The 115,343-nt window shown below is 50.0% G+C and carries 99 protein-coding genes, 1 tRNA gene and 1 other RNA gene (2 of these 101 running past the window's edge); 43 read left to right on the top strand and 58 right to left on the bottom strand.

Annotated elements, in window-relative coordinates; genetic code table 11:
* Positions 1-272 carry the 3' portion of a ribonuclease E inhibitor RraB gene (gene rraB / locus DUT67_RS19945; RefSeq protein ID WP_048258446.1) on the top strand. 154 nt of this gene lie to the left of the window's left edge, so the window shows 272 of its 426 coding nt (coding positions 155-426); its start codon lies off the left edge, out of view; its stop codon occupies positions 270-272.
* Positions 273-467: 195 nt separating this feature from the next.
* Here the strand turns inward: rraB and DUT67_RS19940 are convergent, their stop codons facing one another.
* On the bottom strand, positions 468-971 hold the full coding sequence (locus tag DUT67_RS19940; protein ID WP_048258447.1) for a GNAT family N-acetyltransferase: 504 nt from the start codon (positions 969-971) through the stop codon (positions 468-470).
* A gap of 295 nt (positions 972-1,266) precedes the next feature.
* On the opposite strand from DUT67_RS19940, the gene DUT67_RS19935 reads away from it, so the two are divergent.
* From DUT67_RS19935 to DUT67_RS19920, 4 genes are all read left to right on the top strand, one after another.
* The gene (locus DUT67_RS19935; RefSeq protein WP_048258448.1) at positions 1,267-2,448 is read left to right on the top strand and encodes a YjgN family protein; all 1,182 of its coding nucleotides are present in this window, start codon (positions 1,267-1,269) and stop codon (positions 2,446-2,448) included.
* 9 nt (positions 2,449-2,457) lie between these two features.
* A complete protein-coding gene (locus DUT67_RS19930) occupies positions 2,458-3,495 on the top strand; it encodes a M48 family metallopeptidase (protein WP_048258449.1) in 1,038 nt (345 codons plus the stop codon).
* Between the two features lie 353 nt (positions 3,496-3,848).
* Positions 3,849-4,928 carry an alpha/beta fold hydrolase gene (locus tag DUT67_RS19925; protein WP_048258450.1) on the top strand — a complete coding sequence of 360 codons (1,080 nt, stop codon included), beginning with the start codon at positions 3,849-3,851 and terminating at the stop codon, positions 4,926-4,928.
* 215 nt (positions 4,929-5,143) lie between these two features.
* Positions 5,144-6,763 (top strand): methyl-accepting chemotaxis protein, encoded by a 1,620-nt coding sequence (locus tag DUT67_RS19920; RefSeq protein ID WP_048258451.1) that lies wholly within the window; start codon positions 5,144-5,146, stop codon positions 6,761-6,763.
* Positions 6,764-6,836: 73 nt separating this feature from the next.
* Here DUT67_RS19920 and DUT67_RS19915 read toward each other — a convergent pair whose 3' ends face one another.
* The 4 genes from DUT67_RS19915 to pepA all read right to left on the bottom strand — a co-directional run bounded on the left by DUT67_RS19915 (position 6,837) and on the right by pepA (position 12,451).
* Entirely contained in the window at positions 6,837-7,382 is a 546-nt protein-coding gene (locus tag DUT67_RS19915) for an RNA 2'-phosphotransferase (RefSeq protein ID WP_048258452.1), read from the bottom strand.
* Between the two features lie 135 nt (positions 7,383-7,517).
* Positions 7,518-10,373, bottom strand: a complete 2,856-nt coding sequence (locus tag DUT67_RS19910; protein ID WP_048258453.1) for a valine--tRNA ligase — start codon at positions 10,371-10,373, stop codon at positions 7,518-7,520.
* Between the two features lie 12 nt (positions 10,374-10,385).
* Complete coding sequence (locus tag DUT67_RS19905) at positions 10,386-10,835, bottom strand: DNA polymerase III subunit chi (RefSeq protein ID WP_113632146.1); 450 nt, start codon at positions 10,833-10,835, stop codon at positions 10,386-10,388.
* 104 nt (positions 10,836-10,939) lie between these two features.
* Positions 10,940-12,451 (bottom strand): leucyl aminopeptidase, encoded by a 1,512-nt coding sequence (gene pepA / locus DUT67_RS19900; RefSeq protein ID WP_005973662.1) that lies wholly within the window; start codon positions 12,449-12,451, stop codon positions 10,940-10,942.
* Between the two features lie 282 nt (positions 12,452-12,733).
* Between pepA and lptF the strand changes: the two genes are divergently transcribed.
* From lptF to DUT67_RS19845, 11 genes are all read left to right on the top strand, one after another.
* A complete protein-coding gene (lptF, locus tag DUT67_RS19895; RefSeq protein ID WP_113632145.1) occupies positions 12,734-13,849 on the top strand; it encodes an LPS export ABC transporter permease LptF in 1,116 nt (371 codons plus the stop codon).
* Positions 13,849-14,925 (top strand): LPS export ABC transporter permease LptG, encoded by a 1,077-nt coding sequence (gene lptG, locus DUT67_RS19890; RefSeq protein ID WP_113626423.1) that lies wholly within the window; start codon positions 13,849-13,851, stop codon positions 14,923-14,925. The genes lptF and lptG overlap by 1 nt, the downstream gene beginning before the upstream one ends.
* 217 nt (positions 14,926-15,142) lie before the next feature.
* Positions 15,143-15,227 (top strand) — tRNA-Leu (locus DUT67_RS19885).
* Positions 15,228-15,784: 557 nt separating this feature from the next.
* Positions 15,785-18,148, top strand: a complete 2,364-nt coding sequence (locus DUT67_RS19880) for a class I SAM-dependent DNA methyltransferase (RefSeq protein WP_113632143.1) — start codon at positions 15,785-15,787, stop codon at positions 18,146-18,148.
* Positions 18,148-19,491: a restriction endonuclease subunit S gene (locus tag DUT67_RS19875; protein ID WP_113632142.1), complete on the top strand. Its 1,344-nt coding sequence runs from the start codon at positions 18,148-18,150 to the stop codon at positions 19,489-19,491. Before DUT67_RS19880 ends, DUT67_RS19875 begins: the two co-directional genes overlap by 1 nt.
* Entirely contained in the window at positions 19,488-22,736 is a 3,249-nt protein-coding gene (locus DUT67_RS19870) for a type I restriction endonuclease subunit R (RefSeq protein ID WP_113632141.1), read from the top strand. Before DUT67_RS19875 ends, DUT67_RS19870 begins: the two co-directional genes overlap by 4 nt.
* A 73-nt stretch (positions 22,737-22,809) precedes the next feature.
* Positions 22,810-23,205 (top strand): hypothetical protein, encoded by a 396-nt coding sequence (locus DUT67_RS19865; protein WP_113632140.1) that lies wholly within the window; start codon positions 22,810-22,812, stop codon positions 23,203-23,205.
* A 286-nt stretch (positions 23,206-23,491) separates the two neighbouring features.
* Positions 23,492-27,040 (top strand): AAA domain-containing protein, encoded by a 3,549-nt coding sequence (locus DUT67_RS19860; protein WP_113632139.1) that lies wholly within the window; start codon positions 23,492-23,494, stop codon positions 27,038-27,040.
* A gap of 140 nt (positions 27,041-27,180) precedes the next feature.
* A complete protein-coding gene (locus tag DUT67_RS19855; RefSeq protein ID WP_113632138.1) occupies positions 27,181-27,609 on the top strand; it encodes a GNAT family N-acetyltransferase in 429 nt (142 codons plus the stop codon).
* 90 nt (positions 27,610-27,699) lie between these two features.
* Positions 27,700-28,821, top strand: coding sequence for a cupin domain-containing protein (locus DUT67_RS19850; protein WP_113632137.1), 1,122 nt, complete (start codon positions 27,700-27,702; stop codon positions 28,819-28,821).
* 296 nt (positions 28,822-29,117) lie between these two features.
* Positions 29,118-30,248, top strand: a complete 1,131-nt coding sequence (locus tag DUT67_RS19845) for a lipase family protein (RefSeq protein WP_113632136.1) — start codon at positions 29,118-29,120, stop codon at positions 30,246-30,248.
* 54 nt (positions 30,249-30,302) lie between these two features.
* On the opposite strand, the gene DUT67_RS19840 is transcribed toward DUT67_RS19845, so the two are convergent.
* The 6 genes from DUT67_RS19840 to DUT67_RS19815 all read right to left on the bottom strand — a co-directional run bounded on the left by DUT67_RS19840 (position 30,303) and on the right by DUT67_RS19815 (position 38,202).
* Positions 30,303-31,493, bottom strand: coding sequence for an ABC transporter permease (locus tag DUT67_RS19840; RefSeq protein ID WP_113632135.1), 1,191 nt, complete (start codon positions 31,491-31,493; stop codon positions 30,303-30,305).
* A complete protein-coding gene (locus DUT67_RS19835; protein ID WP_113632134.1) occupies positions 31,487-32,605 on the bottom strand; it encodes an ABC transporter permease in 1,119 nt (372 codons plus the stop codon). Before DUT67_RS19835 ends, DUT67_RS19840 begins: the two co-directional genes overlap by 7 nt.
* Positions 32,605-33,603 (bottom strand): HlyD family secretion protein, encoded by a 999-nt coding sequence (locus tag DUT67_RS19830; protein ID WP_113632133.1) that lies wholly within the window; start codon positions 33,601-33,603, stop codon positions 32,605-32,607. The genes DUT67_RS19835 and DUT67_RS19830 overlap by 1 nt, the downstream gene beginning before the upstream one ends.
* Positions 33,600-35,021: a TolC family protein gene (locus DUT67_RS19825; RefSeq protein WP_113632132.1), complete on the bottom strand. Its 1,422-nt coding sequence runs from the start codon at positions 35,019-35,021 to the stop codon at positions 33,600-33,602. The genes DUT67_RS19830 and DUT67_RS19825 overlap by 4 nt, the downstream gene beginning before the upstream one ends.
* 492 nt (positions 35,022-35,513) lie before the next feature.
* A complete protein-coding gene (gene aspA / locus DUT67_RS19820) occupies positions 35,514-36,953 on the bottom strand; it encodes an aspartate ammonia-lyase (RefSeq protein WP_005971181.1) in 1,440 nt (479 codons plus the stop codon).
* Positions 36,954-37,206: 253 nt separating this feature from the next.
* Positions 37,207-38,202, bottom strand: a complete 996-nt coding sequence (locus DUT67_RS19815; RefSeq protein ID WP_113626413.1) for a LysR family transcriptional regulator — start codon at positions 38,200-38,202, stop codon at positions 37,207-37,209.
* Positions 38,203-38,935: 733 nt separating this feature from the next.
* On the opposite strand from DUT67_RS19815, the gene DUT67_RS19810 reads away from it, so the two are divergent.
* The 3 genes from DUT67_RS19810 to DUT67_RS19800 are packed head-to-tail and all read left to right on the top strand — an operon-like array spanning position 38,936 to position 42,947.
* A complete protein-coding gene (locus DUT67_RS19810) occupies positions 38,936-40,456 on the top strand; it encodes an OmpA family protein (RefSeq protein WP_113626412.1) in 1,521 nt (506 codons plus the stop codon).
* Positions 40,457-40,473: 17 nt separating this feature from the next.
* A complete protein-coding gene (locus tag DUT67_RS19805) occupies positions 40,474-42,120 on the top strand; it encodes a hypothetical protein (RefSeq protein ID WP_113626411.1) in 1,647 nt (548 codons plus the stop codon).
* Positions 42,117-42,947 (top strand): hypothetical protein, encoded by an 831-nt coding sequence (locus tag DUT67_RS19800; RefSeq protein WP_113626410.1) that lies wholly within the window; start codon positions 42,117-42,119, stop codon positions 42,945-42,947. Before DUT67_RS19805 ends, DUT67_RS19800 begins: the two co-directional genes overlap by 4 nt.
* A 181-nt stretch (positions 42,948-43,128) precedes the next feature.
* Here DUT67_RS19800 and DUT67_RS19795 read toward each other — a convergent pair whose 3' ends face one another.
* From DUT67_RS19795 to rtcR, 5 genes are all read right to left on the bottom strand, one after another.
* Positions 43,129-43,464, bottom strand: a complete 336-nt coding sequence (locus tag DUT67_RS19795) for a hypothetical protein (protein ID WP_113626534.1) — start codon at positions 43,462-43,464, stop codon at positions 43,129-43,131.
* 573 nt (positions 43,465-44,037) lie between these two features.
* Positions 44,038-44,844 carry a hypothetical protein gene (locus DUT67_RS19790; RefSeq protein ID WP_113626409.1) on the bottom strand — a complete coding sequence of 269 codons (807 nt, stop codon included), beginning with the start codon at positions 44,842-44,844 and terminating at the stop codon, positions 44,038-44,040.
* A 392-nt stretch (positions 44,845-45,236) separates the two neighbouring features.
* Positions 45,237-45,581 (bottom strand): type II toxin-antitoxin system RelE/ParE family toxin, encoded by a 345-nt coding sequence (locus DUT67_RS19785; protein ID WP_113632131.1) that lies wholly within the window; start codon positions 45,579-45,581, stop codon positions 45,237-45,239.
* Positions 45,582-45,595: 14 nt separating this feature from the next.
* Positions 45,596-45,865, bottom strand: a complete 270-nt coding sequence (locus DUT67_RS19780) for a hypothetical protein (protein ID WP_113626407.1) — start codon at positions 45,863-45,865, stop codon at positions 45,596-45,598.
* Between the two features lie 160 nt (positions 45,866-46,025).
* Positions 46,026-47,618, bottom strand: coding sequence for an RNA repair transcriptional activator RtcR (gene rtcR, locus DUT67_RS19775; RefSeq protein ID WP_113632130.1), 1,593 nt, complete (start codon positions 47,616-47,618; stop codon positions 46,026-46,028).
* A gap of 200 nt (positions 47,619-47,818) precedes the next feature.
* Here rtcR and DUT67_RS19770 point away from each other — a divergent pair, with 200 nt between their 5' ends.
* Genes DUT67_RS19770 through DUT67_RS19760 form a run of 3 tightly spaced genes read left to right on the top strand, consistent with a single transcriptional unit; the run spans position 47,819 to position 51,228 of the window.
* Positions 47,819-49,045 carry an RtcB family protein gene (locus DUT67_RS19770; RefSeq protein WP_113626533.1) on the top strand — a complete coding sequence of 409 codons (1,227 nt, stop codon included), beginning with the start codon at positions 47,819-47,821 and terminating at the stop codon, positions 49,043-49,045.
* A gap of 4 nt (positions 49,046-49,049) precedes the next feature.
* The gene (locus DUT67_RS19765; protein WP_113626405.1) at positions 49,050-49,841 is read left to right on the top strand and encodes a nucleotidyltransferase domain-containing protein; all 792 of its coding nucleotides are present in this window, start codon (positions 49,050-49,052) and stop codon (positions 49,839-49,841) included.
* 40 nt (positions 49,842-49,881) lie between these two features.
* Positions 49,882-51,228 carry a HEAT repeat domain-containing protein gene (locus DUT67_RS19760; protein ID WP_113626404.1) on the top strand — a complete coding sequence of 449 codons (1,347 nt, stop codon included), beginning with the start codon at positions 49,882-49,884 and terminating at the stop codon, positions 51,226-51,228.
* Between the two features lie 11 nt (positions 51,229-51,239).
* Here the strand turns inward: DUT67_RS19760 and DUT67_RS19755 are convergent, their stop codons facing one another.
* The gene (locus DUT67_RS19755; protein WP_113626403.1) at positions 51,240-52,031 is read right to left on the bottom strand and encodes an HNH endonuclease; all 792 of its coding nucleotides are present in this window, start codon (positions 52,029-52,031) and stop codon (positions 51,240-51,242) included.
* A 152-nt stretch (positions 52,032-52,183) separates the two neighbouring features.
* Between DUT67_RS19755 and DUT67_RS19750 the strand changes: the two genes are divergently transcribed.
* On the top strand, positions 52,184-53,281 hold the full coding sequence (locus DUT67_RS19750; protein ID WP_113626402.1) for a DUF1615 domain-containing protein: 1,098 nt from the start codon (positions 52,184-52,186) through the stop codon (positions 53,279-53,281).
* Between the two features lie 99 nt (positions 53,282-53,380).
* On the opposite strand, the gene DUT67_RS19745 is transcribed toward DUT67_RS19750, so the two are convergent.
* From DUT67_RS19745 to rhaB, 8 genes are all read right to left on the bottom strand, one after another.
* Positions 53,381-55,330 (bottom strand): methyl-accepting chemotaxis protein, encoded by a 1,950-nt coding sequence (locus DUT67_RS19745; RefSeq protein WP_113626401.1) that lies wholly within the window; start codon positions 55,328-55,330, stop codon positions 53,381-53,383.
* Positions 55,331-55,688: 358 nt separating this feature from the next.
* Positions 55,689-58,343 (bottom strand): fibronectin type III domain-containing protein, encoded by a 2,655-nt coding sequence (locus tag DUT67_RS19740; RefSeq protein WP_113626400.1) that lies wholly within the window; start codon positions 58,341-58,343, stop codon positions 55,689-55,691.
* A 203-nt stretch (positions 58,344-58,546) separates the two neighbouring features.
* The gene (gene mgtA, locus DUT67_RS19735; RefSeq protein WP_113626399.1) at positions 58,547-61,258 is read right to left on the bottom strand and encodes a magnesium-translocating P-type ATPase; all 2,712 of its coding nucleotides are present in this window, start codon (positions 61,256-61,258) and stop codon (positions 58,547-58,549) included.
* Positions 61,259-61,786: 528 nt separating this feature from the next.
* Entirely contained in the window at positions 61,787-63,364 is a 1,578-nt protein-coding gene (locus DUT67_RS19730) for a methyl-accepting chemotaxis protein (protein ID WP_039289753.1), read from the bottom strand.
* Between the two features lie 438 nt (positions 63,365-63,802).
* Entirely contained in the window at positions 63,803-64,117 is a 315-nt protein-coding gene (gene rhaM / locus DUT67_RS19725) for an L-rhamnose mutarotase (RefSeq protein ID WP_113626398.1), read from the bottom strand.
* Between the two features lie 116 nt (positions 64,118-64,233).
* Entirely contained in the window at positions 64,234-65,058 is an 825-nt protein-coding gene (rhaD, locus tag DUT67_RS19720) for a rhamnulose-1-phosphate aldolase (RefSeq protein WP_011092060.1), read from the bottom strand.
* Between the two features lie 4 nt (positions 65,059-65,062).
* The gene (locus tag DUT67_RS19715) at positions 65,063-66,325 is read right to left on the bottom strand and encodes an L-rhamnose isomerase (protein ID WP_113626397.1); all 1,263 of its coding nucleotides are present in this window, start codon (positions 66,323-66,325) and stop codon (positions 65,063-65,065) included.
* Positions 66,322-67,812 (bottom strand): rhamnulokinase, encoded by a 1,491-nt coding sequence (gene rhaB / locus DUT67_RS19710; RefSeq protein WP_113632129.1) that lies wholly within the window; start codon positions 67,810-67,812, stop codon positions 66,322-66,324. The genes DUT67_RS19715 and rhaB overlap by 4 nt, the downstream gene beginning before the upstream one ends.
* A gap of 333 nt (positions 67,813-68,145) precedes the next feature.
* Between rhaB and rhaS the strand changes: the two genes are divergently transcribed.
* Both rhaS and DUT67_RS19700 read left to right on the top strand, forming a co-directional pair.
* On the top strand, positions 68,146-68,985 hold the full coding sequence (gene rhaS, locus DUT67_RS19705) for an HTH-type transcriptional activator RhaS (protein ID WP_048258476.1): 840 nt from the start codon (positions 68,146-68,148) through the stop codon (positions 68,983-68,985).
* A gap of 24 nt (positions 68,986-69,009) precedes the next feature.
* Positions 69,010-69,864, top strand: a complete 855-nt coding sequence (locus DUT67_RS19700) for a helix-turn-helix domain-containing protein (protein WP_113632128.1) — start codon at positions 69,010-69,012, stop codon at positions 69,862-69,864.
* A 58-nt stretch (positions 69,865-69,922) separates the two neighbouring features.
* On the opposite strand, the gene DUT67_RS19695 is transcribed toward DUT67_RS19700, so the two are convergent.
* From DUT67_RS19695 to DUT67_RS19670, 6 genes are all read right to left on the bottom strand, one after another.
* Entirely contained in the window at positions 69,923-70,177 is a 255-nt protein-coding gene (locus tag DUT67_RS19695; protein ID WP_113632127.1) for a Txe/YoeB family addiction module toxin, read from the bottom strand.
* The gene (gene yefM, locus DUT67_RS19690; RefSeq protein ID WP_039324900.1) at positions 70,174-70,425 is read right to left on the bottom strand and encodes a YoeB-YefM toxin-antitoxin system antitoxin YefM; all 252 of its coding nucleotides are present in this window, start codon (positions 70,423-70,425) and stop codon (positions 70,174-70,176) included. Before yefM ends, DUT67_RS19695 begins: the two co-directional genes overlap by 4 nt.
* Before the next feature lie 75 nt (positions 70,426-70,500).
* Entirely contained in the window at positions 70,501-72,207 is a 1,707-nt protein-coding gene (locus tag DUT67_RS19685) for an ABC transporter ATP-binding protein (protein ID WP_113632126.1), read from the bottom strand.
* The gene (locus DUT67_RS19680) at positions 72,204-73,070 is read right to left on the bottom strand and encodes an ABC transporter permease (protein ID WP_113626392.1); all 867 of its coding nucleotides are present in this window, start codon (positions 73,068-73,070) and stop codon (positions 72,204-72,206) included. The genes DUT67_RS19685 and DUT67_RS19680 overlap by 4 nt, the downstream gene beginning before the upstream one ends.
* Positions 73,063-74,022, bottom strand: a complete 960-nt coding sequence (locus DUT67_RS19675) for an ABC transporter permease (protein WP_048258480.1) — start codon at positions 74,020-74,022, stop codon at positions 73,063-73,065. The genes DUT67_RS19680 and DUT67_RS19675 overlap by 8 nt, the downstream gene beginning before the upstream one ends.
* On the bottom strand, positions 74,000-75,613 hold the full coding sequence (locus tag DUT67_RS19670) for an ABC transporter substrate-binding protein (protein WP_113626391.1): 1,614 nt from the start codon (positions 75,611-75,613) through the stop codon (positions 74,000-74,002). Before DUT67_RS19670 ends, DUT67_RS19675 begins: the two co-directional genes overlap by 23 nt.
* 622 nt (positions 75,614-76,235) lie before the next feature.
* Here DUT67_RS19670 and DUT67_RS19665 point away from each other — a divergent pair.
* The gene (locus DUT67_RS19665) at positions 76,236-76,850 is read left to right on the top strand and encodes a YagU family protein (RefSeq protein WP_048258482.1); all 615 of its coding nucleotides are present in this window, start codon (positions 76,236-76,238) and stop codon (positions 76,848-76,850) included.
* Positions 76,851-77,092: 242 nt separating this feature from the next.
* Here the strand turns inward: DUT67_RS19665 and DUT67_RS19660 are convergent, their stop codons facing one another.
* From DUT67_RS19660 to DUT67_RS19645, 4 genes are all read right to left on the bottom strand, one after another.
* A complete protein-coding gene (locus DUT67_RS19660; protein WP_048258483.1) occupies positions 77,093-77,440 on the bottom strand; it encodes a hypothetical protein in 348 nt (115 codons plus the stop codon).
* Between the two features lie 81 nt (positions 77,441-77,521).
* Positions 77,522-77,986: a DUF4265 domain-containing protein gene (locus DUT67_RS19655; RefSeq protein ID WP_048258484.1), complete on the bottom strand. Its 465-nt coding sequence runs from the start codon at positions 77,984-77,986 to the stop codon at positions 77,522-77,524.
* 117 nt (positions 77,987-78,103) lie between these two features.
* On the bottom strand, positions 78,104-78,490 hold the full coding sequence (locus DUT67_RS19650; protein WP_048258485.1) for an Imm10 family immunity protein: 387 nt from the start codon (positions 78,488-78,490) through the stop codon (positions 78,104-78,106).
* 38 nt (positions 78,491-78,528) lie between these two features.
* The gene (locus DUT67_RS19645) at positions 78,529-78,924 is read right to left on the bottom strand and encodes a hypothetical protein (protein ID WP_048258486.1); all 396 of its coding nucleotides are present in this window, start codon (positions 78,922-78,924) and stop codon (positions 78,529-78,531) included.
* A gap of 254 nt (positions 78,925-79,178) precedes the next feature.
* Here DUT67_RS19645 and DUT67_RS19640 point away from each other — a divergent pair, with 254 nt between their 5' ends.
* Positions 79,179-79,853, top strand: a complete 675-nt coding sequence (locus DUT67_RS19640) for a hypothetical protein (RefSeq protein WP_113626390.1) — start codon at positions 79,179-79,181, stop codon at positions 79,851-79,853.
* A gap of 39 nt (positions 79,854-79,892) precedes the next feature.
* Positions 79,893-80,489, top strand: a complete 597-nt coding sequence (locus DUT67_RS19635; protein ID WP_113626389.1) for a hypothetical protein — start codon at positions 79,893-79,895, stop codon at positions 80,487-80,489.
* Positions 80,490-80,582: 93 nt separating this feature from the next.
* On the opposite strand, the gene DUT67_RS19630 is transcribed toward DUT67_RS19635, so the two are convergent.
* The 7 genes from DUT67_RS19630 to DUT67_RS19600 form a co-directional block, all read right to left on the bottom strand.
* A complete protein-coding gene (locus DUT67_RS19630) occupies positions 80,583-81,026 on the bottom strand; it encodes an Imm21 family immunity protein (RefSeq protein WP_189339498.1) in 444 nt (147 codons plus the stop codon).
* Positions 81,027-81,172: 146 nt separating this feature from the next.
* Complete coding sequence (locus tag DUT67_RS19625) at positions 81,173-81,499, bottom strand: hypothetical protein (RefSeq protein ID WP_113626387.1); 327 nt, start codon at positions 81,497-81,499, stop codon at positions 81,173-81,175.
* 79 nt (positions 81,500-81,578) lie between these two features.
* Positions 81,579-81,989 carry a hypothetical protein gene (locus DUT67_RS19620; protein ID WP_113626386.1) on the bottom strand — a complete coding sequence of 137 codons (411 nt, stop codon included), beginning with the start codon at positions 81,987-81,989 and terminating at the stop codon, positions 81,579-81,581.
* A gap of 88 nt (positions 81,990-82,077) precedes the next feature.
* Positions 82,078-82,515, bottom strand: a complete 438-nt coding sequence (locus DUT67_RS19615) for an SMI1/KNR4 family protein (protein ID WP_053075282.1) — start codon at positions 82,513-82,515, stop codon at positions 82,078-82,080.
* A gap of 51 nt (positions 82,516-82,566) precedes the next feature.
* Entirely contained in the window at positions 82,567-83,160 is a 594-nt protein-coding gene (locus tag DUT67_RS19610; RefSeq protein ID WP_189339497.1) for a DUF1963 domain-containing protein, read from the bottom strand.
* 43 nt (positions 83,161-83,203) lie between these two features.
* Positions 83,204-83,659 (bottom strand): hypothetical protein, encoded by a 456-nt coding sequence (locus DUT67_RS19605; protein ID WP_113626385.1) that lies wholly within the window; start codon positions 83,657-83,659, stop codon positions 83,204-83,206.
* Positions 83,660-83,800: 141 nt separating this feature from the next.
* A complete protein-coding gene (locus DUT67_RS19600) occupies positions 83,801-84,316 on the bottom strand; it encodes a hypothetical protein (protein ID WP_113626384.1) in 516 nt (171 codons plus the stop codon).
* Positions 84,317-84,748: 432 nt separating this feature from the next.
* Here DUT67_RS19600 and DUT67_RS19595 point away from each other — a divergent pair, with 432 nt between their 5' ends.
* Positions 84,749-85,255: a TIGR00645 family protein gene (locus DUT67_RS19595; protein WP_039289774.1), complete on the top strand. Its 507-nt coding sequence runs from the start codon at positions 84,749-84,751 to the stop codon at positions 85,253-85,255.
* Positions 85,256-85,349: 94 nt separating this feature from the next.
* Positions 85,350-86,387 (top strand): NADP-dependent oxidoreductase, encoded by a 1,038-nt coding sequence (locus tag DUT67_RS19590; RefSeq protein ID WP_113626383.1) that lies wholly within the window; start codon positions 85,350-85,352, stop codon positions 86,385-86,387.
* 50 nt (positions 86,388-86,437) lie between these two features.
* Here DUT67_RS19590 and DUT67_RS19585 read toward each other — a convergent pair whose 3' ends face one another.
* The 10 genes from DUT67_RS19585 to DUT67_RS19540 form a co-directional block, all read right to left on the bottom strand.
* Complete coding sequence (locus tag DUT67_RS19585; RefSeq protein WP_048258494.1) at positions 86,438-86,740, bottom strand: DUF2645 family protein; 303 nt, start codon at positions 86,738-86,740, stop codon at positions 86,438-86,440.
* Between the two features lie 43 nt (positions 86,741-86,783).
* Positions 86,784-87,215 carry a hypothetical protein gene (locus DUT67_RS19580; RefSeq protein ID WP_113632124.1) on the bottom strand — a complete coding sequence of 144 codons (432 nt, stop codon included), beginning with the start codon at positions 87,213-87,215 and terminating at the stop codon, positions 86,784-86,786.
* 67 nt (positions 87,216-87,282) lie between these two features.
* Complete coding sequence (locus DUT67_RS19575; protein ID WP_223250546.1) at positions 87,283-87,606, bottom strand: DUF2645 family protein; 324 nt, start codon at positions 87,604-87,606, stop codon at positions 87,283-87,285.
* 7 nt (positions 87,607-87,613) lie between these two features.
* A complete protein-coding gene (locus tag DUT67_RS19570; RefSeq protein WP_048258497.1) occupies positions 87,614-88,360 on the bottom strand; it encodes a hypothetical protein in 747 nt (248 codons plus the stop codon).
* Positions 88,361-88,366: 6 nt separating this feature from the next.
* Positions 88,367-88,846: an Hcp family type VI secretion system effector gene (locus DUT67_RS19565; protein WP_039524420.1), complete on the bottom strand. Its 480-nt coding sequence runs from the start codon at positions 88,844-88,846 to the stop codon at positions 88,367-88,369.
* A 533-nt stretch (positions 88,847-89,379) separates the two neighbouring features.
* On the bottom strand, positions 89,380-89,808 hold the full coding sequence (locus DUT67_RS19560) for a hypothetical protein (RefSeq protein ID WP_048258498.1): 429 nt from the start codon (positions 89,806-89,808) through the stop codon (positions 89,380-89,382).
* 464 nt (positions 89,809-90,272) lie between these two features.
* Positions 90,273-91,484 carry an FAD-dependent 2-octaprenylphenol hydroxylase gene (ubiI, locus tag DUT67_RS19555; RefSeq protein ID WP_048258499.1) on the bottom strand — a complete coding sequence of 404 codons (1,212 nt, stop codon included), beginning with the start codon at positions 91,482-91,484 and terminating at the stop codon, positions 90,273-90,275.
* A gap of 28 nt (positions 91,485-91,512) precedes the next feature.
* Positions 91,513-92,691, bottom strand: a complete 1,179-nt coding sequence (gene ubiH / locus DUT67_RS19550; protein WP_048258500.1) for a 2-octaprenyl-6-methoxyphenyl hydroxylase — start codon at positions 92,689-92,691, stop codon at positions 91,513-91,515.
* A gap of 45 nt (positions 92,692-92,736) precedes the next feature.
* Positions 92,737-94,062, bottom strand: a complete 1,326-nt coding sequence (gene pepP, locus DUT67_RS19545; protein WP_048258501.1) for a Xaa-Pro aminopeptidase — start codon at positions 94,060-94,062, stop codon at positions 92,737-92,739.
* 106 nt (positions 94,063-94,168) lie between these two features.
* A complete protein-coding gene (locus DUT67_RS19540; RefSeq protein ID WP_048258502.1) occupies positions 94,169-94,756 on the bottom strand; it encodes a YecA family protein in 588 nt (195 codons plus the stop codon).
* A gap of 192 nt (positions 94,757-94,948) precedes the next feature.
* On the opposite strand from DUT67_RS19540, the gene zapA reads away from it, so the two are divergent.
* The 3 genes from zapA to DUT67_RS19525 all read left to right on the top strand — a co-directional run bounded on the left by zapA (position 94,949) and on the right by DUT67_RS19525 (position 96,218).
* On the top strand, positions 94,949-95,278 hold the full coding sequence (gene zapA, locus DUT67_RS19535) for a cell division protein ZapA (RefSeq protein WP_048258503.1): 330 nt from the start codon (positions 94,949-94,951) through the stop codon (positions 95,276-95,278).
* A 74-nt stretch (positions 95,279-95,352) separates the two neighbouring features.
* Positions 95,353-95,537, top strand: a non-coding RNA gene (gene ssrS / locus DUT67_RS19530) — 6S RNA.
* Positions 95,538-95,576: 39 nt separating this feature from the next.
* On the top strand, positions 95,577-96,218 hold the full coding sequence (locus DUT67_RS19525) for a 5-formyltetrahydrofolate cyclo-ligase (protein WP_113626382.1): 642 nt from the start codon (positions 95,577-95,579) through the stop codon (positions 96,216-96,218).
* Here DUT67_RS19525 and nadR read toward each other — a convergent pair.
* From nadR to serB, 3 genes are all read right to left on the bottom strand, one after another.
* Complete coding sequence (gene nadR / locus DUT67_RS19520; RefSeq protein WP_048258505.1) at positions 96,215-97,468, bottom strand: multifunctional transcriptional regulator/nicotinamide-nucleotide adenylyltransferase/ribosylnicotinamide kinase NadR; 1,254 nt, start codon at positions 97,466-97,468, stop codon at positions 96,215-96,217. The genes DUT67_RS19525 and nadR overlap by 4 nt on opposite strands.
* A gap of 130 nt (positions 97,469-97,598) precedes the next feature.
* The gene (radA, locus tag DUT67_RS19515; RefSeq protein WP_113626381.1) at positions 97,599-98,981 is read right to left on the bottom strand and encodes a DNA repair protein RadA; all 1,383 of its coding nucleotides are present in this window, start codon (positions 98,979-98,981) and stop codon (positions 97,599-97,601) included.
* A 17-nt stretch (positions 98,982-98,998) separates the two neighbouring features.
* Positions 98,999-99,976, bottom strand: a complete 978-nt coding sequence (gene serB / locus DUT67_RS19510) for a phosphoserine phosphatase (protein WP_113626380.1) — start codon at positions 99,974-99,976, stop codon at positions 98,999-99,001.
* Between the two features lie 156 nt (positions 99,977-100,132).
* Here serB and DUT67_RS19505 point away from each other — a divergent pair, with 156 nt between their 5' ends.
* Entirely contained in the window at positions 100,133-100,828 is a 696-nt protein-coding gene (locus DUT67_RS19505) for a YtjB family periplasmic protein (RefSeq protein WP_048258508.1), read from the top strand.
* 53 nt (positions 100,829-100,881) lie between these two features.
* Here DUT67_RS19505 and DUT67_RS19500 read toward each other — a convergent pair whose 3' ends face one another.
* Entirely contained in the window at positions 100,882-101,820 is a 939-nt protein-coding gene (locus tag DUT67_RS19500) for a hypothetical protein (protein ID WP_113626379.1), read from the bottom strand.
* Between the two features lie 291 nt (positions 101,821-102,111).
* On the opposite strand from DUT67_RS19500, the gene prfC reads away from it, so the two are divergent.
* The 7 genes from prfC to DUT67_RS19465 all read left to right on the top strand — a co-directional run bounded on the left by prfC (position 102,112) and on the right by DUT67_RS19465 (position 108,968).
* Complete coding sequence (gene prfC / locus DUT67_RS19495; protein WP_113626378.1) at positions 102,112-103,701, top strand: peptide chain release factor 3; 1,590 nt, start codon at positions 102,112-102,114, stop codon at positions 103,699-103,701.
* 539 nt (positions 103,702-104,240) lie between these two features.
* A complete protein-coding gene (gene osmY / locus DUT67_RS19490) occupies positions 104,241-104,849 on the top strand; it encodes a molecular chaperone OsmY (protein ID WP_048258511.1) in 609 nt (202 codons plus the stop codon).
* 151 nt (positions 104,850-105,000) lie between these two features.
* Positions 105,001-105,162 carry a DUF1328 domain-containing protein gene (locus tag DUT67_RS19485; protein WP_003019081.1) on the top strand — a complete coding sequence of 54 codons (162 nt, stop codon included), beginning with the start codon at positions 105,001-105,003 and terminating at the stop codon, positions 105,160-105,162.
* A 131-nt stretch (positions 105,163-105,293) separates the two neighbouring features.
* A complete protein-coding gene (locus tag DUT67_RS19480) occupies positions 105,294-105,482 on the top strand; it encodes a stress response protein (RefSeq protein ID WP_010284712.1) in 189 nt (62 codons plus the stop codon).
* Between the two features lie 114 nt (positions 105,483-105,596).
* The gene (locus DUT67_RS19475; protein ID WP_113626377.1) at positions 105,597-106,394 is read left to right on the top strand and encodes a TatD family hydrolase; all 798 of its coding nucleotides are present in this window, start codon (positions 105,597-105,599) and stop codon (positions 106,392-106,394) included.
* Between the two features lie 430 nt (positions 106,395-106,824).
* On the top strand, positions 106,825-108,102 hold the full coding sequence (locus DUT67_RS19470; RefSeq protein WP_048258513.1) for a NupC/NupG family nucleoside CNT transporter: 1,278 nt from the start codon (positions 106,825-106,827) through the stop codon (positions 108,100-108,102).
* Between the two features lie 149 nt (positions 108,103-108,251).
* Complete coding sequence (locus DUT67_RS19465; protein WP_113626376.1) at positions 108,252-108,968, top strand: 4'-phosphopantetheinyl transferase; 717 nt, start codon at positions 108,252-108,254, stop codon at positions 108,966-108,968.
* 229 nt (positions 108,969-109,197) lie between these two features.
* On the opposite strand, the gene DUT67_RS19460 is transcribed toward DUT67_RS19465, so the two are convergent.
* Complete coding sequence (locus DUT67_RS19460) at positions 109,198-111,168, bottom strand: TonB-dependent receptor (RefSeq protein WP_113626375.1); 1,971 nt, start codon at positions 111,166-111,168, stop codon at positions 109,198-109,200.
* An 82-nt stretch (positions 111,169-111,250) separates the two neighbouring features.
* Positions 111,251-112,501: an MFS transporter gene (locus tag DUT67_RS19455; protein WP_113626531.1), complete on the bottom strand. Its 1,251-nt coding sequence runs from the start codon at positions 112,499-112,501 to the stop codon at positions 111,251-111,253.
* Between the two features lie 343 nt (positions 112,502-112,844).
* On the opposite strand from DUT67_RS19455, the gene DUT67_RS19450 reads away from it, so the two are divergent.
* Positions 112,845-114,041: an isochorismate synthase MenF gene (locus tag DUT67_RS19450; RefSeq protein WP_113626374.1), complete on the top strand. Its 1,197-nt coding sequence runs from the start codon at positions 112,845-112,847 to the stop codon at positions 114,039-114,041.
* Positions 114,038-115,343, top strand: the 5' portion of a protein-coding gene (locus DUT67_RS19445) for a (2,3-dihydroxybenzoyl)adenylate synthase (RefSeq protein WP_113626373.1). It continues 323 nt past the right edge of the window; 1,306 of the gene's 1,629 nt are visible here — the first part of the coding sequence; it begins with the start codon at positions 114,038-114,040; its stop codon lies off the right edge, out of view. Before DUT67_RS19450 ends, DUT67_RS19445 begins: the two co-directional genes overlap by 4 nt.

Raw genomic sequence — 115,343 nt, 5'->3', positions numbered from 1 at the left:
AAGCCTTCAAGCTGGGCTATGAAGTGACGGATGCGGAAGAACTTGAAGTGGAAGATGGCGTGTTGCTGATGTGCTGCGATGCTATCAGTGAAGTTGCGCTGAAGGCGGAACTGATCGACGCACAGGTAGAACAGCTGTTAGAGCTGGCAGAACGCCACGGTGTGCATTACGACGGTTGGGGCACTTACTTCGAAGATCCAGATGGTGAAGGCGAAGAAGAAGGCGATGATGAAGATTTTTATGACGAAGATGATGACGGCAAACGCCATTAATCCCCGTCATACTTCAAGCTGCATGTACGTTGGCTTTCCTCGTTCACCCCAGTCACTTACTTGAGTAAGCTCCTGGGGATTCACTGCGTCGCCGCCTGCCTGCAACTCGAATTATTTAGGGGATAGCTTGTAAATTCCCGAAAGAACACGCTCACCGAATGCCGCAGGAATACCCTGCGGCGTTTTTATTTGCCATTACAGCAGCTTCAGCATCGTCACTTCACAATCGGTATGGCCCGTGTTGCCCATTGAATGGGGAATCGGATCGAAGCCCAGAGATTCATACAACCGAATTGCACTGGTCAGGTGGCCGGTTGTTTCCAGATAGCAACGGCGAAAGCCGTGCTGACGAGCAAAATCAAGCGCCTGTATCGCCAACTGACGTGCCAGTCCTTTGCCGCGCACGACGGGTAGAAAATACATTTTCTGTAATTCACATACATCTTCTTCTCCCGCGACCAGCGGGGCAATGCCGCCACCGCCAACCACGCGTCCCTCATATTCAACAATCCAATAGGCGCTTTTTGGCTGGTTATACAGGGCAAACAGCTTATCCAGATTAGGATCGGAAACGGTATAGCCTTTGTCGGCCGTCAAACCAAATTCGGCAGAAACTTGACGGATGACCTGAGCGATAGCGGCATCGTCCTGCGCGGTGATTGGGCGTACCTGAAGATTGGCGGAGGTCGCGGTTGTCATAATACGTACTCTTGTTCTTACGGTTGACGAGGGTAATAATCTTGGCCGATTGTAATACCATTTCAGACCACATTGATGCAACGTCTATACCCGCCATACTTCACGTTACCTCTGTGTTGGCTACTCTGCTGGTTTCTCTATTCCCTGTAATTAATAAGTATATGAACTTGTTTGATTTCTGTTAACTTTTATTGTTGTCATTAACAGGACATGCTTAAATAAGCCGCTTTTTGTATGCCAATAACGTGTTGAATGATGCGTTTATGAGGCTTATTTCTTTTAGGATGAAAGGTTTATGACAATCAAGACTTCAGAAAATAGCACGCAGCATCGCGTGCAGTTTCATGGTAAAGCTGGGGAATATTTTGCAATTTGGCTGGTAAATGCGTTATTAACGGTCATCACTCTGGGTATTTATTCTGCCTGGGCTACAGTGCGCCGCCGCCGTTATTTTTACGGTAATACGGAAATTAACGGTGACCGCTTTGATTACCATGCCCAGCCTATTCAGATCCTTAAAGGGCGCTTGCTGGTTATCGGCGGCCTTATTCTGTTTTATATCGTAATGATGATGTCACCAACGCTGGGGACGATTCTCGCGTTGGCATTTGCTGCACTGATTCCGATCCTCGTGATCCGCAACTGGCGTTATGACGCCATTATGTCTAGCTACCGCGGCATCCGTTTTAATTATCATTGCCAGACGGGCCGTGCATATTGGGTCTTATTGCTTTGTCCTATCCTGCTGTTGCTGGCTTTTTATATCGCTCTGGTTGTTGTTGTCATGATCGGTATGCAGAGCAATAGCCCTATTCTGATTGGGTTCATTGCGCTGGCCATTGCTATTCCAGGGTTTGCCGCAGTAAATGGCATCATGAAAATGATGCAGCTCGATTTCTATGTGAATAACCTGTTCTTCGGCAAAACAGCGTTTAAAGCAGAATTGACGAAAGCGGTATTTATTAAGTTCTCCCTGATTAGCCTGCTGATTTTTGTTCCTTTCCTGATCGCGGCGCTGTCATTCATGAGCTCGTTCTTTTTCACGTTTTTCCAAACGATCATGATGGGCGGTGGAAATGAAGAACTTGTACTAATGATGCTGCTGAGTAATGTCTTTAATTTTGTCATGATGATCATTGTGACGTTGCTGGGCGTGCTGGTTTCCAGTAGCTATCTGGTCGTCGCACAGCGTAATTATCTGTTTAACCAGACCTCGCTGAACGGTGGTGTGAAATTGCACTCTTCCATGCAAACGATGTCTTACATGGGGCTGCTGATAACCAATAGCCTGATCACTATTTTCTCTTTGGGTTGGGCTGCACCGGTGGCAGAGATTCGTCATGCACGTTATCTCGCGAATGCCACTGCGGTTGAAGGCGATCTGGAACTGCTGCACGTTCAAGCACACCAAGACACAGCAAACAGCGCACTGGCCGAAGAAGCGGTACAAGCCCTTGATTTGGGTGTCGGTCTATAAGGCTGTAATATGAATATTGAGGGGCATTATCAATACCCCGGATTGGCGGCCCGCGTGGCCGCTTCTCTTCATTTAACGGACAATGGTTCGACGATGGTGCTGAACACCGGGTCATCGAACACAACATTTGCGTTGGAGCAGGTCACGGTTTCCGATGCGCTGGGTTCCATTCCTCTGACGCTAACCTTTCCTGACGGCGGCCGTTTTGTGCCTGCCGACGATCCCACCTTTCGCGCGTGGTATTCTGCGCGGCGTCGACCAGGGCTTGTTCATCGCCTGGAACGGCATAAGCGTGGCGTCATTCTCACGCTATTTGCCACGATTTTGATCGTCATAAACTACGTTTACGTGGTGCTGCCTTGGGCGAGTTCCGCACTGGCGCTACGCATTCCTACCGTTATCGAACAGCAACTGGGACAAAATACGCTGAAGCTGCTGCGGCACAGTGATTTTAAGCCTTCCAAGCTGCCTATTGAACGCCAACAAGAGATGCAAACGCTGTTTCAACAGGTAATGCCTGCTGACATGCGGGAAGATAAAACGCCGCTGCGTCTTGAGATCATGTCTGCGCCTATCGGACCCAATGCCTTTATGCTGGCAGATGGCACCTTGATTATCAGCGACGATCTGGTGAAGCTGGCGAAAAGTGATAACGAGTTGGCCGCGGTGATGCTGCATGAAATGGGGCACCACGCCTATCGCCACCCAATGCGCATGGTGGTGCGCTCATCGCTGGTGTCGCTGACGTTCATGTGGATGACGGGCGATGTCAGTGGAATCGGCGATACCGTATTGCAGTCTGCCGCCTTCATTAACGAAATGCAGTTTTCCCGAGATATGGAGCGGGAAGCCGATGCATGGGCAATAGCAGAAATGCAGCAGCAGGGACGTTCACTTCAGTCAATGCAGGCAATGTATCAGGCCTTGATCGCTAAAGACCGCAGTCAGGATGAAATTGATTCGCTGGATTTACCTGACTGGCTGAGTACGCACCCGGATATGGATGAGCGTCTGGAAACGATTGAAAGAGAAATGAATAAGCACTAATCCTAAAATCTTGATTCCCAACCCTTAATTAACCTCCTGTCTGATGTCGATCGTGTGCGGTGTCACCGCACACGATACCCTTTCTGTTAGAAATCTGAGCGAAAAAAAATGCGCCTTGCTGTTTTTATGCGCGTCTATTTCGAATTGGGGATAGGAGCAATGTGGTAGGGCGCTTAGGCAGGAATACGTTAAATATCATCCTATTAAAAACTTCTTGTAGAATCTCTCGTGATAAATAAAAAAATCAGAGAATAATCTCTTTTTATTATTAGTCCGCTTATGTTTATTGGGATTTTTCCTAATAGACATTAAAATCGCGGCTTCACGACTTCATGATTACCGAAGAGCTATTTATGGTTAACCGAATTCTATCAGGGGTGGTGGGTGCATTTCTGTTAATGCTGTCACCATTAACGCATGCACAGACCAATTTTCCGGAGCCTAAAGAAGGCGACTGGATCGCGTCAGAATTTACCTTCAACAACGGCGAAAAATTAAAAGATCTGCGAATTCACTATTACACCATCGGTGATAAAACCAAGCCCGCGGTGTTATTGCTGCATGGAACGAACCAGCCGATTAAAGCACTGTTAGCAAATGGCTTTGGCGGAGAACTTTTCGGGCCAGGTCAGGCGCTGGATAGCAGCAAATACTTTATTATCATGCCGGAGAGCATTGGTTCTGGAAAATCCTCCAAACCTTCAGACGGCTTACGGATGAAATTCCCACAGTACGATTATAACGATATGGTGCAGGCACAACATCGTTTGATCAAAGAAGGATTGGGGATTAATCACCTGAACCTAGTGATGGGATATTCCATGGGTGGCATGCAAACCTGGCTCTGGGGTGAAAAATACCCAGATATGATGGATGCACTGGTGCCAATGGCGTCGCTGCCAAATGAACTTTCCGGCCGTAACTGGATGATGCGCCGTATCTTGATTGAATCTATCAAGAACGATCCTGTGTGGAATAACGGTGATTATACTCAGCAGCCGCCAACGCTAAAAACAGCCAACATTATGTTTAGCATTGCTACCACTGGCGGCACACTGGCGTATCAGAGCAAAGCGCCGACGCGTGCTCAGGCGGACAAGTTGGTAGAAGATCGTCTCGCTGCGCCTTCAACCAGCGATGCCAATGACTTTATTTATCTCTGGGGATCGTCTGCAAATTATAACGCGGCACCGGATCTGAATAAAATTAAGGCCCCTGTTCTGGTGATTAACTCTGCGGATGATGAGCGTAATCCGGTTGAAACCGGCATTCTGGATAATGAACTTAAGAAAATTAAGCAGGCAACGCTGTTCCTTATTCCCGCCAGCAAAGATACCAGCGGGCATGGCACGATGATGTCGGCGAAATTTTATAAAGATGAGCTGCAACGTTTCTTAGACAAAAATCAGTCTCAGAAAAAGAATAAAAAATAAATTCTAATGACCGACGGAAAGCCAATTTTCTGTCGGTCATTATCTTCTTTGTACGTTTCTTTATTTTATTACGATTTTATAACGGATTTATTTCAGGCTGTATAAATGAACACGTCTGGAAATTGAAATATAACGACTATTGCGTAAATAACTGAACGGTTCCGCTATAGAACTGGCGCTCACCCTTTCTTATTTTCAGACCACAGGGATAATTTATGTTTCGTAAGATAAAGATCCGTACTGCACTCAGCATGATGGTGTTCTCGTTAGCGGCGTTACTGCTTTTTGTCGGCGTTTTAGGGCTGATTGCGGTTCAGTCAGGGAACAAATCATTTGCCCGCGTCGATATGGAAGTGCTGCCAGGGCTGGTGGCGCTGAATGACAGTTCCGAACTGCTGTTGCGTGGTCGGTTGGATTTACGTCTGTACGAATCATTAATGGGGAAAGGGGACGTTGAGGCGGCTAAAGTCGCGCTGGGACGCGCCAGAGGTAAGGTCGATGGTGCTAGCGAAAAATGGCAGGAATACCTGAAATATCCGCAGTCTGAACAGGAGAAAGTGATTTCTTCGGACATGGCTGAGAAGCGCAACGCGCTGATGCAGGACTTTATCGATCCGGCATTTGTGGCGCTTAACGCAGGGAATCTGGATGAATATCGCCAGCGTGCCGGGAAATCGACGGTGCTGTACGCCGCGTTTGATAAATCCTCTAAAGCATTGGTTGCCTTCAAGCTGAAGAGCATTGATGAAGCCTACGCGGATTCAAATGGACGTGTGGAACTGATGGAAACCATCCTGTACGGTGCGATTGCCTGTGCGTTGCTGCTGGCGGCGCTGGCTTGGTCTGTGATGACCAATATGATCGTGAAGCCGCTGAACCAGGCTATTTCCGTCTTTGACCGCATTGCTGAAGGCGACCTGCGGGCGCAGATTGATAGCAGTGGGAAAAACGAAATCGCCCACCTGTTTGCCGCCGTTCAGCGCATGCGCGACGGACTGGAAAACATGGTGCGCGTGGTGCGTAACGGAACCGATGCGATCAGCGTTGGGGTAGAAGAAATCGCATCCGGCAACATCGATCTTTCCAGCCGTACCGAGCAGCAGGCAGCCTCGTTGGATGAAACGGCTTCAAGTATGGAGCAGATCATGTCGACGGTGAAAAACAACGAAGACAATACTCGCAAGGCGAATCAACTGGCGCAGAAAGCCTCTGATTCCGCGTCTCGCGGCGGGAATGTTGTCTCCGAAGTGGTTGATACCATGCGTTCTATTAAGATGAGTTCCGCCAAGATCTCCGACATTGTTGGTGTGATCGACGGTATCGCCTTCCAGACTAACCTGCTGGCGCTGAACGCTGCGGTAGAATCTGCGCGTGCAGGTCAATACGGTAAAGGCTTTGCGGTGGTTGCCTCCGAAGTGCGGATGCTGGCTGCGCGTAGTGCGACGGCAGCGAAAGAGATTGGCACGATGATTGATGCTTCTCTCAGCCGTATTGAAAAGGGCGCTGGTCTGGTTGAAGTGGCCGGTAACACCATGGACGAAGTACTGATGGATGTGAAGAAAGTCGTCGATATCATGGATGAAATCACGCTGGCTTCCAGCGAGCAGAGCCGAGGCATTTCGCAGATTAATATCGCTATTAATCAGATGGATGGTGTGACTCAGCAGAATGCGTCATTGGTCGCAGAAGTGGCGACCTCAGCGAATGCGCTTCAGGAACAGGTTATTAACCTGCAACAGTCCGTCTCCCGTTTCCAAATCGCAAGAGAAAACATGGAGATGGGCAACGTGTTGCCCGGTTTGCGTCAGAACATTGCGCTGGCCGATGCCCGCTAATCGTTAAATACCTTCATCGCCTGTTTTCGCCAGTGTTGTTTTGGCGGCGAAAACAGGCGACTAATGCACATATTCATTCTGCTATAAATGGCACAGGAACCGCCAAGGTTAGCCAGACGCCGTTATCCGCCTGATAAAAAATAAACTCCTGTTGATGCATCTCCAGCGCCTTTATTTTTAGTACCACGGGCTTGCCATGCCGCTGGCCGACTTTTATCGCCGTTGCTTCATCAGCAGACAAATGCACATACTGACGCGAGCCGGGAAGCAAACCCAGCTGATTTATTGAGTCGATAAATCGGGTCGCCGTGCCGTGGTAAAGCAACTCGGGCGGTGTTTTAGGCTTGTAACGCAGATCGACCTGTGATGATGAGTGCCCCTGCGCTGCACGGATCGATAAACCATCCGGCGAAATAGAAAAGCGCTTTTTGTCGCTGTTATCAACCACAGACTGAATCACCTCTCTGGTAAGAAGGCGTCCGTCTTTTGCCGCGCCGCTAATCAGGTCAGCAATGTTTGCCCATCCTTCGCTGTTCAGCGTGAGCCCAATGGCTTCGGGCTTGTGCCGTAACACGTAGCTAAGAAACTTGCTGATATCATCATGATTCGTGTTGCTCATGTGTTCTCGATCCATGCATTGTGCGAAGCGAATAGATTGTAATTGAAATACTTTCTACGCGAATAAAAAGTAAAAAGCCTCGTTTTGCAACGAGGCTTTCATATTTACCATACTACTGTTGGAAATAGATTAACGTTACAGCGCTGCGATGACCGCTTGCTGCTCCAGCAGTTTGGTTTTCGCTACGGCGTAGCCATCCATTTTCTCACGTTCTTTGGCAACGACCGCTTCCGGTGCTCGTGCCACAAAGCCTTCGTTGGACAGCTTGCTTGCGATGCGCTCAATCTCTGCTTCGAGTTTCGCCACTTCTTTCGCCAGACGATCCAGTTCTGCTGCTTTGTCGATCAGGCCTGCCATTGGGATCAACAGCTCGGCACCCTCGATGAGTTTAGTGACGGAAACCGGACCTTTGTCGCCCGCTGGCAGCAGCGTAATGCTTTCCAGACGCGCCAGCGTTTGAATAAAGCTAAGGTTTTCTTCCACACGACGCTGTGCTTCAGCGGTGGCATCGCGCAGTAAGACTTCCAGCGGTTTGCCCGGCGCGATGTTCATTTCTGCACGAATGTTACGTACGGCGATGATGGCCTGTTTGATCCACTCCAGATCGTTCAGTGCTAGCGTATCTTCCTGCGCGGCATCGAACTCAGGGAATGGCTGCAACATGATCGTGTCGTCGTTAATGCCTTTCAGCGCTTTAACGCGTAGCCAGATAGTTTCGGTAATGAACGGAATAATCGGGTGTGCCAGACGCAGCAACGCTTCCAGTACAGTCACCAGCGTGTGGCGTGTACCGCGCAGTTCCGCTTCCGAGCCACCGTTCATCACTGGCTTCGTCAACTCCAGATACCAGTCGCAGAACTGGTTCCAGGTGAATTCGTACAGGATGTTGGCGGCAATATCGAAGCGATAACCGTCCAGCGCATCGCGGTAGGCTTTCACCGTACGGTTGAATTCTGCCAGAATCCAGCGGTCAGCCAGCGACAGCACGAGCTCGCCACCGTTAAAACCGCAATCCTGCTCTTCGGTGTTCATCAGAACAAAACGGCTGGCGTTCCACAGTTTGTTACAGAAGTTGCGGTAACCTTCCAGACGCTTCATGTCCCAGTTGATGTCGCGGCCAGTGGAGGCCAGCGCCGCCAGCGTGAAGCGCAGGGCATCTGTACCGTGAGGTTCGATACCGTTCGGGAACTGCTTCTCGGTGCGCTTGCGGATTTTTTCTGCCAACTGCGGCTGCATCATGTTGCCGGTACGTTTCTCCAGCAATGCTTCCAACGAGATGCCGTCTACCATATCCAGCGGGTCGATCACGTTCCCTTTGGATTTGGACATCTTCTGGCCTTCCTCATCACGGATCAGGCCGGTCATGTAGACAGTATGGAATGGCACCTGCGATTTACCGTCTTCATCTTTGATGAAGTGCATGGTCAGCATGATCATGCGGGCAATCCAGAAGAAGATGATGTCGAAGCCGCTGACCATCACGCTGCTTGGATGGAAGGCTTTCAGGTCTGGCGTTTGCTCCGGCCAGCCCAGCGTAGAGAATGTCCACAGTCCGGATGAGAACCAGGTATCCAGTACGTCTTCGTCTTGGTTCAGAACGACATCGTCAGCGAGATTGTTTTCACTGCGAACTTCCGCTTCGGTACGGCCGACGTAGACGTTACCGTTAGCATCGTACCAGGCTGGGATGCGGTGACCCCACCACAGCTGACGGGAAATACACCAGTCCTGAATGTCACGCATCCAGCTGAAGTACATATTTTCGTACTGTTTTGGCACGAACTGGATGCGGCCATCTTCCACGGCTTCTACCGCAGGCTTAGCCAGCACGGCAGCACGCACGTACCACTGGTCGGTTAGCATCGGTTCAATGACGACGCCGCCACGGTCACCGTAAGGAACGGTCAGATCGTGCGCTTTGATCTCTTCCAGCAGGCCGAGCTCATCGAATGCGGCTACCAGCGCTTTACGCGCGGCAAAACGTTCTAAACCTTGGAAAGTCTCTGGAATGTCGCTGTTGTAAGCGGTGCTGGCTTCGCCATTGGTATCAAAAATTTCAGCGCTCTGGCGGATATCACCGTCGAACGTCAGGATGTTTACCATCGGCAACTGGTGGCGTTTACCGACTTCGTAGTCGTTGAAGTCGTGAGCTGGCGTGATCTTCACACAGCCGGTGCCTTTTTCCATGTCGGCATGTTCGTCGCCAACGATCGGGATACGACGGCCAATCAGCGGCAGGATCACGTCTTTTCCAATCAGATCTTTATATCGCGGATCTTCTGGGTTAACAGCGATACCGGTATCACCCAGCATGGTTTCCGGGCGAGTCGTGGCAACGACCAGATAGTCTTTCCCTTCGGCGGTTTTCACGCCATCGGCCAGCGGATAACGCAGGTGCCACATTGACCCTTTCACATCGCGATTTTCTACTTCCAGATCGGAAATCGCGGTGCGCAGTTTCGGATCCCAGTTCACCAGACGCTTGCCGCGGTAAATCAGGTCTTCTTTATACAGACGGACGAAAACTTCTTTCACCGCGTTGGACAAGCCTTCATCCATGGTGAAGCGCTCGCGTTCCCAGTCAACGGAGTTACCCAGACGGCGCATCTGATTGGTAATGTTGCCGCCGGATTCGCCTTTCCACTGCCAAATTTTGTCGATGAACGCATCGCGTCCGTAATCGTGGCGAGTTTTGCCTTCTTCTGCGGCGATCTTGCGCTCAACAACCATCTGTGTGGCGATACCAGCGTGGTCAGTACCTGCCTGCCACAGGGTGTTTTTTCCCTGCATACGCTGATAGCGGATCAACGTATCCATAATGGTTTGCTGGAAAGCATGACCCATATGCAAGCTGCCAGTGACGTTGGGCGGCGGGATCATAATGCTGAAGCTTTCTTTACTCGTGTCGCCGTGCGGCTTGAAGTAGCCTTGCTTTTCCCAGTGTTCGTAGAGCGGCTGCTCGATATCTTGCGGGTTATATTTCGTTTCCATTATGCTCAAAATTCAGTGAGTTGGCGGCGTAGCCGTGGTCAATCGGAAGCCGACGCTGCGATAGGTTTTATAACGGTCGCGCGCCAACTGTTTCAAGGAGTCTTCGTAAGGGACAAAGTCTATCACTTCATGGAAAGCGGTGGCAAAATCTGCGAACTGCGGCAATAGGCTGATCAACAGGTCGCGTGGCGCATTGCCACGTCGCTGTGGCCATGCCAGTTCGACGGGTGCGCCGTGACGCGGCCCTTCGCCTGCCAGATTATGCGGCACGAATGCGTTGGGGTCTCTTTGCCACAGCGCCTCGTCAAGCCTGATAGCCTGCTGCTCGTCTTCGCAAGCAATCAGCACGCGCTTTCCTGTTCGCCAACGTTCTGCCGCCAGATCGCATGCCAGTGCCTCATGGGCGCTGAGCTCACCGCTTTTGCTGTCGTGTTCGAGAAGATAGAACGTTGCGTTTTTCATTGTTTACACTATTGATAAGGGCCGGAAAGTCCGGCCCATAAGACAATTACTTTTTAAGAATAAGGCAATCGCTGGCGCTGGTCATCGTCGTTGACGCGAAAGCCTTATTCTACGTCGTTCTGTCCGGCGCGGTTAAGCAGGAACTGTGATAACAGTGCGACCGGACGGCCCGTTGCGCCTTTGGCTTTGCCGGAGCGCCAGGCGGTGCCAGCAATATCCAGGTGTGCCCAACTGTACTTGCGCGTAAAGCGCGACAGGAAGCAGCCAGCGGTAATTGCACCGCCTGGACGACCACCAATATTCGCCATATCGGCAAAATTGGACTCCAGCTGTTCCTGGAATTCGTCGGTCAGCGGCAGACGCCATGCGCGGTCGCCAGACTGCTCGGACGCGCTCAACAGCTCATGTGCCAGCGGATTGTGGTTCGCCATCAGCCCCGTGATGTGGTGCCCCAGTGCAATCACGCATGCGCCAGTCAGTGTCGCGACGTCAATGACTACGTCCGGCTCATAACGCTCAACGTAGGTCAGCGTATCACACAGGACCAAACGACCTTCCGCATCGGTGTTCAGCACTTCTACCGTTTGGCCGGACATTGTAGTCAGCACATCGCCAGGGCGGTACGCACGTCCGTCCACCATGTTTTCACAACCTGCCAGCACGCCGACGATATTCAACGGCAGCGCCAGTTCGGCCGCCATACGCATCACACCGTAGACCGTGGCCGCGCCGCACATGTCATATTTCATTTCGTCCATGCTGTCGGCAGGTTTGATGGAGATGCCGCCGGAATCGAACGTCAGCCCTTTCCCCACCAGTACAATCGGACGGGTTTCTGGGTTCGGATCGCCTTTATATTCGATCACGGACATCAGCGATTCATTCTGCGAGCCCTGACCTACTGCCAGATAGGCATTCATGCCCAGCTCTTTCATCTGCTGTTCGCCAATCACGCGTGTGATAATGTTCTGGCTGTAGGTGTCAGCCAGTTGACGCGCTTGAGACGCCAGATAAGCGGCATTGCAGATATTCGGCGGCATATTGCCGAGATCTTTTGCGGCTTTGATGCCAGCAGCAATCGCCAGACCATGCTGGATAGCACGTTCGCCGCTGGTCAGCTCACGGCGTGTCGGCACGTTGAAGACCATTTTGCGCAGTGGACGGCGCAGCTCGACCTTGTTGCTCTTCAGCTGATCGAAGGTATACAGCGTCTCTTTCGCGGTTTCGACGGCCTGACGCACTTTCCAGTACGTGTTACGACCTTTCACGTGCAGTTCAGTAAGGAAGCAGACTGCTTCCATCGAACCAGTTTCGTTCAGGGCGTTGATCGTTTTCTGAATCACCTGCTTGTACTGGCGTTCATCAAGCTCGCGCTCTTTACCGCAACCAATTAACAGAATGCGTTCGGAAAGAATGTTAGGTACATGGTGCAAGAGCAGTGATTGCCCCACCTTGCCCTCTAATTCACCACGGCGAAGCAACGCGCTGATGTAGCCGTCGCTGATTTTATCGAGTTGTTCGGCAATAGGGGACAGACGACGCGGTTCAAACACGCCGACGACAATGCAGGCACTGCGTTGTTTTTCCGGACTACCGCTTTTTACGCTGAACTCCATGTACTCTCCTGAATCTTAAAGACAAAGGCGGGGGCAACGGCTAGAATGTGACACTCCGTAATACTTTCCCGCCGTTGCGTTAACATAACCTGTGTTAATCTTAACGACGTAACGAGCCTGTTTTGGTGACTATAAGCAGGTTCTGATACAACAGTTCAAACGCAGTGTGTTGTAATACCGTTTTAGCTATGAGGGCTGCCAAAAATGAGTATAAATGGCGCGTTAGCGAAGAAACTATCGATTTTCCTGCAAAAAGACAAGTTTTCACAGGCGTAATTAAGCGTGATCATCATTCGATATCTGGTACGGGAAACCTTTAAGAGCCAACTGGCGATCCTTTTCATTCTGCTACTGATTTTCTTTTGCCAGAAATTAGTACGGATACTGGGCGCTGCTGTTGATGGTGAAATCCCGACAAATTTGGTTATCTCCCTGTTGGGATTGGGCGTGCCAGAGATGGTGCAGCTCATCCTGCCATTAAGTCTGTTTCTTGGCGTATTGATGACGTTTGGCCGCCTCTATGCGGAAAGCGAGATCACCGTCATGCACGCCTGTGGGCTGGGTAAACGTGTGTTGCTGAAAGCTGCGCTGATCTTGGCGATGTTCACTGCTGTCATTGCAACGGTTAACGTCATGTGGCTAAGCCCGTGGTCGTCAATGCATCAGGAAGAAGTGCTGGCGGAAGCCAAGGCGAACCCCAGTATGGCGGCTCTGGTAGAGGGGCAGTTTCAGTCTGCACAGGGCGGCAATGCGGTGCTGTTTGTCGGCAATGTCAAAGGATCGGAGTTTCAGCACGTCTTTCTGGCACAGCTACGCCCCAACGGTAACGCGCGGCCTTCTGTTGTCGTAGCCGATCGTGGTCATATCACCCAAAACGAAGACGGTGCGCAGGTCGTGACTTTGGACAACGGTTCGCGTTACGAAGGCACAGCGCTGCTGCGCGACTTCCGTATTACGGATTTCACTAACTATCAGGCCGTGATTGGTCACCAGACCGTGACGCTAAACAATAGTGATGTGCAGCAAATGGATATGGGTACTCTCTGGCATTCGGATGCGCACGATGCACGTGCTGAGTTCCATTGGCGGCTAACGCTGATTGTTTCAGTGCTGATTATGGCATTGATGGTAGTACCGCTAAGTGTGGTGAATCCACGTCAGGGCCGAGTGCTGAGCATGCTGCCTGCGATGCTGCTGTACCTGATTTTCTTCCTGCTGCAAAGCTCGCTGCGTTCTAACGCCAGCAAAGGCAAAATCGATCCGATGGTGTGGGTCTGGTTGACCAATCTGATGTACTTCGGTATCGCGGTCATGCTTAACCTATGGGATACCGTGCCGGTGCGCAAAATGCGCGCTCGCTTGAAGCCTGGTACTCTTAAAACACAAGGAGCGGCCTGATGTTTGGTGTATTAGACCGCTATATTGGTAAAACGATTTTCACCACCATCATGACGACGTTGTTCATGCTGGTGTCGCTCTCCGGCATCATCAAGTTTGTCGATCAACTACGTAAAGTCGGGCAGGGTGAGTATTCGGCGCTGGGCGCTGGACTGTACACGCTGCTCAGCGTACCCAAAGATATTGAGATTTTCTTTCCGATGGCGGCGCTGCTCGGTGCGTTACTCGGACTGGGTCAGCTTGCGACTCGCAGTGAACTGGTGGTGATGCAGGCTTCTGGCTTTACCCGCTTACAGATTGCGACTGCTGTGATGAAAACTGCGATCCCGCTGGTGCTGCTGACGATGGCGATTGGCGAGTGGGTCTCTCCGCAAGGGGAGCAGATGGCGCGTAACTATCGTTCTCAGATGATCTCCGGTGGGTCGATGATCTCTACGCAGGGCGGGCTGTGGGCAAAAGATGGCAATGACTTTATCTATATCGAGCGAGTGTCTGGCGATAACGAGCTGTCTGGCGTCAACATCTACCACTTCGACGATCAGAACAAGCTGCTATCCGTGCGCTATGCGGCCTCCGCCGAGTTTGAAGATGACCGAAACGTCTGGAAACTCTCGCAGGTTGATGAATCCGACTTGAGCGACGGTAAACAGATTGGCGGCAGCCAGACGCTCAGCGGCGAATGGAAAACCAATCTGACGCCGGACAAGCTAGGCGTGGTGGCGCTGGAACCCGATGCACTGTCAATCCGTGGGCTACATAATTACGCCAAGTATCTGAAACAAAGCGGACAGGAATCGAACCGCTACCAGCTCAACATGTGGAGCAAAATCTTTGCACCGGTTTCTGTGGCGGTGATGATGCTCATGGCTGTCTCCTTCATCTTCGGTCCGCTGCGCAGTGTGTCGGCGGGTTCACGCATCGTGATAGGGATCAGCTTCGGCTTCCTCTTCTACCTGCTGAATGAGATTTTCCGCCCGCTCAGCTTGGTTTACGGCATCCCACCTATCCTGGGTGCTATCTTGCCTAGTTCGGTATTTTTGTTCATCAGTGTGGCACTGCTGCTGAAACGCCGATAGAACTCAACGAGTCTGAAAAAGCGCCGGATGGATTAGTCCTCGGCGCTTTTTTATTGCTCGCGACAACGTTCACAGCACACAATATGGAAGTCAAAGTGACCATAACGCGTTGCTAAAGATGATTTTTTCAGCACTTAACCGAGCACTGAGTGGATTAACGTTGCGCGCGAGCCGTCAAACGGTATAATGCCCACGTTTTCCGCATACTACTCTCAGTGCCGAAGTGGCGAAATCGGTAGACGCAGTTGATTCAAAATCAACCATCGAAAGATGTGCCGGTTCGAGTCCGGCCTTCGGCACCATAGTATGAAAATCAAGTCACCTCAGGGTGGCTTTTTTTATGTCCAAAATCGTCCGGTAACGTCAATATCTATCTGTAAAATAACGATTTTAATTTTATTTCCCTCTCTGCGATTTTGTCTGTTTTATCCACAGTGCTCTTTCTTCGTCCATTGACATCCAGATGATTTGGGGTCAGATGAGGGTCAATTCATTTCGATTATGAGTTGACCCCCAAATTATGGCGCTGACCGACGTTGTTGCCCGTACCGTCAAGCCCCGCGTGAAAGCCTATAAACTCGCCATTCTTAGCTGTCTGTCGGATTTATTTCCCCCTTCTTATTTTGGAGATCGCTTCTCTTATATCTACTGTAAACATTGATGGTTATTAACTAATGATGAATTACAGGAAAGCATAGTCGCTTGTTTATAGCGCCATATCCTAATCATGTTATCTCCAGTAGGTTCGCCAGAAAACGGTTGTCAAAACTCCGTCTCAAAGCGATGGACATCAAAGCCGTGCGATGCTAACTGGCTTATGTATAATCACTTCTATTCGTTACACTCTTTGGTAATCCTCATGTCTAACACTAACTTTTCTCAAACGGCTGCCTTTATCTGGTCAGTTGCTGACCTGCTTCGTGGCGAATTTAAGCAATCTCAGTATGGGCGCGTGATTCTGCCTTTTACTCTGCTGCGTCGGCTTGAGTGCGTGTTAGCTGTGAGTAAAGAAGCGGTGGTAGCGGAGGCCGAAAAACTGAAGGCCAGCCCCTTGCCGGAAGAAGGGAGAGAGAAGTTTTTGCTACGCGCCACAAATGGCCTGTCGTTCTTCAATACCTCGCCGATGGATCTTGGCAAGATGGGGCAGAACGATATTAAGGCGAATCTGGAGAACTATGTTCAGTGTTTCTCGAAGGACGCGCGTGAAATCTTTGAGCACTTCAAATTTAGTGAGTTTGTTGGCCTGCTGGATGACGCCAATTTACTGTTCAAAATCGTTAAAAAGTTCGCCACTACGGACTTGAGCCCGAAGGCCATTTCCAACCATGACATGGGGCTGGTGTTTGAAGAGCTGATTCGTCGTTTTGCGGAAAGTTCGAATGAAACGGCAGGGGAGCACTTTACTCCACGCGATATCGTACGTTTAACGACCTCGCTGGTATTTATGGAAGATGATGCAGCGTTGTCTAAAGACGGCATCATTCGCACTATTTATGACCCCACTGCTGGCACGGGTGGCTTCCTCTCTTCGGGTATGGAATATGTGCATGAACTTAACCCGAATGCGGTGATGCGCGCGTTTGGTCAGGAACTGAACCCTGAGTCCTATGCCATCTGTAAAGCCGATATGCTGATTAAAGGGCAAGATGTTAGCCGTATCAAACTGGGTAACACTCTTTCCAACGATCAGTTACCGCAAGACCAGTTTGACTACATGCTGTCGAACCCGCCGTTTGGTGTGGACTGGAAAAAGATTGAAGGTGAAATTAACGACGAGCATCAGTTGAAAGGTTTTAACGGCCGTTTTGGTCCTGGCTTACCTCGCGTTTCTGATGGCTCTTTGTTGTTCCTTCTGCATCTGATCAGCAAAATGCGTGATACCCATAATCCAGATGGTTCAATCAATGGCGGTGGGCGTATCGGTATTATTCTTAACGGTTCTCCGCTGTTTACCGGCGGTGCGGGTAGCGGCGAGAGCGAAATCCGTCGCTATATTCTGGAAGCTGATTTGCTGGAAGGCATTGTCGCGCTGCCGACGGATATGTTCTACAACACCGGGATTGCGACCTATGTCTGGATTCTGTCGAATAAGAAAGCAGCGGAACGTAAAGGCAAGATCCAACTGATTGATGGCACCAACTTGTGCGGCAAGATGCGAAAATCGCTGGGTTCTAAGCGTAATTTGATGGGTGAAGAGGACATCAAACTTATCACTCGCACGTTTGGTGATTTTGAGGTGGTTGATGCGATTTCTCTTGAAGCATTAGGTCTGGAAAAAGCACCGGAGCAAAAATCTAACCGTGGTCGCCAGTCTGCAACGGCTAAAACGGAAGCGCCGAAAACCTTCGCCAGCAAAATCTTCAACAGTACCGATTTTGGCTACCGCCGCCTGACCATTGAGCGCCCGCTGCGTCTGTCTGCACAGGTTACCGATGAAGCCATTGCCAGCCTGCGCTTTGCGCCGAAGCCATTTAATGCGCCGATGGAGCGCCTGTTTGACGAATTTGCTTCGCAGTGGCAGGAATCTCACTACGGTGATTTTACAGAAATTGAAGCGGAAGCCCGCGCCATCATTAAAGCTGAATTTTCCGAGCTGAAAGAGAAGCAAATTAAAGACCTGCTGGACAGCAAACTGTGGCTGGCGCAGCGCGGGTTAATGGAAAAAGTGCGGCAGATTCAAGCGGCGTTAGGCACACAAGCCGGTGGGAAAATGCAGGCCAGTGACGATTTTAACCAGTTCCAACTTACCCTGAAAGGGGCGATCAAGATCGCAGGCGTTAAGCTCGATACCAAAGAGAACAAACAGTTTATCGACGCCATCACCACGAAAAACCCGGCCGCTGAGCCCGTCGTGAAGAAAGTGCTGAAAGAGGCTGCCCAGCCGCTGTACGGCGCGTTTGAGTACCAAGGGAAAGTGGTGGAATTCGAGCAGGATGGTGACCTGCGTGATAACGAGAATGCACCGTTAAACCCGAAGGTTGCTATTAGCACGCTGATTGAAGACTACTTCAAAGCCGAAGTACTGCCGCACGTTGCCGATGCCTGGATTAATGCCGATAAGCGTGATGCCAAAGATAGTGATATTGGGGTAGTTGGCTATGAGATTCCGTTTAACCGTCATTTCTACGTATATCAGCCCCCGCGCCCGTTGGAAGAAATTGATGCCGATCTGGATGCGGTCAGCGCCGAGATAATGAAGCTGTTGCAGGAGGTGCATTCCTGATGGCTAAGCATAAGGCATATCCTGAATATAAGGATTCTGGGGTTGAGTGGTTGGGGGAGATCCCAGAGAGTTGGTTATTAAAAAAAGTATCATGGCATTTTTCCGCAGAAAAAGGGAAAAAAGGTCAATTTTTAACAAAGGAGTATTGTGGAGCTAATCCTGGTATTTATCCTGTCTATAGTGGTCAAACTGAAAACGATGGCATTATGGGAACTATTGATAGCTATGAATTCAGTGCAGGGAAAGGTGGGGTTCTATTCTCTACAACTGTTGGAGCAAAGGCCATGAGCCTTAGTCACCTAAAAGGAAAATTTAGTCTTTCACAAAACTGTATGGTTATTTTATCTAGAAACCATAAAGTAAATATTCGTTTTTTTTTCTATTCTTTTCAACCATTGTTTTCATATGAAAGGGCACTCATACCTGAGCATATGCAGGCATCATTTAGGATGGAAGATTTATACCAATATCCTATAGCTATGCCATCAAAAAATGAGCAATTGAACATAGCATCCTTTCTCGATCATGAAACCGCAAAAATCGATAACCTGATCGAGAAACAACAACAATTGATTGAGCTGCTAAAAGAAAAGCGTCAGGCCGTGATTAGCCATGCCGTGACTAAAGGGTTAGATCCAAATGTGCCAATGAAGAACTCTGGTGTTGAATGGTTGGGGGAAGTGCCGGAACATTGGAAAATCATGAAGTTTAGTCATTGTGTAAATATTAGAAGTGGCCAAGTTGACCCTCGAAAATCTCCTTATGATAATTTTTGGTTAATAGCCCCTAATCATATTGCTAGTGGACAAGGCCGAATAATTAATTTAGAAACGGCGAAGGATCAGGGTGCAGATAGTGGTAAATATCTTTGCAAAAATGGTGAGGTTATCTATAGCAAAATTCGACCTGCCCTTGTAAAAGCATGTATATCACCAGCAGATAATGTCTTGTGCAGTGCTGATATGTACCCAATGTCCAGTAACAATGGACTTACGAATAATTTCCTACTGCTATATTTGCTCTCTAATGTTTTCACCAGATTTGCAGTAAATCAGGCAGATCGAGTTGCAATGCCTAAAATTAACAGAGAGTCTCTGGCAGATTGTAAAATACCCATTCCTCTCGAGAGTGAGCAAGACAAAATATACACGCACACAACAGTTACCTTAAATCAGCTTGATGTGATCATTCAAAAATCTGAATTTACAATTAAATTACTCCAAGAACGCCGCACTGCCCTAATCTCCGCTGCCGTCACTGGCAAAATCGACGTACGCGACTGGGTCGCGCCAGCGAACAGCGAAATGGCAAACATTGAGGAATCACCGGAGGTGAATGCATGAGCATGGACCCGACCAAAGAAGCCATCTTCCAAAGTGAGATGATTGCACAGATGGTTGAACATGGCTGGGTTGTCGGCAAAGGTGATGGCTACGATCGTGAACGTGCGCTGTATTCGAACGATGTGCTGACTTTCGTTAAAACAACTCAGTCGCAGGAATGGGAAAAGCTGGTTAAGGTTTTCCCTACCGATACAGAGCGCCATTTCCTTGATGCGCTAGAGGCTCAGCTTAAAAAAGCCGATATCAACGCCACCGATAAACTCTCACGCACCTACGGCACGCTGGGCGTATTACGCAATGCGCTGAAGATCCGCAATGCGCGTTTTACGCTATGCCAGTTTAAACCCGAACATAATTTAAACCCGGAAACGCTGGCGCGTTATCAGCAGAATATCTGCCGTATTGTGCCGGAACTGGTTTATAGCCCGTATGCGTCGAACGCTGTGTTTGAAGAAACCGGTTTAAAAGCGAAAAAGTGGCGTATCGATCTGGTGCTGTTTGTTAACGGCCTGCCGGTGGCGACGCTGGAATTGAAATCCGAGTTTAAGCAGGTGGTACAAAACGCGATTAAACAATATAAGAAAACGCGTTTGCCGAAAGACCCGGTAACCAATAAGCCTGAACCGCTGCTGACCTTCAAACGTGGCGCGTTGGTGCACTTTGCCGTCAGCCAATATGACGTGTTTATGGCCACGAAATTGGCTGGCGATGACACCTTCTTCCTGCCTTTTAATAAAGGCACGACAGACGGCGGAGCAGGTAACGATATTCCCGAAGATGCCAACGAGTACGCCACCAGCTACTTATGGAATGAAGTTCTGCTGCCGGACAATTTGCTGAGAATTCTCGCCAGTTTTGTGCATCTGCAAATTGAAGAGAAAGAAGACTGGAACGGATTAAAGGTTAAAAAAGAGAGTTTAATTTTCCCGCGTTATCACCAGTGGGACGTGGTGAATAAACTGATTCACGCAGCCACGAAAGAAGGTACCGGTAATAAATACCTTATTCAGCACAGCGCGGGTTCCGGTAAATCCAATTCTATTGCCTGGACGGCTCACCAGCTTTCCACGCTCTATGATGAGAAAGGCGAAAAACAGTTCCACTCGGTGATTGTTGTCACCGACCGAACGGTATTAGACGATCAGCTTCAGGATACGATTTACCAGTTTGAACATGCGGACGGTGTCGTCGGGCGCATTAATAATAAAGAAGGCGACGGCTCTAAATCAGAAAAACTCGCCAGTGCGCTGGAAAACTCCCAACCGATTATTATCGTTACCATCCAGACTTTCCCGTTTGTGCTTAAAGCTATCGAAAACAGCGTCAGCCTCAAGCAGCGCAAATATGCGGTGATTGCTGACGAAGCGCATTCTTCTCAAAGCGGTTCCACGGCGCGCCAGTTAAAAGAAGTGCTGATGACCGAAGAAGCGGATGATCATGTGGTGTTGTCGTCAGAAGATATTCTGGACGCGACAATCGCCTCGCGCAAAGGCAGCAGTAATCTTAACTTCTATGCGTTTACCGCCACGCCAAAAGCGAAAACGCTGGAACTGTTTGGCCGTCTGCCTAACCCTCTTGAACCGGCATCAAAGACCAATAAGCCTGAAGCGTTTCATGTTTACTCGATGCGTCAGGCCATTGAAGAGGGCTTTATTCTTGATGTACTGAAGAACTACACCAACTACAAAGTGGCGTATAAGCTGCTGCAAAAGTTGGATGATCCTGACCGGGAAGTGGACAGTAAAAAAGCTAAAATCAAACTGAACCAGTGGGTTACGTTGCACGAGCATAACGTCTCGCAAAAAGTAAAAGTGATTGTTGAACATTACCGCAAACATGTCATGCATTTACTTGGCGGGCAGGCGAAGGCGATGGTCGTGACCAATTCGCGTAAAGCGGCGGTGCGCTACAAGTTGGCGTTTGATCAGTACATTACTGAGAATCACTACCTGAAAATTAATACCATGGTGGCGTTTTCAGGCGAAGTGGAATTTGTTGAAAGCGATCAAAATAGTCTCGCGCTGTTAAATAAGAAATTCACTGAAACCAATATGAATTCCGGTCTTAAAGGACGGGATATGCGCAACGCTTTTGATAGCGATGATTATCAGGTGATGCTGGTCGCAAATAAATTTCAGACGGGTTTTGACCAGCCCAAGCTGTGCGCGATGTATGTGGATAAACCCCTTGGCGGTGTGGAGTGCGTACAAACACTCTCGCGTCTGAACCGTATTTATCCGAGCAAAGCGCAGTCTGGCACCTTCGTGCTCGATTTCTACAATGAGCCTGATGATATTCTGGGGGCTTTTAAGCCTTATTATCAGACCGCCGAGCTGACAGATGTCAGCGACCCGCAATTAGTCTTCGAACTATTCGAAAAGCTCCGCTCTAGCGGTATTTTCTTATGGAATGAAGTTGAGCAATTCTGCGACGCATTCTTTACCAAAAACAAATCCAACGCGGCAATTAGCAATATTTGTAAACCCGCCGTTGAGCGCTGGAAAAAGCGATATACCTCGGCCATTGATGCCTATGTGTTGGCAAAAGAAATCTTTGAGCGCACGAAGAAAACCAACGATGTGGTGCTGATTACTAATGCTGAAAACAGTTTTAAAGACTGTAAGTTAGAAAAGGACAAGTTGGACATCTTCAAGAAAGACCTCGGGAGTTTTGTCCGTTTCTACGAGTTTATGTCACAAATCGTTGAGTTCGATGACAAGGAACTGGAGAAGCTCAGTCTGTTTTCCCGTCATCTACGGCCATTGCTGCATGAACAGAATGTTGAAGAAGATGAAGTTGATTTAAGCAATGTGGAGATGAGCCATTATCGCTTGTCGAAAATCCACGAGCAGCATCTGAAACTTCAGGAAGACGCCGAAGAATACGGCATAAAGCCAGGCAATGACATTGGTACAGCCAAACCGAAGGATAAGAAAGAAGAGTTTCTGTCGCATATTCTGGCACGTCTTAACGAGCTGTTTATTACTGATAATCTTACCGATAAAGACATGATTAATTATGCTTTTAGCGTGCGCGACAAGTTATCAGAAAATCAGGCGGTGATGACGCAGATCGCGAACAACACACGTGAACAGGCCATGCTGGGCGATTTCCCTAAAGCCATTGATGACGCGGTGCTGGATAGCAATGACGCCCAACAGGCCATGATGATGCAATATCTGTCTAACCCTGAACTGGCAAAAGGATTTGCGCGAGTGGTGTTTGATATGTTGAAAGGAGCATAACGCCATTTAGCCATCACGTCAGTTTGCTGACGCGGTGGCACCTTTAGGTTCCCGTGTTGCGGAGAGCTGGTTTATGCTGAAGCCTGATTTTTTCATTACAGATAGTCGGCACCAGTTGGTTCTCGATGCGAAATGGAAACTGTTAGATACAAGACATAGTGACCGCAAACGAAAATATGAAATTAATCAGGCAGATTTTTATCAAATGTTTGCTTACGGACAAAAATATCTGCATGGGCAAGGTGATATGATGTTGATCTATCCTCGTCGTCAATTTTTCAATATGCCATTGCCTGTGTTTCGGTTCGATAAGCATCTGGCCCTGTGGTGTGTTCCGTTTGATTTCGAACGGGGGCTATTGATCGGTGGAGAATGGCAGTCATATTTTAATTGTTTTAATGCGTTAGAAAAAAACGCATCCAATGCTGAAAATGTTAGCCGTTTCTTTCAGTATGGTGGTATGAATTGATTATCAGAAGATCTGAGGCATACTACTCTTCTGATACTAGAATTATTTAGGATATATCACCAATATGAAATTACGCCGACTTTTTTACCCACTACATTTTCATTGTTTAGACCTTCTATGAACGTGAGGCTGTAATGTATTAATTATAACTATGGCCTTTATCATTTTTTAGATTGGGTTAGATTGAAAAATATTCATCCAGAGTCATTTTTTAAATTCTGACTTTCTCTGGTTTTCTTTTTTAAATAATAAATGTGTAAATCAAAAAATAAGTGCAGGTTTAACAATGGATGGTGATTATTTAGCTTTTTCTCGCTACTTGCGCAATTCACTGGCTGATGCTGAGTTTGGTCGGGGGACCTTCAAAAAAGGTGAAGCTAGCTCATTTACGTTGTGGTCATGTGATGAGATGAAATGTGGCCGCGTGAGTGCTCCCACGCTGGATGCGCTATTTTCTAGCGAGCCTCCAGAAACAGCGTGTATTGAAATTGTGTTGCGCCCTTATGTTTATCAACTGCTGGTGCAGCATGGTAAAGAGCGTTTCGCGGGATTACCCGGAACGATTACCCCTATCGTTACCTCTGCAATATTGTCACGCGATGGTTATATATATCCGGGAACGATAACCACGATCCCCAGAGATCTCTTGGAACCATTGCCACTGGGAACATTTTCCATTGGCACTGTCACTGATTACGATCGCTATAAAACGTTGAACGGTACAACCAGTATTGATTATCCACAGACGAATTTTACTGATGAGTCCGACGAACAGCGTGAAAAGAGAGCGGCCCAGTATCTTAAAGACTGGGCGAAATATCTAAGCGATTGTGATGCGCTTTTAAACAATGTGGCAGGAGACTGGCTTGGATCTCCTGATGAATATCTTAAAGCAGAAAGTGGATTTATTCAGAAAAAAGCCAAATCAGATGGCGCGGGGCAACACATTCTCCCGCTGTACGATCATTTTATAAATAGTCAGATCTCGTCACCCTTATTTTCCCGTTTTTCCAGCCTGCAAAGCCCATCTCTGAAGCCACTGCTTCCCCCGTCTTCGGGATTTGCTAAACGACTGGCCCATTCTGGCGATAAATTTCCATTGGCAGATGCGCAACGAGATGCCTTGAGTCATTTCTTAGCAACGGAAGAAGGTGATATTCTCGCCGTCAATGGTCCCCCGGGAACGGGTAAAACAACATTACTGTTGTCCATTATTGCGACACTGTGGAGTCGAGCCGCACTGGAAAAATCAGAGCCTCCGATTGTGATTGCGACATCGACTAATAACCAGGCTGTGACAAATATTATTGAAGCATTTGGAAAAGATTTTTCAATCGGCAGTGGTGTAATGGCAGGGCGCTGGTTGCCTGAAATTCAGAGCTTTGGTTGCTATTTCCCTTCATCAACAAGAGAAGAAGAGGCGAGTAAGCGAGGGTTTCAAACTGAGTCTTTTTTTGATGCAAAGGAAAGTCTCGATTATGTTGAAAAAGCGGAGCGAGAGTTTTTAAAAAACGCTCAGGCTGCTTTTCCGACAGAGGGACAACATACGGTTAAAGAGGTTGTGGAGTTGCTTCATCAGGAATTGCTCCAGAATTCCAATGAGCTCTCAAATATTGAGTCTGCATGGCAGCAACTCTGTCTGGCTAAAGACGTGTGTCGGAAAACGGCCATAGATATCGATGCGCATTTGCAAGAATTGGTCACCGTTTATGCTGGTGAAGAAGGTATATGCCATAAACTTGTTGAGATGCAAAAAGATTGGGATGACTTTGTTGCCAGAGAATCGCTGATATATTCCCTTTTTTATTGGCTGCCACCAATAAAAGCTAAAAGACTCTCTTTTATTCGGGCATTTTTCCGTCATTATGCAGAAAATATTTCATCGTTGATTACTTGGTCAGAACCTTCAGATATTGCGCAGCATATAGGAACAGTAATAGCAGATACGCAAAAACGTGTTCGAGAATGCGTCGCTACGCTCAATGAAGTTCGTCCCCTGATTGAACGTAGAACTGCTGCGCAAGATAAGTGGGCAGAAGCATTGCTATCTATTGGGTACTCAGGACAGCAAGAATTAACGTTGTCAGAAGTTGATGCGCTGGCTGATAAAACACTACGTTTCTCCTCGTTTCAGCTTGCAACCCATTACTGGGAAGGGCGCTGGTTAATGGACATGCATCAGCTTAGTGAAATCGATAGAAAAAAATGCCAGAGTGGAAAAGATATAGGAAAAAAACCGTCGTTGTCGCGCTGGTATCGGAGAATGAAACTAACGCCCTGTGTGGTGATGACAAACTATATGTTGCCGAAAAAAATGAAGATTAAGCAATTTGTCAGCCAAAATAACTATCATGATGATTATCTCTACAATATTGCTGATTTATTAATTGTGGATGAAGCTGGGCAGGTATTACCCGAAGTTGCAGGTGCATCGTTCTCATTAGCTAAAAAAGCATTGGTTATCGGTGATACAAAACAGATTGCGCCTATTTGGAATGTTGCACCCGCTATCGATATAGGCAATATCGTGGCGCAGAAGATTTTGTCTGAGCATTCTAAAGATCAGCTTCAGGAAGATTACGAGCTCTTCTCTCAATCGGGTAGAAGTGCAGCCTCAGGCAGCGTCATGGCCATCGCACAGAATGTATCCCGCTATCACTATGATCAAAACATGCCCCGTGGGATGTATCTCTATGAGCACCGGCGCTGCTTAAATAATATTATCGGTTACTGCAATGAGTTATGTTATGACGGAAAACTTATTCCAAAGCGTGGACATGAGGTCGATAATTTATATCCTCCGATGGGCTACCTTCACGTAGATGGAAAAGGTGTTAAAGCCAACAGTGGGAGTCGATATAACTTACTTGAAGCCGAGACTATAGCCGAATGGATTGTTGATCAGCGACAAAAAATTGAAGATAAGTATAAAAAGCCAATTTATGATGTTATTGCTGTGGTAACCCCTTTCGGTGAGCAGGCCAAAATTTTACGTAAAGAGATGTCTCAACGGGGAATTTATTCTTTCGATGATGGGGACAGTAAAAATGTCCTCACTGTTGGAACGGTACATTCCCTACAGGGAGCTGAAAGGCCTATTGTTATTTTTTCTCCCGTCTATTCAAAACATGAAGACGGTTCTTTTATAGATGACGACTCAAGCAAATTAAATGTTGCCGTTTCCCGTGCAAAAGATAGCTTTTTAGTCTTTGGTGATATGGATCTTTTCGAGATACAACCTCGCGCTACACCACGTGGTTTACTCGCGCATTATTTGTTTAACAGTGCCCAGAATGCCCTTTCATTCGTTTATAAAAAGCGTCCAGATCTCGCATCATCGGTGGCAGAGGTAAAATCATTACATGGGTCAGAAGAGCATGATGAGTTTCTCTTAAGAACATTTGAGCAAGTCGATAAAAAAGTCATGGTTGTTTCCCCCTGGATATCACTGAAACGGATGGAGCAGACCGGTTTTCTGAGTTCAATGGCTGAGGCTCGTCAGCGCGGTGTTGATATTCTTGTCGTGACCGATCGGGACTTTAATACTGAACATCATGATTGTGATGTTGAGAATGAAAAGAAAATCAAATTGTCTAAAACGCTTGCGCATCTTCAATCAAGCGGTATTAAAACCAGATTGGTGAATCGCGTGCACAGCAAAATTGTTATTGGCGATGATAATTTGTTGTGTGTAGGTTCTTTTAACTGGTTTAGTGCATCTCGGGATAATTGGAATGTTCGCTATGATACATCTCTGGTTTATCGGGGAAAGAATCTTACGCCGGAAATAGAGACTATTAAGAGCTGCTTACAGCAACGTTTGATTCAGTCTTAACGCTTGCCCTCAGGGTGTCTAAGCCGAAAAATACGGTTTAGACACCTTATTTTAGCCTGCTTTTTGTGGTTAATTAAAAACTAATATCACTTATATTCATGTGGTCAAATTTTATAATTTCTATTTTTTCTGGAGGACTAATGGAATTAATCGTGGCGCACGACATTACCGATAACGATCGGGAAGCGCTTTTTTCTGGACTGAGAAGCTACAATCGTCAATTTATTAGTCCTGCTTCTTTTGGGCAATTGGGTATTTTTCATCGAAATAGCGCCGGAGTGATGACTGGCGGGCTGATCGCTACACGGAAAGGATTATGGCTGTGTATTGATTATTTGTGGGTGGGCGAAGAATCCAGAGGCCTAAAGCTTGGCAGCGCCTTGGTGAGAGAAGCGGAACAGGAAGCGATTCGGCTTGGGTGCCGCCATGCGCTTGTGGATACGTTTAGTTTTCAGGCACTTCCCTTCTATGAAAAGCAAGGTTATCAGCTACAAATGTCTTTACCTGATTTTCCTGAGGAAGGAATGTTAAGACATTATCTAATAAAGAAAAATATGCAGGCTGCATGATAGTTATCCACCCATTGACCAATGACAAGGTAGTTCAGGTATCATCTTCTTTATAATCATGCCCGTTTATCTTCTCACTGGTGTGAACGCATGGCTTACCAACTTAATCTTAACTGGCCCGAATTCTTAGAAAAATACTGGCAAAAACAACCTGTTGTATTGAAGAACGCTTTCCCTAATTTCGTCGATCCGATTACGCCAGATGAGTTGGCTGGTCTGACTATGGAGGCGGAGGTCGATAGCCGTCTGGTCAGTTATAAAAATGGTCAGTGGCAGGCCAGCAACGGGCCGTTTGAGCATTTTGATAATCTGGGTGAAACCGGCTGGTCGCTGCTGGCTCAGGCGGTGAACCACTGGCATGCGCCGTCTGCTGAACTCGTGAGCCCGTTCCGCGTATTGCCGGATTGGCGTCTAGACGACCTGATGATCTCCTTTTCTGTACCGGGCGGTGGCGTTGGTCCGCATATCGATCAGTACGATGTCTTTATTATTCAGGGGATGGGTAGCCGCCGCTGGCGCGTGGGCGACAAGTTGCCGATGCGTCAGTTCTGTCCGCATCCTGCGCTGCTACATGTTGATCCTTTCCCGCCGATCATTGATGAAGATCTTGAGCCAGGCGACATTCTCTATATTCCACCAGGTTTCCCGCACGATGGCTTCACGCACGAGACTGCGCTTAACTATTCCGTGGGGTTCCGTGGGCCGAACGGTAGAGACTTAATCAGCAGCTTTGCTGACTACGTACTGGAAAACGATCTCGGTGGTGAGCACTATAGCGACCCTGACTTGACCTGTCGGGAACATCCAGGGCGAGTTGAAGATTATGAGTTTGACCGTCTGCGCGCGATGATGATCGACGTGATTAATCAGCCGGAAGCCCTGAAACAGTGGTTCGGTCGCTTTGTAACGACGCCACGTCACGAGTTGGATATCGCTCCGGCGGAGCCGCCTTATGAGCAGGACGAGATTGTCGGTGCGCTGATGGACGGCGACGTGTTGACGCGTCTGAGCGGGCTGCGGGTTCTGGAAGTAGGCGGTAGCTACTTCATCAACAGCGAACGGCTGGACACCGTCGATCCGAAAGCGGCTGATGCTTTGTGTCGTTACACCGTTCTTGGTAAACAAGAGCTGGGCGAGGCGCTGGAGAATCCGGCTTTTGTGGCTGAATTAACTGCGCTGGTTAATCAGGGTTACTGGTTCTTCGACGAATAAATTCCCTTCTCTTTAGCGGCTTCTGAGCACGTATTGCATGACGTGATTTGGGAGCCGCGCATTATCATCCGAATGGTTCGTTGTATAAAAAGCGTATAGGTTCATTCTGCTAATATTCGGCTATCAACCTGACGTCAGTAACGCCAATGTGAAGATCGTTATGATGTTAACTTTTCTTGGCTAAATATTAACTAACTATTGAATTTATTGATAAAAAACCATTCCCTCACGCAATTTAATCAATAACTGAACTATCTTTAGAGCGAGACCCAATTAAATAACTCTGGAGAAATGCCATGTTTCATTTGCCTAAGCTAAAGCAAAAACCCTTAGCGTTACTTCTCGCGATCTCTGTCGGTATGATGGCCCCGTTTGCTTTCGCAGAAACGAAAACACCCGGTACCCTGATAGAAAAGACGCCGCTGGATATGAAAAACGGCCTAATGGAGGCGGGGGAACAATATCGGATCCAATATTATTCGAAGAGTGGAGTCGATGGCGAAAGCCTACGGGAAGACACCGGCGCGGTTTTCATTCCCAAAGGTGAGGCGCCAAAAGAGGGCTGGCCGGTCGTGGTCTGGACGCATGGGACGATTGGCGTGGGAACATCCTGCGCACCGTCTCTCAATCCGCGTTCCGCTCGGGATTCTCAGTATCTGAATACCTGGCTATCGCTGGGTTTTGCCATTGTGGCACCGGACTACGCGGGGCTTGGGTCTGCCGGCTTGCATCACTACCTCAATTCGCGCGGTGAGGCATGGAGCGTGTTGGATAGCGTCAAAGCATCACTGACCGCATTCCCGCTGCACAATCAGTTGACTATCGTCGGCCAGTCGCAGGGGGCACATGCGGCCTTTGCGAGTACGGGCTACCAGCCGAGTTATGCACCGAACCTGAATATCGCATCGACCGTATTGACCGGCACGCCCTACTTTGATGACAAAACCTCGGCGGCAGAACTTTTTGCCGGGGGAAGCGGAGAGGGCGGCGATCCTAAAATCCCTTATGTGATGTATATCTATCTGTCAGCGGCCGATACGAATAAAGGGCTTAATGTCGATGATTATTTTACGCCGAAAGCCGCAGCTCTTGTCGCTGACGCACGTACCATGTGTATCGGTGAACTGACGCAAAAGGTGATGGCCGAGGGGTTGAATGCGAAGAATAGCCTGAAGCCTGCGATCCAGAAATTACTGGATAGCCAAACCGCGAGTTTGCGCTACAACACACTCAATGTTACCCCTCCAGTCTTTATCGGGATTGGAACCGAGGACATCAACGTGCCTACCAAAATGCAGCGTCACTTTGCGGAAGATGTCATTAGTGCAGGGACGTCAGCCGATGTGCATGAATATAAAGGCATGGACCACAGCGAAACGGTTAATGTTTCACTGCGTAATTCAGTTCCTTTCGTGTTGGGAAAATAGTTAGACAATACAGCAACACCGTAAACCTCTTGTCCCGGTGCGTCTGCCGGGACATTAGTGTGCTAGCCATCGACGCGTAGCCTGATTTTCCCGACGGTATTGCCGTTGCCGATACCCGAGCATACCCCACGCCAGCAGGCCGTACAGCCCGGCCAGCATCCACAGATGCCACCAAAATGCGCCGATCTGGGTGAGATCCGCGCCCATCTGATTAAGACGCAATATTCCCTGAATCGTGAAGACAGCAGGAACCCACTGCGCAAGCCAGTTCAGAGGTGCAGGGATCATTTCCACGGGCCAGATGAAACCAGCAAGAAAGACAATCGGAATGGAAGACAGCAGCACCGCCTGACTGGGGAGATCTTTGCGCGTGAAAGCGGCTCCCAGCACCACGCCGAGCCACAGCGTTGAGAGTAGAAAAGGCAGGGTAAACAGCAGCAGTTGGCTCATGCTAGCCTCACGTGCAATACCGTAGGCATCGAGACAAAAACCGAGCATGTAGAGAAGCGAGAGCAGGTAGGCACTGCCAACGACCAGCGTGCGTGCCAGAAGCAAACGCCACGGCGCTGCGTATTGCCAGTAGCGAACGTCGCCAGATCGCGTGCGCTGATTTTGTCCGGCACCGAGCAGGCCGCATCCCATCAGCAAAATCTGGTGGAGTATCAACATGAAAACACCGGGCACGACGTAATCGACATAGCCCATGGTTGGGTTAAATACCGGCACGGCATTCAGGGACGTTGCCTGCCACTGCGAGCTGGCGGCGGGTATCCCTTCTCCCTGAGCAAGCAGGCGTGCGATTTTGACCTGTGCACCAGCCGTTCCCCCGACTGTCGCCAGAGATTGCGCGATTGCGCCGTAGATCAGGAAGTAGCTGGCATCTGCTGAGTAGCTTACCGTGACGCTTTTTCCCTGCATGATATCGCGATAGAAGTGGCGTGGAATGTAGAGAATCCCTTTCGCTTCGCCATGCAGAAGCAGCGTTTTTGCTTCATCCAGCGTATTGCGTTGCGCCACCAGTTGTACCTCCGGCGTGGAATCGGCCATAAATGCCAGACGGCGCGAGAGCTGTGTTCCATCTTCATCGACCAGCACCACTGGCAGCTCACGCGGTGTTTGCGCGAGGTAAGGGCGCGGATAGAGAAAGGAATAGAGCAGGATGCCGCCGAACAGGGTGAGTAAGATCGTCGGATCTCTCAGTAAACTGCGCAGCTCAAATCGGATGAGTGTGGTGAATGTCAGCATGCCGCCTCCTTGCCACCGGATCGGTAGCGCCACAGCGTGAGCGGTAGCAGCAGCCAGAATAAGGCGAGCGCTGTCAACGCGGGTGCGATCTGAATGATTCCGGCACCGTAGCTGGTGACGGCAATTGCGATATCGCCATAGTGGGCTACGGGCAGTAACTGCCGCCAGAATGTGGCGAATGTCTCCATCGCTGCTGCTGGAAAGGTGATGCCCATAAACGCCAGTCCGGGTGCCATTAACGCTCCGACAATGGAAACGGCGCGTGCCGGGTCGCGAATCAGCGCATAGAAGGCCATGCCCAGTGCGACGCAGGCGCCTGCGGTCACGCCGATCGAGATAAATAGCAGCAGTGCTGAACCGTTGAGTGGGTAATCGAGCAGGTTATACAGCCCATAGCTCCAGACGCCGCCCCATATCCAGCCAATCAGCCAATGTGCCAGAAATTTATAACCGATGGCGGCAGTGGGATTCTCTGGCACCCAATGCGCACCGTACTGATCCTCCCGAGCCAGCGTATTCAGGCCGTACAGCGCGAGCAGCACCGACCAGATCGAGGGAATAATCGCGTTCAGCAAAAACTGGGCGTAGTTGGCATTCTGGTTAAACAGTGCAGTAATCTGCCCGCCAATCGGCACTGCCAGTCCTTTAGCTTCGGGAACGGCTGCTCCCTGAGATAACGCCTGCACGACGGCAATTTGTCCGTTAAAGGTGCCCGCTACCAGCGATAACGCGCTGTTGATGACTTTGGCAATCAGCACAAACTGCCCGTTATTCCAGGCGGTAATAGTGGGTGACGTTCCCAAGCGGATATCACGCTCAAAATGGCGTGGAATCACGACCAGCGCGTAGATCTCGCCGCCGCGTAATGACGTTGCGCCTTCGGCCACTGCTGAGAACTGATGGTTCAGGTTGAAAGAGGATGAGGCATCTAACTCACGAGCGAACTGGCGCGACATCGTGCTGTTATCCAGATCGATCAAGCCGATGGGGAGTTCGCGGACAATAGCGCCAGAGAGTGTCCACCAGGCAATCAACATGGCGAACAGGGGTAGCCAGAACGCTAAGGCCATTCCCCAGCGATCGTGCCACAGAGCCTTCCATTCGCGCATCATCACATTTCTACCAGTGCGCTCATGCCAACGCGTAGCCCGCTAATGGGTTGAATGGGTCGTGCTTCCACTTTGAACGTACGCATATCAAACCCTTGTCGGGTATCCGTCGCTCGCCACGTCGCAAAATCCCCCATGACGGAAACGTAAGACACCTTAAACCGGAATGTCTGGTTGTTTAGCGCCGGGATACGGGCCTCAAACTCGGTGCCCATCGCAAAGCGCTCAAGGAGATCTTCGCGCACCGCCAACTGTATCCAGATGTCGCTCATGTCCAGCAGCGTGACCACGGGAAAACCCTGTGGCGCAATTTCGCCGTTGCGTAGCAGCACGTTGCTGACTTCACCCGTGTGTGGGCTGACGACGCGCGCCTCTGCCAGATAGGCTTCCACCTCGGCGACTGAACCTGCGGCCATACGGGCTTTTTCCTCTGCGGCAACCAGTGTTTCTTTACGTGTGCCTTCGAGCGCCATTTGGTATTCCTGCCAGGCCATTCCTTCGGTGTAGCGCGCGGCATCCCATGAGGCTTTGGCTTCATCCCGTTTTTGCAGCGGCAGCACGCCTTCCTGATAGAGATTTTGCACGCGCAGGTAGGTCTTATTGCTGAGTTCGGAACCGGCTTTGGCTTTTTGCCATTGATCTTTGGCTGCGGCGATCTGCTGCTCACGTGCGCCTTTTTTGGCCTCCTGTGCCACTGCGCCTGCCGCGGCTTCACCCGCTTTCGCCTGTTCCAGCTTGGCATCGAGTTCTGGCGTCAGGAGAGTGAAGACGAGATCGCCAACGTCGAGCTGCTGGCCTTTTTCTACTCGCACATCAGCAATACGGCCCGGTACTTTGGAAGACACGGAATACTGCTGCGCTTCGATTTGCCCCTGTAGCCGTATAGGCTCGGGCTGGTAAGCAAGCCAGAAGCGATACGCTATCCAGACCACCACAATCACCAGGATGGCCTGAAGGATCCATTTGCGCTTCGAACGCGAAGAAGAGGAGGATTGTGTCATGGCATCACCTGTATGGCGTACTGAGTTTGGTAGTCGGAGAAGCGGTTCAACTGGCTGGAGATGGCCATCAATCTGGCGATGGAAACCACGTAACGATAGGCTGCTGAGGCTCGCTGTGTCTTGGCTCCGGCTAACTGATTCAGCGCATCAACCACGTCTAGCGAGGTAGACATTCCCTGCATAAAGGCTTTGTTGCGTAACTGAACATTCTCTTCCGCCAGTTTTTGTGTGGAGGACAGCGAGTTGAATTCCTCCAGCGCCTGTCGAGCGTCTCGCCATGTGGTTTCGACCAAGACCTCAAGGTTTTGCCGCATATCGGCTTCCAGATAGTTCACCTGCATTTCTGCACTTTTTGCGGCGGCAATATTGTCGGAACGGCCTTCACGGCTGATGAGCGGGACGGAAACGCCGACGCCGACCATCCAGTCTGGCGTCGTTCTGGCTGCTAGCGTGTCCTGTTCGTAAAGCTGATAGTTGCCGAACAGAAACACGTCGGGGGCATATTTGGCGCGTTCAATACGGATAAGATCCTTGGCCTGATCGCGCTTGGCTGAGAGCACCTTTAAACCGGGGTGCGTATTGAGCGTTTGTTTCACCAATGCAGGCAGTTCGGGAAGTGTTTTGTTGATGAACAGCGAAGAAGAGGGCGTTGCGCCTTCCGTCTTGATTAATTTCGCGAAGACAATTTCAGTCGTCTCCAAACTTCGGCGCGCCTTTTGTGTTTCGATTCGCGCCATGTCATAAGCGGATTGTGCGGACAGCACCTCGACTCTGGCAATTTGCCCCTGAGCCTCCAGTTTGCGAGCGTGGTCATAATGCTGCGCCATGCCTTTTTCAATATCTTGACGCGTCTTTATCACCTGATGTGCCATCACCACGCCGTAATAAGCCTGCGCGAGCGCTTCAAACTGCGCTAGCGTGCGGATGATCAGCATTTGTTCTGCCTCATTCACCTGCGCTGCCCGAATCGACTGAGCGGCATCAATTCGACCTCCGGTGAATAGCGGCCAGACGACTTGAACGGAACTGGTTACCACGTTTTGTTCTGTGAAACGGGTGACGAAGGGATTGCCGCTGATGTTAACAAGCTGGTTTAGTGCGGCGAAGATGTCTCGATGATTTGCCAGCGGATTAAGGTCACGGGCGTCTAGTTCGACAGGTTTGTCGAGACGCGTATAGCTTGCGCCTACGTTGATCTGCGGCCAGTAGAGGCCTTTAGCCGATTCTCGCAGGGACTGCGCTCGATCGACCCCCGCGTGTTCGGCAGCAATGCTGTCATCACTTTGCAGCAAGCGGACCCAGGCCTGATTAAACGTAATAGGCTGTCCAAATGCCGTGGAGGCCCAGCACTGTAATAGCAACAGCGCCGCGGGGAAATAAGCCAGAAATCGTTTTTTGCCGTAGGTTAATCGAGGCATGCCAAGTGAAATCATCCTTTTACCCAAATGCCGCCAAATTGATAAAATAAGCCCGCTGAAAAAGCGAGGCCTGTATATACCCGTCATACTTCAAGTTACATGTGTGTTGGCTGCGTTCACTCACCCGAATCACTTACCTGAGTAAGCTCATCGGGATTCCTTCCCTTGCCGCCTGCCTGAAACTCGAATTATTTAGGGTATAGGATAAAGAAACAGGGCTAACGCTGAGGTAAACAAACCGCGCTACCCCTATTATTTTTCGGAGATGATTTAGTTTTGGTCTAAATCCCAAATTATTCAAATAATATAAGGGATTGAATTGGAAAATTTATTTTTAGGGAGGATATGCGGTGCGGGATAAGTGGCGAGTCGTTAATGACGCCAGCATTCTTCTAATGAAAATAATATCTTAATATATAATTAGCCAGAAAAGACTCGGAGTTTCCTCCGAGCCAGTGTGACAATAATCAAGCTAGTGATAAAAAACGATAATTAAACGGCTTCGTTTTCGTCGGTGTAGCGTTTGGCTTTGTAGGCTGGGTGCATCAGGTTCTGGATAGAGAAAATGTCGTCCAGTTGTTCTTCGGTGAGCAGGCCGCGCTCCAGAACGACTTCACGCACGCTCTTGCCGGTTTCGGCACAGATTTTTCCAACGATATCGCCGTTGTGGTGGCCGATGAACGGGTTCAGGTAGGTTACGATACCGATAGAGTTGAATACGTAAGCTTCACACACGTCTTTGTTGGCGGTGATGCCGTTGACGCATTTTTCCAGCAGGTTGTAGCAAGCGCTAGACAGAATCTGGATGGACTCGAACATCGCCTGTCCGATAACAGGTTCCATCACGTTCAACTGCAGCTGGCCTGCTTCTGCCGCCATGGTGACGCAGGTATCGTTGCCGATCACTTTGAAGCACACCTGATTCACGACTTCTGGTACAACGGGGTTAACTTTGGCTGGCATGATGGACGAGCCCGCCTGCAATTCCGGCAGGTTGATTTCGTTCAGGCCAGTACGCGGACCGGAAGACAGCAGGCGCAGGTCGTTACAGATCTTCGACATTTTAACTGCTACGCGTTTCAGGGCGCTGTGCATCATGACGTAAGCACCGCAGTCGGAGGTTGCTTCGATCAGATCTTCAGCCGGTACGCAAGGCAGGCCGCTGACTTTTGCCAGGTGCTGAACAGCCAGTTTCTGGTACTCATCCGGTGTGTTCAGACGTGTACCGATGGCGGTGGCGCCCAGGTTCACTTCCAGCAGCAGCTCCGCAGTACGCAGCAGGTTACGGTTTTCTTCTTTCAGCAGTACGTTGAACGCGTGGAATTCCTGACCGAGCGTCATCGGTACCGCATCCTGCAACTGGGTACGGCCCATTTTCAGGATGTTTTCGAATTCTTTCGCTTTGCGCTCAAAGCCATCACTCAACTGAGTAATCGCTTCGACCAGTTTCAGGATTGAGGTATACACCGCGATACGGAAACCCGTCGGGTAAGCATCGTTGGTGGATTGGCATTTGTTCAGGTGGTCGTTCGGGTTCAGGTACTGGTATTCACCTTTCTGATGTCCCATCAGTTCCAGACCGATATTCGCCAGCACTTCGTTGGTATTCATGTTGACTGACGTACCCGCACCGCCCTGATACACATCGACAGGGAATTGGTCTAGGCACTTGCCGTTATTCAGCACTTCATCACAGGCTTGTAGAATAGTGTCGGCAATTTTACGTGGAATGGTTTGCAGTTCTTTATTCGCCAGCGCGGCAGCTTTTTTTACCATTACCATCGCGCGGACAAATTCTGGAATATCGCTGATGGTGCTATTGCTAATATAAAAGTTCTCAATTGCACGCAGTGTATGGATACCATAATACGCGTCAGCAGGGACTTCACGGGTGCCTAACAGGTCTTCTTCAATACGGATATTCGTTGACATGGATCTTCTTCCTTTTTATTGTTCGATGTACATAGCATCGCTTTCAATATTAAAACTATGATTTTTTTAGGTTTTGTCTATCCTGTTTTGGTGTTTTCAGGTAGCACGAACCCACCACGATTTTGATAAAATCATGACTAAAAAAGAGTTCTCGGGGAGACGAACGTTGAATAAGCATCGTTAAATGACTATTGGCGGATATATTCCTCCATTTTTACTACGTCTCCCAATCGTGAATAGTTATACCTAACTGTTATTCCGAATTATCTGGGTTAATCTCAACCAGTTTTTCTATTCCGCGGTTCAGCGTTTTCAATTTCGGAATAAATACGGTTTTGATAATGTCATGCGTGACATCACACGCTTCTTCAAAGAACGCACTGTATTCATCGCGGTGCCCAACAATATAAAGCGAACGCTTGATATTCAGCTGTTCCGGCATATGCGTCAGTACCTCACGAGAGTGGGCAACGGATTGCAGGAAACTAAGCGGGGTGGTCACCGCCCAACCGATACCGGCTGCCACCATCGACGTTAAGGTATCCGCATTATCAAATTCGAGCATGTTCGGTACGCGGATATCGATGCGGCGTAGATAACGCTCAATCTGCATCCCAATCTGCGAGTTCCGGTTAAAGCGCACCAGCGGCAAGGCGGCGGAAAGCTCGCGGATATCCTCAACCGTTTTGATCCGTTTGCGGTAATCCGGCGGCGTGATAATAAAATAGCCTTCGGAAAACAGCTGATGTCGCACTACGCTATCGCTGTCGATCAACGGGTCGCTGGTGACGATTAAATCCAGCTCGCGACGCATTAACGCTTCACCCTGCTGTGGGCTGAGCCCGGTACGAATCAGCAACTGCGACGAACTCTTCATCAAACTCTTGGTAAATACCGAACCACAAGTGATGGCAAATGAGTCCACTAGGCCAATACGTAAGTCGGGTTTGATGCCTTTTCCCGCTTCCAGCACCTGTGCCTTGAGGTTCGCAATCTCCTCCGTCAGGATTTCTCCCCGGTTTTTCAACGCAATGCCGTAAGGCGTCAGGACAAAGGGGCGACGAGCCCGGTTTACCAATTTGACGCCGAAATCTTCTTCCAATAACCGGATCGTTTGCGAAATGGCAGAAGGCGTCAGGCCTAGCCGCGTGGCGGCTGCCGTCATGCTTCCTGCTTCCGCCATCGTCACAAAAACATAGACGGCGTACATATCGATCGATTTATTGGCGGACACTGTGCGTTTAACCATATGAGTTTGCCTACGCTGCAAGGTGAATGTCGTCGAAATATGAAGCGTTAGTCTATCTCATCTCGCTGACTACGACCTCGCTAACTGATGTCAGAATAGTCGGCTAACTTCAGAAAAAATACAGGTTGCATCACTGATTAATTTTTTCTTATTTCTAGCTTTAGCGGATCTGAAGATGATGTCATCCATGGATTTTAACGCGTGGAATCGCGTAGAGAGGGGCGAAGGAGCACAACAGACGTTGGCCGTATTTTTCGGCGAATGAACAGGCATTATTGAGAAACGGCTAATCAATGAAATGTGATGAGGAGAATGAAGAGGTGTTTTGCGCAATATGGTAGAAAATGCGTCTGTATTTCAAAGAGCTAAGTTAGGGTGTTCCCCTTTAACAGTTTGTTGACACCTTTGTTACGATGCGAAATACTCTCTTACGGATTGATATCCATTGGTGTGTGGTTTCTTAATTTTCATTAAAATTCAATTAGATAAATATAAAAACTGATTTCGTACTTCGCTCACTTTATTCACATTGAGTGGTGATTAAGTGCGGAAAAAACTATGCCGAATTAATTAATCATTCTGGTTATTGAGAAAACTACGCCGCGGGGTATTCCACCGCGGTTGGCGGGTGTTTTCAAAAAATATTACATAAGAATATGTTAATTAAGGGATAAAAGAATTCTGCTTGTCAGCGTTCTTCGCGTTTGGGGTGGCTAAGGATGAGGGATATGGAGTGAAGCATTATCAAGTCAGAAGAATTAGCCTGCTTGCTGCCATTGTGACACTGACAACAAGCTGTGCGTCTTTGCATGATGCGGGCCGCAGCTATGGCACGGCGATTGGCTGTATTGGCGGGGCTGCATTGGGCGGTGGACTTACCTATCTGGTGACGGGGGATGCCAAGAAAGCTGTGGCGGGAGGACTGTTAGGCGGTGCCGCAGGTTGTGCATTGGGGAATGTTTGGCAGAACCGTGAAGAGGCACTGGCAAAAATTGCCCAAGAAGAGAATATCGCGATTACAACGCGCGCGCTGCAATCTCAGGAAAAAAGCGGTACTGAAACCGTAGGGCTGGTGGCTCAGGTTCAAGACAGCGGCATGTTCGATACCAATAGTGCGCAACTTTCTGCGGATGGCTTACGGCAGGTCAAAAAGATTGCTACAGCGATGAAAGAGGGTGACCAAAGCGGCGTCATTCTGGTTGTAGGACATACTGATGCTACGGGTAGTGCAGAATGGAACCAGCGTCTTTCAGAGCAACGTGCACAGAATGTCGGTCGGGTGCTTGAACAGGCTGGGCTGAGTGCACAGAAACTTTACTTCCAAGGGGCTGGCTCCGCTCGTCCGGTGGCCGATAACGCCACGGTAACTGGTCGGACTGCCAACCGTCGGGTCGAGATTGTAGGGCTGACAAATGAAACCCTGCTAAAACAGCGTCTTGAGCAAGAAGGTAGTAACCTTGCTTATCTGCGTTATGGCACGGCTGAACAAGCTACGTCGACAGCGAGTTCTTCTTCTACATCAAGTCGCAAGGTGAAACCCTCGACATCATCTTCAAATCGTAAAGCCGATCCCGCTCGTAAAGCTGAAACGCAGACTGCGGCGGTAACGCCAGCAACGGAACCGAAGCCGTCAGCCGCGCCAACGACGAAGAAAGCCGCCGAGCCAGCCAATAGCAAGAACTTTGTTGATTTTGGCGGGCAGCCAGTCAATTCCTCCACGCCCGTTTTGGCGGCGAGCCTCAAGCCGCGCAGCAGCGGGTTTAGCCTGATTCCAGAAGCGAATGCTAGCAGTATGCTAAAAAGCTGTGTAGCGGATAATGTGCGCGTCAGTGGACAAGCCAAAAATCTGGCTAGTGGGAAAGCGGTTGAAACCCATGAAACCCGAGAATATCTGCCGGGCATGAACGGTCGAGCTTGGGCTGGGTTGGTGAATAATCATCTGGTCACACTCTCGCCCGTTAAGGTGCTGAGTGATAACGCCACGGTGGTGGAAAATCCGAAGGTATATGTCACGCGTGATTACCAGTCTAAAGGCAACCGTAAAGCTGATGCGCCATTAAATGCGGTAGCGAATGCGTGGGAAGGTGAGGAAAGCATTCTGTATCGGGTTTATCTACAAGATGAAACACAACAGGCACTTTCCTGCGTAGATTTACTGGTGCCGAAAAAGGCCAGTAAGGCACAGCAAGGGCAGCTGTTCTACAGCAATCACAGCAAAGAATACATCGCGAGCTACACCCCAACGCGTAGTTAATTAAAAGGTATTGATTCATGGAATTATTTCAAAGCATCGCTGAGGCGATTTCGCTTTATCGTTACATTTTCTGGCCATTATTGGTGCTGATGACGCTGGTACTGGTTTTCATCCGCTGGTGGGATCAGGTCAGCTACTTTTTCCTTAACCTGATGAGCAGTATGCCACTTATCGGTCATGTCTCCCGTTTGTCCCGCGCGAATGAACCGCGTCGCCAAGGCACGGGGAAACTGGCCTGGTATCCGGCAGAAGAGGCGATTTGCGCCAAATACTGGCAGTATTATAAAACCTCAAATCTGGATGCTGATTTTTATCTGCGCTGCGTAAACTACCTTAATAAGGTAGATGAGCGCGGGCGTAAGCCGACGGGCGTGATCTTGTGGGGTTGCAGTGTCGTGTTGGTCCTGCTCGAAGCCTTTATTTTCGCGTTGGTACTCTCTCCGTTTATCGCGAGTAACATTTCTGCCAATCAGGCCGAGTTCTCGGCGATTGTTATCTCCGTTCTGATCGGTGTGGTGCTGGTGCCTGCCACTCACTTGATGGGATCCGAACTGCATAAAAACACGTTGCTGAAAAAGATCCGTTACTGGTATTCAGAAGCGCGCCATAGCGGCTCTGCGAAGGGCTTGAGCAAGAACCACGAAATCTCGCTGGAAAATACCCGTTTGGATGACAACGATCCAAACTACATCCAGATGTTGAATCGCGTAACTCACAATGTTCACGTTAAGCCGCAGTATTGGGCAACGGCGGTTGCCCTGTCGCTGATTATTTTCTTCTCTGTTGGTGCCTATCTGGTGCGTGCGGCGACCATCAATGCGATGGATACGCAGGCAGTGAACGGTTCGCCGTTCTCACAGGTCGTGCAAACGAGTGATGCTTCTCCGTTTGACCTGCCATCGGGTGCGGTAGCGGACAATGCCAAAGCGGACACGCAGGCGTCGCAAGAAATCACAGACAACCGTGTGTTTGCTTCAAAACTGACGTTCATCATCTTGTCCGTCATTTTTGTTGGCGTACAGCTGATTGGTATTTTGATCGGTATTTATCGTTCATTTGCTGGGATTGAATCCAAATCCGCAGCGAAATATATCGGTAATTTCAGTGGTTCTGAGGAGTTTGCATCGTGGCATGCAATGCGGCGTGAACGTGTGGAGCGCGATGGACAAGAAAAGCTAACCGCATTGCAAAATCGTTTGATGATGAAGCGCACCAATAGCCAGAGTGAACCGCTTACCACGCTACCGACGTTTGATGATTACATCAGTGGCAAGCTGCGTGATAAAGCGCGCTCAAACGCAGAGTTGACTGCGCATTTACAAGCGAAAAACGAACCTGCACAGCCAGCGCCTGTTGCTCAACCTGTTGCGGTTCAGCACGTTGAGTCTGCACCTGCTGAGGTGGTTAGCCAGCATGTGGCACACGCGCCGGCAGCAACAGTCGTTGAACCTATTCAGGTTGCTCAGCCAGTCGCTACTGTCGTAAATACGTCGGAGAGCGATGACGAGAAACAACGTATCCATGAACTAGGTGATTTGACGTCGTTCAGCGAGGAAGAACTACAGCTGATTGCTGACGATCAGGAACTGTCGTTGGAGTCCTTGAGAAAACGCCAGCGCGTGCAGGCGTTGCTGAATAAGGCGCGTCCGAAGGAGAACGTATGAGGACGCTACTCTCGCTGCTGTTACTGGGGGTAACCTGTGTGTCGCAGGCCGCAGAGCGTAACGATATCCCTAGTTGCTATAGTTTTGCCAAACTGGACCAACATCGCCCGGCTGACAGCGGTCGGGAGCTAGTGGTGATTGTCGACCAGACGGTCAAAGTGCCTGTTGATCTGAAAAAATCGATCTGGAATCAAGTAGTGCGCTATGTGCAGCCCGGCGATCATGTGGTGATGTATCAGTTCTCGGCGCTGTTGCAGGATAACTACATGAAGCGCGTTTTTGACGGCAAGCTGGAAATGCCATTCACCGATCATAAGGTACGCAACAGTTTGGGCATGGACAGTCTGAAATCGCTTGATGGGTGTTTGGTGCAACAACGGCAATTCTTTGCACAAAATATCGGGAAAAAGATGGCAGAAAGCTTCGCCGATCGTGGGGATAATATCGCCAAAAGCGAAATTATGGATAGCCTTAAGCACATTGGTGATGACCTGAAAGAAACGCCCGCGAGCAGCAAAACGATCCTATTGGTGTCCGATATGCTGGAAAACAGCGAGTTTGGCAGCTTTTACAGCAACAACAGTATTCGTTTGTTAGAGCCGGAAAAAGAGATGGCGCGTGCCGGAAAGCAAAATTTGGTGGCGGATTTCACTGGCGCGAATGTGTATATCGCGGGAGCAGGGCTGATTGATACGGATTCGAAAAATAACTATCGATCCGGCAAGATCATGCAGCAGTTGGAAATTTTCTGGCGGCAATATTTTGCGGCCTCGAAAGCCACCGTAGTGAGCTTTGGTGCACCCGAGTTGACGGTCGATCTAAAATAGCTTTTATCTGACAGAAAGGCGCTAATGTGTGAACGACATTAGCGCTTTTTTTGTTTTCAATGGGGCTGCTTCACCGATTCGGTTTTTTGTTCAGTTGATGATTAATGCCGAGCTCTCTTCCCTTATAGAGAGAAAGTTAGAGGGCAAATGTTATCACCCTATGTGACCTAACAGATTGTTTTTACTGTGTGGTCAGAGGTGCTCCACTCACTGTCGTTACCGTGCGCACGTGGCGTTCCGCCTGCTCACACATTTCCAGCAGTGCCGGAATCAGGTGTGCGGTGGCGTTGAGGCACGCACCGAGCTGGCTGAGGCTTTCTTGCGGCAGTTCAACGTCATTTTGTAGTGTGTCGCCGAGGTAATGCAGGCCGTGGCACAGACCTTCAACCGATTCTGCGGCAATCGCGCCGAGGTCGCAGAGCTGAACGTCATCTAACTGTGCGAAAGGCAGGCTGGCGATCAGATCGCGGAAAATGGTAATGGTGCTGTCATCGTGTGTGGCGTGAGTGTCCGTCATGATTGAATCTTCCATAGCTAGATAATTATTTCATCACGCCCTCAGGTTCCAAACTAAAGGTGTGACCCAGACAGGGTTGGAACACCGGATCTAGCGACCGGCCAACCTTGCGGTTGCCCTGCCTGAGCCACGGATTAGAGTGTGCACGTAGCCCCTGAAAAAACAAAGCGTTTTCAGTTCTAGATAGTCGGGGTTCCACGCCCGGCTACGGATGTTACCGCAGCACAGAGACTCTATTCCAACGGCGGAAAACGTGAAATAGGGTGGATGGATTTACAGTAGAATTACAGCAGGTTTTGGAATGAAGTTCGCAGAAATGGGCGGAAAGGCTTGTCGCTGGGAAATCGCGATACACGTGCGACCACAGGGGGGAGGTGCCGTAAGTGTTAAGTTCCACCCTGTGTTTTCCCTAAAATAGAATTGCTTTGGGGCATTTATATACCAAATAAAAATTAATTGGACAAGTACCAATATAACTTAGAATAATACCAATAGCCCATCATAGCTAAGTATAAAAATAAGAGCCTGACTTAAAGTTGGGCTCTTATTTGTTAATATCAAATTGCTTATATATTATTCAAGGCAAATTGCTTTGATAGTACTACCTTCCTTTTCATTTGTATTCATGTTGTTGAGCCAATCATCAATGCTCTCTTTCTTCTGCTTATCAAACGATTCTTTCACCTCTTCCCATGTACGAACGCTTAAGCTATAGGCAGCTTGGCGAAGTGAATAGGTGGATTGAAATGTTATAGTCCCTTTATTACTAGACTGAGAAATTTCGAAGGTACTAGAATAAAGATTAAAGTACACCTTACCATCTGTACCAAGAGTGAAAATGTTTTGATTGAACCCTGAGTACTCTTGTTTTTTCTCAGAGTAAGACAACGCAGCTTTAACTAAACTTTTAACTGAATCTCTAACGGCATCTTTATCACCGGATAAAATCCCACGAAATCCATCAACAAAAGAATTGATGAGATCATTGGCATTATGGCTTTTTTGCTCAATTTTGGTTGTCTGCGCCCACTCTAAGGTAAGGAATGGTACTCCTGCAATTAGACGTGTAAACTCTTCAAAATTTTTATTACGTCCGGTCGTATTTGGATCCAATGGATCATATTTTGATTTTACACGACATAGATTAACTGTAGTTTGCAAACCTTCATATATACTTTCTGGATTAGGCTTTGGTGTTCTTGATTTTTTCTCTGCATCCTTATAATTCTTGTTAGGATGTGCTTGAAAGGGGGCCATATATGTTGAGTTTTTTTCTATGAAATCTAAGTCGGAGAATGCTGAACTTGCTATATATAATGCTCTTTCATTAGAGGTGATATTATCTACCCACAACGATGTTTTTTGCTTTAGCGATTCCATAATAAATCCTTATTTTAATAGTGATTTGTTTTTTGTGAAAATACGAGGAATTAAATTTTTAACGATTGGATAAATGTCTTTCAATCATGTTGCCTTTATAAACGTAGGATCGAATTTTTATTTTTCAAATAAATATTTTAATGAAAAAATTAATTATTGTGCATTGAATTATTTCATGTGGTTTATTGTTTTGATTTTCTGTTCTTGAAAGATTATGAGTATTTTCCCTTTACGTCGCCTGAGTGTGATTTATAATCGATTGTTGATGTTTTATTCATTTTTATTTGAGTGGTAATTATTAGTTTGATGGAATTTAAACGTTATTTAATTAAAAGTAAGCGGTATTAATCGGAACAGTGTTTTGTTTACTGAGTGCCATCTATTGGAATCAATCAGCTCAACACATGATAGCGATAGAGCATTTTCTCAAGATCCTGTTTCATGCTGACAAAAAGCAGGATCTCTATGACGCCATGCTCTTCATCAACATCATATAAACAGCGAAAATCATCTTCTATCGAGAGGCGCTCGCGGAGTGCGATTCCCTTATCGGATAATATTGCATTATGCCTGTAGCGGGCAGGATCTTGAGAAATGGCCTGTATGGATGATAAGAACAGGGATTCAGACCACGTAGCTGCTTGTTCAATACCGATATAGTGGGGTCTATAAGACTCTGCATCCTGCAAGGACCAGACGGCCGCAGGGGCGACTTTAATGGTGTACGAACTGGCCAAATTGGCTCCTTGTTTTACGTTCGCGCTTCACGTAATTTTTGTAAGGCTTCCTCGGCGGACATTCCCTGACCGTTTTTAATTTCTTTCTTGGCCGCCATCACCAGCTTCAAGAGTGCGTTAGATTGCCTTTCTTTTTCTCTCTCAAGCAGTTCTGCTTCCCGCTCTGCCGCTGTTTGCACGAAGAGTTCTGCGGAGCCGTTCTTCGTTATATAAACGCCTCCCTGAAACAGTTCAGGGTTGCCAAGGCCTTCACGAGCCGACTTCTGAGACATTGTGGTTTTCATATCATCTGCCTTAATTAAAACAATTGCTTATAGAAATTATGGCTATAAGCCGTAGACTCCTGCCATGTGGTGTAGTGAATACTTTTATCTTGCTGCTGCCTGAGGAGGCACAGAGTAATTATATCGTAGTCTACACGTAAGGTATAAATTTATGATGAATTTATACCCGTTTCAACCCCTCCCAGCTCAGCCCAAAACGTGCCAGATATTTACGCAGCCGGTCGGCGTCGTTGGGCTTCTGTTTTTGCTGGCGTGAGACGGCAAACAGCAAACGGCCTGCGTCGGAGAGCGAGTTGGCGGTGCGGCAGACGTCGAGCACGGTTTCAAGCTGGCGCTGTTCGAAGAGATCGAGGTTATTGAGGTCGATGTTAGCGAGTTCGGGCGATAGCACGGTTGCTGGCGCATCACTCATCCAATTGGCTTGCAGGCGAGCCATTTCTTCCTCTACCAGTGCAAGGGTGATTCGTCCTTGTTCGGCCAGCGTCGCCATACGGGCGATAGAAGAACCGAGTTCGCGGAAGTTGCCGCGCCACGCTGCTTGTGGTGAGCAGGCAAAGGCGAGGTAGCGTTGTCGTGCGTCTTTATCAAAGCGAATCTGCGTTTGGTTATCGCGTGCAAAGCGTTGGAGTTCGTATTCAATGTTGGGTTCGATATCTTCCCGCCGTTCTGCCAGCCCCGGCAGAGGGAAGGTCCACATGTTAATTCGCGCATAGAGATCTTCACGAAATTTGCCTTGTGCGATCCACTCGCGCAAGTTGCGGTGCGTGCCAGCAATTAACTGAAAATCACTGCTGACTTCTTTATCCGAACCAAATGGGAAAAAACGTTTTTCTTCAATGGCCTTGAGCAGCATGGCCTGTTCATCCAGCCCCAGTTCAGCGATTTCATCCAGAAACAGCATGCCGCCGTCTGCTTCACGTAACAGTCCGGTTCTGGCCTGTAATGCGCCAGTAAATGCGCCTTTCACGTGGCCAAATAGCGTCGACATCGCATTGTCGCCGCGCAGCGTGGCGCAGTTGACGGCGACAAAGCGACCGTTGACCAGATGGCGGGACTGTCGCAACTCGTAGATACGCTGCGCCAGAAACGATTTCCCCGCACCGGTCGGGCCGGTCAGCAGTATCGGCGCGGTGGATCGCAGCGCGACGCGTTCAATCTGGTCGATTAGTGCGTTGAACGTGGCATTGCGCGTCTCGATGCCGGATTTGAGGAACGAGACGGAACGTTGCTGCTCATGCTGAAAACGGCTAGTAAGCGTGGCGTAGCGGCTGAGATCCAGATCGATGACGGCGTAGATGCCTTGCGGTGCGGGGCGATCCGCTTTCTCCCCCGGTGCAGTTTGCAGCAGCTTGGCGGGCAGATAGCGGGCTTCGGTTAGCAGGAACCAGCAAATCTGCACGACGTGGGTGCCAGTGGTGATGTGGACGAAATACTCTTCGTTTTCGGTGTCGAACGGATAGCTGCTCGCAAAGTCCAGAAAGGCACTGTAGACCTCTTCGAGATTCCACGGATCGCGCAGCTCAACAGCTTGAAGCGTGACCTGTGTGGTGGGTGACACCACAGAGATATCCTCCACCACCTGCTGTGCCATTCCCTCGTTGCGTGACTGGTGCAGCAGTTCCAGGCGATCGACCGGAAAATCGGGCTGTTGGCACAGGCCAACGGTAGGACGCCATTTTGTCCAGCGGTTCTCCCGTTTACCTCGTTTATCCAGCGTGGTGCCCAGCACACCAATAACAACGCGACGCTTCATGTTATTCCTTTATATAAATTATTATCCTATAGGATAAATTTACCTGTTCTTTTACTTCGTTGCCAGTTCGTGTGGTGAGTTTTTTATTTATTAATTATCAATTAATTATGTTTTTATTTTATCTGTTTAAGAAATCTGGCACGTCTTTCGCTATATCTCAGGTGAACAATGACAAACAAAGAGAATAAAAAATGGAAGAGATGAAAATGCAGGATTACGACATGATGTCGCCAGTGAATAGCGCACCGGTAAAAATGTGGACACAAGGTGTACCTGTGGAGCCGGAAGCCCGCGATCAACTGCTGAATACGGCCAAAATGCCGTTTATTTTTAAACATCTGGCGGTGATGCCGGATGTGCATCTGGGAAAAGGGTCGACGATTGGTAGCGTGATCCCTACTCGTGGCGCGATTATCCCCGCTGCGGTGGGCGTGGATATTGGTTGTGGGATGATCGCGGTGCGTACGTCACTGGTTGCCAGCGACTTGCCAGATAACCTGATGGGGCTACGTAGCGCGATTGAACAGGCGGTGCCGCACGGACGTAGCGTCACGCGTTCTAAACGCGATGTCGGTTCCTGGCAGAATCCGCCACAAACGGTGGACGCGCACTGGTCACTGCTGGAACCACGTTTTAAGCGTTTGACGGATAAATACCCGCAGTTGCTGAAAACTAACAACTATCAGCATCTGGGAACGTTAGGGACGGGTAACCACTTTATCGAAATCTGTCTGGATGACGTGGATCGCGTGTGGGTGATGTTGCATAGCGGGTCACGTGGCGTGGGGAACGCGATTGGATCGCTGTTCATCAAGCTGGCGCAGGAAGATATGCAGCAGCACATCGCGAATCTGCCGGACCGTAATCTGGCGTATTTCGAGGAAGGAAGCCTGCACTTTGACGATTACATGGAAGCCGTCGATTGGGCGCAGGATTTTGCCCGTCATAACCGTGAAGTGATGATGTCGCATACGCTGGCGGCGCTGTCCCGTATTGTGACGAAGCCGTTTACTACTCAGCAGGAAGGTGTGAACTGCCACCATAACTACGTGCAGCGCGAAACGCACTTTGGTGAATCGGTGCTGATCACCCGTAAAGGTGCGGTGTCGGCGCAGAAAGGTCAGATGGGGATCATTCCGGGTTCGATGGGGGCGAAGAGCTTCATTGTGCGCGGATTGGGGAACGAGGACAGTTTCTGTTCCTGTAGCCACGGCGCGGGAAGAACCATGAGCCGTACCGCGGCGAAAAAACGTTTTACCGTGGAAGATCAGATCCGCGCAACCGCGCACGTTGAGTGCAGAAAAGACAGCGACGTTATCGATGAAATTCCGATGGCGTACAAAGATATCGATAAGGTGATGGCAGCACAGTCATCGCTGGTAGAAATCGTGCATACGCTGCGTCAGGTGGTGTGTGTAAAAGGATAAGGTCATGATGGAAAAGGATTATCGCGTCGATGCTACTATGCGGACGCGAATAAAATTAGTCTTACAGGACGTGGAAGAACGTTATCAGGTGAAGGTACTTTATGCCTGTGAGTCGGGTAGCCGTGGCTGGGGATTTTCCTCCCCAGATAGCGACTATGATGTGCGCTTTCTCTACGTGCATCGGCCTGAGTGGTATTTGCGCGTTGAAGCGCAGCGCGATGTGATAGAGCTGCCTATAGACGATGAACTGGATGTCTGCGGGTGGGAATGGCGCAAAGCACTTGGCCTGCTCAAACGGGCCAACCCGACTCTGATCGAATGGTTGGATTCACCCGTTGTCTATCAGGAAGATCGGGAAGCCACGTCCGAACTGCGTGCGGCAGTACCTGCGTGGTTCTCACCGTCCAAGGCACGCTGGCACTATCTGTCGATGGCGCGTAAAAACTTTCGCGGTTATCTGCAAGAGGAAACGGTACGCCTCAAAAAGTATTTCTACGTCCTGCGCCCGCTGCTGGCAGTGCGCTGGATAGAGGCAGGCAAAGGTATGCCGCCGATGCGTTTCTCTCAGTTGCTCGCTGAAACGGTGGACGATCCGCGTCTGTTGGTTGAAATCCATCAACTGTTGGAGATAAAACAGCGGTCGGGTGAGGCGGAATACGGCCCGCGTCGGGAAGTTATCCACGCGTTTATCACGCAGATGCTGAACGACGCCGATAGTCCGGCAGTATTGCCAGACAGTAAGGCTGCTGACGACACGATGCTTGATGCACTGCTGTATCGGACGGTGATGGCGTAAAGCGTCTGTAGATAAAGGGAAAAAAGGGGAGGCAAGGAATATGGCATCGTACGAATTACTACTATATCAGTTGGAAAAGTTGGTGGCCTCGTCAGACAACGGCTATCAGCCTGAGCATACTGATTCGCTGGATGAAGTGTCACGTCTGATAGCGCTTACGCGCCATTATAACGGGCATATTCGGCAGCGTGCGGTGCTGTGTCTGGGCTTCATGGACGAGGTATCTGCATTACCGGCACTGATTGAACGGGTGAACGATTGGGCTGAGCCAGTACGCCGTGCGGCCAAACAGAGCGTGCGGCTGCTGTTAACGTCGGATAATGCCGCGCATTTTGTCGCCAATTTGTCTGAGATTTTCTGGCTGCTGCAATGTCAGAGGGAAAATCACCAGCCGCTGGTGGATGAGATCGTCAGCTTTCTGGCCGAGGAGGAACACGCGCCGTTGCTACTGGCGGGGCTGTCTGCGGAAGACAAAACCGTCGCCAGACTGTCACTGGATATTCTGGCTGAGCGTGAGCTGTTTCCACTGAAGCTGATCTTTGATCGGGCGATGTTACATCGCGATCCGTTAGTGAGGGCGAACGCGGCGCGGTATCTGCTAAGCGCGGATCGGGATGTCAATCATGAGGTGATGGCGATTCTGTTGAAAGATACTTTTGCGCCCATCAAGCAGGTAGCGTTGCAGTATGTGATGGACAATGCGTTCCCTGCTACTGAGTCTCTGTTGATAGCGCTACTGTTTGATAAAAATGCGCTGGTGCGCCAACGAGCTTCGACGCTGCTGCGTGAGACAAACAACGATCCGGTGGCTCATTATCTTACGGCATTGGATCGGGCGACAACCGTGACAGAGCGTAAAATTACGCTGTGGGGGCTGGATGAACATCGTTACGACGGCATTGTAGCGCTGGCGGAACGCAACATGGATGAACGTTATCCCAGCCTTTATCACAGCGCTTTACGTATTCTTATTCAGCATACCGGTGATGACGCGCGTGAACGGTTGTTGGCTTCTCTGCGTCATCCCTCGATTGCTATTGCGAAGGTTGCGCGGACGTTGTTTTACCAGCAGAAAATCTATTTGTCGCTGCCTGAACTTCAGCGCTGTCTGGAAGAGGCCTCTTCCAGAGAACACATTGAGGTGTACTACTTTTTAGCCCAAAAGTTGAATAAATGGGACTGGCTGGTTTTCCTATTGGATAATGCGCAAGCAGAAAATGTTGCGCTAACGCAGGCTGGCGTGAAGTATTGGACGCAGCGGTTCAACCGTTCGGGCATCCTGCCGAATACACGACAGCAGGCGCGTTTGCGGGAATTGTTAGATAAACGCCCGCACGTTATCTCGCGTAAAAGCCCGTACATCGCTCTGTTTTTGTTTGGTGGCTGATTTGTTGCTTTCTATCTCTGCCCCAAAAAAATATGCTCACGATGGTATGCCATCTGTGACAGATCGGGCGGGTAGGCATCTGGCAGGTAGATTTGCTTGCCTTCGTATTGGGCGAAGTTGACGTCGCTGATGGCGCTTTTCAGCTTTTTGATGCGTGTAGAAAGTAGCATTTCCAGTGAGTCGTTGAAGCTGATGAGCCCCATATCAAAGGCTTTGTCGTGCAGGTTGGACAGGCAGAGGCCGTTGCTGGGGTTGAGGCGGTGTTCTGCTGCCGTTTTCCAGGGGCGAATGTGGCTGGCGACCAGCAGCGTGGGTTCTTCCAATCCGGTCACACAGCAGCGTTCGCCGTAGTTACTGAGCACGCGTTTGCGAAATAGCTGCTGACCAATGCGTGTTTTCACCTGTGCGAAGCGCTCGCCGCCGTGATAATCACGGATGTCGCTCTCGTTGGCTTGGAATGGTGATGGTGCAACTGTCGCTGTCGCCGCTCCTGCTTCGAGCGATACCATCGCCTGCTGGCACTGCTGTTCAAATAACTCAGGATTGCTGTCCATCTCCTGCCACAGTGCGCGGTCAGCGTTGGATGCTCCGCGTAAGCCAGTGCGGCCAGAGTCAATAATGAACGGGTCGAGACTGGCGATATTGGACAGTTTCATTGCTAAAGCAGAAGGTGTTCTGCCAATCAACTTTGCGTAGTGAATGATTGTTTTATTCTGCTTATCAAATTTGCTAAATGGTATCTGACTGTACAGGGTGAAGGCGATCAGCAACTGATCCCGCGTCCAATGGTTGGTAGCAGCCATGCGTGTTTCGTCCGTTCGTTAGCGCATTCGGTTAGTGATAGCGTTAACTATGCCAGGTCAGTTCGAAAAATGCATGCGTTTGCCCCTGCTGGATAATTGGCGTGAGCTGCGCTAACGTTCTGGCAGCGTTCCTATCATGATGCCGAGAAACTATGCCTCATTCTTATGCTCCCTTGTTCCGTCCCTTGTGTGTGCTGGCTTTGCTGGTGCTTGCGGGGTGTGCCAGCAAAACGGCGACGACGCCGGAATCGCGGCCTGCGGATGTTCGTGCGCAACTGCTCAAGCTGTTGCCTGACAACGTGAAAGATCGTCAGGGTTGGGCGACCGATATTGCCATGGCATTTACTGCGCAGGGGCTCGATCCCAGTAATGAAAATCTGTGTTCGGTACTCGCAGTGACCGAGCAGGAGTCGACGTTTAACGCCGATCCACAGGTGCCGAATTTGTCGAAAATCGCCTGGCAGGAGATTGACCGCCGTGCTGAGAAAGTTCATGTCCCAGCCTTTCTGGTGCGCACCGCGCTACTCATCAAATCTCCTAACGGCAAAAGCTACAGCGAGCGACTCGATAAGGTACGCACGGAAAAAGAGCTTAGCGCGATCTTTGATGATTTCATTGAAATGGTGCCGATGGGGCAGCAACTGTTTGGTCGCCTGAACCCAGTACATACCGGCGGGCCGATGCAGGTGAGCATCGCCTTTGCCGAAGTTAACGCAAAGGGCTATCCGTATACCGTGGACGGCTCTCTTCGCCGCGAAGTCTTCAGCCGTCGCGGCGGGATGTATTTTGGCATCAAGCATCTGCTGGGCTATCCGGCGAATTATCCGCAGTCCATTTATCGGTTCGCCGATTTCAACGCAGGCTGGTATGCCAGCCGAAATGCGGCGTTCCAGCGTGCCGTCAGCCGTCTGACGGGGGTTAAGCTGGCGCTGGACGGGGATTTAATCAACTACAGTTCGGATAAAGCCAGTGCCACGGAACTCGCGGTGCGTGCGTTAGGGAAACGGTTGGACATGGGCGACAGCGCCATTCGTCGTGCGCTGGAGAAGGGCAATAGCCTCGATTTTGAAGACACCAGCCTGTATGAACGTGTCTTTGCGCTGGCGGATAAGTCGGGTAGTAAGGCTCCGCGCGCTATTCTGCCGGGGATCACGCTGGAAAGCCCGAAAATCACCCGTAAACTCACAACAGCATGGTTTGCCCAACGGGTCGATGAGCGTCGTCAGCGCTGTTTAGCGAGAGCTAAATAGCTAACGCCCTCAATGAGGGCGTTAGCATCGCAATGTTGAAAGAGCAAACCGACCATTGGGGCGATGCCGTCAGCGTTTATCGAATGGTATCGTCTTCCCCTATCTTGATCGCAGCGCTTGCAGTAAAGGTTGCTGTGGTGCGCTATCGTCAACCTTGAAGCGGCTAACAAGCGATTCCATTTCAATCGCTTGTTCATCCAGTAATTGGCTGGCGACAGAAGCCTGTGAAACCAGCGTCGCATTCTGCTGTGTGACCATTTCCAACTGGCTGAGCGCTTCGTTAATTTGTGCGATGCCCAGCGACTGTTCATCGGCGGCGACCGCAATCTCATTCACCAGATCGCGCACTTTACGTGTCCCGGTGACGATGTCGTTAATCCCCTGATTAGATTGGTTAACCAGTTTCGTACCTTCACTGACGCTGGCAATGCTGTCGGAGATGAGCGCGCGGATTTTGCCCGCTTCGTCAGCACTACGCTGCGAGAGCTGACGAACTTCCGCCGCGACAACAGAGAACCCGCGACCATGCTGTCCGGCGCGTGCAGCCTCAACCGCGGCGTTCAGCGCCAGCAGGTTGGTCTGAAAGGCAATGGCGTCAATGGCGGCAACCACCGCATTCACGCGCTGGCTGGTATCCTGAATTCTTTCCATCGCGTCGCTAGCGGATTCGGTAATGGTTCCGACGCGGTGAGCCTGATCGTCCACTTCCGTCGTCAACTGGCGTGCCTGTCCGGCAAAGTCTGCGGTTTGTTTTACCGTGACGGTAATCTCTTCCATGCTGCTGGCGGTTTGCACCAGTGAAGCGGATTGCTCTTCGGTACGCTGCGCCAGATCCTGATTGCCGTTGGCGATCTCGCTGCTGGCACGCCCGATGGTCTGTGAACTGCGCTTAATATTCACCACCATGTCAGCGATGTTTTCCAGTGAGGCGTTATAGGCCTGATTCAACTGTGAAAGTTCGTCAGTTCCCGGCACCCGCAGACGACGGGTAAGATCGCCACCCATCTCACGAATGGTCGTCAAGGTTTGCTGAAGTTGCTCATTGATGCTCCGCATAATCATCGAAGCCAGGCCCAGCGCCGTCAAGAGAGAAATCAATGCGCCGGCCAAATAGCTAATCCAGGATTGGCGTGCATCGGAAGCTAAGGCGTTAACTTGTGTCGTCAGCTCGCTGGTGGCGAGTTGCTCAACTTTCTTCAGCTCATCGATTTTTACCGTTTGCTGACTGAACCACTGGCTGGCATCAATGGCAAAATTACCGCCGGGAGAGGCGATAGCCTTATTGCGCATTTGGAGCGCGCTCTGGGCAGCAGGATTGTTGAGTGCCCGTTCAAAAGCCTGGCGCAAATCGGCATTAGCGAACATGTTATAGGCGGTGATATACGCATCTCCCTTACCCACCATCTGGTTCAGACGCTCGAACATCCCCGCAGCAAAGTTATTGGCAGAGAAGGTGTTAGAAAGCACGGCGCGTTCAAGCCCTGCCTGTTCTTTGACGTTCAGCAGGTTGTAATAGGCTGCCAGACGCTGGGCTATACCGCCGTCGCTGACCAAGTGGGTCATATCTCCGACAATATTCAGCAGATAGCTGACGGAATCAGAATAGTAGCCCAGAGCCTGCGTGACGGAGATCGAGATGTTATCGACATTACGGCGATGTTCGCCGATCTGTTGTACTTTCTGCGTGATTTTACCAAGCTCTTCACTCACTGCTGTCCCCAGTTCATCCTGGCTCAGGTTAGCGGCTGTTTGCGCCAGTACCTGCTGTGCCCGATCGGTCGCTTGCCGCTGCGTGGTAAGTTCTGCACCAAAATTTTTCCCCTGACTGCCAAAATAGCCCGCACTCAAACCGCGCTCACGCTGGAGCTGATGGGCGAACTCGCCCGCATCGCGCGCCAGCGTAATCAGTTTCGCCATGCGGATCATTTCATTTTCCGTACTACGTCGCTCCATCACGCCAGAAAAACTGAACCACAGCAGAGCAAGGATGGGTGGGAGAAGGGCCAGAATGAACTTACTACGGATCGATATGTGGTGAAGGGATTTCATAGATGTGCTCCATAGCCTGCAATCCGTCCTTTTCTGACATGTGCAGTTTGCAAAAGTAGACAGGGTTTATTTTAGTTTCGGCACATAGAAGCAATGATTTAGCATTGATGATGCAACATCCATAAAAACAGTGCGTCTACTCTGGTTGGACTTCTTTAACAAGAAGATTTCACTATTGAGGTATGGTACTACCTCGTTATCTTTCTTTTTAATAACTAAATGTAGGTATTTGAATTAAGGGCTTAGAATGCGCTGCGAAATAGGGGAGATAAATAAGGAAAATAGATGAGCAGATGGCGGATGTTAATGCAGCGTGGCCCCAGAACATCAGGGCCACGTGAATGTTGAAGAGAGTCTATTAGGGTTGGCTGGCCATGGAAGGGTAGCTTTCTCCATTACCGTTAGTGGCAACGATCCGATAGTAGTAACGACCAGATGATGTGCCTGAACGATCGCTATAGCTATTTTCTGTTACCGTCGCGATAGCTTGGTAAGTCCCGTTTTCACTGGTAGAGCGCATAACTTTATAGTGTTCGCTACCGGATGATGGCGTCCAGAATAGCGCGTTTACACCATTGCTATTTTGCGCTCCCAGATGCAATGGCGCGTTGGGCACGGGTTTGGCGTCACGGGTGTCATTCAGGTAGATCACGGCGGTAGAACGTGGATCGACGGTGATGTTACCTGAGAGTGTGCGCTGTGATATCAGATCTTCCGCGTTCTTAAAGCCTACCGGCGTTTTTAGCACATAGCGATTGCTGGTGTTGGCGTTGATACCGATCAGATAGTGGCCGAAACGTGCGGCATAGAAATCGGCCTTGCCCCGGAAAGGTTCGTCGTTGGATGCATCCTCCGGTTTAATACCCAGTGGTAGCAGTTCCCCCGCATAGGCATTAGTCGGTGGGTTCGGTGGCGTATACGGTGTTTTCTCCGGCATGTCGATGCGATTAGGCCGGGTATAGCTCGTCGTTGAACGGAAAATGGGGGTCGTTTCCAGTACACCGTACTGATCATAGCTCGGGGTGCTGAAATGGAAACGCGCCAGACCGTTGATACCTGTTCCCGCTTTGGCCTGCCAATAAGTGCTCAGCCACAGACGCTCATTGCCCTTTTTGATCGCCACGATAGCGTTTTCTTCATCCGCCCAGGCAAAATCCGGCTGGCCTGCGCTCATCGGCAGTCGTGCGCCGCTGTCGCTTGCGGTTTTGATCGTTTGGTAATCGGCAAAGATATCCAGTGCTTCAAATGCAGACTCTGCACCGTCGAGGTTGGAAAAGAACTGATTGTCGCCCAGCATCTGCTTGGCATAGCCAATCAGTGTGGCATCCTTACTGGCAGCGGCGACGCGTAGTGCTTTGGCGCGTTCATTGGTATTGACCGCATCGACATAAGCGAGGTAGCCAGCGAAATTACCATCGCTCTCGTGCGCGCCACGCCAGGCCAACAGGCCAATCGCTTCCATTGCACGGTAGTGGGCACCATTACTGATTTCGACCGCGGGACGACGGAATGGTGCACGCGCATTGGCCATTTTTATCATCTGTTTGCGAAAATCTTCGTTACCCGTCACGCGATAATATTCGGCGAGGTAGGACTGTACTTCACCATAGCCAGCCCCGAGATAACCCCACTCGCGTGTCTGACCTTTGTCGGTAACCTGATAATAACGATCGCCGAACGGCGCCCAGCCACCTTCTCCTGGCCCGTTACGATCATCCCCCGTCCATGGCAGCAGGCCGACGGCTTCTTTGATATAACGCTGAGCCGTGGTTTCAGGGAAGGCGCGTGAATCGCTCAACACCTGCAACCCTTTGTTGGTGAAATAAATATTGGTATTAGCGATGAGTGATTGGTTACTCAAGACCAGACGATTTTTCTGACGGCCAAACTCACGGCTGGCGAACAGCATGTCAGCCCAGGCCACACGACGCGTTTTAACTCCCGCGTTGCCATAGTTTACTGATTCATCAAGTCGTGAGGCCGTCAACGCATTCCGAAGGTAATAGATAGCTTGGCCTTGAGAGCCAAAATTGCCGCCCCAGTTCTTTGTCGCAATGTTGGTATCGGCGTAGTACTGCGTGGCGTAAGCATCGAGCGTTGCAACGACCTTATCCATCAAACCTGAGTTTTGATAGCTGACTAATTCGGGAACGGACCATGCGCGAGCCAGATAGCGTAAATCTCCGCCAGACAGCGCATCGGTTGTCGATGGTTTGTTGATAAGCGTTTGGATTCGATTATTCACCGCAGTGCGAAACCGACCGTTTGTGCCGAGGATTTCATCACCCGGTGAAGGACGTGTGGTGACAGCTGGCTCACTGCCTTGTTTTTCTCCCGCAACGTTGAGGAAGGGATCAACATGCGTGTAGGCACGATAAATACCCCTGTTTGGTACACTCATTGCGTACTGATAAGGGTTGGCAGACTCTGGGCCTCCTGAGCCAAACGGATAGAGTCGCCCCGTTGAGACAATTTTCAATGTGACCGACGTACTGCCTTTGGTCATGGCATAGGGTAACAGCGTGGTTGAGTAGAAAAAGCGCCCCGGCAGCGGTTTGTGCCAGTGGGCGACGCTGAGCGGCGAATAATCGCCTTCGTGACGGTAACCGATCTGATACTCGACGCCGTCTTTGATCATATAAAGGTAGAGGCGACCAGTAGTAATGTTCCCGTCGTCTTCCCCCCACAGTTTGACAGAGACGTAATTACGGCGCAGTGGATCGACCTGCATGGTAAATGTCAGGCTACCACCATCGACACCGGGTTGCTGAAGCGGCAGTAATTTACGTGACGACTCGCCCAGTGCTCCCGCAATAGTCTGGCTGTTGTCTGCATCGAGGTCGTGGCCGCTTTCAGACGCGTTATCACCAAACGTAATGCTATCGATGAGACCCGTTGCCTCGACGTCTGCTGCTGACGCTGAGTTTGCTGTGGTGCTTATTGCATTGAAGGCTACAACTGAGGCCAACGTCAGCGCTATGAATAAGGCTTTCCTAAGTTGTGCAGGTATCATCGTGTAACTCCTTTTTCCGATTTCCATCGTCCATATGTGAAGTATCAAATTGTCGTGACAGATTAAATTCTCACCTATCCTGCCGTCATTGTTTGCTGAATTAAACGATGACTTTCGTATGTATTGCGCGCTTTCTTATCGGTATTTGTGTGATTCCACTCGGGGGGTGACAGCACACCCGCCGTGAATACATAAAGAAGGGATTAGAACCATTGGCCGAAGCGGCGGATGTAGGCGCGCTTGACCAGTTGTGCGACGGTGCAGTAGCCAATCAACGTGGCGGCCAGCCAAGGGAAATATTCCCACGGCAGCGGTTGTAAACCGACCAGCGGCCCCAGCGGAGAGAAGGGCAGATAGATTCCCAGCGCCATCACCAGTCCAGTCATCAGCATGACTGGCAGTGCCGCCGTACTCTGAATAAACGGAATCTTCTGGGTACGCAGCATGTGCACGACCAGCGTTTGTGACAGCAATCCTTCAACAAACCAGCCTGACTGAAACAGCGCCTGATGCTCAACGCTGTTGGCGGCAAACACGAACCACATCAGTGCGTAGGTGGTGATGTCAAAAATCGATGACGTCGGCCCAATACACAGCATGAAGCGACCAATATTTTTAGCATCCCATTTGCGAGGCTTGCGCAGGAATTCCTTATCCATTTTGTCCCATGGAAGCGACAGTTGGGAGATATCGTACATCAGGTTCTGAATCAGCAGGTGGATCGCCAACATTGGCAGGAACGGAATAAAGGCACTGGCGACCAGCACTGAAAACACGTTACCGAAATTGGAACTGGCGGTCATGTTCAGGTATTTGATGATATTACCGAACGTCTCGCGGCCTTTGATGATGCCTTCTTCCAGCACCATCAGGTTTTTTTCCAGCAGAATGATATCGGCTGACTCTTTGGCGATATCCGTGCCGGTATCGACGGAAATCCCGATATCAGCGTCGCGCAGGGCGGGTGCATCGTTGATGCCGTCGCCCAGAAAGCCGACCGTGTGGTCATTACCTTGCAATGCTTTCAGTACGCGGGATTTTTGTAGCGGCGTCAGCCGGGCAAAAATAGTGCGCTGTTCTACCAGCACGCCGAGCTGTTCATCGCTGAGTGCATCGATCTCGTTCCCCTCTAGCACCTCACCCGGCTCCAGCCCGACATCGCGGCAGATCTTGCTGGTAATAATCGCGTTGTCACCGGTCAGGACTTTCACCGTCACGCCGTTTTCATGCAGGGCACGGATAGCGGCGGAAGCGCTTTCTTTCGGTGGGTCGAGGAACGTTAACAGACCGCAGAGGGTCAGATCGCGTTCATCCTCGGCGCTGAGTGGCATCGTACTGCCCACCGGACTCAGTTCGCGGGTGCCAATCATCAGCACGCGGAATCCTTGCTGGTTGTAGCTTTCTGCCAGTTTTTTCAGTGTGTCGCGGCGTTCGTCGTCCAGCTCATACCGCTGTCCGTTCTCATTGACATGCGTAGAGACGGCGAGCATTTCTTCTACCGCGCCTTTGCAAATCAGGCGTTGCTGGTTGTGTTCATCGGCAACAATGATGGAGAGGCGACGACGAATAAAATCAAACGGCAGCTCATCGATTTTGCGATAGCGACCCAGCACGGCGATGGCAGAATTATGGCGACCAAACTGCATGATGGCCTGATCCATCAGGTTTTTCATGCCGCTCTGGTGCGCGCTGTTGAGCCAGGCGAGTTGCAATACACTCTCATCGACCTGGCCCTGCGTATTCAGGTGATGCTCAAGGATGATACGATCCTGGGTTAGCGTGCCGGTTTTGTCGGTGCACAGTACGTCCATCGCGCCAAAGTTCTGAATCGCGTTCAGCCGTTTGACCACCACTTTACGCCGAGCCATGGCAATCGCGCCCTTCGCCAGATTGGAAGAGACAATCATCGGCAGCATTTCCGGTGTCAGGCCGACCGCGACCGCCAGCGCAAACAGGCTGGCCTCCATCCAGTCACCTTTGGTGAAGCCGTTAATCAGCAACACGACAGGCACCATCACGATCATAAAGCGGATCAGCAACCAGCTTACGCTGTTCACACCGCGATCGAAGGCGGTTTGGGAACGCGTGCCGACGATGGATTTTGCCAGTGAACCGAAATAGGTGTGGCTGCCGGTTGCCACGACGATTGCTGTCGCCGTGCCACTGGAAATATTGGTGCCCATCAGGCAGATGTTGGATAGCGCTAACAGATCGCTTTCGCCACCGCAGCCTGCGGGCTGAGAACCTTTAGCGCTGATATTGCTAAATACATCGTATTTTTCGATTGGCAGCGACTCACCGGTCAGTACTGCCTGGCTGACGAACAGGTCGCGGGATTCTACCAGCCGGACATCCGCAGGCACCATGTCGCCTGCGGAGAGGGTCAGGATATCGCCGGGTACCAGTTGCTGAAGTGGGATTTCCTGCATGACGGCGGTGGCGCTGGCGTGAGGTCGGCGCAGTACGGTGGCCGTTGTCCGCACCATGGATTTCAGCGCTTCTGCGGCTTTATTGGTACGAAACTCCTGCCAGAAGCGCAGCAGGCCGCTCAGGCTAACCATCACCAGAATGATGATCACGCCAGTGAGCGAGGTTTCTTCGTTATTGCGCTGCGGCAGCCAGTAATCGGTGAAAAAGCTGATAGCGGCCAGCGCCATCAGTACGTAAATAAATGGGTTATTAAATGCAGCAGCTAACTGCACCAGTGCGTGTGGCGCTTTTTCATGGGCGACACGGTTTTCGCCATAGGTTTGCTGACGCTCAATGACGTCATCGTTGCTTAAGCCGTGCAGATGCGTATTTAGGTTAGCCAGTGTTTGATCGAGGCTATTTTGTGCCTCACGGGCAATCGCAAAGGTGGCCGTGGGTGTCTTACGGGCGCGGCGATGCCCCGTTTGCGTGATCATATCGGTCATGGTGCTGCTCTCTTAATGTTGCCTGTCCGCCGCGCACGGGCGCGCATCCCGGACAAAGGGACGTAAAGCGGAAAAAAATGAAGGTATTAAGGGAGGTAAACGGCGCAGACGGAGAGAACAGAGAAGTCGAGGAAGAAGACGGTCCTTATTCTAACGGATGCGGTTTACCGTACCATCTAGGGTGTTCGTCCATGTTGTCTCCTTATCGCCATGTGGCGAGATGTAAAATAAAAACAGTCATCGGCTGACGAAACAGACTACGTGGCAGCAAAGAACGTAAAAACAAAGTATGTATAAACAAAGTACGTATAAACAGAGTACACAGAAATAGAGTGCTTAGTTTAGTGGTGTAACCATAACCCTGTTTGCCTAAACCGGACGTCAACGTTTGTTCATGAATCAAACTGGGTGTGCTGTTGCCAGCGAGAAGGCGTTGCTGCGGCGTATTGCTCTGTGGGGAAAGGTACTAAAGGCATTGATTAAAAAGACGTGGTTGCCCCGCCGGATAGCCAGCGGGGCAGGTGAGAATTAATGAATTCTCAGCAAGTGGTCCTGATTCACTTTGAAGAAACGAACGGCATCGCGCAGCTGTTCTCCCTGTTCTGTCATGGCGTGTGCGGCTGTAGCGGATTCTTCAACCAGCGCGGCGTTCTGCTGGGTGACCCGATCCATTTGTTCTACCGCGACGCTGATCTCTTTGATGCCGATGTGCTGCTCGTTGGAGGCCTGAGAGATTTCCGCAACGATATCCGTCACTTTTTTCACCGACTGCACGATCTCAGACATCGCCTGGCTGGCTTTGTCTGCTCGCGCGGAGCCGTCGGTAATCTTCTCGACAGTGCCTTCGATCAGCGTTTTGATCTCTTTGGCGGCGTTAGCACTCTTCTGTGCCAGCGTCCGTACTTCACCGGCCACGACGGCAAAGCCTTTCCCTTCGCTACCCGCTCTGGCTGCTTCTACCGCTGCGTTCAGGGCAAGGATATTGGTCTGGAAGGCAATCCCTTCTATCACGGCGATAATATCGACGATCTTCTGTGAACTGTCGGAGATCTCATGCATACGTTTGAGCATGTCGTCCACGATAAGCCCACCTTGAGACGCCGTTTCTGAAGTTTGCTGGGCTAACTGGCTGGCTTCTTTGGCGTTATCCGCATTCTGTCGTACGGTGTGCGTCAGTTGCTGCATATTGGCTGAGGCCTGAATCAGCGATGCCGCCTGCTCTTCGGTACGCTGCGACAGATCGCTGTTGCCCTGAGCAATTTCGCTGGATGCCAGAGAAATGGATTCGCTACCACTCATGATGGTGTGTACGGTATTCACCAACTGCCGATTCATGTGGTTGATGGACGCCAGCAGGCTGCTGTTATCCCCCTGACGCAGTGTGATTTCTGTTGTCAGGTTGCCGGATGCAATCTCAGTCATGATTTCTTGTGCGTAGTGAGGATCGCCGCCGAGCTGACGTGAAATATTACGTGAGATGACGGTGGCGATCATGATGGTTGCCAGCAGGGCGAGTAGCAGTAATCCCCAAACATAGTACTGTGATGTCCGGTACGTCGAATCGGCACTGGCGACGATATTTTTTGCCGTCGCCAATTCCATTTCTACCAGTTTCGCCAGATCTTTCATCAACTGGCTACGATACTTGGAAGAGCTTGCGCCGCTGATTTTACTGGCTTCTGCCAGATCGCCGCGATTCACGGTATCAATCAACGTGGCATTGACCGAATTGAAACCAGAGAAATTTTCGCCAATCACCTTAATCAGCGCTTTTTTATCTTCGCTGTTAACAACGGTTTGATAGTTTTTCAACGCGGCAAGGAAGGTATCGGCGTTTTGCAGTAACTCTTTGCGATGGCCTTCGCGTTCCTCAGGGGTTTTGGAGTCAATATACTGTATTTGCTGTAAGCGGGTTTCAGACAAGGAGCCACGCATTTCCAAGCTATATCGTACGCCGGGCAGGCTGCTGCTGCTTAATTCATCAATTCGACTGTTATTAACGCTAAGCTGGAGTAGTGAAACCACACCTAATAGCAACATCATCGCTATCAGGACGGAAAAACCGAGTAACAACTTGGAAAGCACTGTGAGTTGAGAAAATTTCATCGCTATTCTTATTGTTTATATAGAGAAGGTAATAGTGATAACGGCAAATAAAATAAGATCTTTATAATGTGGAATTCGATAAATTGGCTTTAAAGAGTAAATGGAGTTTAATGGCGCTTAGGTTCTATTTGTTGAAACTAAATCCTGATTAATGATTACTATATAATATATTATTTGTAAAAAAGAGAGGTGGCTAGACATTGTCTTAATAGATGTTTTTATTCTTAACGTTGAAGTGGGTCTATTCACAAATAGGGGAAATAAAATGTGATTGCCATCAATAATCAATAAATATTTATGTATTTAAAAAACCTAATGATTATATGTAACGACTTTGATTAATTAAATGACAAATTATTTCTTTTTATATCTTCAACAATAATGATGCAGCGGCAATGTTATTACTGCTGCACGATTATGCGTAGTTCAAAGAATCTCTCAGTCCAGATAGAACACGGGGTCGAGTGCATCGCTGATCGGACTGTTGTCGAGATTCGAGGGCATCACGTCGCCCATGTGTTTCCACCAGCGCTGGCAGACATCTGTTTGCGCAATCGCTTCCCAGCGCGCTTCTGATTCGACTTCCACATATCCGAACAGCAAATTGCGCTGTTTATCCAGAAAAATACTGTAGTGGTGTGCGCCGTGGTTTTTCAGCACCTCTGCCAGTTCTGGCCAGATAGGATTGTGGCGGCGCTGATACTCGTCGTGGCTGTCAGGAAAAACTGACATCACAAAAGCCTTACGCAACATGGATGAGTCCCCGTAGTCGTTGGCAGAACACCACGGCGGTGATGCCGTGGCGGTGTGAGACTGAAAGCAATTTTAGGCCGAAAGTAATAAAACCATGCTATGCATGAAAGCCCGTGCTACACGCGCAGCGCGGCTTCCAGTGGCGTAACGCCGAAACGTTTGCCCAGAGCGATCAGTTCTTCGGTCGAGATCGTCTGCTTTTTACCTCCCATCGATCTGACTTTCACCATGACTTCGGCGGATTTTTCCGCGGTATCGATCAGGCCAAAGGCTTCATCCAGCGTCGGACCGGTGCCGAAGATGCCGTGGAAGGGCCACAATACCAGCGAATGACGCTTCATTTGCTCGGAAGTGGCATCGCCAATGGAATCGGTGCCCGGCACCATCCATGGCACAATCCCCACGCCGTCTGGGAAGACGACCAGACACTCCGTGCTGCCTTCCCACAGCTCACGGGTGAACGTCGCGGTATTCAGCTCCAGCACGTAGCTCAGGGCAATCAGATTGGTCGCGTGGCAGTGCATGATGACGCGGTCGCGCCCGTGGGTTACGCCCATACGCACAATGTGTGACTGGAAATGCGAAGCTAATTCAGACGTTGGCAGGCCGCCGTTGGTGAGTCCCCAGAAAATACGATAGCCTTTGCCATCACTATCGACCTGCAACACCACCAGTGAGTCCGCTGGATCCAGTTGAACGTTGCGGAAAAATTTGCCGGAGCCAGTGACGATGAACCAGCAGTCCGCCAGTTCCGGCATCGGCTGTGATAGTGCTTCATGACGTGGCTGCGGAGAGAAATCGCTTTCATAAGGCGTCACATCTTCAGCCGTCAGGCGCAGGCTGACGTTGCCGCCGTTACGTTCGTCCCAGCCTTTGAGCCACATGTCGCTGGTGGCTTTAATCATTCCCTGTACAAACCAGGAAGAGAGAATTGCTTGCATAGTCTTACCCTTGACGTTGAGTGAGGATGGTTTCTTCATACTGACGCACCTGTTGCAGCCATTCGCTGCCTGGGATGACGTCATGACGCTGGCAGTAGTGTTCCCACACGGCCTGCCACGGCAGCGATTTTTGCTCTTCCAGCAGGGCCAGACGCGCGGTGTAATCGCCGTTTTGTTCCAGCTGGCGCAGTGTTTCTGTGGGTTCCAACAGCGCGCGCAGCAGGGCTTTCTTCATATTACGGGTGCCGATGACCCAGGCCGCGATGCGGTTGATCGAGGCATCAAAGAAATCCAGCCCGATGTGCACGCGGTTAAGCAACTGATGACGGATGATTTCGTGGGCGATAGCCTGCGTTTCGTCATCCAGCAGTACGACATGGTCGCTGTCCCAGCGTACTGGGCGGCTGACGTGCAGTAGCAGGCGTGGGACGTACAGAATCGCGCTGGAGATTTTGTCGGAAATGACTTCGGTCGGGTGGAAGTGTCCAGCATCGAGACAGAGCGCGGTGCCGCGGCTGGCGGCGTAGCCTAGACAAAATTCGCTGGAGCCGACGGTAAAACTTTCCGCGCCGATCCCGAACAGCTTACTTTCCACGGCGTCGATGTGGTGTGCCTGATCGAGCGGTTCGGAAATGACCTCATCCAACGCGCTGAGCAGACGTTGGCGGAACGCCAGACGATCGATGGTTAAATCTTTCATGCCGTCCGGCACCCAGATGTTCATTACTGATGGCGTGCCGAGTTCGCGGCCAAAGTAGGCTGAAATCCGGCGGCTGGCCTGACAGTGTTCAATCCAGAAACGGCGTACTTTTTCGTCTGGGTGTGACAGCGTAAAACCGTCCGCGCTCAGCGGGTGAGAAAAACAGGTCGGGTTAAAATCCAGCCCGAGCTGGTGGCGCTTGGCCCAGGCAACCCAGTTGCTGAAATGCTCGGGAGCAATCTCGTTGCGGGCGACGGGCTGTGCGGATTCCAGATAGATGGCGTGCAGGTTCAGTCGTTTGGGGCCGGGGATCAGCGCAAATGCTTGTTCCAGATCGGCACGCAGCTCATCCGGCGTGCTCGCTTTGCCAGGGTAGTTGCCCGTGGCTTGAATGCCGCCGGTCAGTGGCCCGCCAGTGTTCTCGAATCCGGCCACATCGTCACCCTGCCAGCAGTGCATTGACACTGGAATCTGGTCGAGCTGTTTCAGCGCCGCCTCTACGTCAATATTCAGGCCGGCATAACGCGTTTTTGCCAACTGCCAGGCAGCTTCAATAGGTGTGCTCATTGCGTGGTCTCCTTTTTGCCCTGTGGGGCGGTTTCTGGCTGGCTGAGCGCCTGAAAACGACGCCAGTGCCCGGCAAAATCACTCTCCGCATACGGGGTATAGCGATGCAGAGGGAAGTTATGAGTCAGCATGTGCCGGAATGCGGCAAGGTCTGTAACGGCGCCTAGCGCCATCAACTGGCAGCCGATATTGCCAAGCGTCGAGGCTTCGACTGGCCCGGCGAGAACCGGAATCTGGCACACATCGGCGCACAGCTGGTTGAGAAAAGCGTTCTGACTGCCGCCGCCGACAATATGCAATTGGCGGATTGGCGCATGGCGCAGTTCACCCAGCTCCAGCACTACCTGACGGTAGAGCAGCGCGAGGCTGTCGAAGATGCAGCGTGCCAGCTCGGCATCACTTTGGGGTACGGGCTGGCCGTGCTCACGACAATAGTCGCGGATTGCCTGATGCATGGAGGGCGGATTGATAAAACGATCGTCATTAGGGTTAATCAGGCTGACGAAGGCGGGTAGCGTGGTGGCGGACTGAATCAGCGCGCCTAAATCTTTGATGTCACGCTCCTGACAAACCCGCTGTAGCAGCCATAGCCCCATGATGTTTTTTAGCACTCGATAGGTGCCATCTACGCCGCCTTCGTTGGTGATATTGGCGGCCAGCGCCTGCGGGCTGTTAAACGGCGTGTCGCTCTCGATGCCCATCAGCGACCAAGTGCCGGAGCTGAGGTAGGCGCTGTCGCGGCTCTGCAACGGTGCACCGACTATCGCGCTGGCGGTATCGTGCGTCGCGACGGCGGTGACGGGAATCTGGCGTCCACTCGGCGCTGTCCAGTTTCCGACCGCGTGTCCCGGCTGTACGGGATCGCTCAACCAGCGGCGCGGTACACCCAGATAGTCCAGCAGTTCGCCGTCCCAGGTTTTCTTTTCTAAATTAAGCAGTTGAGTCGTGCTGGCGTTGGTGTATTCGCAGACCCGATTTCCTGTGAGGCGATAGTGAAAATAGTCGGGGATCATCAGCAGATGTTCCACCTGATCCAGATCGTCAGGAGGTGCGTCGCACAGCGCTTTGAGCTGATACAGCGTATTAAACGGCAGGAACTGAATGCCGGTACGCTGATAGATAGCCTCACGACCCAGTTCGGTAGTAACGGCAGCCATTACGCCGTCTGTACGGTGATCGCGATAGGAATACGGCAGGCCGACACGCTGCCCATTTTTATCGAGTAACACATAGTCCACGCCCCAACTGTCGACCCCAATGCTATCGGGGGCGATACCCATGGCATCGATTTGCTGCAATCCGGTGAGAATGTCGCGTTCCAGCGCGGCCAGATCCCACTGGTGATGGTTGTCCTGAAACACCAGCGTATTGCTGAAACGGTGAATTTCTTTCAGCGTCAGATGCTGCGTTGCAGTGTGTAAGGTTGCCAGCATCACCCGACCGCTGGATGCCCCTAAATCCACCGCCACGATATTCTTCACCGCCATAGCCGCACTCCTTTTGTTGGATGTGTTGCAGTGTAAAGAGCGGTAACAGAAGGCACCTTCCGATGAGTGCCACCTAAAACAGGTGGTTGGCAAAATGACAAAGCTGACCGTGAAAGGGCTCACAATCTGGGAAATTATTCAGAAAATAACCCCGAAAAAAGAAGGGAAAAGGCGGTGTGATCCTTGCCACACTTCAATCAATTGGGCGGTGCGATCTTAAAAAAAGAGCAGTCAGACGGCGTGTGGGTGACGGTATTTTAAGGCCGGTTTTGTTGCTTCTGACTACTCTTTTTCAAAGGCTGCGTTTTGCCAAAGGCTGAAGGGAGAACTGAAATGACGTTACTTCGTGGTGATGATTTTTTTACTTCGCGTGCCGTGACGGTCGCGGTAGAGCCGCGTACCCCACAGACGGCCTTTCCTGAGCACTATCATGATTTCTGGGAAATAGTGCTGGTGGAGCAGGGGGCAGGCGTCCATGTGTTTAACGATCAACCCTATGCGCTGTGCAGCGGGTCGGTGTTCTTTGTTCGCGATAATGATCGGCATCTGTTTGAAGATGTAGAAGGGCTATGCCTAACCAACATGCTGTACCGTTCGCCGCGTGGGTTCCGCTTCCTGTCTGATATCGCGGCATTTTTGCCGTATGGTCAAAACGGCGAGTGGCAAGGACAGTGGCAGGTGAATGCGGCAGGCATGCAACAGCTGAAACAGTCGCTGAACAGCCTGGCAGAGCTGGCGCAAAGCGATGTGCCGGAGGCGATTGCTGCCAGTGAAAGCCTGTTTCTGCAAATTCTGGTACAACTGCGTCAACACTGTTTCCAGACGCAGGGCAACGGCTCCGAGCGTCAGGGAGTACAGGCGCTGCTGGGGTGGCTGCAAAATAACTACAGCGAAGACGTTAACTGGGGCGGTTTGGCTGACCAGTTCTCGCTGCCACTGCGTACGCTGCACCGTCAGCTAAAACAACATACGGGTATGACACCACAACGGTATCTGAATCGGTTAAGATTACTGGAGGCTCGTCGGCGGTTGCAGCAGAGTGATGACTCCATCACCACTATTGCGCACGCCTGTGGATTTAGCGACAGCAATCACTTCTCGACGCAATTCCGCAAGGCATTCTCGCAGGCACCTAAGTCACTACGCCATCAGGCGTTTTCTCGTGAAGAGTAGGTAACAGTAACTGCGGGTGAGGGAATGGCGACAGCAATTCGGGGTTTGAAATTACAGACTGAAGACTATTTCCTGACTGACAAGAATGCCGTGATGGTTGCCGAACGACACCCGCAGCCGGTATTTCCTCTGCATCATCATGATTTCGACGAATTGGTGATCGTCTGGCGGGGTAATGGTCTGCACCTCTGGAACGATGTGCCTTACCGCATTACCCGCGGCGATATGTTTTATGTCTCCGCGCACGATCGCCACAGCTATGAATCCGTCCACGAGCTTGAACTGGACAACATTCTCTATATTCGCAACCGCCTGACATTATCCGCCGACTGGCAAGCCTTACTGCCGGGCGGAGAGCTTCCACAAAGCCAGCGGCACTGGTGTTTAGGCTCCGAAGGCATGGATACCATCCGCGAGAAGGTAGACGCACTGACGCAGGAGTGTATGAAATCGGATGTGCTGTCGTTGCAGCTGAGTGAGGCGCTGCTGTTGCAGATTGCGCTGCTGGCGGCGCGTTATCGCCATTCGCCGGATAGCCCGCAGTTGGCGGATGCCCATCAGTTGGATATGTTGATGAATGCGCTACGTGCCAGCATTGCCGCCCCGTTTCGCTTTGAAGCCTTTTGCGAACAGCACCACTTCAGCGCCCGCAGTTTACGCTCGCGCTTTAAAGAGCAAACTGGAATGAGCGTGCCGCATTACCTGCGCCAATTGCGATTGTGCAAGGCGATGGAGCTGCTGCGCTACGATCTGCAAACTATCGGCGACGTTGCCGCGCTGTGCGGCTTTGAAGACAGCAATTACTTTTCTGTCGTGTTCCATCAGGCATTCGGCGTCTCGCCCAGCGCCTACCGTCAGCGCTTCCTGAATGTGGAGTGACTATTCTGTTTTAATTCGCGAGCTTTTTAGCTATTGAGAGTGATGAATTAATGGAGGGTTAATAGTGGTAGCGGCATGCGGCGATCATCATGGCATCATCTGTGATGGCATACACCAGACGATGTTCTTCGGTGATACGGCGCGACCAGAAACCAGCAAGGTTATGTTTAAGTGGCTCCGGTTTTCCTTTTCCTTCAAAAGGTGTTCTGCGCGTCTCTTTTATTAATTCATTGATCTTTTTGACCATTCGCTTATCGATGTCCTGCCAGTACAGGTGGTCTTCCCATGCTTCTTCTGACCAAATTAGCTTCACTCAATGATATCTCTTTCTTCGCCATTGCCAGCCTTAAGGCTCTCAATTGAATTCATCAGCCTTTTTGCATTTGCTGGTGAACGCAGTAAATACGCGGTTTCCTCTAGAGAATTATACTCTTCCAGAGACATAAGCACGCAGGCCTCACCATTCTGTCGAGTGATCAGAATGGGAGCACGATCTTCGACGGTTTTCATCATTGTCGCTGATAGATTTTGACGGGCTTCGCTGTAGCTAATTGTACGCATCTGTACCTCCTGTTTGTACTTGTCATTGTACAATGATGTTGCGTTTTTTAACCACTCAATCCTTCTTCGACAAAATTATTCCGCCACCGTCGAGAGCAGCAGTCGCGTATAAGGGTGCTGCGGCTGACTGAAGATCTGTTCGATGGGTCCAGTTTCTACAATATCCCCGTCTTTCATCACTGCGATACGGTGGCTCATATGCTGCACGACACCCAAATCGTGCGAAATGAACAACATCGTCAGCCCCAGTTGGCGCTGCAACGCGACCAGTAAATCCAGCACCTGCGCCTGCGTGGTGACATCCAGTGCCGATACTGGCTCGTCACAGATCAGAATGTCAGGATCTGAAGCCAGTGCCTGTGCGATAGAGACGCGCTGACGTTGCCCGCCAGATAACGCGGTTGGGCGTCGGGTCAGCAGGTCCGGTGTCAGCCCGACATACTCCAGCAGCGTCAGAATGCGCCGCTGTTTCTCATCGTCGTTCAGATCGCGACGCAAGCGTAGCGGCTGGCGCAGAATCTGGGCAACGGTAAATTGTGGATCGAACGAACTGAGCGGATCCTGCGTGATCGTCTGAATACGTGCGCGTAGCGGTCGGCGTTCGCGTTCCGTCAGCGCACTCCAGGCATTGCCCGCGAGTCGGACTTCGCCGCTGTCCGGCTTTTGTAGCGCCAGAATGACTTTCCCCAGCGTGGTTTTGCCCGAGCCAGATTCCCCGACGATACCCAGTGTTTCGCCCCGTTTGATCTGGAGAGAAACCTGATTGACCGCCTGCATCTGGCTGCCGTCTGGTCGCTTGAACGACACCGCAATCTGATCTGCCGTTAGAGCTATTGCGTTAGTGCTGTCGTGATTCGTTGCTAGAGACGAGGCTGATGGCGCAATGCCGTTCTGTAATGGATCGACACCAGCCAGCCACTTTCCACGCGTAGAAGCTGTTGGGATCGCCGCCAGCAGCTTGCGGGTGTAGGGATGTGTCGGCGCTGATAGTAGTTGTCGTGCCTCGCCGCCTTCGACCAACGAGCCTTGCTGCATGACGATAACGCGATCCGCGACGTCTGCGACAACGGCCAGATCGTGAGTGATCAGCAGAACGCCGTGCCCAGCCTGTGCCAATGCGGTGAAGACTTTCAGAACCTGCTTTTGCACCGTGGCATCCAGCGCCGTCGTAGGTTCATCGGCAATCAGCAACTGTGGACCGGCTGCCAACGCGGAAGCAATAAGCGCACGTTGGCGCAGTCCGCCAGACAGCTCGTGCGGATATTGGGCTGCCCGATTCTCTGGATCGGGAATACCTGCTTTTTTCAGCAGCTCTGCGACACGGGTGGGAATCTGCTCGCGGGGTAACAGGCGGTGAGTGAGAATCGGCTCGGCGACCTCCTGCCCGATCTTGCGCAGAGGGTCGAGAGACACCAGCGCATCCTGCAAAACAAAACCGATTTCACGGCCGCGAATTGCTCGCCAGTCGCGATCGGTCAGATAGCGTAAATCACACAGGCTGCCGTCATGGCGCGTGAGCTCAATCGCATTTGCCTGTACGTCAACGTTTTCACCTGATAAGCCAACTAGCGTACGTGCGGTGACGGATTTCCCTGAACCAGACTCACCGACCAGCGCCAGAATTTCTCCAGCATTCACCTGAAAAGAGAGGTTTTTAACCGAACGAATGGGACCGAAAGGACTGGGAAAGGTGACGCTCAGGCCATCTACGCGCAGCAGTGGCGTCTTCGCCGGTGCCTCTGAAGAGGAATGAGAGGTGTGAGGGAGTGGGTTCAGGCTCATCGTGCCTCTCCTTTGGCCAAAATAGCCTGTAAACGACGCCCCAGCAGCGTAATGGAAATCACCGACAGCGCGACGACGCTGGCGGGTAGCAGGCTGACCCACGGCGCGATATCAAGGAAGTTACGTCCATCGGCTAGTAGCGCGCCCCATTCGGCGGTCGGTGGAACGACGCCCAACCCCAGAAAGCTCAGTGCTGAGGCGGATAGCACCGCGTGGCCGACACCAATAGTGGCGACAATCAGCAGCGGGCGCAGCGTATTGGGGATGATATGGCGGAAAACGATATACAGCGGGTGTTCGCCCAGCGCAATCGCATGCTCAACATAGCCGGATAGCCTGACTTGCAGCACCTGAGAGCGGATCAAACGCGCATAGCCAGCAATTCCCGCCAGACCGACGGCCAGCATGGTGTTTTCCGGACCGCGTCCTAGCACGGCGATGACCAGCAGCGCCAACAGCAGATCGGGAAACGCTAGCATGATGTCCAGCAAGCGTACCAGAAGCTGACGAATGCGCAGCGGTGCGAGCACCGACAGCGTACCAAACAGCACGCCGCCGAAGCAGGCGATTAGCATCGCACCGACGCCAATCCCCAGCGACAGCGACGTGCCGTGAACGATGCGGGAAAAAATGTCGCGCCCGAGTTGATCGGTGCCGAACCAATAAGTGGCGTTTGGCGACTGAAATACCGCGCCCATATCCATTTCATCTGCGGTGCGACTGGTAAACAGCGACGGAAAAAAGACCGGCAGTGCCAGCAGGAAAACAATAGCGGCAGGCAGCAGCGTCGCTGTGCTCAGCCACGGGCTGCGATAGGTTTTTCTTGATGGTGTCTGCGCGAAGGGCATCGGTTCACTACTCATGGGCGCTCGCCTTCTTGCGTAAGCGGGGATCGATGAGGAGGTACAGCGCATCCACCAGCAGATTGATGACGACGAACAGGAAGGCGGATAGCATCACGACGCCCAGCACTAGCGGCATGTCGCGGTTTTCAATCGCGCTCAGCGTGACTTGCCCAATACCGGCGCGACCAAATACAGTTTCGGTAAGTACGGAGCCACCGAGTACGCTTGCCAGCAATGTGCCAGTCAGCGTTGACGCTGCCAGCGCCGCGTGGCGCAAACCATGACGGAATCGTAGTCGGATTTCGCTGACGCCGCGCGTACGCACCGTTAACGAGAATGGCTGGGAGAGCGCATCTTCCAGACCGTCGCGCAGTACCTGACTCAGAATGGCGGCAATCGGCAAGCCGAGGGTGATTACGGGTAACACCAGCGACATAAAACCGTCGTTGCCCGTGACCGGAAACCATTGCAGGCGAAAACTGAACAGGCTCAACAGCACGATACCAATCCAGTAGACCGGTGTGCTGAGCAGCGTCAGTTCCAACCACGATACGGCGGTACGCAGCGGCCCATAGCGGCCTGCGGTGAGTAATGCGCTGGTAATGGCGAGGAACAAAGCCAGTATCAGGCCACCGATCGCCAGCGGCAGGGTTTCATGCATGGCATCGCTAATCACGCCGCCGACCGGCAGACGGTAGAGATAACTGACGCCAAAATCGCCCTGTAGCGCTTGCCCGCAGTAACGTAAATATTGCACCCACAGCGGCTGATCGAGCCCAAATTGCTTGATGAGTACCGCGCGATAGGCTGCATCCACCACGTTATCGCCGCCGCTGAGAATAGCGACCGGATCGCCGGGGATAAGTTTGACGGCAATAAACGTCAATGTGGCTGCGCCCCAGAGCACAGCCAGAATGGTGAGTAGACGTTTGCCTAGCGCGTACAGGTTAACGTTTAATCCAGACATCATAGAAGTTCGGTTTTGCGTTGGTCGCCCAGCTTATGCCCTGTACCTGTTTGGACAGGCCGAGTTGATAGGCAGGAACGTACAGAGGAACTACATATGCCTGATCGATAACCTCGTTTTGTATCTCGGTATAGAGCTGTTTACGTTCCGCTTCGCCCGCGCCAATCGCTTTCCTCAGTTTGTCGTCCAGCACGCTGATACGAGTAAAGCCGTTACCATTCGGTGGCGCATAGGCCGAATCGAAGACGGTGCGCAGAATATCCGGCTCTGCACGCACGAAGAAGTTAGACGCGATGTCGTATTCGTTAGCGTTGGTGCGCGTGGTGAATTCACCCGCATCGACCGGCGTTAACTGGACGTCAAAGCCTGCCTGTTTCACCTGGAATTGCACGGCCTGGAACAATGCGACGTCAGCGGCTTCCACATTGGTGGTGGCATAAACGAAGCTGACGCTCAGACGTTTGCCATCTTTGGTGCGGTAGCCTGCGCTGTCTTTCTGTTTCCAGCCTGCGTTATCCAGCAGTTCGTTAGCCTTTTTCACATCGAAGCCCCAGCGTGACGCGACGCTCGGATCGTAGTACAGCGTGGCTGGGCCGAGGACGTTATCGGCGGCTTTCAGCGTACCGAAGAAGGCGACTTTTACCGCTGCGTTGGTATCTACTGCGCTCTGGAATGCCTTACGCACCGCGACATCCTGGAATGGGCCTTTGGTGGTGTTGAGATAGAGTACGCGGTTAACGCCCGGGTTTTCATAGGTAATGACTTCCAGTTTCGGATTGCGCTTCACCGTCGGGAAATTGGCCGGTGGTACGGCGTCAATCGCCTGAATTTGGCCGCTGCTCAACGCACCAAGGCGAACTGAGGCTTCCGGCAGGTATTTGAAGACCAAACCATCCAGATAGGCTGGGCCAGTATGCTTGGCATAGCCCGGTCCCCAGTTGTAATCAGGGCGTTTCGTCAGCTTGCTGCCGCTGCCTTTTACAAAGGAATCAAGAATAAACGGCCCGGAACCCACCACGGTATTGCTGGTGTTTGGCGTGTTCTTCAGGTAAGTCGGCGATTGAATGCCCAGATATGGCAGGCTCAGACCCTGTAACAGTGGCGCAAACGCCGAGCTGTAGTGGATAACCACCGTATAGGCATCCGGCGTTGATATCTTGTCGATAGGGCCTAACAGTGATTTGGCATAGCTGGAGGTCGTTTTCGGATCGAGAATACGCTCAATGTTGTATTTCACCGCTTCTGCATCTAGCTTGGTGCCGTCGCTAAACGTGACATCTTTACGCAGATGGAAGGTGTATTCGGTGTTGTCATCGTTAATTTTCCAGCTTTCCGCCAGCCAAGGCGTAAAGCGGTTATCTTCTGCTTGTCCTACCAGTGAATCCACCACGTTGCGGGAAATCAGCGCCGTTACGCCATAGGCCGTAATGTGCGGGTCAATAATCGGCGTATCGCTACCCAGCCCTACATTTAGAATACCGCCAGAGACTGGTTTTTCACCGCTTTGTGCGGCGTAAGCACCGGGATTGAGTGCGAAAAGCAGCGAAAGTAATCCTGCGGCGAGGGTCGTAACTTGCTGGTGATTTTTTTCCATTCCCTGTGTCCTTTACGATGACATGAGGCCATACACGGCGGTCTTTTCGCTACTCTAGAGGGCGGCCTTATGCATGTAAAAGAATAAAAATGGATTTTCAATTCCATAAAAATATATATGCGAAAGGTGGTTAGTGGTTTCTGGAAAACGTGTCCCAGCAAGGGATTGCCCATGACTACAGTGGAATTTGAGTCAACAGGCGTGGTCAAAAATTTCCGATTTATGGAGGCGTAGTCTGGCAGTTATGTCAGCAGTATGGGACGGCATGGGGAAATGGCAGCACTATTTTCGGCGAGATGCGTGCGAGTTACTGAAGTGTTATGGTTTCACAAAAAAATAACCAAACCATTTTGTATCGGCTATTTATTGGTGAATTATTATTCATTCCTCTCGGGATAAATATACATTTTGTATACTTTATCGAATCTGGTTTTTCAATTATTGAATAAACATTTCACAAAAAATCAACTCATAATTTCTTCTGGTCATTTTATAAAATTTAAAACTGTATTTCTAATAACAAAATAACCTAGAGAGGTTGTTCGATATGTCAATTAACATCTTTCTAAGAGCATAATACCTATGTAAGAATATAACCTTTAATGGTTAGATTGGTAAAAAAATGAACTTCTTTGAACAAACCCCTCCATCTCGGAGACGCTATGGACTGGCTGCTTTTATTGGTTTGATTGCAGGTATTGTTTCCTCTTTTGTAAAATGGGGGGCAGAAAATCCGCTTCCTCCACGTAGCCCTACCGATATGTTTAGTAGTGCTTGTGTACCTGAATCACTGATTAGAGCGGCTGATCAAATTGATTGCTCTCGTAATTTTCTTAACCCTCCCTACATCTTTTTACGCGATTGGCTAGGCGTTGTTGATCCTAATGCGGCTGTTTATACTTTTGCCGGCCACGTATTCAATTGGGTTGGCGTAACTCATATTATTTTCTCTATTGTTTTTGCTTTAGGTTATTGCATTGTTGCAGAAGTATTTCCTAAAATAAAATTATGGCAAGGGCTGTTGGCTGGTGCGCTGGCTCAACTGTTTGTCCATATGATTTCATTCCCATTGATGGGCTTGACTCCTTCTCTGTTCGTTCTCCCGATGTATGAACATGTATCAGAAATTGTGGGTCACCTGATTTGGTTCTGGTCTATTGAGATTATTCGTCGTGATTTACGTAACCGTATGACCCACGAACCCGATCCTGAAATTCCGCTGAATGCTTCACGATAAGTCGTGATTTTATTTTAGAGATATAAAATATTGCGATGCTTATTATTTCTGTGTCACAGTAAAATAAGTTCGCAGTAGAAATTGTATTCCAAAACGCCTTGAGATTTTCTCAGGGCGTTTTAATTTTCTGGTCATGAAATAGCCTGGTTTTATTCACTAACAATGGCGACTCGCCCTGTACGGCTTACATGATGAGAAAGGTATTCGACGGGGAAATGATGGGTTCAGACAGCAAATGTCATCTATTCAGCCTCTTCCTGCCAAACATCCTCATATCCAGCTCGATCGATGATGAATTTCGTTCCTTCGGGTAGAAATAGGTACCGTACGACTTCAGGCAATGTTTCTTCCAGATGACTCGTGTGCAAGGCTTGATAAAAGCCGCTCTCTGCTGAATACTCGCCACAATGGATAAACCAGCTTATCGTGCCATTTTCCGGTAATGCGATCCGGGTTCCGTAAATGGGCGAGCGCGGTAAGGTATCTAAAGCAATCGCGACCATTTCCTCTGGGGGATGCAGCGGCAATTGATACTTATCGCAGGTTTGTTTTTGTAGCGCGCTGGGCAGGGTTTGATCCGCTTTTTGCATGGTTAAATTCGCTGTGGTTTTTGAGGCATTCCGAAACTCCCGAAATGCGTTATTTCACTTGAGGGACGGGCTGAATCGTATTTAGCTATCTAGCCACCAATGTAAAAGCGTTTCGTCTTCATCGTCGTCAATGTTCTTATAAATATTCGCAAAGTACCATTCGATGCCTGTTTTTTCGCGAAAGGCGTCGAAAACATCTGCAATCTTATCCATCCCATTTCTTGCTGGAACGGCCAACGTTAAATTTCCCTCAAATCTGCCGTCTAATGTTCCGTTCAACTGGCTAACCACATCATTCTCTAAACAGGTGATGTTTTCAGGGGAGAGCTCATCGGCATAAATATGAATGCAAAAATTGCCGCCTCTTTTCAGCACTTCCGGATGCGCATGCTTGTCTTTAATTCGGAAGATATCCTCGCGAGCCAAATTTAGCGCCAGACCGGGAGAAGACAACAATTCGTAAGTATCCTTCTCGATTTCCCGGACGTGTAGCTGTTCAAACACGGGTCCATCATCATTATTTGCTACGTAGATATGAACTAACATAGGTGGGTATTACCAATATTTGAGTCAGTGACATAAATTTATGCCTCGATGTTAGCCCAAAAATACGTTTTCGTATCTTGTTTCCCATGAGACTGTTTTTTGTGCAGTCGACTGCGGTTATGACTGCGAGACGCTTGTTGGTGTGTCGATAAAGATTTGCCGAAGCGATGCTTCAATTTCGTCAACGCTCCCCAACTCAGGTGCGATTTCTATCTCAATCGTTTTTATCGTTTTGCACCAGTTTGTGGTGCCTGAGCACGTAAAAATGATTTTGTTTGTCGCGATCACAACATCATCAATCCCGCTATATCCAGCCATGCCTGGATTGCCGATCTCAACATAATAAGTATCTTGATCCAGCGCTTCGTCTTGTTCGTCAGGTTCTTCCGCCCGCTGCAAAATCAGAAAATGCTGTGGGTTATCTTCATTGTCTGCAAATCCAACGGTTAAAACCGCCTCTTCAGTGGACGAATCATAGTAGGCTGCCGAAAATTTAACACTCATGACGTTCTCCTGATGTTTTACCCGTGAAAATTAGCCATTTATCTTTCATTAACGTTATATCTGGCGATCCTGATGACGCCTTCGTCTGTATCTGCCAGCAATCTCTCAAGAATGTCAGCAGGTGCTTTCCTGTTAGCAGCAATGGCCACCCGCACTGTACGATTTGCATCACGAGAGAGACGATCGAACAAGGCATAGGACAATTTTCGTTTACTCGCGACACATGCCCTCGTCATTTCATCAAACGCACACAATGCTTCGAGGATCTCCAACGGCACCGTCTTATTATGTGCGACCCACCTTCCGTAGCTTGGATATTTCTTCAGAACGTCGAGCCAGACATCAAGTGGGGCCTCTTCCATGGCCGATCTATCATATTCACTTTTTATGTCGCTACTGCGTAAGGCAATAAACTCTTCGGCAGATTCGATCATTTTTCAGCCTTACCTCTTGGTGTTTGACTTTATATTTCTCGTCATGCTGCCCGTATGTTTGGGAACTCACGATTTTCTTATTTCAACGGTATTTCACCCAGAAATGAGCGAATACAGCAGCAGTTGGAACTTACCATGCAGGGCTGCATCTTTACAGCCGCCGACGCGATGAAAACATTTTCTGGCAAAATCTGTGGCAATATCGATGCAAAATGGAAAACGATGGATAGAAAAAATGGTGAATAGGGTTACTCATGACAGAGACTAAGCTGTTGCTTGATGTTCCAATCGTGAAGTCGACGCTTGACGATCTCAGAAAACAATTTCAGGCATTTGATACAACCGATTCGTACCCTGTTTATCTGGCGTGTTGTGATTCGGTCGATGAATGGAAATTTTCTGACGGCGATTATTTTGGACATTTACCGTACAGCGATGAGCGTATGGGTTTTTCGTCACCCCGACTGATGAAAAGGAAATATGCCAATCTAGATGAAGCGCGTTGGCTGGGGAAATATTGCTCTGGTTTCTCTGGTGGCCATCATGTTATTACGGTTTCTCCTGGGCAGAAGGGCGTTCAAGCCATTCAGGCAACCCTATATAACCGTACTGGCGATGCTTTAGACATTGCGACGTTGGGTTTTAAGGGAATGGCTCGTTCAGCGTGTGGTGAATCGAAATTGCTCGGCTTGGGGAGAATGCTGCAATTAGAGGATCACGCGGTAGTTTATGTGGGCGTAGGGATTCGAGAGGCTTTTGCCGTATTTCTTTACCAATATTCCTCTGCTGGCCGCGTGCTGTCTGGCCGAGCCTTTTCCAAAGGGTGGCCCGGTGAAGATGAATGGTTCTGTCACTATGATAATGATGGGCAACTGGTTGAAATAACCTCAGGGAATGCATCCGTTTGGCGCAAGAAATCAGCCAGTTAAACGGCCTGCTGCTATCAATCATTCACACGAGAAATATCTATGTACGATGAACTGATTTTTGCCCATGAGCCTCATACCTCTCATGATGCCTATGTCGGCGGCGGGGCTTATTTACCCAGTGAAATATCCTGGCCATGTTCTGCTGATGGAGTGCCGCTTACTCATCTGGCAGCTTTTCCCAGAGAGTGGTTTTCACCGTCACTTGCTGCTAAGCCCTATTGGGTTTCTATATTTATACCTTATTTGACGGGGGAGGTTTTGCATTACCGGAGACTTCGTGCGATTCATGGTAATTCTGAGGCTATTGTCGTGGGTTATATTCGTTCTGAAGACGAAAGAAACGAAGCCGCTAATCAAATTCTCGATCGTGGAAGCATTCGGCTTTCAAGAAGTACTGAATCCGATGATGAAGAAAATTTAGCCTCTAAATTGGATGGCATTGATGCCTGGCTGCAAGGGCCTATCGCATCAAATATAGGGCAGAGACGAATGTCCATTTATGGGGGAGATTTAGATGCTGCGTTACCCCGTCATAAAGGAATACTGTCAGATGGCATGGGCTATCTCTTTTTAGATGATAACTTCGCAAATAACACAACAAATGAATGCGGCCGGTTTTTTCTGCAACTTGGCTAACAGCCAGCAGGCGGATAATTTTGGTGCGTTTCTGACGATGTCAGAGCGGATTGAGTAATGTGTTGAGGTGAACGTTGTATGAAAGAACGCTCTCTATTTTTTTACCTGTAGGGTGTGAATCAACAGAGACATATCGGGAGTGGGGGAAACGATTAAGGTCCTAACTTCATTGAGCAGAGAATTGGCTTTGAATGATATTGCCTCTTTGTGGGCATATGTATTTGCCGCATCAAAAATTACAAGGTTGGTATTGGCCCACTCAATATCGAATTTTTCCTCATATGAGGCCAAACTAAAATCAAACGCATTAATTGCTCTTTGAACGTCAGTTTCACTTTCAGCCCATTTCCACCTGACAATCAATATCAAATTGTCCGCTGTTGCGACTGCCGCCTGCAAAGGTTCATCCCCAAGAATCAATACGTTTGAGTCGTGCATACGCCGCTTTTCTGCATAATCGATGGTCTGGCAGCAAACATCATAATCCGCATGTGGGCCGAGGCTACCTGTCCACCGTTTGGCGGTATTCTCATCCATGATAACCAGAGGGCCGCCAGAGCTTGATAGCCACTTTGAGAAATTTAACCTATTCATGTTATTATTTTTTAACACGTTATTCTCAGTTTTGTATTTGCCAGAAAGTAGAACGGTGAGTCGTATAGGGAAAGAACCGATATCGGTCACTAACGGTTATTTAGACGAAAAGCCTCGTTGAGTTCAACTTCACTCTCCGCATCCCCATCTTCAAAGCATTTGAAAGATTTCTCGCCTAGTGTCTCCTGCACGAGCGCGTACAGATAGACAGATTTAACGTTAACCTGTAGCCACAGCGAGCCATCGTCTTCATCGATCAGGCGGATGTCATAATCAGCGCGATTGTTTAGGGATTTGTCTTTCAAATAGACATCACCGTTTTCGGCATGAATACAGGCCTCACTGCGTTTAATCGTACTCATGGCATGTTGAACAGCCGAGGCATCATCAAATACTAATTTGTACTCATAGCTCATGTTATGAGTGTCCGCTGTTAGGTTTCACTATCTTCATCAGAACCCTGTCTCAATATTCTTGCTATTCTGGATACGACATTTATTTTACGTAAATCTCAGGCAGGTCGATATTATTTTGGGAAAGAATCATGGCTATTTTTCCTACAAACTCAACCGGAAGCGCCGTTGGTACCCCATACATATCAACTATTCCGACCTCAACGGCAGCATCAACAAGATAGGTGAATTCTTCAATATCTTGAGGTGCAATGGATAGGACAAGATCTCGCGGCACATCATCTCCGCGCCCATTTAGCGGCAGCAATGCCCCTTTTCTTTCCCATTCAACCAGGCTGCCACTCTCAGGATAACAATTAAGATGCGCTAGCAACGCGTCGATCGAGGGATGTCGAATCAATTTTGCATCGCAATAGGCCTGTAAACAGGCAGAGGCGTAGCGTTGCAAATCTCTTGGGGAAAGCCTGTGCAGTGCGGTAAAAACGTCTAACATCCTCATGTTCCTCAATGCATTCACACAGACTCAAGTTAAAGGCTAGATAAATTATAAACTAACGGGGTGGGACTAATCTTGAGGGGAGTTACAGTTCATCACCGACTATCTGCCCTGAAATGGCTAAGTTGAGTGCAGATGTGAATGTCGATGCAATGCTCTTCATCTTTCTTGGGTCAAGATCGCCAATATTCACACTTGCAAATGTTGGCGTGTCTGTGAATCGATAATCTAATAAAAAACAAATGGATCCACCATCTGAGCCAATCGCGAGGACCCTATCGCCTAAATAATGGTTAATTTTATAATCCTGATTTAATTTCACTATCTGTGTTGACGGCCATATCGATAAATAAACATGCGAAAGTCTCCCTTCTCCGCCATCCGACCATTTCATAAACTCTCTATAATCAGGCGGAAAAATCAGTGCCGTACTGCTTTCGATAGTCTCCCACTCGGTGTCAGATGCAGGCACATGGCAATGCCAATGTGGCGTAATGGAAAGGATGCACTGTGCGATGTTCATTTATTATCCATAGAATCGTTAACCCAACGCTGCATTGATCAATGCACGGTTTTATGATGTTTGAATGATCCATTTCCCGGCTTGCAGATCTGCGCCATTAATCCCTTTCTTCAACAGCAAATATCCCATGCCACCGACAAGAATGCCTTTATGGCTAGGCGCTGCTTTATTTAGGCGAGAATGGTTAATTTGCAGGATATAGCTCAGATTCTCATGACTTTCTTCGTCCTGAATCCATGCTGGAATACCCGCGATCTTGGCAATACCATTTTCATCGCTGTCGTCATTCGGGTTTTGCAATAGGGTTATTCGCCGCGATGGAATGATCGGGTTGCCACAGGCCTCTAACGGCTGGGTAGTAGGGATATAAGCTAACACTTTTCCTCCCTCATTCATTGCCTTCTCAATATAGCCATCAGATGACAGTGAATAGGGCGTGAAGACGGAAACCACAAACCTATCGTCCAATTCCATGTCTGGAATATGCTGATTAATGAATGTTGATGGAAAACTGGCAAGGTGGAGTAAGTCTGAGCCGCTTGAGTCCGTCGGCCAGGTTATCGATGCTGGTAAAAAGGGACTGCCACCAAGATAGGGATGGTCCTTGTCAGGATTGCCTTCTACAAAAACCAGTTCATTGAACATCGTTATTCCTTCGCCTTCCCAATTGTATTAACCAGCGAGACTCTCATCGATCGAGATAATCATCGATATAGCTAGTGAGTTCTGGATATTCATCCAAAAACTCATCGCTGCGAATGAAGTCGTCGAATGATTTATGTTTTTTGGCCGCTAAAACGATGGCATTGATCTTTTCATCATTTTCCGAATTCACCATTCGCCCGATTAATATTAACGGCCATTCCTTGTCGCCTGCCTGATTCTTTATTTTGGCAAAATTGGTGGCAAGTCTTTCTGCATAAAGGGTGGCATCCGCATGATCGAGAACAACCAGTACTCGCTCCTGAATACCATAATCATCATCATCGCAAAATGTGTCTAACAACACATCTATCGTTTTTGCATCAAGCTTACCAATGACGCCTTTTACCAACGTTGAAAATTGGCGAGCATCTTCGGCATTCTCATATCTGTCCAAAGAAAGCAGCTCATCTCGCCACGCTTCAAACGCATTACCATTCATATTTTTTCCTATAGCAATCCTATTCCATCAATCCAACCAGCCATCTTTGCTTTTATTAGATCAATGGATTTGATATCGCCAACCACGACAAACTCGTGCTTATGTTCTTTATCATTGAAACATGTCATTTGGGGGAAATCCTCATCGAAATGCTACCACGCTGTTCCACTGAGCCAGATTTTCTGCGAAAGCACGGTCTGCTTGCTGAGCCGTAAGTTCTCCCGCATACAGTAGGTCGCTTTTTATTTTTTCCTCATCGCTATCACTCAATGTTGTCGCTTCTCCTTCCTTCTCGTTGAGTAAAAAGCGTTGAGCTGCCATGTAATTATAGGCGTCAATAATCGATGATTCTGCTGCCGTTAAGCTTGCAGTACCTTCAGAGAAGAACATGAGGAAGTCTGAAAAAGCGTAGAGATACAGATTTTTTAAAATCTCGTCACTGCTCGCATCCTGTTCATCGACCACGGCTGTGTCTATAGCCTCAAGCGCCGGGTTGGTATTTATATTTTTCGCTTCTGATGCAAGGTAGTCCCAAAGATCATCCGTAAGTAAAACAACCTCTTTCGGTAAAATAATACTCATCGATTGAAGTAAGTTACCGAACCGAACGAATGCTTTTAAGAGTACGAAGAAAGCGATTTTTTCTGGATTCCCCATTACTCATCCTTCTTGTCTTGGGTGTTTAGTCGATGAGGCCGGATTCACGCCATCATGAATAATGACGTATTCAGAAAGGCAGAATATAAGGAAAGATACGAAAATATCAATGCGTTAGCGTATTTTTCAGCCTGTGTTTTGAGGTTATTGTTATCGCGTTCGATGATTGTCTGGTAGCACCGAACACGATGATGAAACGCCTATGCGGTGGTGGGCATGGCTTAGCGGCGCACTTCCAGATGCGTGCCGTGGGCGAGAAAGAAACGGCATCGATTTAAAGGTTGATACAGGCAGGATCACAAAACGCGGCACTCACCGTTGACGATGCGATAGTGCATTCCGTAAAGGGTGCATTCTGTTCAAGAATTGATTAACACCACAGCAGGACTTTTCGCTATTATTTCCCTCTTTTCCTCCTGCATATAGTGAGTTATGGAACGTTTTATTGAGAATCTGATGTACTCATCGCGCTGGCTGCTTGCCCCTGTTTATCTTGGGCTATCGCTGGGCTTACTGGCGCTGGCGATTAAGTTTTTCCAGGAAGTGTTCCACGTCCTGCCCAATATCTTTGATATGGCAGAGGCAGATTTGGTGCTGGTGTTGCTATCACTGATCGATATGACGCTGGTTGGCGGGCTGCTAGTGATGGTCATGCTATCCGGCTACGAAAACTTTGTGTCGGCATTAGATATCACCGATGGCAGAGAAAAGTTGAACTGGCTCGGTAAGATGGACTCAGGCTCGCTAAAAAATAAAGTGGCTGCCTCGATTGTTGCTATCTCGTCGATCCATCTGCTGCGCGTGTTCATGGATGCTCGTAATATCCCGGATAACAAGCTGATGTGGTATGTGATTATCCATTTGACGTTTGTGCTGTCTGCGCTCGTCATGGGGTATCTGGATCGCATGTCGCGTTACGAAAAAAGCAAAACGGCATAATCAACGCCGCACGGTTTGCGTAGCCAGAAGAAAGAACAGATCCTATTGTTAACGAAGTGATTTTATCAACGCGCTTTGTCTAATGGAGGATATTATGCCGCAAACCGATCGCATTAACCGCCGTGTGGTTTTGGCTCAACGCCCGCACGGCGCGCCGACACAAGATAATTTTCATCTGGAACAACAGGCTGTTCCATCAATCAATACGGGGCAAGTGTTGCTGCGCACCGTGTTTCTTTCCCTCGATCCCTACATGCGTGGCCGCATGAGTGACGCGCCTTCTTATGCCAAACCGGTCGAACTGAATGACGTGATGGTCGGTGGAACTATCAGCCGCGTGGTTGAATCAAAACACCCGGATTATCAGACGGGCGATTGGGTACTGTCTTACAGCGGCTGGCAGGACTATGCGGTATCTGACGGTAAAGGCTTAACCAATCTGGGGCAGTCGCCCACCAATCCTTCCTATGCGCTGGGCGTACTGGGCATGCCGGGCTTTACTGCGTATATGGGGCTGACGGATATCGGCCAGCCGAAAGCCGGTGAAACGCTGGTGGTAGCCGCCGCTACGGGGCCTGTCGGCGCGACGGTCGGCCAGGTCGGGAAACTGAAAGGTTGTCGGGTTGTCGGTGTGGCTGGTGGGGCGGAGAAGTGTCGCTACGCGGTTGAGGTTCTTGGGTTTGATGTGTGCCTCGACCACCGAGCGGATGATTTTGCCGAACAGCTGAAACAGGCCTGTCCGCAGGGCATCGATATCTACTTTGAAAACGTCGGTGGGAAAGTCTTTGACGCGGTATTACCGCTGCTGAATACCTCGGCGCGTATTCCGGTGTGCGGATTAGTCTCTGGCTACAATGCCACTGGGTTGCCCGATGGCCCAGACCGCTTATCGCTGCTCGCGGGGACTATCCTGAAGAAGCGTATTCGCATGCAGGGGTTCATCATTTTTGATGATTATGGTCATCGCTTTGATGAATTCTGGAAAGAGGTTTCGCCGTGGGTCGCGCAAGGTAAGATCAAATATCGGGAAGAGATTGTCGACGGTCTGGAAAATGCCCCGGAAGCCTTTATCGGTCTATTACATGGTCGCAATTTCGGTAAGTTGGTGATCAGAATCGGGCCAGATGCGTAATACACTAGACTCGCCGCTGCGGCGGCGAGTTTTGCACTCGACAGAGTGTGTTACCAGTACGGGCAGATAGTAACGCGTGTATAGAAACTGCCTGAGTAATAGAGCAGAATGATAAGGTAAGTAATGATTTTTGGAGGAGTCCGCTTAACCAGCAGAAAAGGAATGGACAAAGGGATGATGATGAAATTTGAAAAACTATCAGCATAGCCTCTCGGGTTTTCACAAAAATTTTTAAGTGAGCTGTCACCAAATAGCCATTCATATTCGATTGTAGAAAATGCATGGATTAAAAAAAGACATAAGGCAGAATAAGAATAAAAATAGATGTTATAGATTTGATTTTTTTTAAACATGCTTTCAAATTCCTTTTTGAATCCTGATGAAAAATTAATATTACTATTTAATAAATGAGATATCAATCCTTCTGTTTTTATCATCTTGTATTAAATTAACCTCATCATGTCCTTTTATCCATACTTCAATTATATTTCCATAACTCCATGGGATGCTTTTGGATTTTTTAAATCCAAGTGTCTCTATGTATTTTACCAATTCAGTTTTACGCTCAGGAATTGGGTTATAAAAAACTACGCCATTGGTTAATCGCTGCGTGCCATCTGGTGAGTAATAGTAAAATTCGTAATTGTCAGAAATAACAGATATGTCTTTTACTTCATCTAGGGTTAAAGTATAATGTGTAAAATGATCATCTTTTTTGTAGTGGTAACTTCCTTCGTGGAATAATCCTGCGAAAATAATAAATATGCCAATTGAGATAAATAGTAAAAATATTGATTTTATTAAGTCACTGTATTTGAATTTCAACATGTCATTGTATTTTTTGTTTGTTATCCAATTCGTCAGTTTTATTAGTTTATAGTTTACTCAAAATAGACTAATTTGGACAAAGACTGATTCGTGTATAAAAACGGTATGAATGATACCCGAGGATGATAAGATAAGTAATGATTCTAGGCAGGCTTCTTTTAAAAATAAAAAAAGGGATAGATAAAGGAACAATAATGATACTGAAAAAACCATCAGCATCGGCTTCCGGCACTTCACAGAAATCTGCAACTGAGTCGCCATCTATCATCCATTCATATTCAGTGGTAGAAAAAGCATTGATTAAAAAAAGGCATAACGCAGAATAGGCATAAAAATAGACATGATAGAGGAATTTTTTTGCTCGTGACATTGATATTTTTCCTGGCTGCATGTTTATCCTACGGTCTTTGCATAACAGTCGTACTACTATAAAGTAATTTTGTTACTTTTTCGCGATGACTTAACATTCTTCTACCATATGATGTCCAGTCCCTTACATCTACCAAACTTTTTTCTGCATTTATCGAACGAATAAAATCACTGTGACTGCGTTCAATGCCTCTATTATAGCGTGAACCAGCAAGAATAAACTGCTCGTCTGTTAGGTTCAACGTGTCAGCACCAGGGTAGTCGTAATTGATTAACTCATAAAGATGGCGTGCGACCATAGTAAGGTTGAAATTATCTTTATTTAGGCAGATAGAAATATATGTTGCTTCTGCATTTTTCAACTCACTTGGGGTTTTTCCGAAAATCTCGGCTACTACTCTAATTTGCATTGCGATAATACCTATCGATGTTTTCTCAGGGCTGGACGTAGAGGTATCCATCTCTGTCCAACTATTGTAGGTATACTCTGCCTGCCTGTAAAATAAAACTGGATATTTAAGATAATCAACCATACCTCCGGCTTCGGAACGAGCAACCAAAGCAAGGAGCGTTGCTGGTATTTTATATTGTCGAGCAATATCTTTTATTTTCTCTTTATGGAAAATAATATAACTATCCTTGTATTTATTTAAATAATCATCACCGCCAAATGTTTTCCACCAAACGAAGTCAATAGGCGACCAACGCGGATAGTTCTTTCCCCAATCGGAAAAACTAAGGTCGCATTCGTTGATAATATCATTGAATTTATTCATGGTTTATCAGTACATATTTTCAGTTAATATGCTGTATCCCGATGTCCCTGCGATATTGTGCTGGCAGGTAATACTCTCATAACGCAGGCTTAGGGTTTCAAATGGCTGCATATCGTTATGCGTCAATGAGTTGGGATTCTGATTAGAGATATTGACAATAGAGGCATCCCTTAATGTAATTGTCATGTAGTTCTCTTGGGTCCCGCTGGCGGAGGTACGGTAATACCTCAATTCAACTTCCATTAGCTCATTGTTGGCGATGCTGGTTAGTAAGAGCGGTGTGGATTTATCAACGACTTTGGTCACAGAAAAGGGGTGATGATTGACGTGTCGATCTCTTGATAAGTCGTAATTCGTTGCATAAACAAAAATCTCATCTTCGTGACCAGAGATATGTTTATTTCCTACAGAATCGATACTTAAACACCCTTCAGAGATCAGACCCTGAATTTTTCCGGTAATCTTCATGAAAATAGAATTAGCCATTCGTGTAACTCCCTGTTAAAAATCCTTGTTGGGAAACTTATAACGTAAATCTTGATTGAACAAAAGAAGAACTCGACTATTTAATAAGAAATATGATTCCTATCAGAAAGATATCCTTTCCAAAATTCTATAATTGATTGTTTTTAATGGTAAGTAACCATATAGGATGAAATTTATTTATTAGCCTGATAATTATATTCAATGATAAGTTTATCATACCCAATAAACCTCAAGATGTAGATTTTGGCATCTGAAAGCGATCGTGAATTCTGGACATCAGTGAGACCGGCTATTTCTGGCGCTTGGTTGAGAAAGAAATTAATATTGTATTTCGAAACTCGCTCATGTTTTCAAAGTAGTGATTATTCCATGCATGTTCGTTCATCACTCTCCTTCAGCGCTGAAGGAATAGATTAATAAGATTTTTTATTAATGATAACGCCTTTTTGACTTATTTCTAAGCCAAGGACAGCTCAAACGCGAATGTACTCATTTTTTAATCCATTACGCCATTCACTCAATCATAGTATTAATTAACGTTGTTCCTTGGATAAATCCAACATTAGACATTCTATTTCTTTCATTGTTACTCTGTCTTGCTCTTTTGTTTTAATGATCTGAAAGTATTCATCGAATGATGGGTAATTACCTAAGGAGAAATCATCAACTAATGGGATGCCAGTACTGTTAACATAATCGAGCAACTTATCGTAAGCCTCATTAATGTTATCTAGATCGCATGAATATATCGTACTTATCTGAGGGTTTGCCTCATCACTCGGCCCATAAGAAAAGTAATACTTCTTTGACAGTCTCGGTGCGTCCCTGATTTCTTTATAGGTTAATGTATAGTACTTAAAAATGTCTTTTTCCGTATAAACGGTATCAGGAACGATGATAAGCCATCCCCAAAAGAACAGCAGGGAAGATAATAAAATGAAGATAGTTAAGATCGTTTTCATAAGATGAAAACAGCTTTCTCGAGACCAGAAATATGTTTATTCCCTACAGAATCGATACTTAAACACCCTTCAGAAATGAGTCCCTGAATTTTTCCCGTTATCTTCATAAAAATAGAATTAGCCATGCTTGTAACTCCCTGTTAAAAATCCTTGTTAGGTTGTTATAACGTAAATTTTTTTTGAAAAAAAGGATCACTCGAATATTTAATAAAAAATATGATTTATGTCAGAAAGATCTCCTTTCCAAAAATGTTTAATCGTTTGTTTTTAATGGTAAATATTGAGGGGGAGAAAAGCATATCACGCTAATTATATCTAAATTATAAAGTGCGTTATGTAAGTAAAAAATCATTAGTAGATTAAATAACAAGATAAGTGGTTAAGATTACTGATTGAATTAAAAAGGCGTCGTTATTGATAACTCGCCGCCTAAGCAGCGAGGTTTATTATCCATTCCGGTTTTATTATTTCCCAGCACTAAGCCAGTCTGGCAGATCGTGTAATCCCATAGCCTGACGTACCAACGTCGGTTTAATACCGGGGAGTTTATCTGCCAGCACTAGTCCCACATCACGCAGCAGCTTTTTCGCCGGATTGTCGCCGTCAAACAATTCGCGGAACCCCTGCATGCTGGCGAGCATCACGGCGGCGCTGTGTTTGCGGCGGCGTTCATAGCGTCGCAGATAAAGGTGTTGGCCGATATCTTTACCCTGCGTCTGTAAGCGCTTCAGTTCTGCAATCAGTTCGGCGACATCCATGAAACCCAGGTTGACGCCTTGCCCTGCCAGCGGGTGAATGGTGTGCGCAGCGTCGCCAACCAGCACCAGCCGGTGTGAGGCGAAGCTGCGGGCATAACGCCCCATCAGCGGGAAAGTTTGACGTTCACTTTCCAGTTCACACAGCCCCAACCGCATATCAAACGCCATGGCGACCTGACGATTGAATTCCTCCACTGGCAAGCCCTGCATCGCTAGGGCCTGCTCCGGTGAAAGCGACCAGACAATCGAACAGAGGTGCGGATCGTCCAGCGGCAGGAATGCCAGAATGCCGTCACCGTGAAATGCCTGACGTGCTACGGACTGATGTGGGTGTTCGGTACGAATATTGGCGACCAGCGCGTGGTGGCCGTAATCCCAAAAGGTCAGCGGAATATCCGCATGCTGGCGCAGCCACGAATGCGCGCCGTCCGCGCCGACCACCAGTCGGGCGGTCAGCATGCTGTCGTTCTGCAACGTAATAAAGGCTTCGTTCTCGCCCCAGGCGACCTGTTTTAATGACGCAGGGGAAAGCAGAGTGATGTCGCTTAATTGTGAGGCACGTTGCCACAGAACCTGCTGAATCACTGGGTTTTCAATGATATGCCCGAGATGGGAAAATCCAAATTCTTCACCGCTAAAGCTGATTTTACCGAAGCTGTCTTTGTCCCAGACCTGCATAGCGTTATAAGGGCTGACACGCTGCGCCACGAGATTCTCCCAGACGCCGATATGGCGCAGAAGGCATTCGCTGGCGGCATTGATGGCGGAGACGCGCAAGGCATGGTGTTTCCCGAGCGGTTGAGGCTCGGCCGCCTGTTTTTCCAGCACGGCAATGCGCAGGCCGCTACCCTGTAGGCCGCAGGCCAGCGCCAGACCGACCATACCGCCACCGGCAATAACCACGTCGAATGATTGCATTTCCGTATTTTCCTGTTGGCGAGCTTAATTAACGTTCTACCCAGCCTAGCGTGCGACGGGCAAACGCATCGCGCATCAACGGCAGGTTATTCATAGCGATCAGGCCCAGATTGCGACCGACCGCCAGCGCGGTATAGCGGTTAGCGAACAGCCTGACCAGACCATCGGTGATCGCCACGGTTGCGTGTTGATCGGGTTCGCGCCGTTGCTGATAGCGGCTGAGTACACTGTACTGGCCGATATCCTGCTGGTTCTTCGCCGCATCGACGAGCGTTTCCGCCAGCGACATGACATCGCGAATTCCCAGATTAAAGCCTTGTCCGGCAATCGGGTGCAGCGTTTGTGCCGCGTTGCCCACTAGCGCTAGCCGATGGCTGATGTGCTGGCTTGCGGTTAGCAAGCGCAGCGGATAGCTATGGCGTTCGCCAGTGTGGGTGAATTGCCCCAAACGCCAGCCAAAAGCCTGCTGTAGCTGTTGGCGAAACTCGACTTCGCTCCATCCATCGATGTCGTGTTGACGATGTTTATCATGGCACCAGACGAGTGAGCTGCGACCGTTACTCATCGGTAACAGCGCCAGCGGACCGTGCGGGGTAAATCGCTCAAATGCGCATCCGCGATGGGGTTCGGCGGTGGTCACGTTGGCGATCACCGCGACCTGATCATACTCATGCTGTTGCCAATGAATCCCGCAGGACTGCGACAACATAGAGTGCGATCCATCGGCGGCAACCAGTAGCTGGCCTGTAAGCTCAGTGCCATTATCCAACGTTAGCGTGGCGTTCTCTTGCGTCCGCGTGACGGCAACCACTTTCGCCGGGCAGTGCAGACGCACGCCCGGTGCCTGTTGCAGCAGGGAAAACAGACGCTGCCCGACGTCATGCAGTTCAACCACATGGCCCAATGCCTGAACGTGATAATCCGACGCGTGCAGATTCACCACGCTGGCATGACCGCGCTCGCTGACGTGGATGTCGGTTATCGCCGTTGCATTGCCCGACAGTGCTTGCCAGATACCCAGCGCCGCTAGCTGTTGGCGTGTGCCATCAGACAGCGCGAGAGCACGCCCGTCAAAACCGGGATGTTCCTTGTCGAGTGGTGAATATGCCTCGATAAGGTCAACCGGTATTGTGCCCTGTGAAAGCCGTGATATCGCCAGCGCCAGCGTCGCGCCCGCCATTCCACCACCGACAATCATGACCGCCATGCTGTTGTCCTTTGCAATTATGCCGTTGTCCTTTGAAAGAACGGTTTAGTACTGTGTGTCATGCCGTTGCGCCATCAGCGCTTCGATGGCATCAGCGTCTTTGATTACGCCAGCAGTCAGGTTTTCATTACCGTTTTCGGTGATCACGATGTTGTCTTCAATGCGCACACCAATCCCCCGATACTGCTGCGGCACTTTAGCATCGGGCGCGATGTAAAGACCCGGCTCGATGGTTAGCACCATACCGGGCTCAAGCGGACGGCCTCGGTCGGTGGTGCCGTAATTGCCCACATCGTGCACATCCAGACCCAGCCAGTGGCTGAGGCCGTGCATGAAGAACTGACGATGTGCCTGTTCGGCGATCAGCTCTTCGACTTCACCCTTCATCACGCCGAGTTTGATGAGCCCACTAACCATGATGCGCACCACGTCTTCGTTGACTTCGCGGATGCTACGGCCCGGCCCAAACAGCTCTAGTGCCCGCAGTTGGGAGCGCAGCACGATGTCGTAAATGGCACGCTGCGGCGCGGTAAACTTACCGTTGACTGGGAAGGTACGGGTGATATCGCCAGCATAGCTTTTGTATTCACAGCCTGCGTCAATTAGCACCAGATCGCCGTCGCGCATTTGCGTTTCGTTTTCGGTGTAATGCAGGATGCAGGCGTTGTCACCGCTGCCGACGATGGTGTTGTAAGACGGGTAGCGTGCACCGTGACGGGTAAATTCGTGGTGAATCTCGCCTTCAAGCTGATATTCATACATGCCAGGACGGCATTTCTGCATAGCTCGTGTATGAGCCAGCGCTGTAATTTCACAGGCGCGACGCATTACGCTGATTTCCGCAGGCGATTTGAACAGGCGCATTTCATGCACCCAAGGACGCCAGTCGGTCAGTGTCGCGGGGGCAGCAAACCCTTGGCGGGTTCCGTTACGCAGGGTTTCCAGCGCGGCAAAAACCAGCTTGTCGGCGTAATCGTACTGCCCTTGTGCGTGGTACACCACGTCTAATCCATTCAACAATAAATGCAGCTGTGTGCTGATTTCGCCAAACGGCAGTGCTCGGTCAACGCCGAGCTTGGTGGGTGCCGCTTCCTGACCCAGGCGACGGCCAAACCAGATTTCCGCTGTCAGGTCGCGCACGCGGTTGAAGATGACGCTGTGATGATGTTTGGTATCGCTTTTTACCAGCAGCAGAACGGCTTCTGGTTCATTGAACCCCGTAAAATACCAGAAATCACTATTTTGACGATAAGGGTAGTCACTGTCGGCATTGCGCTGCGCTTCTGGCGCAGAAAAAATGATCGCCGCGCTGCCCGGTACCATTTTTTCCAACAGTACCTGACGACGACGAAGAAATTCTTGTGGATTCATCACCTGCTCCTGAAAATTGTCCGTGCGGTTACCTTTCCCTTCAGCCCTAAATAAGGCACGCCTTCAATAACATAGCGTTTTTCATAAGACCGCCCTGCATAAAAAATCAATGCAGCGTTGGTTTTTGCTGTTCGGGTGCCGTCACAACGTGTTGGCTGGTAAATTCGGTATGGCACAAAATGGCAGAAACGCGAACATACTCAATCACTTCTTCCAGTGATTGCTCCAGCTCTTCCTGATCTTCATCTTCGTCGTAGCCAAGCTGTGCGATGTTGCGTAAATCTTCGATGGCTTCTTTCAGCTCGCCTTTAACTTTGTTCAACTTCGGCTGAATGACGCCCAGGCCCAGTAGGAAGTGGTTGACCCAACCTGCCAGCGCATCGGCGCGATCGAAAACGCTCACCTCGTCCAGTGAATCATCTGGCAGGAAAAGCTGAAACAGGAAGCCATCATCTTCCAGCGCTTCACGCGTGGCTTGATACAGGTCCTGAAGCGGTTGCGACAGTGTTTGAGTAAACGCCATACCTTCATTGGTCAGTTCAAAAACCAGCGTTCTCCAACTGTCGTCATGGTTTCCACCACACAGCATTCCGCTGATCAAGCCGTGCATTTCTGCTGCGGTCAGCGCGACTTGCTGTTGGTGAAGCAGTTGGTTAAGGCCTTCATAGGCAGGAAACGTATTCTCTATAGACATGCGGATTCGTCATCGTTGGCTGGATTGGTTCATGCTATGCTACCACCAAGCTCCCTTTGGATTCCAGAAAGGGCTTGTATCTTAGATCTCGGCTATATATAGTGGCGCCCGCTTTAACGAACCCGATGTAACGGGTAATGCTCATGCTATGCGACACGCGGGCGCAAGAACGAAAAAAGGCAGGAAGGTGGTATGTCTGCACAACCAGTAGATATTCAAATTTTTGGCCGTTCGTTAAGAGTGAATTGTCCGCCAGAACAACAGGAAGCGTTGAATCAGGCAGCGGAAGATCTTAACCAGCGGTTGCAAGATCTTAAAGTTCGCACTAGAGTCACAAACACTGAGCAACTGGTGTTTATTGCCGCGCTGAATGTGTGCCATGAACTGGCGCAGGAGCGGGGTAAGACGCGTGATTATGCATCGAATATGGAACAACGTATTCGTATGTTGCAGCAGACCATCGAGCAAGCGTTGCTGGAACAGGGCAAGATCACGGACCGTCAGGGTGCACAATTTGAATAACGTCGTATTTTGACAAAAGTACGGTGTTTTTACGCGATAAGACGTGCTAAGGTTTATCGCGAGTAACGAATAAAATTTCTCTGAGATGTTTGTCAGCGGGCCAGTCCCCTGAGCCGATATTTCATACCAAACAGAATGTAATGCTCTGCGGTTGGTGAGCAAGCTCGGTTCGTCCGAGAAGCCTTAAGACTGCGACGTTATGTTCACCTTGAACCAAGGGTTCAAGGGTTACAGCCTGCGGCGGCATCTCGGAGATTCCCTTTCTTTTATCACTCTTGACCCGTGGCGAACACAGCCCATGTCATCTTCTGGCACGTCAATTATTCCCAAGACTTCACCTTCCTCTACGGCAGCATCACGTCAGCAGATTCGTCAGGCTGTGCGTCAGCAGCGGCGTTTACTGACGCCGGAACAGCAGAGATTATTTGCCCAACAGGCGTGTGAGCGCGTCATAGCACACCCGAAGATCATACAAGCAGATAGCGTCGCAGTATTTCTGTCGTTTGATGGCGAGTTGGATACGCACCCGTTGATTCAACAGCTGTGGGAGCAGGGGAAGCGTGTTTACTTGCCGGTTCTGCATCCATTTCGCGTTGGGTATCTGCTGTTCCTACGCTATGCGCCGGACACCAAGCTGGTGCGCAATCGTCTGAAGATTATGGAGCCGAGTCTGGACGTGCGGCAGGTGTTGCCGTTACCGCAGTTGGATATTCTGCTGACGCCGCTGGTGGCGTTTGATCATCAGGGGCAGCGTTTGGGCATGGGCGGCGGTTTTTACGATCGTACGTTGCAGTATCGCAACCAGATGTCTCGCGGACCTTACCCGATTGGGCTGGCCCACGATTGTCAGAAGGTCGACGCACTGCCAGTGGAAAGTTGGGACATTCCGCTGCCGGAAATTATTACCCCTTCTCACCATTGGCAGTGGAACTCGCGCTAGTTTTTTATCTGTTCGGGCGATCGATCGTGGCCCAACATCTGCTGTACCAATTCCACACAATGCAGGAACCGCGAATCGTAGTCCGACTCTTTGATGTAAACGTACGGGATATTATTTTTAGCCAGCATCGTTTTCAGCAGGTTCTGGAACTCCGAACGGGCGGTAGAGCTGCCTAAACTGCGTAGCCCATCGGCCACCCACGGCGTGTTGTTCTCCAGCAAAATCACCAGATCGAAGCGGTATTCATCGACCAGCGCCTGAACGAACGGGTGTTCACGGCCTTCGTATTTCTTGCAGAACGCCTGCGTGGTGACAAAGTCGGTGTCGATAAAGGCCACTTTGTTGGCGTATTTGACCGCAAAATCAATGTACTGTGCCTGACCCAGTGCAATCTTGTCGTAGTCGGAATACTGCAACGCCATCTCGTCGCCACCCAGATGGGAGAAGACATAATCGCGACCATATTCCCAGGCGCTGGTGGTGTTGAAGATATTAGCCAGCTTGTTTACCAGCGTAGATTTACCACTGGATTCCCCGCCAAGAATGGCAACGGTACGCACAAAGAACGGCTTCACTTCGGTCGGGATATAGTCCCAATAGCGGAAAGGATCGTGGCGGATCTGCGAGCCGCTGATGTTCATAAAGGATCGCTGCGGGTCGATCAAAACGGCCTCAATCCCCAGATGCTCGCGGTACTGTGGAGCATCCTGCTCTTCGCTGGTGTAGACGAAATTGGGCGTGATGCTTTTTTCCTGCATGAATGCCTGAATTCCTTTACTCCACACATCCCAGCCGTGTGGGTAGGGCTCCATTCCTTGCTCATTAAAGGCATGAATATGAATATTTTTCTGATATTTAAAGGTCTGCAGCAGCCAGCGCAGACGATCGCTGACGGTGGGCTGCTGTGACATCGAGCTGCTCTCAAACAGCAGACGGTCGCGCGGTTCGTCGTAACCTAAAATTACATGCAGTTCATCGACCTGACTGCAGGCGCGTTGAATCAGATAAATGTGGCCGGTGTGTAGCGGATAGAACTTGCCGAAGACGATACCAATATTCTTTTCGTAGCGAGGGAATTCCAGCTCAAGAAACCGATGCAGTGCTTCCAACTTCTGTGCGCTAGGGCTTTTTATTTTGGCATTAAGTAATTGACTGAGATAGCCTTTAGTCATATCGGTTGCGTCGGCAACCTGCTGTAGGGTGCAACCCTTCTGGCGGATAGCGGATTTCAGGTAATCAAATGATGACATGGTGCAACACTCTTGTTTAGCTTACTAAACAAAATACCACAAGATAAGGCAACCTCCGCAACTCTTTCACACCCCTGTTTTAGCTTAAGGCGAACAGGGGAAGAGTCGCGAATGCCTTTCTGCGGTTCGTTTAGAGATCGTCGAGGAGCGCCAGCGCGTCGGCCAGCTTTTTCACGCCAAATACCTGCATACTGGCTGGGGCTTTCTTCGGCATATTGGCATGAGGAACGATGGCGCGGGTGAAGCCATGCTTGGCTGCTTCGGTAATCCGCTCTTGGCCGCTGGGAACCGGACGAATTTCGCCCGCCAAGCCGACTTCACCGAAAATGACCAGATCCTGCGGCAGTGGGCGATCGCGGAAGCTGGAAACCAGCGATAGCAGCAGTGCCAGGTCGGCGCTGGTTTCGGTCACTTTGACGCCGCCAACGACATTCACGAACACATCCTGATCCGACATTTGCAAGCCGCCGTGGCGATGCAGTACCGCTAGCAGGATCGCCAATCGGTTTTGCTCCAGCCCAACCGCAACGCGACGCGGATTAGCCATCATCGATTGATCAACCAAAGCCTGAATCTCGACCAGCAGCGGACGCGTACCTTCCCACACCACCATGACCGAACTGCCAGACGTCACTTCGTCTCCACGACTGAGGAAAATGGCTGACGGATTGCTGATCTCGCGCAGTCCTTGCTCCGTCATGGCGAACACACCTAGCTCGTTAACGGCACCGAAACGGTTTTTATGGCTGCGCAGCGTGCGAAAGCGCGAATCGGCATCGCCGTCCAGCAGCACGGAGCAGTCAATGCAGTGTTCCAAGACTTTCGGCCCGGCGAGCGAACCGTCTTTGGTGACGTGGCCGACCATCACGATGGCGACGCCGCGCGTTTTAGCGAAGCGCGTCAGGTAGGCAGCGGTTTCACGCACCTGCGCCACGCTGCCGGGAGAAGATTGAATATCGGCGAGGTGCATGACCTGAATGGAGTCGATGACCATCAACTTCGGCTGTTCTTGCTCGGCAATCAGGCAAATCTGTTCGATGCTGGTTTCCGACAGCATGTTGAGATTCTGCGTTGGCAGATTGAGTCTGTGTGCCCGCATCGCCACCTGCTGCAATGATTCTTCCCCAGTGACGTACAGGGTTTTCATCTGTTCTGACAGCTTGCAGAGTGTTTGCAGCAGCAGCGTACTCTTACCTGCGCCGGGGCTACCGCCGATTAGAATGGCGCTGCCCGGAACGACGCCGCCGCCCAGAACGCGGTCAAACTCCAGAAAGCCAGTGGAAAAGCGAGGCAGGGCTTCAAGGCTGATTTCTGAGAGCTTTTGCACCCGGCTGACGCCAGCACTTTCACCCGCATAGCCGGTGAGACGGTCGGAACGTGATACGGACGCCGATGCCAGGCGAACTTCGGTAATGGTGTTCCAGGCGTGGCAGGCGCTGCACTGCCCTTGCCAGCGCGGATAGTCGGCCCCGCATTCATTACATACAAACGCCCGTTTGATGGCTTTTGCCACGTATCACCTCCTACTGATTAACGCTTTTCGTGTCTCATGCTGCCGCTGAGGATACAGAGCACGCCGGTCAGATCGGCATGACGGATGGTTACCGCAGACTGCTCATTAACCTTGGGCTTAGCGTGATAGGCAATCCCTAAGCTGGCTGTCTTGATCATCGGCAGATCGTTTGCGCCGTCGCCGATAGCAACGGTCTGATGCATTGGAATTTCCAGCTTTTCCGCTAACTGTTGCAGCGTAGTGGCTTTATATTTTGCATCGACAATCGTGCCGATGACTTCACCAGTCAGCTTGCCATCTTGCATGCCTAATTCATTGGCAACAGCGGCGACCAGGCCTAATTCGTCACGCAAATAATCGGCAAAATAGGTAAACCCGCCTGAAGCAATGGCGACGTGCCAACCCGCTTCCTGAAGCTGGCTAACCATATTATTCAGGCCCGGCATCAGCGGCAGCGTTTTGCGTACCGTTTGTAAAATAGTGGCGTCGGCACCTTTTAATGTCCCAACTCGCTGACGCAGGCTGGCGGCGAAGTCCAGCTCACCGCGCATTGCGCGTTCGGTGACTTCGGCCACCATTTCGCCAGTGCCCGCCAGCTTGGCGATTTCATCAATGCATTCGATCTGAATCGCAGTAGAATCCATGTCCATGACCAGTAAACCCGGCGAACGCAGCGTTGGTGCGTTGCTCATGGCCGCGACATCGATACCCAGTTCGTGAGCCAGTTTGGTTGCACGCGGCGTCAGTGTGCCCGCTAAACGGATAACCTGATAATCGCCCACGTTCCAGGCGCTCACGATAACCATGGCGCTTCCCAGCTTGCGCTGGTAACGAGAAATCAGATTTTTATCGAGGACATCGCTATAAATCAGCCAGCCGGTATCGCCAGCGCGGTAGTCAAGCGGCATCACTTCGTCACCGCTCAGTGATAATGGCAGTCCCGGCCAACAGTTGATCTCATTCGGGAGATCACGATAGGTCAGACTATTCGACATGGGGTAAATCCTCTGCTGGCAGTAGCGCGATAAAGTCGTGCGATAAAAAGGGATGGGGCGTTGGCCAAACATATCCCTTCAAAAACTGGGCAACAAGCTATCCTATCGTCGGCGCTTCTGGCAACATGAAAGTATCCAAATCGTGTAAGGATTATCATGGTTCGCGCCCGGTTGAAATTTCGTCTACACCGCACGGCAATTGCGTTGATTTGCCTCGCTCTGCTGGTGGTATTAATGCAAGGTGCGTCCTATTTCAGTTTGAGCCACCAGATGGCGCGTTCTGAGCAGGTTGAAGATCTAGCGCGCACGCTGTCCAGACAGGTGGCGTATAGTCTTTCCCCGCTGATGGGCAACGTGGATGATAACGGCCAAAAGATTACTACCATCCTCAAACAGCTTACCGATCATAGCCGTATTCTAGATGCTGGCGTGTACCAACAGGACGGTTCGCTGGTGGCGCATATCGGTGAACAGGTGCAACTGCGAGACCGACTGGCGCTGGACGGTAATCGGGTTGGTAGCTACTTTAACCATCAACTGGTGCAGCCGATTGAGGGAAAAGAGGGGCCTATTGGGTTCCTGCGCATTACGTTGGATACGCATGTTCTGGCGACCGAAGCCAGACAGGTAGATAACACCACCAATATTCTGCGTCTGATGATTTTACTTTCACTGGCTATCGGCATCATTCTAACTCGCACGCTGTTGCAGAATCGCCGTACCCGCTGGCAGCAGTCACCTTATCTTCTTACTGCAAGTACACCAGTGAAAGAAGACGATGAGGCGGAGAGCGACACGCAGCCGGATGGCAGTGTAATAGTGAAAAAAGACGGGGAAGAGAAAAGTCTCTGACGCGCTGACGGCCACCCCGTACAAACGCTCTGTTTGTACGGAGGGCGACGCGGCTATTTCAACTGTTGCTGGAACTGAAGCCAGTGGGTCTGAAATTTGCTGACTACCGAGATATGATCGCTCTTGGTATAGCGGTCAGCCGTGGTTGCCGAGATATAGCTGCGAAAGCTGTCAAACAAGGAATCCGCACGCGTTGAGGCTGCCAGAGAAAAAATTTGCTGGCGCTGAACCTGCGTGGCTGATGTACCTTCCGCATTTCTTTGCAATTCCAGAAAAGTAGAATTCGTCTTATCGGTGTCTCCCGCGTCGACGCTGCGCTGATACTCATCTTGCAGAATGTTTTTTTCCAGATTACTCAGCGCGTCAGACTGGTACGTGATGAAGTCCTGAATATCCTTATCGGCCTTCTGATGAGCGCCGCTATCCACATAGCGGTTTTTCAATTCTTCCAACTTTGCGGCTTTTAGCGTGATTTCGATACTATCGGTGGTATAGCTCCACGTTGTCACATCGGATGGTTTAGACAGCGCTTGATGAACCAGATCGACAAAATCATCTTTACTGATGCCGCTGTCAGCTTTGAGGTTATTTGACCACAGTTCAAGGGCCATTTCGTTCGTACTGATGTAATCAACAGACAGCTTGATATCCAGATTGGGGGCATTGCTGGAATGGCTTTGTATTATCAGATCACGATTTTTAAGCATCTCCTCTCTTAGTGTGTCTTGATCGATTTCACTCAGGTCAGGATGCGTGGGATTGGTCATATTTTCTTTCAAGCGCGCCATTGCTTCCGCGGAAATCTTTATATTGGTGGGGAAGGTGACGGTTTTCCCGGTAATAGGATCGACGATTTTTATGCTGTCACTGCTTGTTGTGGTGGACTCTGCCGTTGTCGATTTTTCTGTCGCTGACTGTGCTGTAGCCGATGATGTCGCGGTGCTTTGGGCCTGAGAATTGCTATAACCCGTATTATTTACAGACAAGCTCATACTCTCTCCTTAAGTGCGATCAAATGGTTAAATATTGACCCAGATATTATCGGCAAAGATAAATGATAACTTTATAAATGATTTATGGCGTAATTGTTGATCGTGGTACCAGAATGGCGACTCAAGACATGATGCTTCCGCGCTGTTTATACCATCACCGATTGTGTCTGCTCGTTAAATCAGGGAAAATGCTCGGCTACAGTTTATTTCCGCTTTGCCTGACGATCTGACATCGGTGTGTTGTTGACTTGATGCTGACGCCGGGTGGCTAACAAAAGAAACCTGAAAATCATGTCTCCAAGTGAATACGCCCGCGAAGTCTCTAAAAGAAGAACGTTCGCTATCATTTCTCACCCCGATGCCGGTAAAACCACGATTACCGAAAAGGTCCTGCTATTCGGACAGGCGATCCAGACTGCCGGTACGGTAAAAGGGCGTGGTTCCAACCAGCATGCGAAATCCGACTGGATGGAGATGGAAAAGCAGCGTGGTATCTCAATTACCACGTCCGTGATGCAGTTTCCCTATCGTGAATGTCTGATTAACCTGCTGGATACCCCAGGGCACGAAGACTTCTCCGAAGATACCTATCGTACGTTGACGGCGGTGGACTGCTGTTTGATGGTGATCGATGCCGCAAAAGGGGTCGAAGATCGTACGCGTAAACTGATGGAAGTCACTCGTCTGCGTGATACGCCGATTCTGACGTTCATGAACAAACTCGACCGTGACATCCGCGATCCGATGGAAGTGCTGGATGAAGTTGAGAGTGAGCTGAAAATTGCATGTGCGCCGATCACCTGGCCGATTGGCTGCGGCAAACTGTTCAAAGGCGTGTACCACCTTTATAAAGACGAAACCTATCTGTACCAAACCGGTAAAGGTCACACGATTCAGGAAGTGCGCATCGTTAAAGGGTTGGATAACCCTGAGCTGGATACCGCCGTTGGCGAAGAACTGGCTGCGCAACTGCGTGAAGAACTGGAACTGGTTAAAGGGGCCTCGCACGAATTTGAGCTGGAAGCGTTTCTTGCTGGTGAACTGACGCCTGTCTTCTTTGGTACTGCGTTGGGTAACTTTGGCGTCGATCACATGCTGGACGGGTTGATCGCTTGGGCACCTACGCCGATGCCGCGTAAAACGGATACCCGTGAAGTTACCGCAGCGGAAGAGAAATTCACCGGTTTTGTGTTCAAGATTCAGGCCAATATGGACCCGAAACACCGTGACCGCGTAGCATTTATGCGCGTCGTGTCCGGTAGATATGAAAAGAGCATGAAGCTGCGTCAGGTTCGTACGGGCAAAGATGTGGTGATCTCCGACGCGCTGACCTTCATGGCGGGCGATCGTTCCCACATTGAAGAAGCCTACCCGGGCGATATCATCGGGCTACACAACCACGGCACGATCCAGATTGGCGATACGTTTACCCAGGGTGAAGACATGAAATTCACCGGTATTCCTAACTTTGCGCCGGAATTGTTCCGTCGCATCCGCCTGCGCGATCCGCTTAAGCAGAAACAGCTGCTGAAAGGGTTGGTACAGCTGTCTGAAGAAGGCGCAGTACAGGTATTCCGTCCATTGACCAACAACGACCTTATCGTTGGTGCTGTCGGCGTGCTGCAGTTCGATGTGGTAGTTGCCCGTCTGAAAACGGAATACAACGTTGAAGCGATTTACGAGTCGGTTAACGTTTCTACCGCGCGCTGGGTTGAGTGCAGCGATGCGAAGAAGTTTGAAGAGTTTAAGCGTAAGAACGAACAGCATCTGGCGCTGGATGGCGGGGATAATCTGGCTTATATCGCACCGACGATGGTGAACCTGAACCTGACACGGGAACGCTACCCTGAAGTGACGTTCCACCAAACGCGCGAACATTAATTTTATAACGACATTAATTTCTTATAACGACATGAATTAGTTCGATAGCGCTGCGGTTTCACGAAAAAATCGTGACTGTGGCGTTTAAATAGTAACCACGTTGTTAAAATAATCATCACCCGGTTATATTTGGCTTTAGGCCAAAAATGCCGGGTGCTTTTATTTTTAAATGATTTAAAAATCAATGTGTTAGTTTTGTATTTTTCACTGCATGCTTTCTCGTCTTGGCGCAACAGACAAATCTGAATTGCGGCACATGTTCCTTCCTTCCCCTGTGATTTTCCATTCTGTAGGCTATAGTTAACAGCGTGTTAACGGACTTGGCTTGTTCAACTGTTAACGTAATTTAAGTTGGTTCATTGTTTTGATTTGTTTCGCCTTTGCAATTTAATGCTCTGATTTTTTATGCAAGAAGAGAGAATTATCGGAGTGTTGGTAACGTCATTATCACCTTGATTTGCTGATGACTGTGCAGGCGTTAACGTGGCCACACACAGACTGTGTCGGGCTGACAGAAAAGCATAAGAAGGAAGACATCGATGAAAAAGACCAAATTGACACAATCGCTGATCGTAATTGCTCTGGGTTCGATTCTGGCTGGCGGTGCCATGGCTGAAGAAACGTTAGGGCAGAAGGTAGAACGTATCGCGGACACAACTGGTGCAAAAATCGATAGCTCCGCCAATAAAGCGTCTGGCTACATGAGTGACAGCGCTGTCACGGCAAAAGTGAAAAGCGCGTTGCTGGAAGATAAATCGATTACCAGCAGCGACATTTCAGTCGAAACATCAAAGGGTGTCGTTACACTGAGCGGCTTTGTCAGCAGTCAGGCACTCAGCACCCGCGCAGTGGAAATTACCACGCAGGTTGAGGGCGTCCAATCTGTAAGCGATAAATTGCAGGTTAAAGATAATCCATCACAATCGGTTGGTGCGTATGCCGATGATGCCGTGATTACCAGCACGATTAAGGCCAAATTGCTGGCGGATGACATTGTTCCGTCCCGTAAGGTGAAAGTCGAGACTCACGAAGGCGTAGTGTTACTGAGCGGTGAAGTGGATAACAAAGCGCAGTCCGACCGTACTGAAAGTATTGCGAAGGCCGTTGATGGCGTGAAAAGCGTCAAGAACGACCTGGCAGTGAAATAACCATCGCCATGTTGTACAGGGTTATCCGTAATGGCGGATAACCCGACCTAATCCGCATAATAAAACACGACCTGTGGATACGCAGTCAGGACGCACGAAGCGCGTCAGGATGACCACCATGATTTTTCATTTTGTCTGGTAAGGAGAGCGTATGTTTCGTTGGGGCATTATATTCTTAGTTATCGCACTGATCGCGGCAGCACTGGGTTTCGGCGGATTGGCCGGTACGGCAGCTGGCGCGGCGAAAATCGTCTTTGTAGTCGGTATTATTCTGTTTCTGGTTAGCTTGTTCACAGGTCGGAAACGGCCGTAGCACAGCACAGCGCATTATATACTCTAAATAATGTCATACAGAGCACACAGCCGCGCCATGCGGCTGTCACATTTTACCGGCACACTGTTCACGTATTTGCTGCATTTCGACAGTTTATCAGGAGGTTTATGATGAATAGCGATATCGTTGTTGGCAAATGGAAACAGTGGAAAGGGAACTTTCTGGCGCTGTGGGCCGATTGGTTTGACAGCGACTGCGCCTGGCTGGAAGGGAGTAATGATTACTTGTCTGGCGTCTTGCAAGAGGGTTACGGAAAAGCCCACGAAGAGGTATCCTCAGAGAAAACCACGTTACACTGAGGCTTCACTGCAACGGCAAGTCCGATTCTGCCATGATGTGTTGGCAGGATATTACTTGTGCGTAGATTAGGTTGCCTCATCTTGACGGGGTTAATCTTAGCGGAGAAAAGTGAAGTGCCTTCTGAACGATACCGTTTTATCGATACCCACTGTCATTTCGATTTCCCCCTATTTTATGATGATGCACCGGAAAGCTTGCGTTTGGCGCAAGACGCTGGCGTTGAGCGTATCATTATTCCAGCCGTTGCTTCCCAGCATTTTGAGCGCGTGTTGACGCTCGCTCGCACCTACTCCCCGCTTTATGCCGCACTTGGTCTTCATCCGCTTTATATCGCCGAACATCAGGAGAGCGACCTGCTTCGTCTGGAAGAAGAACTGCTCCAATGGCCTGCAAGACTGGTGGCGGTGGGTGAGATTGGGTTGGATCTCTATATGCCGGAGCCGCAGTTCGAGCGGCAGCTTACTTTCCTTGAGGCTCAGCTTCGGCTGGCGAAAAAATACGATCTTCCCGTGATCCTACATTCGCGACGCAGCCACGACAGGCTGGCACAATTACTCCGACGTATTGAAGTACCACGCACTGGTGTGGTTCACGGTTTTGCCGGTAGCCTGGCACAGGCGCAGGCTTTTATCCGACTGGGTTATTACATCGGCGTAGGAGGAACGATTACCTATGACCGAGCGAATAAAACCCGTCAGGCGATCGTGCAACTGCCATTAGATCGGCTGCTGCTGGAAACCGACGCGCCCGATATGCCGATGAGTGGCTATCAGGGGCAGCCAAACCGGCCTGAGCGTATTTCGTGTGCGTTTCAAACGCTGTGTGAGCTGCGAACGGAGCCGCCTGAAGACATTGCCGAGGTGCTCTTGCAGAATTCGTTTAGGCTGTTTGGAAGACTGACCTCGGCGTAACGTGGCTGCTGTGGCGCGACTACCGTTCCTCAACGCGGAAGGCGATACGGCTTCTACTTTTCTCTTATTTCTGTGCAACAACAGACAGAACAGCCATTTCGATTTCATATACCAACCATAAAATTGTGATGAAGATCACTTTTTGGTGTTTTGGACTGTTCGATGTTGTATGTATTTGTGACATAAATTAGCGACCTTCACGGGCCTGTCCTTATACTCGTCATACTTCACGTTGCATGTACGTTGGCTACGCCAAGTCACCCGAATTACTTACTTGTGTAAGCTCATCGGGATTCCTTTGCTTGCCGCCTGCCTAAAACGTGAATTATTTAGAGTATAGGATTGGTTCGCCAGCGCGTGCTGACCGTTCTGGCGAAATGATTTTTTATTATGCATTCACTTTTTTCACGCGTTTTATAGGGAACTGCACATGCAACTCGTTATGAGTCTCATCGGCATGATTGTTTTGATACTGTGCGCGGTTATGTTGTCCAATAACCGTAAAGCTATCAGATTGCGCACCGTAGTCGGTGCTTTCATTCTTCAGATCGCTATCGGCGCGCTGGTGCTGTATGTGCCAGTTGGGCGCAAGATCCTGGAGGGTTTGACGGGCGGTGTAGCAAACGTTATCGCCTACGGAAATCAAGGCGTGTCGTTCATGTTTGGCGGGCTGGTCTCCGACAAAATGTTTGAGGTTTTTGGTGGTGGCGGGTTTGTTTTTGCACTCCGCGTATTGCCGATCATCGTCTTTTTCTCTTCCCTTATCGCCGTGCTGTATTACATAGGCGTGATGCAATTGGTCATCAAGGTACTTGGTGGTGGATTGCAGAAACTGTTGGGAACCTCCCGTACTGAATCGCTCTCTGCGACGGCTAATATCTTTGTCGGACAAACGGAAGCACCGCTGGTGGTTCGTCCGTATATTGCCAACATGACGCAATCAGAGCTGTTTGCGGTGATGTGTGGCGGTCTGGCATCCATTGCCGGTGCCGTGATGGCGGGCTATGCCCAGATGGGCGTGCCGTTGGAATACCTGATCGCTGCCTCCTTCATGGCTGCACCGGGCGGGTTACTGTTTGCCAAACTGATGGTGCCAGAAACAGAAAAAACGCACGACCATGATGAGATGGTTGGCTTTGTTGATGAAGACGACCGTCCCGCCAACGTCATTGATGCGGCGGCAAGCGGTGCAGCTTCTGGTATGCAACTGGCGCTGAATGTTGGTGCGATGCTGCTGGCATTTATCGCGTTGATCGCCGTGTTGAACGGTATTCTGGGCGGCATTGGCGGCTGGTTTGACTATCCGCAGCTGTCGCTGGAAATGATTCTGGGTTGGTGCTTTGCACCCGTTGCGTTCCTGATCGGTATTCCCTGGAGTGAAGCGACCGTTGCGGGTTCGTTCATTGGGCAAAAACTGATCGTCAACGAGTTCGTCGCGTACATGAATTTCAGTGAATATCTGAAAGCTGATGACGTGGTGCAGGCTGCTGGTTTGCAGGTTCTGTCGGATCATACCAAAGCTGTGATTTCGTTCGCGCTGTGTGGCTTTGCTAACCTTTCGTCTATTGCTATTCTTATTGGAGGTTTGGGCAGTATGGCACCGACTCGGCGTCAGGATATTGCCCGCTTTGGTTTGAAAGCGGTTGCGGCAGGTACGCTTTCTAACCTGATGAGCGCCTGCATCGCAGGGTTCTTTTTGGCTCTGTAGATGTAACCTGGCATTCTTGCGGTAGCGAGATGATGGGCGGCGAAAGTCGCCCATTTTTCGTTTAAATCCCTGTATTTATTGGGGTTTAATCGGAGCTTCCGCAGTGTTTACCGAGTTCTGGTGCGATATGCTTGCCTGAGTAGAGTGACATGCTTTCTGCTTTTATTGATGATGTTGAATGGATTACTTTTCCACGGGCAACGGACGGTGCCGCCTACCCAGGTATTACTGCTCGCTGCCATTTCCATTTGTCTGCCTATGACGACGCGCTTTTTGCCGAGGCGAACATTCCTTTTTCTGACGCGCTAGAGCGCGCGGTACCGAAACGACGCGCCGAATTTCTGGCTGGCCGTTGTCTGGCCAAGCGTGTATTAAACAAGTTGGACCATCCCGATTTTATTCTGCATAGCGGAGAAGACCGCTCACCGCAGTGGCCGGGAAATGTTGCTGGTTCACTGAGCCATAACAAAGACAGCGTACTCTGCGCCGCACATTTACGTAGCGATGAGGTATCGTGCGTGGGCGTGGATATCGAAGGATTTATGTCCGACGAGCGTGCGCAATCGTTGTGGCCCGGCATCATTGGCGATGAAGAGTTTCAGTGGTTTCAGGGGCGAGACGAGGGATTTAGCTGTTTACTGACGGTAAGCTTCTCGGCGAAAGAGAGCCTGTTCAAGGCACTTTACCCGCAGGTTCGGCACTATTTCGATTTTCTGGATGCCAGGCTGGTGGCGCTGGATATCACCAAACGCGAGTTTGAGCTGGAACTGCTGACCGATCTGACGCCGACGTTTTATGCCGGACGCCGTTTTAAAGGTGCGTATCTGCTGAGAGAGTACGACGTCACCACCTTTATTTGCTGCTAAAAAAGCCCGCGTTAGCGCTGAGGCTGCTGACAAAGTCCGTAGAGCGGGAGTAACGGATAGATCGTAAAGACGCTGTAAATACGTCCATGTAAGCTCGGGTTGCGCCATCCTTGGCGCAAACGCTTTACTCTTCTATTCCGTTACGCCCGTTTTCATTCGGAAAATAGGTTTGTCAACGGTCTGAAGCCCGCGTTAGCGGGCTAGAGTCATTGAGCAGAACTTATCGGCATCAGAACTTGTAGCTCACTCCGCCGTACACCGTACGTCCAGACAGGAAGTAGTCGTTGTCGGTGGCAACGTAGTCCCGTTTTTCGTTAGTCAGGTTAGTGAGGCCCAGCTTCAGATCTACGTTTTTAACCGGTGTATAGGTGGCACCGATATCCACGGTATTGAAGCCTCTGGTTCTAAGTGCTTCTTTATCGCGCAGATATTGGTTACTGGTGTACTGATAGGACACATAGGTTGAAAGATTATCCAGTGCCTGCCAGTTCAACTGCGTGTTAACCGTATTTTTCGGGGTTTGCTTCAGACGCTTTCTGGTGGTGCGGTCTTCGGCATCGACAACCGTCCAGTTGGTGGTCCAGTTCAGGTCATCAGTCAGATCGACCCAGAATGAGGTCTCGATTCCTTGGATACGTGCTTTATTCACGTTGTAATAAGGAAGATTGACTATCTTAGATCTGTCATAATTCCAAGCCTCAGATTGGATCATGTCCTTGATATCATTATTAAACAGAGTGACACCTCCGCCGAAGCGTTCAGCCTCATAGGCGGTACCTATTTCATAGCTGATAGAGGTTTCTGCTTTGAGATTAGGATTACCGACGAGATAGCAAAATCCGCGGCATGCTGATTTCATATAGCCGGGGGTAAATTGAGCGAGGGTTGGGGCTTTAAATGCCTTATTGACACCGCCTTTGATCACCCAGTTGTCAGTCAAACTATAAGTGGCGTAGGCGCGTGGGCTGAACTCGGTGCCATAAACTTCATGGTGGTCGACGCGACCACCAAAGGTGAGGGCTAAATCCGCAATCTTGAATTCATCTTGCAGGAAAAGAGCACTCTGATTGACGTCTATTTTGCCGCTTTTCATGTTCATGCTGTGTTCTAAGGATGTTATGCGGTATTCGCCGCCGCCGGTCAGCAGATGATCGCCCAGATAACCAGAGATCTGCCCGTCAATCGTATGATTATTCTGGGTAATGTCGGCTATGCCTTTATTCAGCTCAGAATTATCCATTAAATCGATGTTTTCGTAGTAATAACGTAGCCGCGTATCAACATTGTCCCAGCTACCGTTATGCGTTAGTCCCAGGCCGAGGCGATCAATTTTTTGTGTATTATGAGCCGTGGTTCCTGAGTTATTCCAGTCAACGAAGCGGTCATCTTTGGTATACGTTGCATCAAAATCCAAACTCTGCTGTGAATCGATCAACCACGTCAGGTTACCCAGCACGCTATAGTTATCACGTTTTTCCAGAGCATCTGAGTTGCGATTCTTAGATTGTTCGGTACGCCATGCATCACGTTTGCCGCCGTCTACAATCAAACTACCTAGCAACGTATTTTCTATTAATGGCCCGCTGACGTAGCCATTCAGACGATTATGATCGCCACCGGAACCTTCGGTTGGCGCCTGAAAGTTATAGCCGAGTTCACCGGCAACTTTCTCACCCGGCTGGCGCAGTATTACGTTTACGACACCGCCCAGCGCATCGGCACCGTACAGCGAAGACATCGGGCCGCGAATCACTTCAATACGTTCAATCGCTGACATCGGAATGGAGCTAAGATCGAAATCGTTCCCCATGTCGGCCGCGAGTGATTCTTGGGAGTTGATACGACGGCCATTCACCAGCAGCAGCGTGTAGTCAGCCCGCATGCCACGGATCTTGATTTCGTTACGGCCATAGGTAGATGACGGGTTGATATTAATGCCCGGTAGCTTTTTCACCGCGTCGGAAACGTTATTCACCGACATCTTTTCCAGCTCGGCGCGAGTGATGACAGAGACGCTGGCGGGGGCGCTTAGCGTGGTGTGTTTCGTCTGTGTTGCTGTTACGACGATTTTTTCATCTGCTGCGTTTTCTGCCTGTGCGAGCGCAGGCAGTGCCAGTAATCCCGTCACTAGCAGGGCGTGATACACCTTGCTGTGTGGAAAATGATGATGTGAAAAACGACTTTCCGGTTTTAGCTGCATGTCAAAGACCCCATCAAAGAGTGGAAAAAATATCCCCGTAAGTAACGTGTTGCCGACCCACTCGTTGTGTGAGTCGATCAGTTTATTGCTCAGTCACCTGTGCCGACTGGCGTGCTGCCATTTTCCGGCCACGTTCAGCCAACTGTGGAATCAAGCGCATGGTCAGCAGCATGGCTGCCAGTGCAAAGATAGTGCTGGCGACGGCGAGCTGTGAGAATCCGTCAATTCTTCCCTCTGCGGAGGTGCTCAGATAAGCGGCAGAGGCGACGCTGGCAAGCCCCGAGGCCACGTTGGCCGCAGTTCCCTGATAGGACATGAACGCGGCGCGCTGATGCGGTAGCGGAATACCCGCGGTAATTGCCAGCGTGCTGCTGGAACGCGCCGCGCTGAGTGCCATGAACAGGGGGAATACCAGATACAGGGAAAGTGAAAAGGGAAAAACGAAGCCGCAGAGAATGACAACGGCCAGCAGCAGTGTCGTTACCACGATCGTCCGGCTGGCATACCCTCGATCCAGCAGATTGCCGCACAGTTGCATGGTCACCATGCTTGCCAGCCCACCGCAGAGATAGAGCAGTGAAATATCATCGCGCGGGAAAGCGAGATTGAACTGAAAATAGTTGGAAAAATGAGGGATCAGCAGGAAATGACCGAACATTTGTAGCGAAATCACCGTTAGCCCTAGCACGAAAAGAGGAGAGGCCAGCAGGTCATGTAGTACAGAGGTTGGCGCTTTACTGGGAGCAAGATCTTGCTGAACTCGATGCGTCGGCGGCATGGAAGGAAAGAGCCACAGCACTAACAACACCAGCAGCAGGCCGCCGATGCCGAACGTATAAAACGGCGCTTGCCAGTTAATACGGTGAGCCAGCTCCAGCGACAGCGGCATGATAACAATGGCCGCAAGCGAAAAGCTCATGCCGACATAGGCCAGCTGCTTTCCACGTTCGTTGGCTGGCACAATATCGACAACCGCCGCCATCAAGACGCCGGATGCCGGCCCGGCAACACAGCCCGCCAGAATGAACAGCAGCAAAAGATCGGTTTGGCTGGTGGCAAACATGCAGGCTGCCGTCAGGCCGAAGCGCAGCGTCAGTAGAACGATCAGGGCATGTTTGCGGTTAAATCTGTCCAGATAGGGCGCGGCGAGGAAGCCGACGATAGCAGAAGCAAATGTTGCGCCGCCGCTAATATAGCCGATGTTCTTGGCATCCATGGACAGGGCGCTGACGAAGTCAGGACCTAGCGGCATCACCATCATCAGACTACCGAGGGAAAGCATGTTGATGAGCAACGCCAGATGCACAACGTATCGGGTGTGCGGGCGGTACATGCTTTCATCCATGACAGGCTCACATTTAGACACAGTTAGTAAAATATTTGCGCAGTCTAGCGCAGCTTAATTTCATTGACAATAAATGATAACCATTTTCATTATCATCTGTGATGTGGGTTTTATAATCAATACATTCTTATTGCTAACCATTAACTGTTGTGAAAGATGAACAATAAAATTGATTAACATCAATATAACCCGCAATTAATGGGCGTGAATAACCATTGTGTGGAAGGATTGACCGAACACGTTACTTCAGTGTAATTTAACTGCGCTTAATATGAATGATAATGATTTTAATAATCATTGGTATTTAATTTGCGAGCGCAGGAGCTGTCTTGTGGATACACTGATTACAGAAACTGAAACATTTAGCGGACTAACCTATTCGGAACAGACCGCTTTTTTATATGCATCGGAACACCGAAGCCTTTCTACTTCTGGCTTATTTGAACGTATTTCGTCCCCTGTTTGTGCTCCAGGCTCGCACGATGACGGGCTCAGCCCTGCCATCTCGCAGGCGTTCCAGCGGGCGCGTCAGGCAGGGCAGTCGCTGCCTATTGTTGTGGGGGCGATTCCTTTTGATACCACGCAACCATCTTGTCTCTATATTCCTGATAGTTATACCGTTACGACGAAGTCTGAACTCGTCAGCCGTGCTCGTAAGCACACGACTGCGGCACCAAAAGCGTTAACGCTAAACAGTGTCCCGGACGAATGTCAGTTCAAGTCCATCGTGGCAGAGGCCGTTGAGCGCTTCCGCCGTGGTGAACTGAGCAAGGCAGTGCTGTCACGTATTCTGGACATTGAACTGGCGAGCCCTGTTAAGGCGCAAACGATCCTCAACAATCTGATGGTGCAGAACGCGGGGGGATACCACTTCTCGCTGCCGCTGCCCGATGGTTCGGTATTACTGGGTGCCAGCCCAGAACTGCTATTGCGTAAGCAGGGGAACGTGATTGTCTCTAATCCGCTGGCGGGGTCGGCGCGACGGATGAACGATGAACATCTGGACTATCTGAACAGCCAGCGTTTGTTGAATTCAGGCAAAGACAAACACGAGCATAAGCTGGTGGTGGACGACATTCGTCAGCGCCTGATGCCGCTGTGTGCGTCGTTAACCATTCCATCGGCTCCCTCGCTGATGAGCACTGCCTCAATGTGGCACTTGTCCACCGCGATCCGCGGTGAATTGGCAAACCCGGACATGACAGCACTTCAGGTCGCCTGTCAGCTCCATCCGACCCCCGCACTGTGCGGCTTCCCTACACAGGAAGCGCGTCAACTGATCGCCGAACTGGAACCGCACGATCGTGGCGTATTCAGCGGGATCGTCGGCTGGTGTGATGCCAACGGTGATGGCGAATGGGTGATAGTCATTCGCTGCGGCACCATCAAACACAATAAGGTCCGCCTGTTTGCTGGCGCGGGTATTGTTGAGGCATCCGTCCCCGAGGATGAATGGGCTGAAACCGCCGCCAAATTAAACACGATGCTGAATGCGTTTGGGCTTAACTCAGGTGTGGATGGACTATGAGCATTGAATTTACGCCCTGGCCAGAGGAACTGGCACAGCGTTATCGCGACAAGGGATACTGGGTCGGCCTGCCGTTAACGGATGCCTGGGAACGTCATCTGGCGACACAGCCGGACGCCGTTGCCGTCGTGTGCGGCGAGCGTCAGTGGAGCTATCGGGAACTGGATCGGCAATCTTCCGCTCTTGCATCTCGCCTGACGGAAAGCGGTCTGCGCGGTGGTGACACCGCGCTGGTGCAGTTGCCGAACGTGGCCGAATTTTACCTGACCTTTTTTGCGTTGCTGAAAATGGGCGTCGCGCCAGTTAACGCGCTGTTCAGCCATAACAAGCTGGAGCTGCTGTCGTACGCCACGCAGATCGAACCGCGCTTGCTGATCGCATCAGCCGAACATCCGCTGTTTGGCAATGGTGAGTTTTGGGATCGGCTACAAACGCAGGTCCCTAGCCTGAAAACAGTGGTGATGCTTGGCGACAGCCCGTTGGGGCACAGTCTGACGGACTGGCTGCAACCGAGTACTTCCGCCAATAAGTATCAGCCTTCCGCGTCGGGGCAGGTCGCCTTCTTCCAGCTTTCTGGCGGCAGTACCGGCACGCCGAAGCTGATTCCTCGCACCCATGACGATTACTACTACAGCGTGCGTCGTAGTGTGGAAATCTGCGAGCTAACGCCACAGACCCGCTACCTGTGTGCGTTGCCCGCGCCGCATAATTTCCCGCTAAGTTCTCCCGGTTCACTGGGCGTATTTTACGCTGGTGGACGCGTCGTACTGGCATCCGATCCGGGAGCAATGACCTGTTTCCCGCTGATCGAACGTCATCAAATCGATATTACTTCACTGGTGCCGCCTGCTGCCGCGCTGTGGATTCAGGCGGCAGAACAGTTTGGCGAAGCGCTGCGTAGCCTGAAGATTTTGCAGGTGGGTGGAGCGAAACTAAGTGAAACCGTCGCCCGTCGTATTCCGTCGGTGCTGGGCTGTCAGTTACAACAGGTGCTGGGGATGGCGGAAGGGCTGGTGAACTACACCCGACTGGACGATAGCGACGAGCACATCTTTACCACGCAGGGTTACCCGATGAGCCCAGACGATGAAGTGAAGGTGTTAGACCGAGACGGTAACCCGGTGCCGAGAGGTGAAGCGGGGCTATTGGCGACGCGCGGCCCGTATACCTTCCGTGGCTATTACCGCAGCCCGGAGCACAATGCCCGTGCTTTCGACAGCGACGGTTTCTACCACTCGGGCGATGTGGTGCAGATGACCGAAGAGGGCTACTTGCGTGTGGTCGGGCGGGAGAAAGATCAGA

It is taken from the genome of Pectobacterium peruviense (assembly GCF_003312355.2).
GTDB classification, from domain to species: Bacteria; Pseudomonadota; Gammaproteobacteria; order Enterobacterales; family Enterobacteriaceae; genus Pectobacterium; species Pectobacterium peruviense.
This window is presented reverse-complemented; position numbering and strand designations above follow the sequence as displayed.

Excerpts from the sequence above, each read along its gene's own strand:
- DUT67_RS19940 (WP_048258447.1), bottom strand. The coding sequence starts at position 971 with ATGACAACCGCGACCTCCGCCAATCTTCAGGTACGCCCAATCACCGCG.
- DUT67_RS19935 (WP_048258448.1), top strand. The coding sequence starts at position 1,267 with ATGACAATCAAGACTTCAGAAAATAGCACGCAGCATCGCGTGCAGTTT.
- DUT67_RS19930 (WP_048258449.1), top strand. The coding sequence starts at position 2,458 with ATGAATATTGAGGGGCATTATCAATACCCCGGATTGGCGGCCCGCGTG.
- DUT67_RS19925 (WP_048258450.1), top strand. The coding sequence starts at position 3,849 with ATGGTTAACCGAATTCTATCAGGGGTGGTGGGTGCATTTCTGTTAATG.
- DUT67_RS19920 (WP_048258451.1), top strand. The coding sequence starts at position 5,144 with ATGTTTCGTAAGATAAAGATCCGTACTGCACTCAGCATGATGGTGTTC.
- DUT67_RS19915 (WP_048258452.1), bottom strand. The coding sequence starts at position 7,382 with ATGAGCAACACGAATCATGATGATATCAGCAAGTTTCTTAGCTACGTG.
- DUT67_RS19910 (WP_048258453.1), bottom strand. The coding sequence starts at position 10,373 with ATGGAAACGAAATATAACCCGCAAGATATCGAGCAGCCGCTCTACGAA.
- DUT67_RS19905 (WP_113632146.1), bottom strand. The coding sequence starts at position 10,835 with ATGAAAAACGCAACGTTCTATCTTCTCGAACACGACAGCAAAAGCGGT.
- pepA (WP_005973662.1), bottom strand. The coding sequence starts at position 12,451 with ATGGAGTTCAGCGTAAAAAGCGGTAGTCCGGAAAAACAACGCAGTGCC.
- lptG (WP_113626423.1), top strand. The coding sequence starts at position 13,849 with ATGTTTGGTGTATTAGACCGCTATATTGGTAAAACGATTTTCACCACC.
- DUT67_RS19880 (WP_113632143.1), top strand. The coding sequence starts at position 15,785 with ATGTCTAACACTAACTTTTCTCAAACGGCTGCCTTTATCTGGTCAGTT.
- DUT67_RS19875 (WP_113632142.1), top strand. The coding sequence starts at position 18,148 with ATGGCTAAGCATAAGGCATATCCTGAATATAAGGATTCTGGGGTTGAG.
- DUT67_RS19870 (WP_113632141.1), top strand. The coding sequence starts at position 19,488 with ATGAGCATGGACCCGACCAAAGAAGCCATCTTCCAAAGTGAGATGATT.
- DUT67_RS19865 (WP_113632140.1), top strand. The coding sequence starts at position 22,810 with ATGCTGAAGCCTGATTTTTTCATTACAGATAGTCGGCACCAGTTGGTT.
- DUT67_RS19860 (WP_113632139.1), top strand. The coding sequence starts at position 23,492 with ATGGATGGTGATTATTTAGCTTTTTCTCGCTACTTGCGCAATTCACTG.
- DUT67_RS19855 (WP_113632138.1), top strand. The coding sequence starts at position 27,181 with ATGGAATTAATCGTGGCGCACGACATTACCGATAACGATCGGGAAGCG.
- DUT67_RS19850 (WP_113632137.1), top strand. The coding sequence starts at position 27,700 with ATGGCTTACCAACTTAATCTTAACTGGCCCGAATTCTTAGAAAAATAC.
- DUT67_RS19845 (WP_113632136.1), top strand. The coding sequence starts at position 29,118 with ATGTTTCATTTGCCTAAGCTAAAGCAAAAACCCTTAGCGTTACTTCTC.
- DUT67_RS19840 (WP_113632135.1), bottom strand. The coding sequence starts at position 31,493 with ATGCTGACATTCACCACACTCATCCGATTTGAGCTGCGCAGTTTACTG.
- DUT67_RS19835 (WP_113632134.1), bottom strand. The coding sequence starts at position 32,605 with ATGATGCGCGAATGGAAGGCTCTGTGGCACGATCGCTGGGGAATGGCC.
- DUT67_RS19830 (WP_113632133.1), bottom strand. The coding sequence starts at position 33,603 with ATGACACAATCCTCCTCTTCTTCGCGTTCGAAGCGCAAATGGATCCTT.
- DUT67_RS19825 (WP_113632132.1), bottom strand. The coding sequence starts at position 35,021 with ATGCCTCGATTAACCTACGGCAAAAAACGATTTCTGGCTTATTTCCCC.
- aspA (WP_005971181.1), bottom strand. The coding sequence starts at position 36,953 with ATGTCAACGAATATCCGTATTGAAGAAGACCTGTTAGGCACCCGTGAA.
- DUT67_RS19815 (WP_113626413.1), bottom strand. The coding sequence starts at position 38,202 with ATGGTTAAACGCACAGTGTCCGCCAATAAATCGATCGATATGTACGCC.
- DUT67_RS19805 (WP_113626411.1), top strand. The coding sequence starts at position 40,474 with ATGGAATTATTTCAAAGCATCGCTGAGGCGATTTCGCTTTATCGTTAC.
- DUT67_RS19800 (WP_113626410.1), top strand. The coding sequence starts at position 42,117 with ATGAGGACGCTACTCTCGCTGCTGTTACTGGGGGTAACCTGTGTGTCG.
- DUT67_RS19795 (WP_113626534.1), bottom strand. The coding sequence starts at position 43,464 with ATGACGGACACTCACGCCACACACGATGACAGCACCATTACCATTTTC.
- DUT67_RS19790 (WP_113626409.1), bottom strand. The coding sequence starts at position 44,844 with ATGGAATCGCTAAAGCAAAAAACATCGTTGTGGGTAGATAATATCACC.
- DUT67_RS19780 (WP_113626407.1), bottom strand. The coding sequence starts at position 45,865 with ATGAAAACCACAATGTCTCAGAAGTCGGCTCGTGAAGGCCTTGGCAAC.
- rtcR (WP_113632130.1), bottom strand. The coding sequence starts at position 47,618 with ATGAAGCGTCGCGTTGTTATTGGTGTGCTGGGCACCACGCTGGATAAA.
- DUT67_RS19770 (WP_113626533.1), top strand. The coding sequence starts at position 47,819 with ATGAAAATGCAGGATTACGACATGATGTCGCCAGTGAATAGCGCACCG.
- DUT67_RS19765 (WP_113626405.1), top strand. The coding sequence starts at position 49,050 with ATGATGGAAAAGGATTATCGCGTCGATGCTACTATGCGGACGCGAATA.
- DUT67_RS19760 (WP_113626404.1), top strand. The coding sequence starts at position 49,882 with ATGGCATCGTACGAATTACTACTATATCAGTTGGAAAAGTTGGTGGCC.
- DUT67_RS19755 (WP_113626403.1), bottom strand. The coding sequence starts at position 52,031 with ATGGCTGCTACCAACCATTGGACGCGGGATCAGTTGCTGATCGCCTTC.
- DUT67_RS19750 (WP_113626402.1), top strand. The coding sequence starts at position 52,184 with ATGCCTCATTCTTATGCTCCCTTGTTCCGTCCCTTGTGTGTGCTGGCT.
- DUT67_RS19745 (WP_113626401.1), bottom strand. The coding sequence starts at position 55,330 with ATGAAATCCCTTCACCACATATCGATCCGTAGTAAGTTCATTCTGGCC.
- DUT67_RS19740 (WP_113626400.1), bottom strand. The coding sequence starts at position 58,343 with ATGATACCTGCACAACTTAGGAAAGCCTTATTCATAGCGCTGACGTTG.
- mgtA (WP_113626399.1), bottom strand. The coding sequence starts at position 61,258 with ATGACCGATATGATCACGCAAACGGGGCATCGCCGCGCCCGTAAGACA.
- DUT67_RS19730 (WP_039289753.1), bottom strand. The coding sequence starts at position 63,364 with ATGAAATTTTCTCAACTCACAGTGCTTTCCAAGTTGTTACTCGGTTTT.
- rhaM (WP_113626398.1), bottom strand. The coding sequence starts at position 64,117 with ATGTTGCGTAAGGCTTTTGTGATGTCAGTTTTTCCTGACAGCCACGAC.
- rhaD (WP_011092060.1), bottom strand. The coding sequence starts at position 65,058 with ATGCAAGCAATTCTCTCTTCCTGGTTTGTACAGGGAATGATTAAAGCC.
- DUT67_RS19715 (WP_113626397.1), bottom strand. The coding sequence starts at position 66,325 with ATGAGCACACCTATTGAAGCTGCCTGGCAGTTGGCAAAAACGCGTTAT.
- rhaB (WP_113632129.1), bottom strand. The coding sequence starts at position 67,812 with ATGGCGGTGAAGAATATCGTGGCGGTGGATTTAGGGGCATCCAGCGGT.
- rhaS (WP_048258476.1), top strand. The coding sequence starts at position 68,146 with ATGACGTTACTTCGTGGTGATGATTTTTTTACTTCGCGTGCCGTGACG.
- DUT67_RS19700 (WP_113632128.1), top strand. The coding sequence starts at position 69,010 with ATGGCGACAGCAATTCGGGGTTTGAAATTACAGACTGAAGACTATTTC.
- yefM (WP_039324900.1), bottom strand. The coding sequence starts at position 70,425 with ATGCGTACAATTAGCTACAGCGAAGCCCGTCAAAATCTATCAGCGACA.
- DUT67_RS19685 (WP_113632126.1), bottom strand. The coding sequence starts at position 72,207 with ATGAGCCTGAACCCACTCCCTCACACCTCTCATTCCTCTTCAGAGGCA.
- DUT67_RS19680 (WP_113626392.1), bottom strand. The coding sequence starts at position 73,070 with ATGAGTAGTGAACCGATGCCCTTCGCGCAGACACCATCAAGAAAAACC.
- DUT67_RS19675 (WP_048258480.1), bottom strand. The coding sequence starts at position 74,022 with ATGATGTCTGGATTAAACGTTAACCTGTACGCGCTAGGCAAACGTCTA.
- DUT67_RS19670 (WP_113626391.1), bottom strand. The coding sequence starts at position 75,613 with ATGGAAAAAAATCACCAGCAAGTTACGACCCTCGCCGCAGGATTACTT.
- DUT67_RS19665 (WP_048258482.1), top strand. The coding sequence starts at position 76,236 with ATGAACTTCTTTGAACAAACCCCTCCATCTCGGAGACGCTATGGACTG.
- DUT67_RS19660 (WP_048258483.1), bottom strand. The coding sequence starts at position 77,440 with ATGCAAAAAGCGGATCAAACCCTGCCCAGCGCGCTACAAAAACAAACC.
- DUT67_RS19655 (WP_048258484.1), bottom strand. The coding sequence starts at position 77,986 with ATGTTAGTTCATATCTACGTAGCAAATAATGATGATGGACCCGTGTTT.
- DUT67_RS19650 (WP_048258485.1), bottom strand. The coding sequence starts at position 78,490 with ATGAGTGTTAAATTTTCGGCAGCCTACTATGATTCGTCCACTGAAGAG.
- DUT67_RS19645 (WP_048258486.1), bottom strand. The coding sequence starts at position 78,924 with ATGATCGAATCTGCCGAAGAGTTTATTGCCTTACGCAGTAGCGACATA.
- DUT67_RS19640 (WP_113626390.1), top strand. The coding sequence starts at position 79,179 with ATGACAGAGACTAAGCTGTTGCTTGATGTTCCAATCGTGAAGTCGACG.
- DUT67_RS19635 (WP_113626389.1), top strand. The coding sequence starts at position 79,893 with ATGTACGATGAACTGATTTTTGCCCATGAGCCTCATACCTCTCATGAT.
- DUT67_RS19630 (WP_189339498.1), bottom strand. The coding sequence starts at position 81,026 with ATGGATGAGAATACCGCCAAACGGTGGACAGGTAGCCTCGGCCCACAT.
- DUT67_RS19625 (WP_113626387.1), bottom strand. The coding sequence starts at position 81,499 with ATGAGCTATGAGTACAAATTAGTATTTGATGATGCCTCGGCTGTTCAA.
- DUT67_RS19620 (WP_113626386.1), bottom strand. The coding sequence starts at position 81,989 with ATGTTAGACGTTTTTACCGCACTGCACAGGCTTTCCCCAAGAGATTTG.
- DUT67_RS19615 (WP_053075282.1), bottom strand. The coding sequence starts at position 82,515 with ATGAACATCGCACAGTGCATCCTTTCCATTACGCCACATTGGCATTGC.
- DUT67_RS19610 (WP_189339497.1), bottom strand. The coding sequence starts at position 83,160 with ATGTTCAATGAACTGGTTTTTGTAGAAGGCAATCCTGACAAGGACCAT.
- DUT67_RS19605 (WP_113626385.1), bottom strand. The coding sequence starts at position 83,659 with ATGAATGGTAATGCGTTTGAAGCGTGGCGAGATGAGCTGCTTTCTTTG.
- DUT67_RS19600 (WP_113626384.1), bottom strand. The coding sequence starts at position 84,316 with ATGGGGAATCCAGAAAAAATCGCTTTCTTCGTACTCTTAAAAGCATTC.
- DUT67_RS19595 (WP_039289774.1), top strand. The coding sequence starts at position 84,749 with ATGGAACGTTTTATTGAGAATCTGATGTACTCATCGCGCTGGCTGCTT.
- DUT67_RS19590 (WP_113626383.1), top strand. The coding sequence starts at position 85,350 with ATGCCGCAAACCGATCGCATTAACCGCCGTGTGGTTTTGGCTCAACGC.
- DUT67_RS19585 (WP_048258494.1), bottom strand. The coding sequence starts at position 86,740 with ATGTTTAAAAAAAATCAAATCTATAACATCTATTTTTATTCTTATTCT.
- DUT67_RS19580 (WP_113632124.1), bottom strand. The coding sequence starts at position 87,215 with ATGTTGAAATTCAAATACAGTGACTTAATAAAATCAATATTTTTACTA.
- DUT67_RS19575 (WP_223250546.1), bottom strand. The coding sequence starts at position 87,606 with ATGCAGCCAGGAAAAATATCAATGTCACGAGCAAAAAAATTCCTCTAT.
- DUT67_RS19570 (WP_048258497.1), bottom strand. The coding sequence starts at position 88,360 with ATGAATAAATTCAATGATATTATCAACGAATGCGACCTTAGTTTTTCC.
- DUT67_RS19565 (WP_039524420.1), bottom strand. The coding sequence starts at position 88,846 with ATGGCTAATTCTATTTTCATGAAGATTACCGGAAAAATTCAGGGTCTG.
- DUT67_RS19560 (WP_048258498.1), bottom strand. The coding sequence starts at position 89,808 with ATGAAAACGATCTTAACTATCTTCATTTTATTATCTTCCCTGCTGTTC.
- ubiI (WP_048258499.1), bottom strand. The coding sequence starts at position 91,484 with ATGCAATCATTCGACGTGGTTATTGCCGGTGGCGGTATGGTCGGTCTG.
- ubiH (WP_048258500.1), bottom strand. The coding sequence starts at position 92,691 with ATGGCGGTCATGATTGTCGGTGGTGGAATGGCGGGCGCGACGCTGGCG.
- pepP (WP_048258501.1), bottom strand. The coding sequence starts at position 94,062 with ATGAATCCACAAGAATTTCTTCGTCGTCGTCAGGTACTGTTGGAAAAA.
- DUT67_RS19540 (WP_048258502.1), bottom strand. The coding sequence starts at position 94,756 with ATGTCTATAGAGAATACGTTTCCTGCCTATGAAGGCCTTAACCAACTG.
- zapA (WP_048258503.1), top strand. The coding sequence starts at position 94,949 with ATGTCTGCACAACCAGTAGATATTCAAATTTTTGGCCGTTCGTTAAGA.
- DUT67_RS19525 (WP_113626382.1), top strand. The coding sequence starts at position 95,577 with ATGTCATCTTCTGGCACGTCAATTATTCCCAAGACTTCACCTTCCTCT.
- nadR (WP_048258505.1), bottom strand. The coding sequence starts at position 97,468 with ATGTCATCATTTGATTACCTGAAATCCGCTATCCGCCAGAAGGGTTGC.
- serB (WP_113626380.1), bottom strand. The coding sequence starts at position 99,976 with ATGTCGAATAGTCTGACCTATCGTGATCTCCCGAATGAGATCAACTGT.
- DUT67_RS19505 (WP_048258508.1), top strand. The coding sequence starts at position 100,133 with ATGGTTCGCGCCCGGTTGAAATTTCGTCTACACCGCACGGCAATTGCG.
- DUT67_RS19500 (WP_113626379.1), bottom strand. The coding sequence starts at position 101,820 with ATGAGCTTGTCTGTAAATAATACGGGTTATAGCAATTCTCAGGCCCAA.
- prfC (WP_113626378.1), top strand. The coding sequence starts at position 102,112 with ATGTCTCCAAGTGAATACGCCCGCGAAGTCTCTAAAAGAAGAACGTTC.
- osmY (WP_048258511.1), top strand. The coding sequence starts at position 104,241 with ATGAAAAAGACCAAATTGACACAATCGCTGATCGTAATTGCTCTGGGT.
- DUT67_RS19485 (WP_003019081.1), top strand. The coding sequence starts at position 105,001 with ATGTTTCGTTGGGGCATTATATTCTTAGTTATCGCACTGATCGCGGCA.
- DUT67_RS19480 (WP_010284712.1), top strand. The coding sequence starts at position 105,294 with ATGAATAGCGATATCGTTGTTGGCAAATGGAAACAGTGGAAAGGGAAC.
- DUT67_RS19470 (WP_048258513.1), top strand. The coding sequence starts at position 106,825 with ATGCAACTCGTTATGAGTCTCATCGGCATGATTGTTTTGATACTGTGC.
- DUT67_RS19465 (WP_113626376.1), top strand. The coding sequence starts at position 108,252 with ATGCTTTCTGCTTTTATTGATGATGTTGAATGGATTACTTTTCCACGG.
- DUT67_RS19460 (WP_113626375.1), bottom strand. The coding sequence starts at position 111,168 with ATGCAGCTAAAACCGGAAAGTCGTTTTTCACATCATCATTTTCCACAC.
- DUT67_RS19455 (WP_113626531.1), bottom strand. The coding sequence starts at position 112,501 with ATGTACCGCCCGCACACCCGATACGTTGTGCATCTGGCGTTGCTCATC.